Origin of the sequence: Brevibacterium litoralis, assembly GCF_040212315.1 — a bacterium.
GTDB lineage: Bacteria > Actinomycetota > Actinomycetes > Actinomycetales > Brevibacteriaceae > Brevibacterium > Brevibacterium litoralis.
Map to the genome: position 1 here is coordinate 57,672 of NZ_JBDIUY010000020.1, position 82,685 is coordinate 140,356.

The 82,685-nt window shown below is 70.0% G+C and carries 70 protein-coding genes and 9 tRNA genes; 12 read left to right on the top strand and 67 right to left on the bottom strand.

Annotated features, from left to right (window positions below; genetic code table 11):
• The first annotated feature begins 227 nt into the window (after positions 1–227).
• The gene (locus AAD496_RS07105; protein WP_349827967.1) at positions 228–947 is read left to right on the top strand and encodes a hypothetical protein; all 720 of its coding nucleotides are present in this window, start codon (positions 228–230) and stop codon (positions 945–947) included.
• 23 nt (positions 948–970) lie between these two features.
• A complete protein-coding gene (locus tag AAD496_RS07110; RefSeq protein ID WP_349827968.1) occupies positions 971–1,807 on the top strand; it encodes a PKD domain-containing protein in 837 nt (278 codons plus the stop codon).
• A 145-nt stretch (positions 1,808–1,952) separates the two neighbouring features.
• Here the strand turns inward: AAD496_RS07110 and AAD496_RS07115 are convergent, their stop codons facing one another.
• The 28 genes from AAD496_RS07115 to aspS all read right to left on the bottom strand — a co-directional run bounded on the left by AAD496_RS07115 (position 1,953) and on the right by aspS (position 34,240).
• On the bottom strand, positions 1,953–4,190 hold the full coding sequence (locus tag AAD496_RS07115; protein ID WP_349827969.1) for a primosomal protein N' family DNA-binding protein: 2,238 nt from the start codon (positions 4,188–4,190) through the stop codon (positions 1,953–1,955).
• Positions 4,191–4,286: 96 nt separating this feature from the next.
• The gene (gene metK, locus AAD496_RS07120) at positions 4,287–5,546 is read right to left on the bottom strand and encodes a methionine adenosyltransferase (RefSeq protein ID WP_349827970.1); all 1,260 of its coding nucleotides are present in this window, start codon (positions 5,544–5,546) and stop codon (positions 4,287–4,289) included.
• 132 nt (positions 5,547–5,678) lie between these two features.
• Positions 5,679–6,953, bottom strand: a complete 1,275-nt coding sequence (gene coaBC / locus AAD496_RS07125; RefSeq protein ID WP_349827971.1) for a bifunctional phosphopantothenoylcysteine decarboxylase/phosphopantothenate--cysteine ligase CoaBC — start codon at positions 6,951–6,953, stop codon at positions 5,679–5,681.
• Entirely contained in the window at positions 6,950–7,267 is a 318-nt protein-coding gene (gene rpoZ, locus AAD496_RS07130; RefSeq protein WP_349827972.1) for a DNA-directed RNA polymerase subunit omega, read from the bottom strand. The genes coaBC and rpoZ overlap by 4 nt, the downstream gene beginning before the upstream one ends.
• A gap of 75 nt (positions 7,268–7,342) precedes the next feature.
• Positions 7,343–7,930, bottom strand: coding sequence for a guanylate kinase (gmk, locus tag AAD496_RS07135; RefSeq protein ID WP_349827973.1), 588 nt, complete (start codon positions 7,928–7,930; stop codon positions 7,343–7,345).
• Positions 7,927–8,256 (bottom strand): integration host factor, actinobacterial type, encoded by a 330-nt coding sequence (mihF, locus tag AAD496_RS07140; protein ID WP_349827974.1) that lies wholly within the window; start codon positions 8,254–8,256, stop codon positions 7,927–7,929. The genes gmk and mihF overlap by 4 nt, the downstream gene beginning before the upstream one ends.
• Positions 8,257–8,365: 109 nt before the next feature.
• Positions 8,366–9,229 carry an orotidine-5'-phosphate decarboxylase gene (gene pyrF, locus AAD496_RS07145; protein WP_349827975.1) on the bottom strand — a complete coding sequence of 288 codons (864 nt, stop codon included), beginning with the start codon at positions 9,227–9,229 and terminating at the stop codon, positions 8,366–8,368.
• Positions 9,230–9,233: 4 nt separating this feature from the next.
• Positions 9,234–12,506 carry a carbamoyl-phosphate synthase large subunit gene (gene carB / locus AAD496_RS07150; RefSeq protein ID WP_349827976.1) on the bottom strand — a complete coding sequence of 1,091 codons (3,273 nt, stop codon included), beginning with the start codon at positions 12,504–12,506 and terminating at the stop codon, positions 9,234–9,236.
• Positions 12,507–12,533: 27 nt separating this feature from the next.
• Entirely contained in the window at positions 12,534–13,700 is a 1,167-nt protein-coding gene (gene carA, locus AAD496_RS07155) for a glutamine-hydrolyzing carbamoyl-phosphate synthase small subunit (protein WP_349827977.1), read from the bottom strand.
• On the bottom strand, positions 13,697–14,194 hold the full coding sequence (locus AAD496_RS07160) for a PH-like domain-containing protein (RefSeq protein ID WP_349827978.1): 498 nt from the start codon (positions 14,192–14,194) through the stop codon (positions 13,697–13,699). The genes carA and AAD496_RS07160 overlap by 4 nt, the downstream gene beginning before the upstream one ends.
• Complete coding sequence (locus tag AAD496_RS07165) at positions 14,182–15,498, bottom strand: dihydroorotase (RefSeq protein WP_349827979.1); 1,317 nt, start codon at positions 15,496–15,498, stop codon at positions 14,182–14,184. The genes AAD496_RS07160 and AAD496_RS07165 overlap by 13 nt, the downstream gene beginning before the upstream one ends.
• Entirely contained in the window at positions 15,495–16,520 is a 1,026-nt protein-coding gene (locus tag AAD496_RS07170; protein WP_349827980.1) for an aspartate carbamoyltransferase catalytic subunit, read from the bottom strand. The genes AAD496_RS07165 and AAD496_RS07170 overlap by 4 nt, the downstream gene beginning before the upstream one ends.
• Entirely contained in the window at positions 16,517–17,113 is a 597-nt protein-coding gene (gene pyrR, locus AAD496_RS07175; protein ID WP_349827981.1) for a bifunctional pyr operon transcriptional regulator/uracil phosphoribosyltransferase PyrR, read from the bottom strand. Before pyrR ends, AAD496_RS07170 begins: the two co-directional genes overlap by 4 nt.
• Positions 17,114–17,372: 259 nt before the next feature.
• Positions 17,373–17,786, bottom strand: coding sequence for a transcription antitermination factor NusB (gene nusB / locus AAD496_RS07180; RefSeq protein ID WP_349827982.1), 414 nt, complete (start codon positions 17,784–17,786; stop codon positions 17,373–17,375).
• Positions 17,783–18,346, bottom strand: coding sequence for an elongation factor P (gene efp / locus AAD496_RS07185; protein ID WP_349827983.1), 564 nt, complete (start codon positions 18,344–18,346; stop codon positions 17,783–17,785). Before efp ends, nusB begins: the two co-directional genes overlap by 4 nt.
• 81 nt (positions 18,347–18,427) lie before the next feature.
• Positions 18,428–19,540 carry a 3-dehydroquinate synthase gene (aroB, locus tag AAD496_RS07190; RefSeq protein ID WP_349827984.1) on the bottom strand — a complete coding sequence of 371 codons (1,113 nt, stop codon included), beginning with the start codon at positions 19,538–19,540 and terminating at the stop codon, positions 18,428–18,430.
• 55 nt (positions 19,541–19,595) lie between these two features.
• A complete protein-coding gene (locus AAD496_RS07195; RefSeq protein ID WP_349827985.1) occupies positions 19,596–20,261 on the bottom strand; it encodes a shikimate kinase in 666 nt (221 codons plus the stop codon).
• Between the two features lie 13 nt (positions 20,262–20,274).
• Complete coding sequence (gene aroC / locus AAD496_RS07200; RefSeq protein ID WP_349827986.1) at positions 20,275–21,468, bottom strand: chorismate synthase; 1,194 nt, start codon at positions 21,466–21,468, stop codon at positions 20,275–20,277.
• 99 nt (positions 21,469–21,567) lie between these two features.
• Complete coding sequence (locus AAD496_RS07205; RefSeq protein ID WP_349827987.1) at positions 21,568–22,332, bottom strand: prepilin peptidase; 765 nt, start codon at positions 22,330–22,332, stop codon at positions 21,568–21,570.
• A 14-nt stretch (positions 22,333–22,346) separates the two neighbouring features.
• Entirely contained in the window at positions 22,347–23,291 is a 945-nt protein-coding gene (locus tag AAD496_RS07210; protein ID WP_349827988.1) for a shikimate dehydrogenase family protein, read from the bottom strand.
• On the bottom strand, positions 23,270–24,592 hold the full coding sequence (gene mltG, locus AAD496_RS07215) for an endolytic transglycosylase MltG (protein WP_433913738.1): 1,323 nt from the start codon (positions 24,590–24,592) through the stop codon (positions 23,270–23,272). Before mltG ends, AAD496_RS07210 begins: the two co-directional genes overlap by 22 nt.
• Positions 24,589–25,083 (bottom strand): Holliday junction resolvase RuvX, encoded by a 495-nt coding sequence (gene ruvX / locus AAD496_RS07220; RefSeq protein ID WP_349827989.1) that lies wholly within the window; start codon positions 25,081–25,083, stop codon positions 24,589–24,591. Before ruvX ends, mltG begins: the two co-directional genes overlap by 4 nt.
• A complete protein-coding gene (gene alaS / locus AAD496_RS07225; RefSeq protein ID WP_349827990.1) occupies positions 25,080–27,737 on the bottom strand; it encodes an alanine--tRNA ligase in 2,658 nt (885 codons plus the stop codon). Before alaS ends, ruvX begins: the two co-directional genes overlap by 4 nt.
• Positions 27,738–27,961: 224 nt before the next feature.
• Positions 27,962–28,588 carry a 30S ribosomal protein S4 gene (rpsD, locus tag AAD496_RS07230; protein ID WP_349827991.1) on the bottom strand — a complete coding sequence of 209 codons (627 nt, stop codon included), beginning with the start codon at positions 28,586–28,588 and terminating at the stop codon, positions 27,962–27,964.
• Positions 28,589–28,798: 210 nt separating this feature from the next.
• Entirely contained in the window at positions 28,799–29,536 is a 738-nt protein-coding gene (locus AAD496_RS07235; protein ID WP_349827992.1) for a response regulator, read from the bottom strand.
• Positions 29,533–30,885 (bottom strand): sensor histidine kinase, encoded by a 1,353-nt coding sequence (locus AAD496_RS07240; protein WP_349827993.1) that lies wholly within the window; start codon positions 30,883–30,885, stop codon positions 29,533–29,535. Before AAD496_RS07240 ends, AAD496_RS07235 begins: the two co-directional genes overlap by 4 nt.
• A gap of 63 nt (positions 30,886–30,948) precedes the next feature.
• Positions 30,949–32,436: a replication-associated recombination protein A gene (locus tag AAD496_RS07245; RefSeq protein WP_349827994.1), complete on the bottom strand. Its 1,488-nt coding sequence runs from the start codon at positions 32,434–32,436 to the stop codon at positions 30,949–30,951.
• A gap of 7 nt (positions 32,437–32,443) precedes the next feature.
• Positions 32,444–34,240, bottom strand: coding sequence for an aspartate--tRNA ligase (aspS, locus tag AAD496_RS07250; protein ID WP_349827995.1), 1,797 nt, complete (start codon positions 34,238–34,240; stop codon positions 32,444–32,446).
• A 162-nt stretch (positions 34,241–34,402) separates the two neighbouring features.
• Between aspS and AAD496_RS07255 the strand changes: the two genes are divergently transcribed.
• A complete protein-coding gene (locus AAD496_RS07255; RefSeq protein WP_349828033.1) occupies positions 34,403–34,762 on the top strand; it encodes an ArsR/SmtB family transcription factor in 360 nt (119 codons plus the stop codon).
• Positions 34,763–34,779: 17 nt separating this feature from the next.
• Here AAD496_RS07255 and hisS read toward each other — a convergent pair whose 3' ends face one another.
• Complete coding sequence (hisS, locus tag AAD496_RS07260; protein WP_349827996.1) at positions 34,780–36,132, bottom strand: histidine--tRNA ligase; 1,353 nt, start codon at positions 36,130–36,132, stop codon at positions 34,780–34,782.
• A gap of 99 nt (positions 36,133–36,231) precedes the next feature.
• Positions 36,232–36,930: an MBL fold metallo-hydrolase gene (locus tag AAD496_RS07265; RefSeq protein WP_349827997.1), complete on the bottom strand. Its 699-nt coding sequence runs from the start codon at positions 36,928–36,930 to the stop codon at positions 36,232–36,234.
• A gap of 127 nt (positions 36,931–37,057) precedes the next feature.
• Between AAD496_RS07265 and AAD496_RS07270 the strand changes: the two genes are divergently transcribed.
• Entirely contained in the window at positions 37,058–38,491 is a 1,434-nt protein-coding gene (locus AAD496_RS07270) for a DUF349 domain-containing protein (RefSeq protein WP_349827998.1), read from the top strand.
• Positions 38,492–38,629: 138 nt separating this feature from the next.
• Complete coding sequence (locus AAD496_RS07275; RefSeq protein WP_349827999.1) at positions 38,630–39,331, top strand: hypothetical protein; 702 nt, start codon at positions 38,630–38,632, stop codon at positions 39,329–39,331.
• Here AAD496_RS07275 and AAD496_RS07280 read toward each other — a convergent pair.
• The 24 genes from AAD496_RS07280 to AAD496_RS07395 form a co-directional block, all read right to left on the bottom strand.
• Positions 39,310–41,592 carry a RelA/SpoT family protein gene (locus tag AAD496_RS07280; RefSeq protein WP_349828000.1) on the bottom strand — a complete coding sequence of 761 codons (2,283 nt, stop codon included), beginning with the start codon at positions 41,590–41,592 and terminating at the stop codon, positions 39,310–39,312. The two genes, AAD496_RS07275 and AAD496_RS07280, sit on opposite strands and share 22 nt — an antisense overlap.
• A gap of 191 nt (positions 41,593–41,783) precedes the next feature.
• The gene (gene secF, locus AAD496_RS07285) at positions 41,784–42,806 is read right to left on the bottom strand and encodes a protein translocase subunit SecF (protein WP_349828001.1); all 1,023 of its coding nucleotides are present in this window, start codon (positions 42,804–42,806) and stop codon (positions 41,784–41,786) included.
• On the bottom strand, positions 42,806–44,917 hold the full coding sequence (gene secD, locus AAD496_RS07290) for a protein translocase subunit SecD (protein ID WP_349828002.1): 2,112 nt from the start codon (positions 44,915–44,917) through the stop codon (positions 42,806–42,808). The genes secF and secD overlap by 1 nt, the downstream gene beginning before the upstream one ends.
• 112 nt (positions 44,918–45,029) lie before the next feature.
• A complete protein-coding gene (gene yajC, locus AAD496_RS07295) occupies positions 45,030–45,455 on the bottom strand; it encodes a preprotein translocase subunit YajC (protein WP_349828003.1) in 426 nt (141 codons plus the stop codon).
• Positions 45,456–45,586: 131 nt separating this feature from the next.
• Positions 45,587–46,639 carry a Holliday junction branch migration DNA helicase RuvB gene (ruvB, locus tag AAD496_RS07300; protein WP_349828004.1) on the bottom strand — a complete coding sequence of 351 codons (1,053 nt, stop codon included), beginning with the start codon at positions 46,637–46,639 and terminating at the stop codon, positions 45,587–45,589.
• Positions 46,636–47,262, bottom strand: coding sequence for a Holliday junction branch migration protein RuvA (gene ruvA / locus AAD496_RS07305; protein ID WP_349828005.1), 627 nt, complete (start codon positions 47,260–47,262; stop codon positions 46,636–46,638). Before ruvA ends, ruvB begins: the two co-directional genes overlap by 4 nt.
• A 91-nt stretch (positions 47,263–47,353) precedes the next feature.
• Positions 47,354–47,953, bottom strand: a complete 600-nt coding sequence (gene ruvC, locus AAD496_RS07310) for a crossover junction endodeoxyribonuclease RuvC (RefSeq protein WP_349828006.1) — start codon at positions 47,951–47,953, stop codon at positions 47,354–47,356.
• 8 nt (positions 47,954–47,961) lie between these two features.
• Positions 47,962–48,717 (bottom strand): YebC/PmpR family DNA-binding transcriptional regulator, encoded by a 756-nt coding sequence (locus tag AAD496_RS07315; protein ID WP_349828007.1) that lies wholly within the window; start codon positions 48,715–48,717, stop codon positions 47,962–47,964.
• A 65-nt stretch (positions 48,718–48,782) separates the two neighbouring features.
• Positions 48,783–49,295, bottom strand: a complete 513-nt coding sequence (locus AAD496_RS07320; RefSeq protein ID WP_349828008.1) for an NUDIX hydrolase — start codon at positions 49,293–49,295, stop codon at positions 48,783–48,785.
• Between the two features lie 148 nt (positions 49,296–49,443).
• Positions 49,444–51,444 carry an alpha/beta hydrolase family protein gene (locus AAD496_RS07325; protein ID WP_349828009.1) on the bottom strand — a complete coding sequence of 667 codons (2,001 nt, stop codon included), beginning with the start codon at positions 51,442–51,444 and terminating at the stop codon, positions 49,444–49,446.
• Positions 51,429–52,049 carry an HIT family protein gene (locus AAD496_RS07330; protein ID WP_433913739.1) on the bottom strand — a complete coding sequence of 207 codons (621 nt, stop codon included), beginning with the start codon at positions 52,047–52,049 and terminating at the stop codon, positions 51,429–51,431. The genes AAD496_RS07325 and AAD496_RS07330 overlap by 16 nt, the downstream gene beginning before the upstream one ends.
• A 17-nt stretch (positions 52,050–52,066) precedes the next feature.
• Positions 52,067–54,082, bottom strand: a complete 2,016-nt coding sequence (thrS, locus tag AAD496_RS07335) for a threonine--tRNA ligase (RefSeq protein ID WP_349828010.1) — start codon at positions 54,080–54,082, stop codon at positions 52,067–52,069.
• A 250-nt stretch (positions 54,083–54,332) separates the two neighbouring features.
• Entirely contained in the window at positions 54,333–55,631 is a 1,299-nt protein-coding gene (locus tag AAD496_RS07340) for a DUF4190 domain-containing protein (protein ID WP_349828011.1), read from the bottom strand.
• 74 nt (positions 55,632–55,705) lie between these two features.
• Entirely contained in the window at positions 55,706–56,836 is a 1,131-nt protein-coding gene (locus AAD496_RS07345) for a hypothetical protein (RefSeq protein ID WP_349828012.1), read from the bottom strand.
• Between the two features lie 301 nt (positions 56,837–57,137).
• The gene (locus AAD496_RS07350; RefSeq protein ID WP_349828013.1) at positions 57,138–58,352 is read right to left on the bottom strand and encodes a hypothetical protein; all 1,215 of its coding nucleotides are present in this window, start codon (positions 58,350–58,352) and stop codon (positions 57,138–57,140) included.
• A 303-nt stretch (positions 58,353–58,655) separates the two neighbouring features.
• Positions 58,656–58,727 (bottom strand) — tRNA-Val (locus tag AAD496_RS07355).
• Between the two features lies 1 nt (position 58,728).
• Positions 58,729–58,799: transfer RNA gene (locus AAD496_RS07360), tRNA-Cys, on the bottom strand.
• Between the two features lie 63 nt (positions 58,800–58,862).
• Positions 58,863–58,935 (bottom strand) — tRNA-Gly (locus AAD496_RS07365).
• A gap of 460 nt (positions 58,936–59,395) precedes the next feature.
• A tRNA-Val gene (locus AAD496_RS07370) sits at positions 59,396–59,467 on the bottom strand.
• Between the two features lies 1 nt (position 59,468).
• A tRNA-Gly gene (locus tag AAD496_RS07375) sits at positions 59,469–59,541 on the bottom strand.
• Positions 59,542–59,799: 258 nt separating this feature from the next.
• A tRNA-Val gene (locus AAD496_RS07380) sits at positions 59,800–59,871 on the bottom strand.
• A 51-nt stretch (positions 59,872–59,922) separates the two neighbouring features.
• A tRNA-Val gene (locus AAD496_RS07385) sits at positions 59,923–59,994 on the bottom strand.
• A gap of 27 nt (positions 59,995–60,021) precedes the next feature.
• A tRNA-Cys gene (locus tag AAD496_RS07390) sits at positions 60,022–60,092 on the bottom strand.
• 26 nt (positions 60,093–60,118) lie between these two features.
• Positions 60,119–60,191, bottom strand: a tRNA-Gly gene (locus tag AAD496_RS07395).
• A gap of 227 nt (positions 60,192–60,418) precedes the next feature.
• Between AAD496_RS07395 and AAD496_RS07400 the strand changes: the two genes are divergently transcribed.
• The gene (locus AAD496_RS07400) at positions 60,419–60,892 is read left to right on the top strand and encodes a TIGR02611 family protein (protein WP_349828014.1); all 474 of its coding nucleotides are present in this window, start codon (positions 60,419–60,421) and stop codon (positions 60,890–60,892) included.
• 22 nt (positions 60,893–60,914) lie between these two features.
• On the opposite strand, the gene AAD496_RS07405 is transcribed toward AAD496_RS07400, so the two are convergent.
• The 9 genes from AAD496_RS07405 to hrcA form a co-directional block, all read right to left on the bottom strand.
• Complete coding sequence (locus AAD496_RS07405; protein ID WP_349828015.1) at positions 60,915–61,811, bottom strand: PPK2 family polyphosphate kinase; 897 nt, start codon at positions 61,809–61,811, stop codon at positions 60,915–60,917.
• A 59-nt stretch (positions 61,812–61,870) separates the two neighbouring features.
• Positions 61,871–62,959, bottom strand: coding sequence for a cell division protein ZapE (gene zapE, locus AAD496_RS07410; RefSeq protein WP_349828016.1), 1,089 nt, complete (start codon positions 62,957–62,959; stop codon positions 61,871–61,873).
• Positions 62,960–63,032: 73 nt separating this feature from the next.
• Positions 63,033–63,968 carry a GTPase Era gene (era, locus tag AAD496_RS07415; RefSeq protein WP_349828035.1) on the bottom strand — a complete coding sequence of 312 codons (936 nt, stop codon included), beginning with the start codon at positions 63,966–63,968 and terminating at the stop codon, positions 63,033–63,035.
• Positions 63,969–63,970: 2 nt separating this feature from the next.
• Positions 63,971–65,245 (bottom strand): hemolysin family protein, encoded by a 1,275-nt coding sequence (locus tag AAD496_RS07420; protein WP_349828017.1) that lies wholly within the window; start codon positions 65,243–65,245, stop codon positions 63,971–63,973.
• Positions 65,246–65,248: 3 nt separating this feature from the next.
• Positions 65,249–65,731, bottom strand: a complete 483-nt coding sequence (gene ybeY, locus AAD496_RS07425) for an rRNA maturation RNase YbeY (RefSeq protein WP_349828018.1) — start codon at positions 65,729–65,731, stop codon at positions 65,249–65,251.
• The gene (locus AAD496_RS07430) at positions 65,728–66,672 is read right to left on the bottom strand and encodes a PhoH family protein (RefSeq protein WP_433913741.1); all 945 of its coding nucleotides are present in this window, start codon (positions 66,670–66,672) and stop codon (positions 65,728–65,730) included. The genes ybeY and AAD496_RS07430 overlap by 4 nt, the downstream gene beginning before the upstream one ends.
• A gap of 131 nt (positions 66,673–66,803) precedes the next feature.
• Positions 66,804–67,571 carry a 16S rRNA (uracil(1498)-N(3))-methyltransferase gene (locus AAD496_RS07435; RefSeq protein ID WP_349828019.1) on the bottom strand — a complete coding sequence of 256 codons (768 nt, stop codon included), beginning with the start codon at positions 67,569–67,571 and terminating at the stop codon, positions 66,804–66,806.
• Positions 67,568–68,707: a molecular chaperone DnaJ gene (dnaJ, locus tag AAD496_RS07440; RefSeq protein ID WP_349828020.1), complete on the bottom strand. Its 1,140-nt coding sequence runs from the start codon at positions 68,705–68,707 to the stop codon at positions 67,568–67,570. The genes AAD496_RS07435 and dnaJ overlap by 4 nt, the downstream gene beginning before the upstream one ends.
• Positions 68,708–68,849: 142 nt before the next feature.
• On the bottom strand, positions 68,850–69,866 hold the full coding sequence (gene hrcA, locus AAD496_RS07445; protein ID WP_349828021.1) for a heat-inducible transcriptional repressor HrcA: 1,017 nt from the start codon (positions 69,864–69,866) through the stop codon (positions 68,850–68,852).
• Positions 69,867–69,998: 132 nt separating this feature from the next.
• Between hrcA and AAD496_RS07450 the strand changes: the two genes are divergently transcribed.
• Entirely contained in the window at positions 69,999–70,877 is an 879-nt protein-coding gene (locus AAD496_RS07450) for a DUF3097 family protein (RefSeq protein WP_349828022.1), read from the top strand.
• 242 nt (positions 70,878–71,119) lie between these two features.
• On the top strand, positions 71,120–71,896 hold the full coding sequence (locus tag AAD496_RS07455; protein ID WP_349828023.1) for a magnetosome magnetite crystal formation protein family: 777 nt from the start codon (positions 71,120–71,122) through the stop codon (positions 71,894–71,896).
• 251 nt (positions 71,897–72,147) lie between these two features.
• On the opposite strand, the gene hemW is transcribed toward AAD496_RS07455, so the two are convergent.
• Both hemW and lepA read right to left on the bottom strand, forming a co-directional pair.
• Entirely contained in the window at positions 72,148–73,377 is a 1,230-nt protein-coding gene (gene hemW / locus AAD496_RS07460) for a radical SAM family heme chaperone HemW (RefSeq protein WP_349828024.1), read from the bottom strand.
• Positions 73,378–75,240, bottom strand: a complete 1,863-nt coding sequence (gene lepA, locus AAD496_RS07465) for a translation elongation factor 4 (RefSeq protein ID WP_349828025.1) — start codon at positions 75,238–75,240, stop codon at positions 73,378–73,380.
• Between the two features lie 211 nt (positions 75,241–75,451).
• Here lepA and AAD496_RS07470 point away from each other — a divergent pair, with 211 nt between their 5' ends.
• From AAD496_RS07470 to holA, 4 genes are all read left to right on the top strand, one after another.
• Positions 75,452–76,288, top strand: a complete 837-nt coding sequence (locus AAD496_RS07470; protein WP_349828026.1) for an endonuclease/exonuclease/phosphatase family protein — start codon at positions 75,452–75,454, stop codon at positions 76,286–76,288.
• Positions 76,289–76,446: 158 nt separating this feature from the next.
• Complete coding sequence (locus tag AAD496_RS07475; protein ID WP_349828027.1) at positions 76,447–77,169, top strand: type II toxin-antitoxin system PemK/MazF family toxin; 723 nt, start codon at positions 76,447–76,449, stop codon at positions 77,167–77,169.
• A 205-nt stretch (positions 77,170–77,374) separates the two neighbouring features.
• Positions 77,375–77,635: a 30S ribosomal protein S20 gene (rpsT, locus tag AAD496_RS07480; RefSeq protein ID WP_349828028.1), complete on the top strand. Its 261-nt coding sequence runs from the start codon at positions 77,375–77,377 to the stop codon at positions 77,633–77,635.
• Positions 77,636–77,750: 115 nt separating this feature from the next.
• Positions 77,751–78,812 carry a DNA polymerase III subunit delta gene (gene holA / locus AAD496_RS07485; RefSeq protein ID WP_349828029.1) on the top strand — a complete coding sequence of 354 codons (1,062 nt, stop codon included), beginning with the start codon at positions 77,751–77,753 and terminating at the stop codon, positions 78,810–78,812.
• 31 nt (positions 78,813–78,843) lie between these two features.
• Here holA and AAD496_RS07490 read toward each other — a convergent pair whose 3' ends face one another.
• Positions 78,844–81,480 carry a ComEC/Rec2 family competence protein gene (locus tag AAD496_RS07490; protein ID WP_349828030.1) on the bottom strand — a complete coding sequence of 879 codons (2,637 nt, stop codon included), beginning with the start codon at positions 81,478–81,480 and terminating at the stop codon, positions 78,844–78,846.
• Positions 81,481–81,497: 17 nt separating this feature from the next.
• Entirely contained in the window at positions 81,498–82,520 is a 1,023-nt protein-coding gene (locus AAD496_RS07495) for a helix-hairpin-helix domain-containing protein (protein ID WP_349828031.1), read from the bottom strand.
• Positions 82,521–82,685 lie beyond the last annotated feature (165 nt).

The window sequence follows — 82,685 nt, forward strand, 5'->3', positions numbered from 1 at the left end:
GCACTTCCGGGCACCGGACTCCCCCTGCAAGCCTCCGTGCCCCTCCCGACCGGACCAAATCCGCCATCGGCGACTCCCTGCCATGTATACATGGGAGAAATCCGGCCAAGCCTGGTCCGGGTCGCTCGCTCGGTCTACTGTGGCAAGCACCGTCGAGTGGTGCGGACGATCACCGTTCTCCATCAAACGACAACGAGTGCCATCCGGACCCACCTGCTCGAGGCGCCATGCACCCCATTTCCTTCCGTCCTCCGACCGCCGACCGTCGCCGCACGTGGCGTATGGCCTCCAGTGCTGCCCTCTCCGGCCTGTTGTTTCTCGCCGCGTGTACTCCCGGCGAACCGGATCCATCGGAATCCCCCACCGCCGAGGCGCCCTCCACTTCGCACACCACCGACGCGGGCACCGGGGCCGGCGGCGGAGAGGATGCCGCGGGAACGGCGACGGCCGAGGGTGGTGGGACCGGCGAGGCGACAGATGCCGACCCGGACGCCGAGGAACTCGGTTACACGACGGAGCTCGTCCTCTCCGAGAACCAGAAGGAGGCCACGGCCCAGGCGATCGCCGTCCTCGAGGAGTACATCGCGGTGTCGAACGAGGTGTTCGGCGCCGGAGGCGAAGGCGTCGAGAAGTTCGACGACGTGGCGAGTGACGAAGTGCTGCTCGGCTCTCGGGAGGACGCGCAAATGCTCAAGGACGATGAGGCGACGATGGAGGGGGCGATCGTCCAGTCGATTCCGCTGGTGAGGATCGTCGACTTGAACAGGGCTGACGACACCTTCCTGCCGATCGTTGTTGCCGAGGCCTGCATCGATTCGTCGGCGTGGACATTCACGAACACCGAATCCGAAAAGACCGAGGACAGCGTCTTCGAGTACGTCATGGCCGAGTACGACGGCGCATGGTTCGTCTCCGAGCAGAGCTTGGTGGACGAATGCGAGTACTGACATTCTCCTATGGCCTCATCACCATGCTGATTCTGGCGTCTGCGGCGGTCATGGTGCTCGGCGGCGCCAGCCCTGCTGCGGCGGTACCTGGTGTCGGGTGCCGTTTCGGAAATGACGACGGCGGCAGTTGTGGCCACCAGGAGCGGACTTCGCCCGGCCCGAACCGTTCCTCCACCGGGACCGACCACGGTGACTCCGGCTCGGGCAGCGGCTCCGGCGGCGACACTCGGAACACGAATGCCGAACCCGTCGACCGGTTCGCGAACCCCGAGACCAACCCGCTGTGCGAGGCCGTCAACTCCCCGTCCACCGGCCGCACCGAGTACTACTGCTCCTACGCCCAACGCACCGGACCGGGTGACGACCCGGCTGAGAACGTCGTCGTCCTGCCCGTCGTCACCACCAGCGACTTCCAGAGTTTCGAGATCCCCTCCTCGACCCTCCACGCCTACCCCGCCGACTGGTCCGTCGCCCATCGCGAGACCGCCTTCTGGGCCGACTCGTCCACCCACACCCTCGACCTCACCCTCGCCGGATTCCCCGTCCAGGTGCGTGCCACCCCCGTCGAATACCGATGGGACTTCGGCGACGGGACCACCGAGACGACCACCTCCGCGGGCTTCGAACCGGACACGATCGACCAGGCGACCCTCACCCACGTCTACAGCGAGGCGGGCGAGGTCACCGTCGACCTCACCACCGTCTACTCCGGCATGTACCGCATCGGCACCGGACCCTGGCTGCTCATCGCCGGCCACGCCCAGGTCGCGAGCACCGGGGTCGACATGGAGATCTACCGGTTCCACCGCTACCTGGTACGCGAGAACTGCCTGGAGAACCCCACTGGCCCGGACTGCTGACGCCTCCGCAGAGCCGACTCCCGTGAAGTCGGACGCGGGAGACCTCGAAATCACGGAGTTCGGCACGGATCACGAGGTTCGCCCACCGTGATCCGCGACAGAACCCGTGATCTCGCAGCGATGCGCCCCCGGGACGAGTACCCGGTCAGAGCGCCTCGGGGGCGTCGAGGCGGGCCCTCACCTGCGGACGCTGACGCATCGATCGGCTGGCGGTGATCTCCGCGAGCCGTCTCGTGTACCGCGCACCCCCGGCCACGGGGAACGCGAGGACCACGGAGTGCGGGTCCTCCTTCTCGACGAGCAGCTCGAGCGAGCCGCTCTCCTCACGGACCGGACCTCCCCCGGAGTCCGGACCTCCCGCTGCCGAGGCGCCCGGACCGGGCGTCTCCCCCGCACCGTTCCCGGCCGCCACGCCGTCGCCCGCCGCAGCTCCATCGCCCAACCCCGGCCCGTCCACCGCCCGAAGGGCCTCGATCACCTCGTCGACGGCCTCGCGTTCGCCGGTGAGCTCGACGATGCGCCGGGCGGGTGGCAGACCCAGATGCGTCCGGTCGGCCAGCTGGGCGTGGGCGTAACCGACCGGATCGAACCGGAGCACCGCCCGCTGGACGAGCGGGTCGAGGTCCATGAGCAGCACCCGACCGCCGTGGGCACTGCTGCGGACCAGGGAGGCCGCGCGCAGCCGCCGGTCGACGGCATGGTCCGTGGCACGCAGGTGCGGGCCCGGCCACAGGGTGTCGAGCAACAACCCGAGCGCGTAGCCACCCTCGGTGTAGGGCTCCGCGCCGGTGGTCGCGACGACGATCGCGGGTTCCGGATCGACCGTGCGCCGGACGTGGTCCCCGCCGGAACGCAGGACCCGGACACCGGGGAATGCACGGCCGAGTTCCAGATGGATCTTCTCCAGACCGGAGACCACCGAACGCACGCCGTTCCCACCGCACTCGGCGCACCGGAACTCCCCCGACCGGTAGGTGCACCGCTTGCAGGAGAAGGGCCCCACGGCCGTCGCCGCCGTGAGGGGGTTCTCGCAGTCGGGACAGCGGGCGACCGCCCGACACCGGGCGCAGGCGACGACCGGCATGAAACCGGTCCGTGGCACCTGGACGAGCACCGGTCCGACCGCGGTGTTCCGCTTGGTGCGGCCGAGCGCCTCGCGCATCATCGTGAAGGCCCGGGGGCTCAGCAGCCTGCGTTCGACGGGGTCGTCCTCGTCGGGCAGGAACACCAGTGGCGTGTGCTCCCGTCGGAAGGTACGTTCCTGCGCGACCTCGCCGGCCCAGCCGGTCTCGACCAGACGTTGCACGTCGACGGAGCGCCCGTGGTCGAGGAACAGGGCCGCCGACCGTTCGAGGTGTGCCCGGGTGAGGAGCACCTCGCGCGCGTGGGGGTACGGACTGCGTCTCTCCTCATAGGAACCGTCCTGGTCCATCGTGCAGATGACGATGCCCGGATCGACGAGCGGTGCGTAGGCCGCCGTGCGCGTCCCGATCACCAGGCGGGCCCGCCCGGTGAGCACCCGCACCCATTCGGTCCACCGGACGTCCTGGTCCTGGTCGGCGGTGAGCACCGCCGCGTGCTCGGTCAAGGCACCCAGTCGTGACCGCAGCGCTTCCAGCTCCCGGTGGTCGGGCACGAGCCACAGTGCCGTCCGGCCCTGGGCGATGACCTCCGCGGCCGCCCGCATCCCCAGCCGGACCCAGCCGGTGCCGGGATCGTCCCCGGGCAGGACGGTGAGTGCGGCCCGGGGGCCGTGTACGCCCGGCATCTCCCCAGGTGACAGCTCTGCCGCCCACTGGCCGAGGGCGTGCAGGTAGTCGGTGAAGGCCGGTGGCTCGTCCGCGCCCGCCGGGTGGTCCGCCAGGGCGAAGACCTCGTCCTCGTCCGGCGCGTACTCCGGCAGCGACAGCGCCGCCTTCTCCCCCTTCGCGTGCCGGGGCGGGATGGCCAGGCGCAGGACGTCCGGCACGGTCCCGGCGTAGCGTTCGGCCACCGCTTCGCACAGACGTTGCAGGGCAGGGGTGAGCACCGGCAGGTCCGAGACCACCCGCTCGATCGGGGCCAACTCCCCCACGTGTTCGGTCGTCGCGGACCGGCCGAGCACGAACCCGGAGACCAACCGCCCCGCGAACCGCACGCGCACGCGCACCCCGGGGACCACGCGGTCGTCCCACGTGGCGGGGACCGCGTAGTCGAAGGGGCGCGCCAGGTGGGGCAGCTCCGTCTCGACGAGCACCTGCACGATCGGGTCGGACTCCGCGGGCTCGATCCCACCACGGACGCGCAGCTCCCCCGGCGCAGTGGCATCAACCGGGGGCTCGTCCGGGGACACGGCACCCCCGGTCACCACCGGTTCACCGAAGAGATCGACCTGTTCGCTCACGCCCCCACCCTAGGACCCCGAACGGACACGATTCCCACGGACACTGTTCCCACCGCTCCCGAGGTGCCCTCACCTCAGGAATGCACTGACCTCAGGTCAGACCGCTGCCCGCAGCGCCTCGGCCCGGTCGGTGCGCTCCCACGTGAAGGTGTCGAGCTCGCGGCCGAAGTGCCCGTAGGACGAGGTCTCCGCGTAGACGGGACGCTTGAGGTCGAGGTCGCGCATGATCGCGGCCGGGCGGAGGTCGAACACCTCGCGGACGGCGCGTTCGATCGCGGCCGGGTCGACGTGTGCGGTCCCGAAGGTCTCGACGTAGAGACCCACGGGCTCGGCGGCACCGATCGCGTAGGCGACCTGGACCTCGGCCCGGTCCGCCAGACCGGCCGCGACGACGTTCTTGGCCACCCATCGCATGGCGTAGGCGGCGGAGCGGTCGACCTTCGAGGGGTCCTTGCCGGAGAAGGCGCCACCACCGTGGCGGGCGAACCCACCGTAGGTGTCGACGATGATCTTGCGCCCGGTGAGTCCGGCGTCACCCATGGGCCCGCCGGTCACGAAGGGCCCGGCCGGGTTGAAGTACTGACGCATGCCCGAGGTGTCGAGTCCCGACTCCTGCAGCACGGGGTTGGCCACGTGAGTGAGCAGCGCGTCACGCAGGTCGTCCTGGCTGATGTCCGGCTCGTGCTGGCTGGAGACGACGACCGCCTCGACGGTCCGCGGGACGTCACCCTCGTACCCGATCGTCACCTGGGTCTTCCCGTCGGGCCGCAGGAACGGGAGCATCCCGGACTTCCGGACCTCGCTCAGCGTCTCCGACATGCGGTGCGCCAGGTGGATGGGCAGCGGCATGAGCGTGGGCGTGGAGTTGTCGGCGTACCCGAACATCAGCCCCTGGTCACCGGCGCCCACGGAGGCACCGTGGTCGTCCTCCTCGGCGATTCCCGCACCCGAGGCGCCCTGCACGTTCCTGTACAGCCCGTTCGCCGCCGCCTGCCGCTTCTCGTAGGGGTTCGACACCCCGGCGTAGATGTCGTTCGACTGCGCACCGATCGACACCGACACCCCGCAGGAATTGCCGTCGAAGCCCTTGTCCGAGGAGTCGTACCCGATCCCCGTGATGACGTCACGGACGATCCGGGCGATGTCGGAGTAGCCGTCGGTCCTCACCTCACCGGCCACGTGGACCAGCCCGGTCGTCACCATCGTCTCGACGGCGACCTTCGATTCCGGGTCCTGCCGCAGCATGTCGTCGAGGACGGCGTCGGAGATCTGGTCACAGATCTTGTCGGGGTGGCCCTCCGTCACCGATTCGGAGGTGAACTGACGGAGCGAAACACGCGCAGAAGTGGAAGTCACCCGTCCATCCTAGCGAGCAGGACCCACCGATTACGGATGGGACACCGTCCCATGACGTTCTGTGACGTGCGAGGCCCGCCACAGTCGGATCGACCGGGCGGGCCTCGTGTCACAGAACGTCAAGCGCTGACGTCACGTTTGCCGGAGTCCGACCACGGCGTCCCACACGGCGGCCGCGACGTCCGTCTTCGAGCCGGCCGCCCGGCCGAGTTCCCGGACGGGACCCTCCTCGGACGAACCACCGTCACCAGCCGACCGGTCGAGCCCGTACACGACCACCGCGTTGTCGTCCCGCCCGAAGGTCTTCCCGGCGGACACGTCGTTGAGCACGAGGACGTCGCAGCCCTTGCGCACGATCTTCGCCTGCGCGAGCTCTTCCGGGGTGGCCGACTCCGAGCCGGTCTCCGCCGCGAACCCGATGATCGTCTGCCCCGGCACCCGCGCGGCGACGAGCCCCTTGAGCACGTCCGGGTTCTGCACGAGCTCGATCGTGAGCCCCGCGTCCCCGGACTTCTTCATCTTGTGCGTGGCGGTCTGCGCCGGCCGGTAGTCGGCGACGGCCGCGGTCATGACGACGAGGTCGGCCTCGGCCTGCCCGGCCGTCATCCGCTCCTGGAGTTCCGCCGTCGTCTCGACGTGCTCGACCTCGACGTCCGCCGGCAGGTCGTCCAACACCTCCGACCCGACGTTCGCGGCGACCAGGCGCACGCGCGCGCCCCGGGCCGCCGCCTGCGCGGCCAGCGCCACGCCCTGCTTGCCCGAGGACCGGTTGCCCAGGTACCGCACGGGGTCGAGCGGTTCCCGGGTGCCCCCGGCGCTCAGCAGGACGGTGAGTCCGCGCATGTCGCCCGCAGGCGCCTCGCCGTACGGGTCCGCTCCCGAGGCGCCCGCCGCCTCGAGCGCGTACGCCACGATCTCCTCGGGCTCGGGCAGACGGCCCGGCCCGGAGTCCGGCCCGGTCAGGCGTCCGACGGCCGGCTCCATCACGTGGACCCCGCGCGCCCGGAGGACCGCGACGTTGTCGACGGTCGCGGCGTTCTGCCACATCTCCGTGTGCATGGCGGGCACGAGGACCACCGGGGCGGTGGTCGTGAGCAGGGTGGCGGTGAGCAGGTCACCGGCGAGACCCGCCCTGGCCTTGGCGAGCAGGTCGGCGGTGGCGGGAGCGACGAGCACGAGATCGGCACGCTGACCGATCCGGACGTGTTCGACCTCGTCGACACGTTCGAAGACGGTCGTCTGGACGGGCTGCCCGCTCAGGGCCTCCCAGGTGGCGGCACCGACGAAAGCGAGGGCCGCCTCCGTCGGGACGACCCTCACCTCGTGACCACGTGCTCGCAGGTCACGGACGACATGGCAGGCCTTGTAGGCCGCGATGCCCCCGGCGACCCCGAGAACGATCCTCACTGTTCGAACGTGACTTCCGTGTCGAAGCCGTACTCCTCGGCCGCCGGCGCCGCGAAGTCGGACTCGCGCGGATCGCGGATGAGCAGCTTGCCCTCGTCGACCTCACGCATGGCGATCGACAGGGGCTTCTCGTTGGGCTCCGGGGTGACGAGCGGGCCGACGTTCTCGAAAGCGCCCTCCTGGAGCTCCTGGTAGTAGGAGTTGATCTGCCGCGCGCGCCGCGAGGCGAGGATCACGAGCTCGTACTTGGAGTCCGCACGCTCGAGCAGGTCGTCGATGGGCGGGTTGATGACGCCTTCGTGTTCTGCAGCCACAGGCCTTGTTCTCCCTGGTTGATCCGGATGGTGTGTGCACGGCGTGAGTGGGTGGACGCGCAGGGGCGCCCGCGCTCAGTGCTCCGTGGACAATCCCATCAATTGTACGAGTTCCTCCGCCGCGCGGCGAACGTCGTGGTTGACGACGGTGTGGTCGAACTCGGATTCGGCCTCCAGCTCGACCTTCGCCGTCGCCAGACGCCGCTCCTGTTCCTCCGCCGTCTCGGTGCCCCGACCGATGAGGCGCCGGACGAGTTCCTCCCAGGTGGGCGGGGCGAGGAAGACGAAGCGCGCGTGCGGCATCGCCTCCTTCACCTGCCGGGCACCCTGCAGGTCGATCTCCAGCAGGGGCGCGCGACCGTCCGCGAGTGCCTGCTCGACCGGCCCACGCGGCGTCCCGTAGCGGTGACGACCGTGCACGACCGCGTACTCCAGCATCTGACCGGAGGCCACGAGTTCGTCGAACTCGTCCTCCGACCTGAAGTGGTAGTGGACCCCGTCGATCTCGCCGGGACGGGGTGCCCGGGTGGTCGCGGAGACCGAGAACCACACCTGGGGGAAGTTCTCACGGATGTACGTGCTCACCGTGCCCTTGCCGACGGCGGTGGGGCCGGCGAGGACGGTGAGGACGGCAGGCTCGGGTGTGGTCGGGGTGTCTGTCACTGTGGTGCGAATCTCTCCAGGAGTGCTGAACGTTGATGGACGCCGAGGCCACCGAGTCGCCTGGACTCGGCGATCCCGATCTCCTCCATGATGGTCTCGGCCCGCCGGTCCCCCACTCCCGGGAGGGACCGCAACAGGTCCTTGACCTTCATCTTCGTGAGGTGCGGATCACCCTCGGCGGCGTCGAGGACCTCGCCGAGGCTCTGCCGCCCCTCCTTGAGTGCCGCTTTCACCTCCGCGCGGGCGCGGCGGGCCACGAAGGCCTTCTCGAGCGCGGCGGCACGGGTCTCGGACGAAATCGCCGGTGGCTGGAAGCTCTGGGCCACGTCATCTCCTCACGGGTCGGAGGCAGTTTCCGCCTCCCTGTCGTGGGTGCCACCGGGCCTTTCCCGAGTGCACACCCCGGGCGGGGAAGTGACCTCAGTGTAAGCCCGATCATTCCCCCAGGACACCGTGCAATCGGGTGATCTCCGAGGTCATCCCCTCGGTGGAGGGTCCGTGACCGAGGACGCCGCGGGAGGTGTTGACGAGCACGCGGTGGTCCGACCAGGCCGCTCCGAAGACCGCGTGGAGGTCCTCGACCGTCGCCCCCTGGGCACCGAAGCCCGGTGCCAGGAAGGTGCACCCGAGTCCGCCGAGATCGATCCCGAGGCGCCCTGCCGCATCGCCGATCGTCGCACCGACCACGAGCCCCGCCCGGGGCGAGCCGACCCGCGCGTTGAACTCCGCGACCCCGGCGGCCACCTCGGCGGCCACCGGGTTCCCGGCCGTCGTCGTGGCGTGCTGCACCTGCGGGCCGTCGGGGTTGGAGGTGAGCGCGAGGACGTAGATCCCCGTCCCGAACTCCTCGCTCGCGGCGAAGGCCGGTTCCAGGGAACCGACCCCCAGGTAGGGCGAGAGCGTCACGGCATCGGCCGACAGCGGCGAGGACGGGTCCATGTAGGCGGCCGCGTACCCCTCCATCGTCGACCCGATGTCGCCCCGCTTGACGTCGAGGACCGTGAGGATCCCCGCCTCGGTCGCGGCGGCCAGGGTCTCCTCGAGGACGGCGACACCGCGGGAACCGTGGCGTTCGTAGAAGGCCGACTGGGGCTTGATCACGCCGACCCCACCGGCCGCGCAGGCCCGGACGGCACGTAGGGAGAACTCACGGATCCCCTCCGGCGTGTCGTCCAGGCCCCAGTCCGCCAACAGCTCGGCGTGGGGGTCGATCCCCACACACAGCGGGTTCGCGGCCAGCACCCGGGTGATCCGGGCTCCGAAGTCCTGCCCCTCCGCGGGGCTCACGAGGACCGGCATCGCCTCAGGCCCAGTCCTGGAGCGCGAGGACCTCGAAGGGCCCCTTCCGCTGCTCCTCGATCGCGGTCACCGCGGCGGTGAACTCGGAGACCGTCGTGACGAGCGGGACGTTCGCGGCCGTGGCCGCCGCCCGGATCTCGTAGCCGTCGGCCCGCTCCTGGCGGCCCTGCGGCACGTTGATCACGAGGTCGATCCGGCCCTCGGTCACGTCGTCGATCACGGTCTTCTCGCCTTCGGCGGCCTCGAAGTACTTGGCGATCGTCGTCGCGGCGATACCGTACCGGGCGAGCACGGCGGCCGTGCCGGCCGTCGCGACGACCGTGAACCCGAGGTCGACCAGCTGCTTGACCGGCAGCACGGAGGAGCGCTTCTCGCGGTCGGCGACCGAGACGAAGACGGTGCCCTCGTTCGGCAGCTTCGCTCCCCCGGCCAGTTCCGCCTTCGCGAAGGCCGTCGGGAAGGACGGGGCCACACCCATGACCTCACCGGTGGACCGCATCTCCGGCCCGAGGATCGAGTCGACGACCTTGCCCTCCGGCGTGCGGAACCGGCGGAAGGGCAGGACGGCCTCCTTCACCGCGATCGGGTGGTCGAGACCCAGGCGCGAGCCGTCGCCCTCGGCCGCGAGCAGGTCCCCACGCATGTCCGCGATCGAGGTGCCCACCGCGATGAGGGCCGCGGCCTTCGCCAGCTGCCGGCCGGTGGCCTTCGAGACGAAGGGCACGGTGCGCGAGGCCCGCGGGTTCGCCTCGATGACGTAGAGGACGTCGGCGGCGACGGCGAACTGCATGTTGAGCAGACCGCGCACGTTGGTGCCGCGGGCGATCGCCTCGGTCGCGGTGCGGACCCGGTCGAGCACGCCGGACCCGAGCGTGATCGAGGGCAGGACACAGGCGGAGTCACCGGAGTGGATGCCGGCCTCCTCGATGTGCTCCATGATGCCCCCGATGTAGATCTCCTCGCCGTCGTAGAGGGCGTCGACGTCGATCTCGACGGCGTCCTCGAGGAACCGGTCGACGAGGACCGGGCGGTCGGCGGAGACCTCGGTGGCCGACTCCATGTAGTCGAACAGCTGCTCCGTGTCGTACACGATCTGCATGCCGCGGCCGCCGAGAACGTAGGAGGGCCGCACGAGGACGGGGTAGCCGATCTCGAGGGCGATCGCCTGCGCCTCGGCGTAGGTCGTCGCGGTGCCGTGCTTGGGTGCGAGCAGACCCGCTTCGTCGAGGACGCGACCGAACTCGCCCCGGTCCTCGGCCAGGTCGATGGCCTCCGGCTGGGTGCCGAGCACCGGCACGCCCGCGGCCTTGAGCTGATCGGCCAGGCCCAGCGGGGTCTGCCCGCCGAGCGTGCACACGACCCCGGCCACAGGGCCGGCGGCGAGCTCGGCCTTGTAGACCTCCATGACGTCCTCGAAGGTCAAGGGCTCGAAGTACAGGCGGTCGGCCGTGTCGTAGTCGGTCGAGACCGTCTCCGGGTTGCAGTTGACCATGACGGTCTCGTAGCCGGCTTCCCCGAGGGCCATCGTCGCGTGGACACAGGAGTAGTCGAACTCGATACCCTGTCCGATCCGGTTGGGACCGGAGCCGAGGATGATGACGGCCTCGCGCTCGCGCGGCATCACCTCGGTCTCCTCGTCGTACGAGGAGTAGTGGTACGGGGTGCGGGCCTCGAACTCACCGGCGCAGGTGTCGACGGTCTTGAAGACCGGACGCAGACCGAGCGCGTGGCGCACACCGGTGACGACCGCCTCGTCGAGGTTCCGCAGGCCACCGATCTGGGCGTCGGAGAACCCGTGGTCCTTGGCGAGTTCCAGGAGTTCGAGCGTGAGGTCGTCGGCGTCCGCGATGGTCGCCGCCACCTCGTTGATGAGCTGGATCTGGTCGAGGAACCAGGGATCGATGTCGCAGGCCTCGTGGACCTCGGCGACCGTGAGCCCGGAGGCCAGGCCCTTCTGCACGGTGTGCAGGCGATCGGCGGTCGAGTGGCCGATGCGGGCGAGGACATCGGCCTTCACGTCCGCGTCCGACAGGTCGTAGAGGCCGTCCCAGGAGAAGGAGGAGCCCTTCTGTTCCATCGACCGCATGGCCTTCTGGAGGGCGGTCGTGAAGTTGCGGCCGAGCGCCATGGCCTCACCGACGGACTTCATGGTCGTCGTGAGGGTGGGGTCGGCGGCCGGGAACTTCTCGAAGGCGAAGCGCGGGATCTTCACGACGACGTAGTCGAGGGTCGGCTCGAAGCTCGCCGGGGTCACCTCGGTGATGTCGTTGGGGATCTCGTCGAGCGTGTAGCCGACGGCGAGCTTGGCGGCGATCTTGGCGATCGGGAAACCGGTCGCCTTCGAGGCCAGGGCCGAGGACCGCGACACCCGCGGGTTCATCTCGATGACGACGATGCGGCCGGTGTCCGGGTCGATGGCGAACTGGATGTTGCAACCGCCGGTGTCGACGCCGACCTCACGGATCACGGCGATGCCGATGTCACGGAGGTCCTGGTACTCGCGGTCGGTGAGCGTGAGCGAGGGTGCGACGGTGATGGAGTCACCGGTGTGCACGCCGACCGGGTCGACGTTCTCGATCGAGCAGATGACGACCACGTTGTCGTTGCGGTCGCGCATGAGCTCGAGCTCGTACTCCTTCCAACCGAGGATGCTCTCCTCGAGGAGGACCTCGGAGGTGAGGGAGTCCGTGAGGCCGGCACCGGCGATGCGACGCAGGTCCGCCTCGTCGTAGGCCATACCGGAGCCCAGCCCGCCCATGGTGAAGGACGGGCGGACGACCATCGGGTAGCCGAGCTTCTCGGCTGCGTCCAGGCACTCGTCCATCGTGTGGGCGATGTAGGAGCGGGCGGACTCGCCGCCGCACTTCTCGACGACCTCCTTGAACTGCTGGCGGTCCTCGCCGCGCTGGATCGCCTCGACGTCGGCGCCGATGAGCTCGACACCGTACTTCTCGAGGACACCGGCCTCGTAGAGGTTGATCGCGGCGTTGAGCGCCGTCTGTCCACCGAGGGTCGGCAGGAGGGCGTCCGGCTTCTCTTTCGCGATGATCGTCTCGATGACCTCCGGGTCGATCGGCTCGACGTACGTGGCGTCGGCGATCTCCGGGTCGGTCATGATGGTCGCGGGATTCGAGTTCACGAGGACGACCCGCAGGCCCTCCTCCTTGAGCACACGGCAAGCCTGGGTGCCGGAGTAGTCGAACTCGCAGGCCTGTCCGATGACGATCGGGCCGGAACCGATGACGAGGACCGACTTCAGATCTTTCCTGATGGGCACGGAAGTGTCTCCTTCGTACGTTCTCGTTCAGTTCCGCCAGGCGGCGGGGTGCTCGGACATGAGGGTGGTGAACCGGTCGAACAGTCCGCGCGAGTCGTGCGGACCGGCCGCCGACTCGGGGTGGAACTGGACCGAGAAGGCCGGGACACCCCGGCACACCAGGCCCTCGACGACGTCATCGTTGAGGCACAGGTGGCTCACCTCGACCTCGCCCCAGGTGGTGTTCGCAGGGGCCGGGACCGCGCGGTCGATCGGGGCGTCGACGGCGAACCCGTGGTTCTGGGCGGTCACCTCGACGCGACCGGTCTCGCGGTCCATGACCGGCACGTTGATGCCGCGGTGGCCGAAGGGCAGCTTGTAGGTGCCGAACCCGAGGGCGCGGCCGAGCAGCTGGTTGCCGAAGCAGATCCCGAAGAACGGGATCCGGGCGTCGAGCACCTTCCGCAGGATCTCCACCTGCGTGTCCGCGGTCCCGGGGTCACCGGGGCCGTTGGAGAAGAACACGCCGTCGACGCCGTTCTCCCCGAGCCCGGCGAGCTTCTCGAAGGGGAAGGTGGCGGGCACGACGTGGACCTCGATGCCGCGTTCGGCCATCTGGGTCGGGGTCATCGCCTTGATGCCCAGGTCGTAGGCGGCGACGGTGAACTTCTTCTCGCCCACGGCCGGGACCACCTGCACGTCGGCGGTCGAGACCTCCTCGGCGAGTGCCGCACCCTTCATCGAGGGCTGTGCCTGCACCTCGGCCAGCAGCTCCGACTCGGGGCGGGCGGCCGCCTCACCGGAGAAGATGCCGACCTTCATCGCGCCCTTGTCCCGCAGGTGGCGGGTGAGTGCGCGGGTGTCGACGTCCTTGATGCCGACGATCCCCAGGCGCTGCAGACGGGCCTCGAGGTCCTCGGTGGCCCGCCAGTTCGAGGTGATCCGGGAGGCGTCCCGGACGACGTAGCCGGAGACCCAGTAGCCCAGGGACTCGTCGTCGACGTCGTTCACACCGGTGTTGCCGATGTGCGGGGCCGTCTGGATGACGACCTGCCGGTGGTAGGAGGGGTCCGTGAGGGTCTCCTGGTAGCCGGTCATGGCGGTGACGAAGACGGCCTCACCGAAGGTCGTGCCGACCGCGCCGTAGGCGTGCCCACGCAAGGTGCGGCCGTCCTCCAGGACGAGCACGGCGGGTGTGTGGTTCAACAGGTTCACGAGGCCTCCCCGATGAGGTGACGGATGGATTCGATGGTCGGAGTGCGGTCGGCGGCGGACCGCGTGCGGAAGCCGGTGTCGACGAGCGTGTCGCCCAGACGCCAGGTGACGACGACGAGGCCGTCCTTCTCGACGAACTTGCCGATCATCCCGGAACGCGCCTCGACGGACTCGATGGCCGCGGCGGGGATGAGGAGGTCGTCAGTGCCGGCGCGGTCGAGGATGACCCCGGCGGGGCCGACCGACAGCTCGGCATCGGTGCGCACACCCAGGTGGTGGGCCTGCACGCGTTCGAGGGGCTGTCCGGCGAGCGTCGTGGCGACGTACATGCCGGGCACCGGTGCTCCCTCGACGGCAGTGCCCTCGGCAGGCCGGGCGGGGGCCGGGAAGCGGGCGGCCTGTGCAGCCTGCTTGCGCCGCCACGCCCACCACATGCCCGCGAAGACGAGCACGACCACGCCCACGAGGACGAGGGTGGGGATCAGGCGGTCCATTCAGGAGCCCCCTGGGAGATCGGGTGCGGGGTGGTGAGTTCACCGTCGGCGACGACCTGGTGGCCGTACAGGAAGGTGTGGACGATCCGGGAGTGCACGTCGAAGCCGCGGAACGGGTTGTTCCGGCCCATGGTGGCGTGGTCCTCGGGGTCGATCGTCACGGTGGTGTCCGGATCGACGAGGACGAGGTTCGCGGCGGTGCCGGCCTCCAGCGTCCCGTGCTCCGCCTGTCCGGAGATCTCCGCCGGACGAGTGCTCATGACGCGGGCGATGTCGGCCCAGTCGAAGTCGTGGTCGCGCATCGCCTCGACGACGACCTGGAGGGCGGTCTCCATGCCGACCATGCCCATGGCGGCGGCCGTCCACTCGCTGCACTTGTGCTCGGCGGGGTGCGGGGCGTGGTCGGTCCCGACGACGTCGATCGTGCCGTCGGCCAGGCCCTCCCGGACCGCCGCGACGTCCGCGGCCGTCCGCAGCGGCGGGTTGACCTTGTAGACGGGATCGTAGGAGCGCACGAGCTCGTCGGTGAGGTGGAGGTGGTGCGGCGTCACCTCGGCGGTGACGTCGACGCCGCGGGCCTTGGCCCAGCGCACGATCTCGACACTGCCCTTGGTCGACAGGTGGCAGACGTGCAGGCGGGAGCCCACGTGCTCGGCGAGCAGGACGTCGCGGGCGATGATCGACTCCTCGGCGACCGCCGGCCAGCCGCCCAGGCCGAGCTCGGCGGACACGAGGCCCTCGTTCATCTGCGCGCCCTCGGTGAGCCGGGGGTCCTGCGCGTGCTGGGCGATGATCCCGTCGAAGCTCTTGACGTACTCCAGGGCCCGCCGCATGAGCAGCGGGTCGGAGACGCAGTGGCCGTCGTCGGAGAAGATCCGCACGCCGGCCCGGCTGCGGGCCATGGCCCCGAGCTCGGCCAGCTGCGTGCCGGACTGCCCGACGGTCACGGCACCGATGGGCAGGACCTCGGTCCAGCCCGCCTCGCGCCCGAGGCGCCACACCTGTTCGACGACACCCGCGGAGTCGGCGACCGGTGCGGTGTTCGCCATCGCGTGGACGGCCGTGTACCCACCGCGAGCGGCGGCCTGCGAGCCGGTGAGGACCGTCTCCGCGTCCTCCCGGCCGGGCTCACGCAGGTGGGTGTGCATGTCGACGAGACCGGGCAGGGCGACGAGTCCCGTGGCGTCGAGGGTGCGGTCGGGGGTACCGATCGTGGCCGGGTCGACGAACCGACCGTCCGAGACGGCGAGGTCACCGACCTCGCCACCGAGGATCCGGGCGCCGGTGATGAGGATCGTGGTCACGGTGTTCCTTTCGCGCCGGGGGTCCCGGCCGGGTTCGCTTCTGCATGGGCTTCCGGGGAGCCGGTGAGGAGCCGGTACAGGGCGGCCATGCGGACGGCCACCCCGTTGCTCACCTGGTCGAGGACGACGGCGCGCGGGGAGTCCGCGGCCTCGGCGCAGATCTCGAACCCGCGGTTCATGGGGCCGGGGTGCATGATCGTCGTGTCGGCCGACAGGGCGCGGTAACGGGTGGGGGTGAGTCCCCACAGGCGCGTGTACTCGCGGGTGTTCGGGAAGAAGGACTGGTGCATGCGCTCGAACTGGACGCGCAGCATCATGACGGCGTCGAGGTCGTGGGCGTCGAGCGCCGCGTCGAAGTCGTGGAAGACCTCCGCCGGCCACGTCTCGACACCCCAGGGCAGGAGCGTGGGCGGGGCGATGAGGACGACCTTCGCGCCGAGCGTGCGCAGCAGGTGGACGTTCGAGCGGGCGACCCGGGAGTGGAGGACGTCGCCGACGACCGCGACGGTCGCACCTGCGAGGTCGGTGCCGCGGGCGCCCTCGCCGGTCGCCGGGCCCGAGGCGGGCTGTCCGTGGAGCACCCGGCGGAGGGTGAAGGCGTCGAGCAGGGCCTGGGTGGGGTGCTCGTGGGTGCCGTCACCGGCGTTGACGATCGGCGCGTCGATCCAGTCGGAGTGGGCCAGGCGGTGGGGTGCACCGGAGCCGGGATGACGGACGATGACGCCCTCGGCCCCCATCGCGGCGAGGGTCTGGGCGGTGTCCTGGAGGCTCTCGCCCTTCGACACGCTCGAGCCCTTGGCCGCGAAGTTGATGACGTCGGCGGACAGGCGCTTGGCGGCCGCCTCGAAGGACAGGCGCGTGCGGGTCGAGTCCTCGAAGAACAGGTTGACGACGGTGCGGCCGCGCAGCACCGGGAGCTTCTTGACCTCACGACCGGAGACCTCGGACATCTCCTCGGCGACGTCGAGCAGGTCGAGGGCCTGGGCGTGGGTGAGGTCCGCGGTGCTCAGCAGGTGCTTCACTCGGCGGCACCCCCCTCGGTGGTGGCAGACCCGGCGTCGGCGGTGACCGCGTCACCCGAGGTGATGGTGACGGCGTCCTCGGCGTCGGACTCCTGCAGATGCACGGAGACGCGTTCGTCGAAGGCGGTCGGCAGGTTCTTGCCCACGTGGTCGGCGCGGATCGGCAGGGCGCGGTGGCCACGGTCGACGAGGACCGCCAGGCGCACGGCGGCGGGCCGGCCGATGTCGGACAGGGCGTCGAGTGCCGCGCGGACGGTGCGCCCGGAGAACAGGACGTCGTCGACGAGGACGACCGTCCTCCCGTCGATCCCGCCCTCGGGGATCCGGGTGGGTTCCGGGGCACGGAGGCGACCGGACCGCAGGTCGTCGCGGTACATGGTGATGTCGAGGGTGCCGGACATGGCCGCGGGGTCGAGCCCCGGTTCGATCCTGGTGATGCGCTCGACCAGGCGTGACGCCAGTGGGGCGCCACGGGTCGGGATGCCGAGGACCACGAGGTTCTCGGGCCCCTTGTTGGCTTCGAGGATCTCGTGCGCGATCCGGGTGACGGCGCGTGAGATCTCCGACGCATCGAGCACTGTGCGGGTACGCAAGGCCTACCGCCCTTCTCCGCCTCACGGGACGGTTCTTAAAGGAACGTGGATGGTCGGTGACCAGCATATCCCGGGCGTCGGCCCACCGCGCCCCCGGGGTCGTGTGAGCTGGCTCAAGTTGCAGTGCCGTGCATAACCATTCCCCACGATCTTGACCCCGTGAACACGCAAGGCCCCCTGAGATGGGCATCTCAGGGGGCCAAACCGATTCAGCGGGCCGGAACTCGTGGGACCGAGGCTCGCCGATCGGCAGAGTCGCTCAGGAAGCTTCCGCCGCCTCGTGCTGTTCGCGGATGGTGCCGAGCACTCCGCCGATGAACTTCGCGGAGTCGTCCGTCGAGAAGTCACCGGCCAGTTCCACCGCCTCGGCGATGGCGACCTTGCCGGGCACCTCGTCGTTGTGGACGATCTCCCACGCACCGATCCGCAGCAGCGCGCGGTCGACGGCCGGCATGCGGTCCAGCTGCCACCCCTGCGCGTGCTCGGCGATGAGGTCGTCGAGGTCGTCCCGGTGGGTGACGACGCCGTCGACGATCTCCCGCGCGTACGGCTTCATGGGGTAGTCGGGGTCGTCCGAGCGCAGACGCAGGAGGTCGGCCTCCGGCAGGTCACGCTGTTCCGACTCGAAGAGGATCTCCATGGCCCGACGACGGGCGCGGGTGCGGGAGCTCACTCCTTGACTCGCCCGAGGTACTCGCCGGTGCGGGTGTCGACACGGACCTTGGTGTCGGACTCGAGGAAGAGCGGGACCTGGATCTCGTAGCCGGTCTCGAGGGTGGCGGGCTTGGTGCCACCGCTGGAACGGTCGCCCTGGAGACCCGGCTCGGTGTTGGCGATGGTGAGCTCGACGGCCGAGGGGAGCTCCACGTAGAGGGCCACGCCCTCGTGGAAGGCGACCTGCACGACCTGGTTCTCCAGGAGGAAGTTCGAGGCGTCACCGACGAGCTCGGGGCTCAGGTTCACCTGGTCGTAGTCCTTCTGGTCCATGAAGATGTAGTCGGTGCCGTCGTTGTACAGGTACTGCATGTCACGACGGTCGACCGTGGCGGTCTCGACCTTGGTGCCCGCGTTGAAGGTCTTGTCCACGATCTTGCCGGAGAGGACGTTCTTGATCTTGGTGCGCACGAAGGCGGGGCCCTTGCCCGGCTTCACGTGCAGGAACTCCTGCACCTGCCACAGCTGACCCTCCAGGTTGAGGACCATGCCGTTCTTGAGATCGTTGGTGGATGCCACGAATGATTCCTTCGGTCGTCGGACGTACGGTCCCGCCCTTCAACCGGGACGGAACACACCGCCCGGTATCATATCAGCCGCTCACATGAGCGAGATCTTCGGGGACTCCACGCCGACCTCCTGGTAGGCGGTGTGGAGGATGCTCGTGTCCGGCACGTCGAGGACGACGGGCCGACCGATCGCTTCGAGCACGACGAACCGCATGAGCGAGCCGCGGGACTTCTTGTCCCGGCGCATCGCCTCGAGCAGCTGGGGCCACTTGTCGCCTCGGTAACCGGTGGGCAGACCGAGCTTCTCCAGGATCGCCCGGAGCCGGTCGAGGACCTCGGGGTCGAGGTTCTTCGTCATGACGGACAGCTCGGTGGCGAACACCATCCCGACGGCCACGGCGGCACCGTGCCGCCACTGGTAGCGCTCCCCCAGCTCGATCGCGTGGCCGAGCGTGTGCCCGAAGTTGAGGATCTCGCGTCGACCGGACTCCGTGAAGTCCTCGCTCACGACCGCGGCCTTCACGGCGATCGTCCGCTCGATGATCTCCCGCAGGACGGGCGAGTCGTGCCGGGCGAGCTCTTCCTTGTCGTGGGCCTCGAAGAGTTCGAGGATCCGCTCGTCGGCGATGAACCCGCACTTGACGGCCTCGGCGAGACCGGTGAACAGCTCGTTGTCCGGCAGTGTGGCGAGGGTGTCGGTGTCGACGAGCACACCGGCCGGCGCGTGGAAGGCACCGACCAGGTTCTTGCCCTCGGCGGTGTTGATCCCGGTCTTCCCGCCCACCGAGGCGTCGACCATGCCGAGGACCGTCGTGGGGATGTTCACGTACGTCACACCACGCAGCCAGGTCGCGGCGACGAACCCGGCGAGGTCGGTGACCGCGCCGCCGCCGACACCGACGATCGCGTCGGAACGGGTGAAGTCGCTCTGTCCGAGAACCTGCCAGCAGAAGGCGGCCACCTGGACGTGCTTGGCCTCCTCGGCGTCGGGGATCTCGACGAGCACGGCCTCGTAGCCGGCGGCCTTGAGGTCCTCCTGGACGACCTCACCCGTGGAGCGCAGGGCGCGGGGATGGACGACGAGCACCTTGGCGACCCGGGGCCCCAGGAGCTCCGGCAGTTCGCCCATGAGGCCGGATCCCACGAGCACCGGGTACTCGCCCCCGGCGGTCACGTCGATCCGTGTGGTGCTGGTCTCGGTCATGGGGGAACTCCTCGTGGATGTGGATGGGGGCCCGGTGTCGTACCGGGCCCCCACTCTATTGGTTCTCGGCCTCTGCACTGAACCGCGCGTACTCCTCCTTGCGCTGGAGGCCGGCGAGCACGTCGACGATCCGGTTGACGACCGTCGAGGGCGGCCCGTTCGAGGCGCTCACCCGGATCGAGCCGACCGCCTCGTAGAGCGCGCGGCGGTCCTCGACGAGTGTCTTCCACGCCTCGACCGGATCGGGGTCACCGGCGAGCAGCGGCCGCCCGGATCCGTGCAGACGCTCCCGGGCGGTGTCCTCGTCGATCTCGATGAGGACGACCCGCAGGGCCGGATGGCGCAACTGGGCCCGGGTCCCCGGGTTGAGCACCGCTCCCCCGCCGAGCGAGACGACACCCGGCCGGTCGAGCAGTTTGCGCAGACTCCGCCGCACCACCTCGCGTTCGATCGCGCGGAACCGGGCCTCTCCCCGGGTCGAGAAGATCTCCGGGATGGGTCCGTGCCGGCGCACGATCTCCTGGTCGGTGTCCTCCATCGGGAGGTCGAGACGGTCGGCGACCAGCCGCCCGATCGTCGACTTGCCCGCCGCCGGCGGTCCGACGAGGACGATCCGCGCGGTCGAGGCGGGCCGCGGGCTCAGCGGCGGGACCGGCCGGGGTGTGGGCCCGTGCTCGGGCTCCCCCGGACATTCCTCCCCGCCGGGCACCTCCCCGCTCATCGGACACTTCCCCTCATCGGACGCTGCGCAGGACCGCCGGGATCGAGTCGAGGTAGCCCTGCAGGTTCCGCTTCACCTCGTCCACCGAGTCCCCGCCGAACTTCTCGAGGACCGCCTCGGCGACGACGAGGGTGACCATCGCCTCGGCGACGACACCGGCGGCCGGGACCGCGCACACGTCCGAGCGCTGGTGGTGGGCCTTGGCGGGTTCACCGGTCGACACGTCGACGGTGCCGAGCGCCCGGGGCACCGTCGCGATCGGCTTCATGGCCGCCCGCACGCGCAGCCGGTCACCGGTCGACATGCCGCCCTCGGTGCCACCGGCCTTGTTGGTGCGGCGGACGATCCCGTCCTCCGTCACGTCGATCTCGTCGTGGGCCTGCGAGCCGCGCCGGGCCGCGGTGCGGAACCCGTCGCCGACCTCCACGCCCTTGATCGCCTGGATGCCCATGAGCGCACCGGCGAGACGGGAGTCGAGTCGCCGGTCCCAGTGCACGTGGGAGCCCACGCCCGGGGGGACGCCGTCGACGAGCACCTCGACGACGCCGCCGAGGGTGTCGCCGGCCTTCTTCGCGTCGTCGACCTCGGCGACCATCCGGGCGGAGAGGTCCGCGTCGAAGGCGCGCATCGGGTCGGCGTCGAGCGCCGGGACGTCGTCGATGGTCGGCTCGGCCTCGGTGCCGTCACCGATGACCGGACCGATCGCCACGGTGTGGGAGAGGACGGTGATGCCCAGTTCCCGCAGGAACCCGGCGGCCACCGTCGCCAGTGCCACGCGCATGGCGGTCTCGCGGGCCGAGGCGCGCTCGAGGATCGGCCGGGCCTCGTCCCAGGCGTACTTCTGCATGCCCACGAGGTCGGCGTGCCCCGGCCGCGGGCGGCTGAGCGGGGCGTTGCGGGCCTGTCCCTCGAGGAGGGCGGGGTCCACGGGGTCGGCGCTCATCACCTGTTCCCACTTGGGCCACTCGGTGTTGGCGACCTCGACGGCCACCGGGCCACCGAGCGTCTCGCCGTGCCGGACGCCGCCGAGGAGGCGGACGACGTCCTGTTCGAACTTCATGCGGGCGCCACGGCCGTAGCCCAGGCGCCGACGGGCCAGCGCGTCCGCGATGTCCCCGGTGGTCACCGGGACATGGGCGGGCAGGCCCTCGAGGATTCCGACGAGCGCTTCTCCGTGCGACTCGCCTGCGGTCAGCCATTTCAACATGCGCTCAAAATTACCAGGCGGGCACCGGTGCCCGACCGCCGCGTCCACGGGTCGGCACGGGAGCGTCGGTCCGCTGCGGAGGCGCCCCGCGGTTCGCCCTCACCCCGCGAGGACCGGGCCCAGCACCACCGTCACCCACAGACCGATGAACATGTGCGGCCCGAAGGCGATCGCGTCCCTCCGTCCGGCCCCGTGGGTCAGGCGCCGGTACACGACGACGGCCACCGCGGACAGGTGCATGACGAGGAGGGCGACGAGCAGCGCGGTCGAGGACAGTGCGAGAAGTGCACCGCCGAGCGGCGCCGCGAGTTTCACGTCACCGAGACCCATACCGCCACCGGAGAGCACCGCGCCGAGGAACCACAGGAGCGCGAACACGAGCCCGAAGACGGCACAGCCGACGAGAGCCCACCATCCCCGTGGGTGGCCGAGCAGTGCCGCGCCGAGGAACAGCAGGCCGGTGAGCGCCACGAGCGGCAGTGTCACCCGGTCGGGCAGCCGGTGGATCCGGGCGTCGACGTGGAACAGCCAGGGTGTCGCCCCGGCGAGCAGGCCGAGAGCCGCGACGAGCAGCACCTCCGCCGCCGAGGCGCCCTCCCCTCCGACGGACAGCACCGGGGCCGCGAACCGCGCGACGACCCACCCGAGGACGAGGGAGACGGGGAAGCAGACCAGGCGCATGCGGCGCAGCGCCTCGCGGTCGGTCACCCAGCCCGCTCCGGACCGGCGCAGCAGACGCATGCCGGCCTCGTCGGCGACCCAGGCACGCACCGAGACGGCGAGGAGGAGCGAGACCGCCGCCGCGACGAGGACCGGGGTCCCGGCCGTCCACAGGGGGACATCGGCGGCGAGGAACGGGTACACGGGCGGGTCCGGTGTCAGTCCCGGCCGAGGGCGTCGAGGGCCGCCGTCATCGCCCGGGCCAGGCGCGCACGGTCGGCGGGTCCTGCGAGCCCGGGCTCGAGCACGGACACATGGACGAGCACCTGCTCGACGGCCTGGTGCACGAGCATGCGGGTGCCGGGGACGGCCAGGGCGCCTCGGGAGCGGTACTCGGCGAGCAGGTCGACCCGCGCGGGCGCGTAGGCGACGTCGAGGACGACCTGGTCGGCCCGGAGTGTCTCCGGCCAGGCCGGTGCGTACCCGTCGAGGGAACCGGCGGGCAGGGTCGAGACGAGCAGGTCCTCTCCCCCGGGGCGCCAGTCGTCGAGGGTGCCGACGGTGACGGCGAGCCCGAGGCGTTCCGCGAGGTCCGCGACCGCGCGGGCCCGGGCCGGGGTGCGGACGGCCAGGTGGACGGAGGCCACGCCGAGGTCACGGAGCGCGACGACCGCGGAGGCCGCCGTCGCCCCGTTGCCCAGCACGGTCGCCGTCGCGGGCGCCGTGGCCGTCACCACAGGAGACCGCTCGGGCGCACCCGCTTCCTCGATCGCCCGGACGATGCCGGTGACGTCGGTGTTGAGGACCCGCGGGGTGGCGGCGAGGACGAGGGTGTTCCCGGCGCCGGTGAGGTCCGCGGTCGCGTCGATCTCCCAGCCGTGGACACCGGCGAGCTCGATCAGGCGGTGCTTGAGCGGCATCGTGAGCGAGTAACCGGCGCGGACGCCGGGGGTGGCTGTCCCATCCGGCACCAGCAGAGCCTCGAGTCCCGCCTCGTCCACCTCGTGCCGGGCGTAGGTCCAGTCCGGACGACCGAGTTCCCGGTAGGCCGCGGCGTGGAGCACCGGCGAGAGCGAATGGGCGACGGGTGAGCCGAGGACCGCGGCGACGGGAGTCGGGACCGCGTCGCCCGTGCCCGCACTCAGGTCTGCTGCTTGAGCCATTCGCGGTACTCCGTCACGTTGTCCATGTGGTCCTCGTAGGTCCGCGCGAACTTGGTCTCCCCTGTGTCGGGGTTCGTCGCGACGAAGAACAGCCAGTTGCCGTCGGCCGGGTCCTGGGCGGCGTCGACCGCCTCGCGACCGGGTGAGTTCACCGGCCCGACCGGCAGCCCCTCGTACTTGTACGTGTTGTACGGGCTGTCGACGGCGCGTTCCTCCTCGGTCGTCGTGAGATCGTCCCGGGCGCCGGCGTAGTAGGCGACCGTCGCGTCCGACTGGAGCTTCATGCCCTCGTCGATCCGGTTGAGGAACACGCGGGCGACCTTGCGGCGCACCTCGTACTCCCCGGGCGACTCGACCTGGACGAGCGAGGCGAGCGTGAACACCTCGTGGATCTTCCCGGGCGCGAGGCCCAGGTCGTCGATCTCGTCGGCGGTCCGGTCGACCATCCGCTGGACGAGGGACTCCGCCGTGACGTCGGAGCGTAGCTCGTAGGTCGCGGGGTACAGGTACCCCTCGAGGTTCGGGGCACCGGGGACCTCGAGGCCGTAGTCGCCGGGCACCTTGTCGTCGAGAGCGGCGGCCACCTCGGTCTCGGGCAGGCCGGCCTCGATCATCCGGGTGCGGATGTCGGCCATCTTGAGGCCCTCGGGGACCACGAGCGTGTCCGCGGCCACGGGGTCGACGATCGCGTCGACGGCGGCCGCGGCGCTCATGCCCTCGCGGAACGTGTAGTCGCGGGCCTGGAGCACGACCTCACGGTTTTCCATCTCGTCGATGAAGGGACGGGAGGACTTGATGACCCCGCGTTCCACCAGGTCGTTGGCGAGTTCCGTGATCGTGGAGCCCTGGGGCACGTTGACGACCGTCTCGGTGCCCTCCGCGCCGTCACCGGAGTAGTCGTTCGTGCCCATCACCGAGGACACGACGTCCGTGGCCGTCCCGAGTGCGACGACACCACCGGCCCCGACGAGCAGGACGATGAGCCCGACGACGATCGTCGTGCGCCGCCGCCGCTTCATCCGGCGTCGCCGCCGGGCACGCAGTTCGCTCCGGGACTCGATCTGCGCGCCCGGCAGGACCGCCGCGGGGGCCTCGGTCCCGTCATCACCGGCGCTCTCCTCCGCGGCACTCTCCTCGTCGGCGCTCTCCTCCGCCGGGACGGGCGCTTCGGCGGCGGGGAAGACGTGCTCCGGCGCCTCGTCCTCGGGAAGGACGGGGATCGCCTCGGTGGGCACGAGGTCCTGTTCGGCGGTGTCCGCCGCGGGCTCCTCCGGGTGCGGCTCGTGCGGGTCGCGGGTCATGCCGGTTCGCCTCCCGTGGGGGCGGAGAGGTCGTCGAGCAGGCGCCCACCGGGGGTGCCCGTCTGCTTCTCCTGGTCGATGGCGGCCTGGAGGATGACGACGGCGGCAACGGAGTCGACGATCTCCCGCCGCTTCCGGGCGTTCTTGCCGACCGACTGGAGCACGCGGTGCGCCTGGGTCGTCGAGAACCGTTCGTCGTGCAGGCGGACGGGGACGCCGGTGACCTCCGCGATGCGGCGCGTGAAGTCGAGGGCGACGTCCGCCGAGGCGCGCTCCTTCCCGTCGAGCGAGGCCGGGAGACCGGCCACCAGCTCGAGGGGTTCGTACTCGGCCGTGATGCGCGCGATGTCCTTCAGCGCCGCCTCGTCGCCGGAGCGACGGTAGACGGTGTCGAGCGGGGTCGCGAGGATCCCGTCGGGATCGCACTGTGCGATCCCGACGCGGACCGACCCGACGTCGATGCCCAGACGGCGCCCGCGGCGGAAACTCACGCGGCTCCCAGGTCGCGGGCGATGGCGGCGAAGGCTTCCTCGGCGCGGGAGGCGTCGGTGCCGCCGCCCTGGGCGAGGTCCGGCTTGCCGCCGCCCTTGCCACCGAGTTCCGTCGCACCCGCACGCACGAGGTCACCGGCGCGCACACCGGCGTCCTGGGCCGCGGCGTTCGTCGCGACGACGATGCTCGGCTTGCCACCGGCCACGCCGATCGCGGCGACGACGGAGGGGGTGTCGCCCAGCCGGTTGCGGACGTCGAGGACGAAGCTGCGCACGTCGTTCGCGCTCGACACGTCGCCGAGCGCCGTGGTCGACAGGCGGACCTTCCCGACCTCGCGGGCCGCGGCCACCGCGTCACCGGCGGCGGCGAGCACCTTCTCCTGGTTGAGGGCGGCGATCGTCTTCTCCGCCTCCTTGATCTTCGCGAGCAGGCCGGAGACCCGCTCGGTGACGTCGGGGCCCGGCACCTTGAGCATGTCGGACAGCGACTGCACGATCATGCGTTCACGCGCGAGGTCACGGAAGGCGGTGAGGCCGACGGAGGCCTCGATGCGGCGGGTGCCGGAGCCGACGGAGGCCTCGGACAGCACGGAGATCGGACCGATCTCGGTCGTCCGCGCCACGTGGGTACCACCGCAGAGCTCGCGGGACCACTGGCCGTTGATGTCGACGACACGCACGACCGAGGGGTACTTCTCGCCGAACAGTGCCATGGCGCCGGACTTCTTGGCGTCCTCGAAGGGCAGATATTCGCTGGAGACCTCGAAGTTGTCGCGGACGGCGACGTTCGCTGCGTCCTCGATCTCGGTGCGGGCGGCCTCGGTGACGGCCTCCGGGAAGGAGAAGTCGAAGCGCATGTAGCCGGGCTGGTTGAGCGAACCGGCCTGGACGGCGTTCGGCCCCAGGATCTCGCGCAGCGCCGCGTGGATGAGATGCGTGGCCGAGTGTGCCTGGGCCGACTGGAACCGGTGGCCGGTGTCGACCTCGGCGTGGACGTCCGCACCGGCGGAGATCTCGCCCTCGAGGACCTTGACGCGGTGGGCGGCCAGACCCTTGAGCGGGTTCTGCACGTCGAGCACCTCGGCGACGAATCCGTCACCGCGGATGAGGCCGACATCGGCGCGCTGGCCACCGGCCTCGGCGTAGAAGGGGGTGACGTCGAGGACGAGGTCGAGTTCCTGACCCGTCGTCGCCACCTCGGTCATCGCACCCTCGGCGATCAGGCCACGGATGCGGGAGTCGGCCGTGAGGTTGTCGTAGCCGACGAACTCACTCGCGCCGTCCTCCAGGAGCGCCGTGTAAGCGGACAGGTCGGTACCGGTGCCGCCCTTCTTGGCCTTGGCGTCCTCCTTGGCACGCCGGCGCTGCTCGCTCATGAGGGCGGTGAAGCCGGCCTCGTCGACCTCGACGCCCTGCTCAGCGGCCATCTCCAGGGTGATGTCGATGGGGAACCCGTGGGTGTCGTGGAGGGCGAAGGCGATGTCACCGCTGATGGTGCCGCCCGAGCCGACCTGCTCGACGGCGTGGCCGAGCAGCGCGGTGCCGGACTCCAGGGTGCGGAGGAAGGACTTCTCCTCGGCGTAGGCGACCTTCGAGATGCGGTCGAAATCGGTCTCCAGCTCCGGGTAGCTGGCCTTCATCGCCTCGACGGAGACGGGGAAGAGAATGGGCAGCACCGGCTCGGTGACGCCGAGCAGACGCATGGCACGCACGGCACGGCGCAGCAGACGGCGCAGGATGTAGCCGCGGCCCTCGTTGGCCGGGCGCACCCCGTCGCCGATGATGATGAGCGAGGAGCGGATGTGGTCGGCGACCACCCGCATGCGCACGTCGTCCGTCTCGTCCGCCCCGTAGGACTTGCCCGACAGGCGGCAGGCGGCCTCGATGACGGGGTAGACCTCGTCGATCTCGTACATGTTCTCGACACCCTGCTTGAGGAAGGCCACACGCTCCAGGCCCATGCCGGTGTCGATGTTCTTGGCGGGCAGTTCACCCTTGATGTCGAAGTCGACCTTCGAGCGGACCTCACCGAGTTCGAACTCCATGAAGACGAGGTTCCAGATCTCGATGTAGCGGTCCTCGTCGGCCTCCGGGCCGCCCTCGACGCCGTAGTCCGGACCGCGGTCGTAGTAGATCTCCGAGCAGTAACCGCCGGGGCCGGGCTGCCCGGTGTGCCAGAAGTTGTCGGCGTTGCCGCGGGTCTGGATGCGGTCGCGGGTGACGTCGGTGTTCGTGAGCCACAGGTCGATGGTGGCGGCGTCGTCGGCGTGGACGGTGACCCACAGCTTCTGCTTGTCGAAGCCCAGGCCGCCCTCGTCCTCCGGGGTGGTGAGCAGGGCCCACGCGAAGGAGATGGCCTCCTCCTTGAAGTAGTCACCGAAGGAGAAGTTGCCGTTCATCTGGAAGAACGTGCCGTGGCGGGTGGTCTTGCCCACCTCCTCGATGTCCTGCGTGCGCACGCACTTCTGGACGGAGGTGGCGCGCGAGTACGGAGCGGGCTCCCGGCCGGTGAAGTACGGGATGAACTGGACCATCCCGGCGATGTTGAACAGGATCGACGGGTCCGAGCTGATCACGGACGCCGACGGGACCACGGTGTGACCGTTCTTCTCGAAGAAGTCGAGCCAACGCCGTTTGATCTCTGCCGTCTTCATTCCGACCTTTCATGACCCCGTGAGGACGGGGTGGGAAGCGTGTGCGGGAACGCCGGGTCGACCCGGCGCTGTGCGTTCCGAGCAATCATACAAACCCGCCGGGTCCCGAGGAGAACCCGCGGGTCACCTCGGGAGCGGGGAAGCACACGGCCCCCGCCTGTCGGAACAGGCGGGGGCCGTGTGCGTGGCGGTGGATCACCGCCGGGCGCGTCCTTGGGGGAGGATCAGCGTGCGTAGTACTCGGTGACGAGCTGCACGTCGCAGGTCACGGGGACCTCTTCGCGCTTGGGGCGGCGCAGCAGGGTGGCCTGCAGCGACTCGAGGTCGACCTTGAGGTAACCCGGGACGGCCGGCAGGACGTCGCGGTGGGCACCGGCGGCGGACACCTGGAAGGGGTCCATCTGGGCCGACTTGGGGTGCACGTGGATCATCTGACCCTCCTTCACGCGGAAGGACGGGCGGTCGACACGCTGGCCGTCGACCATGATGTGGCGGTGCACGACGAACTGGCGGGCCTGCGCGATGGTGCGGGCGAAGCCGGAGCGCAGCACGAGGGCGTCGAGGCGCATCTCGAGGAGCTCGACCATGTTCTCACCGGTCAGACCGGAGGTGCGCTTGGCCTCCTTGTACACGTTGAGGAGCTGGGCCTCGCGGATGTTGTACTGGGCGCGCAGACGCTGCTTCTCCTTGAGGCGGACCGAGTAGTCCGACTCGTTGCGGCGGCGGGCACGACCGTGGTCGCCCGGGCCGTAGGGACGGCGCTCGAAGTACTTCTCGGCCTTCGGGGTCAGCGGGATGCCGAGTGCGCGGGACTTGCGCACCAGGCGGCGCGAACGTGCGGGTGCAGACATGTGTGTCCGTAACCTTTCGATCAATGTTCTTCGCCACGGTCCGATGACTCGTCGGGGTCCGTGACAGCTGTTTCCCCGGATGGGAAAGAGGGAGGCCGGCGCGAGTCCGCCGGGTCCGACCGCCTCACGGTGGAGGCACAGCGACACACAAGCCTATCAGGGCATGGGCACAACGGGCCACGTGGGTGCACTCGGGCCGTGTGGAATACGTCACCCGAGATCTCGCCCGGCCGTCGAGGCCGCGGTACTCACGAAGCCCGTCTCGAAGGCGCGCACCACCGCGGCCGTGCGGTGGGAGACCTCCAACTTGCGCAGGATCGCGCTCACCTGGGTCTTCACGGTCTCCGGGGAGACGTACAGTGCCTGGGCGATCTGGGCGTTCGCCATCCCTCGGCACATGTGGCGCAGGACCTCCTGCTCGCGCTCGGTGAGGAGCTCCTCGACCTGCCCGTCGGACCGCGCAGGAGGCGCCCCGTGCTCGGCGACAGCCCGCGCCAGCCCGTCCGGGTAGACCACCGCCTCCCCGCGGGCGACGGTGTGGACCGCACGGAGGATCCGCTCCCCCGGCCACCGCTTGAGCAGGAACCCCGAGGCGCCCACCCGCAGCGCGGTGTACACGTGGTCGTCGGAGTCGAAGGTGGTGAGGACGAGCACCTTGGGCGGGTGGACATCGGGCGGGTGCGCGCCACCCACCAGGCGTTCGGTCGCCTCGAGGCCGTCCATCCCGGGCATGCGCACGTCCATGAGGACGACGTCCGGGCGGGTGCGGGCACAGACGGCCAGTGCTTCCGTGCCGTCGGCCGCCTCCCCCACGATCTCCACCTCGGGGTCGGCCCCGAGCACCGCCCGCAGACCCGAGAGGATGAGCGGCTCGTCGTCGACGAGCACCAGCCGGACGGGCCGGGACTCAAGCGGATCGTTGGCCTCCCCGACGTTTCCACCGGTCATGATTCGTTCTTTCGGCCCTGTGACAGGGGAAGGACGCATTCGAGCCGGAACATCCCCTTCTCCTTCGTGACGTCCATCGTCCCACCGAGGAGTTCGCAGCGTTCCCGGATCCCGGTGAGCCCACCATGGGGCTCCACCGATCCGTCCGCGCACGGATTCACCGCCCGGAGGACGACCTTGCCGTCGAGGACATGGGCCGAGACCGACAGTGGGGACCCGGTCCCGTGGCGCAGCGCATTGGTGCAGGCCTCCCGCACGATCGCATAGAGGGCCCGGGACACCTGCGGTGCCGTGCGATGGAGGTCGTCCGGGAGTCCGGTCAGGTTCTCCTCGACGGCGATCGTCGAGGCCGCCGTCCGCCGCAGCAGGTCCGGAATGCCGCGGGAATCGTGCACGGTACGGGTCTCCCCGTCGTGCCCCACGACGCCGACGCTTGCCGGAAGCGTGGCCGCTGCGGCGGAGCCCGGGGCCGGTGTTTTCCTTCCGAACACCTGGCGGCCTCCCGCTTCCGCACCGTCCGTCAGCCCATCGGCAGGAGCCTGACCGGTATCGCCGCCCTCTCGAAGGCTCCGGAGCGAGGAGTCGAGCTCACCCTGTGCCTCGCGGCCCACCTCCTCGATGGCGTCGAGGGCGCGCCGTGCGTCCTCGGCGCGTCCGGCTGCCAGGTGGGCCCGCGCAGCTTCGGCCTGGATCGTCGTCACGGTGAGGGCATGCCCGACGGAATCGTGGATGTCCCGTGCGATCGACTTCTGCGAGCGGAGCAGATCGTTCCGCGCACGCTCGACCGCGAGCTCCTCCTTCACCGTCGGGCCGAGCAGTGCCCGCGCGATCGCCGGGGCGGCCGTGGTGTAGAGGATCACGTACACGACACCGCCGAGGGCGAGGACGAACGACACCATCCGCATCACGGTCGATTCGACGAACTGGGAGATGAGGAAGATCGCGTCCGCGGGACTGTCGAAGAATGCGACGGAACCCGACCCCCATGCCCACCAGGTGATCTCCATGACGAGCGAGAACCCGAAGGAGATGATGCCGCACAGAGCTGCGGCGGCCAGACCGTGGAGCGACGCGTGGGCCGTCGCCCGGACATGGGCGCGCCATCCCGTCTCCGTCGAGAGAGTGACACCGAGCAGTCGATGCACCAACCACCGGTCTATCCGGTGGACGAGCGGGATCGCACAGAACACGACACCGGCGACCACGAGCATCCCGACCATTCCCCCGGTCGAGAACATGAACCACGGCGAAAAACCCAGACGGTTGGAGAACTCGACGATCGGGACGAGCAGAATCACGGCGACGATCACGAGCGGCACCGGTGCGAAGAGATAGGCAAGACGCTTCATACCCCTCATCCTTCCGCCGCGGACGGGCCCCATCATCCCCCGGACGGGGGAATCCCGCGCGCCTCAGTCCTCCTCGGGCTTCGTCGCCTCGGGATGCCGCAGGCCGTACAGGGCCGTGAGCCGCTCCTCCATGCCGCGCTCGTGCCCGTTGTTCGTCGGCAGGTAGTAGCGCGTCCCGACGAGGGTCTCCGGCATGTACTCCTGCGGTGACACGTGGTGCGGGTAGTCGTGCGCGTACTTGTACCCCGCGCCGTGTCCCAGGGCCTTCGCACCGGGATAGTGGGCGTCGCGCAGGTGCATGGGCACCTCGCCGGCCTTCCCCGCCTGTGCATCGGCCATCGCCTGGTCGATCGCCGCGATGATCGCGTTCGACTTGGGCGCACTCGCCAGGTAGACGGTCGCCTCGGCCATCGGGATCCGCCCCTCGGGCATGCCGATCCGCTCGACCGCCGTCTGTGTGGCCACCGCGATCTGCAGCGCCTGCGGATCCGCCATCCCGATGTCCTCCGCCGCGTGCACCACGAGCCTGCGCGTGATGAACCGCGGGTCCTCCCCCGCCACGATCATCCGCGCCAGGTAGTGCAGCGCCGCGTCCGGGTCGGACCCCCGGATCGACTTGATGAACGCCGAGACGACGTCGTAGTGCTGGTCGCCGTTGCGGTCGTAGCGCAGCATCGCCTGGTTGGCGGCGTCCGCCACGTGCGCCGTCGTGATGACGGGCCGCTCCTCGGAGTCCGGTCCCGAGGCGCCCTGGTCGGAATCCTCCTCCGTGGCCTCCGCCTCGGCATCCTCCTCCGCCACTCCCGCCTCGACCTCGGCGGCCCGGGCGCGGGCGATCGCGGCGGCCGCCTCGAGGATCGTGAGCGAGCGGCGACCGTCGCCGGCGGCGACCTGGACGATGTGGGCGTGCGCCTCGGGATCGAGGACGTACTGGTCGGCCAGGCCCCGGTCGGAGGACACGGCACGGTCGAGCAGCTGCCCCACCCCGGCATCGGTGAGCGGCCGGAGCGTGAGGACGAGGGAGCGGGAGACGAGCGGGGCGACGACGGAGAAGGAGGGGTTCTCCGTCGTCGCTGCGATGAGGACGACCAGGCGGTTCTCGACGGCCGGCAGCAGGGCGTCCTGCTGGGCCTTGGAGAACCGGTGGATCTCGTCGAGGAACAGCACCGTGGTCCGCTGGTACATCTCGCGGTCGCGGCGGGCCTGGTCGACGACCGCACGGACGTCCTTGACACCGGCGGTGATCGCCGAGAGCTCGACGAAGCGGCGCCCCTGGGCGTGCGAGATCACGTGCGCGATCGTCGTCTTGCCCACCCCGGGCGGGCCCCACAGGATCACCGAGCTCGCGCCGGCGCGGTCGCCCGCCTCCGCCTCGACGAGCTGGTGGAGGGGCGAGCCGGGGAAGGTGAGGTGGTCCTGCCCGACGATCTCGTCGATGGTGCGCGGCCGCATCCGCACCGCGAGGGGATCGAGGGACGACGGCGCGGGCGCGCCCGGCGACGAGTCGTCGTCACCGAGCGCGCCCGCGGCGGCTCCGAAGAGATCGGTCATCGAATGTTCAGGCCCCGGCGGAGGTGGTCTCGTCCTCGTCCTCGGGCACGAAGTCGACACCGGCCTCGGCGCGCTGCTGCTCCGTGATGGCGCTCGGCGCGTCGGTGAGCGGGTCGTAGCCGCCCCCGGACTTCGGGAAGGCGATGACGTCGCGGATCGAATCGGCCCCGGCCAGCAGCGAGACGACACGGTCCCAGCCGAAGGCGATGCCGCCGTGCGGGGGCGCACCGTACTTGAAGGCCTCGAGGAGGAAGCCGAACTTCTCCTGCGCCTCCTCCTGGCTGATGCCCATCACCCGGAACACGCGTTCTTGCACGTCCCGCCGGTGGATACGGATCGAGCCACCACCGATCTCGTTGCCGTTGCACACGATGTCGTAGGCGTAGGCGAGAGCCTCTCCCGGGTCCTGGTCGAAGGTGTCGAGGAACTCCGGCTTGGGCGAGGTGAAGGCGTGGTGGACCGCGGTCCATGCACCCTCACCGACGGCCACGTCACCGGAGGCGACGGCGTCCTCGGCGGACTCGAACATCGGCGCGTCGACGATCCACACGAAGGACCAGTCCGACTCGTCGTACAGACCCTCGCGGGTGGCGATCTCCTTGCGGGCCGCACCGAGCAGCTCGCGCGAGGTCCGGGGTGCACCGGCGGCGAAGAACACCGCGTCGCCCGGCTGTGCACCGACGGCCGCGGCCAGCCCCGCCTTCTCCTCCTCGGAGATGTTCTTGGCGACGGGACCGGTGAGCTCGCCGTCCTCCTTGATGAGGACGTAGGCAAGGCCCTTGGCACCGCGCTGCTTGGCCCACTCCTGCCACCCGTCGAGGGTTCGCCTCGGCAGGTTGCCGCCACCGGGGTAGACGACCGCGCCGACGTAGTCGGACGTGAAGACGCGGAAGGGGGTGTCGGAGAAGAACTCCGTGAGGTCGACCAGCGGGATGTCGAAGCGCAGGTCCGGCTTGTCCGAACCGTACTTCTCCATCGCCTCCTTGTAGGTCATCCGGCGGATGGGCCGCGGGATCTCCACGTCGATGAGGCCCCACAGCGCCTGCAGGATCTGCTCACCGAGGTCGATGACGTCGTCCTGCTCGACGAAGGACGCCTCGATGTCGAGCTGCGTGAACTCCGGCTGCCGGTCGGCGCGGAAGTCCTCGTCGCGGTAGCAGCGGGCGATCTGGTAGTAGCGCTCGACACCGGCGACCTGGAGCAGCTGCTTGAACAGCTGCGGGGACTGCGGGAGTGCGTACCAGTTGCCCGGCCGCAGACGTGCCGGCACGAGGAAGTCGCGGGCGCCCTCGGGCGTCGAGCGCGTCATCGTGGGCGTCTCGATCTCGGTGAACCGGTGGTCCTCGAGCACACGCCGGGCCGCCCGGTTGGCCTCGGACCGCAGCCGGATGGCCGCCGAGGGGCCGGACCGACGCAGGTCGAGGTAGCGGTACTTCAGGCGCGTCTCCTCGCCGACCTGACCGGAGTCCTCGGCGTGGTCGGAGACCTGGAACGGCAGCGGTGCGGCCTCGGAGAGGACCTCGACCACGGTGTCGGTGATCTCGACCTCACCGGTGGGCAGATCCGGGTTGGCATTGCCCTCGGGGCGGACGGAGACGGTACCGGTCACCGTGACCACCGTCTCGTTCTTCAGCTTGTCCGCGTCCTCGTCCCGCACGACCACCTGGACGATGCCGGATGCGTCACGCAGGTCGATGAACGCCACGCCACCGTGGTCGCGGCGGCGGTCCACCCACCCGCTCAGGGTGACCGTGGACTGCGCGTCCGTGGCGCGGAGCGTGCCCGCCTCGTGGGTTCGTAGCACTGAGATGTCTCCTTAGGATGAGGATGTGGAAGCCTTGCTTCGACTGATACCTGCATGATGATAGTGCCCCACACGGGGCCGAGGAGGAGCCGCGTGGACGCCACAGCCGGATCGAGTCACCGCCGGACCGCCGCCGAGGCGCCCGCGGAGGACCCCACCCACGTGACGATCCCCACGACCGCACAGGTCGACGTGGCCGCCGAGACCTTCCGGATGCTCTCCTCGTCCACCCGCCTGCTCATCGTCTGGCTGCTCGCCCACGACGAGTACGACGTCTCCGGCCTCGCCGAGGCCTCGGGCGCCAGCCTCCAGACGGTGAGCCAGCACCTGGCGAAACTCAAGCTCGCCTCGCTCGTCTCCAGCCGCCGCGAGGGCCGGCGCATCTTCTACGTCGTCGACGACCCCCACGTCGTCACGATGGTCGGCGAGATCTTCGACCACATCGCCCCCGACGGATCACTCGCCCCCGACCCCGCACCCCGCAGCCTCCCCGGCTCCCGGGTCAACACCCCCGAGCGCTGAGGCGCCTCGTCAGCGGGTCAGTTCCCGGTGTACCGGCGGACGGTCGGGCGGATGTCCGCGGTGGGCGGCGTCCAGGTGGCGGGATCCGCCTCGACCTGCTCGCCGGACCGGATGTCCTTGACGGAGTGCCCGCCCTCGGCGTCGGTGAACCACACGAAGGGGATGCCACGCTTGTCGGCGAACTTGATCTGCTTGCCGAACTTGGCCGCGCTCGGCGAGACGTCGGTGGGGATGTCCCGGGAGCGCAGGGTGGTGGCCAGGCCGGCGGCCGCCTCGCGCTGCGTCTCGTCGGTGACGGCGACGAGGACGGCGGTGGGGACCTTGCGGGAGGCCTCGAGCATGCGGTCCTTGCCGACCAGGCGGGACATGAGCCGGGAGACGCCCAGGGACATGCCGACGCCGGGGAAGGTGCGCTTGCCGTCGGTGGCCAGGGAGTCGTAGCGACCGCCGGAGGCGACCGAACCCAGGTCCTCGTGGCCGACGAGCTGGGTCTCGTAGACGCAGCCGGTGTAGTAGTCGAGGCCGCGGGCGATCTTGAGCTGCGCGAGGACGACGCCGGGCTTGAGGCGCGCCGCGGCGTCGAGGAGGGCGACAAGGGAGTCGAGGCCCTCGTCGAGGAGCGCGTGCTCGACGCCGAGGGCGCGGACGGCGGCCGCGACCTCTGCGCTGTCGGAGCTCTCGATACCGGCGAGTGCCAGAAGCTTCTCCTGCTGGGAGGCGTCGGCGCCGGCCTCGGTGGCGAGCAGTTCACCGACCTTCTCGGGGCCGATCTTGTCGAGCTTGTCGAGTGCCCGGAGGACGGCGGTGACGTCCTCGAGCCCGAGTCCGCGGGTGAAGCCCTCCAACAGCTTGCGGTTGTTCACGAGGATCCGCACGGGCGGGACGCCGAGGTCGGCGAGCGACTCGAAGATCTGGGCGAGGACGAGGGGCACCTCGACCTCGAAGTGGTCGGGCAGGGTGCCGTCGCCGACGATGTCCCAGTCGGCCTGCACGAACTCGCGGTACCGGCCGCCCTGGGGACGTTCCCCGCGCCACACCGGCTGGATCTGGAACCGCTTGAAGGGGAAGTCCAGGTGCCCGGAGTTCTCGACGACGTACCGGGCGAAGGGGACGGTGAGGTCGAAGTGGAGGCCCAGGGGGTTCTTCACCGTCTCGTTCGGGTCCTGGTGGAGGCGGGTGACCGCGAACACCTCCTTGTCGATCTCACCGTCCTTCGCGAGCGCCGACAACGGCTCGACCGCACGGGTGTGCAGCGAGGCGAATCCGTTGAGCTCGAAGGTGTGCCGGATCCGGTCGATCACGTGTTCCTCGACGATGCGATCGGCCGGCAGCCGCTCGGGGAATCCCGACAGGCGGGCGACGGTGCTCATGGGGCTTCTGGCCTCCTGGTTGGTGGTGAGTGCCGGGTCGGACGGCCACGGCGGTAGGTCATTCTACGAGGGTGGGGACCCGCGCCCGACAGGAGCCCGTCAGGCCCCCGCGAGGTACGGGTTGTGCGCCACCTCGTGGCTGAGCAGCGAGGCCGGTCCGTGCCCGGGCAGCACCGGCGAGTCCGGCAGCTCCGTGATCCATGCGAGTGTGCGGTCCATGGCCGCCGGGTCACCGCCGGCCAGGTCCGTCCGGCCGATGGCACCGGCGAACAGGACGTCGCCGGTGAAGAGGACCTCCGGCAGTTCCGGCGTGGATCCCAACTGCTCCCCGGCGTCGGTCACCCGCCACAGGGTCGAGCCCTCGGTGTGGCCCGGCGCGGTCCGGGCGCCGATCCGCAAGCCCGCGATCTCCAGCTCCGCGTGATCGGCGGTGGGCTCGTGGGCCGGTTCGGTCCACCCGGTCGCCAGGTCCCCGAGTTGGGCGGCCAGTTGCGGCGAGGTGAGGGCCACCGGGTCGGCCAGTCGATAGGCGTCGTCGGCACCGATGTACACCGGCACGTCCCAGCGGGCCAGGAAGCCCGGCAGCCCGAGGACGTGGTCGAGGTGCCCGTGTGTGAGGAGGATCGCCCGCGGTTCCCAGCCCAGGTCCGCGAGGGTCCGTTCGAGGGCCGGTGCCGCGTCGTGACCGGCGTCGACGAGGACGCAGGGACGCGGTCCCTGGTGGTCGGCGGGGACCTCCGGGGCGACGGCATAGCAGTTGACGTCGAGGAACGCTGCACGCGCGGCGGTGATCTGCATGGTCCCGACCCTACCGGGACGTCTATGCTGGGTGGCGCTATGACCACTGTCGAGTGATCGGAGGGGGACGAGGCGGCACCCGCCAGGCCTTCCCGGTTCGACCGACGCGATGACGAGGTGTCACCCCATGTCCGACGAGTCCACCACCGGTACCCCCAAGCCGGGTCCGGTCCCCAAGCCCTCCGCACTCCCCCGTCCGCCGGCCCCCGGCCCGCGCCCGGGTGCACCCGCTCCCTCCGGCGCCGCCCCCGCGCCCGCACCGACCCAGGCCTCGGTGCCGGCCGTCCCCGCCCGTGACCGCAGCGCGGAGATCACGGCCGCTGTCGCCTTCGGGCGGGTCGCCGAGGACGCCACGGTCTATGTGAAGGTCGGGGAGGACGAGCGCGCCGTCGGTCAGTACCCGGACGCCTCCGAGGCGGACGCCCTGGAGTACTACGCCCGCAAGTACCTGGACCTCGTCGACGCGGCGGACCTCCTCGAGGAGCGCCTGACCGTCGGCTCGAACGGCGAGGCGGTCCGGCAGTCGGCGCAGAAGGAACGCGAGGCGCTGGCCGAGGCGCACGTGGTCGGTGACCTGAACTCCCTGGCCGAGCGGCTGTCCGACATCGAGGCGCGCGCCAAGGAACTGTCCATCGCGCAGCAGAAGGAGCTCCAGGCCGCCCGGGAGGCGGGTCTGCAGGCCCGGACCGCGGTCGTCGAGGAGGCCGAGGCGATCGTCGCCACGGATCCCGCCCGGATCCAGTGGAAGACCTCCGGGGCCCGCATGGCCGAACTGTTCGACCGGTGGAAGCACCTGCAGTCGACGACCCCGCGCCTGCCGCGGGCCACCGACCAGGAACTGTGGGGCCGGTTCTCCAAGGCCCGGAACACCTTCGACCGTCACCGCCGGGAGTTCTTCGCCGGTCTCGACAAGCGCAACGCCGAGGGCAAGCGGATCAAGGAGAAGCTCGTCGCGGAGGCCGAGGCGCTGTCCGGCTCCACCGAGTGGCGCGACACCGCCGCGAAGTACCGCGACCTCATGGACCGGTGGAAGGCCGCGCCGCGCGCCGGTCGCAAGGACGACGACGCCCTGTGGGCACGTTTCCGCGCCGCCCAGGACGTCTTCTTCCATGCCCGGCAGAAGGAGAACGAGGTCATCGACGCGGAGTACGCGAAGAACCTCGTCGTCAAGGAGGAACTGCTGGCGAAGGCCCAGGCCCTCCTGCCGATCTCCGATCCCGACGCCGCCAAGGAGGCCCTGCGGGTCATCCAGGACGCCTGGGAGGAGGCCGGCAAGGTCCCGCGCGGAGACGTGGGCCGGATGGAGGGCGGTCTGCGCGCCGTCGAGAAGGCGCTCGCCGAGGCCGAGGAGGCCAAGTGGAAGCGCACCGATCCGGAGAAGCAGGCCCGGGCCACCGGCATGCTCGCCCAGCTCCAGGACTCCCTGGCCGAGCTCGAGGAGCAGGTCGCCGCGGCCAAGGCCTCCGGTGACGCGAAGAAACTCGCGAAGGCGGAGCAGGAACTGGAGACGAAGCGGACCTGGATGGAGACCCTGTCCCGGACCGCCGAGGACCTGAGCTGACCCGCACTTGAACTAAGCCTTCCGAATCTCGGAAGGAATCCGACGGCCCTGTGGATGCACGTGCATCCACAGGGCCGTCGTCCACAGTCGGAGAATTCCCCCTGGTGCATGGGCCCCGGGTGTCCGAGGATCGTCGACATGACCGATCTGCTGTGGCGGGACTCCCCGCTCGACGAGACCGAACTCACCGCACTCACCCTCGACGGACTGCTCCACCGACTCACGGCGGACTGCTGGGTGGCGGTCGGCACCCGTGTCGATCCGCTCGTGCGCGCCCGGGCACTCGGCGCCCCACCGCTCACGGGTCTCGCGGCCTCCCATGCGACCGCACACTGGGTGTGGTGGGGTCGCGGCCTGGCGCCCGCCCGCGCGGAGTACTCGACCCTCCGCCGGCGGCGGATCCGCACGAGCCCACCGGGCACCGTCGTCCACGAGCGCAATGTCGCCGTCGAGGACGTCGTCGACCACGGGCGCCTGCCGGTGACCACTCCCGCCCGGACCGTCCACGACCTGCTGCTCGAGATCGTCGACACCCACCGGGGCCGGGGTCGGGTGGACGACCGACCCCTGCAGAATCGACCCCTGCAGTGGCGGGAGCGGGCCGATCTCCCGGCCGAGGCGGTGGCGGCGGCCCGTCGGATGATCGAACCCGTCCCCCGGGCCGACCGCCGCGCGGCCTGGGCCCGCCTGGCGGCCCTGTACCGGAAACCCGACCTCGTCGCGGTCCGGACGCTCCTGGCCGCCGTCCTCGGACCGGAGGACCGGATCCTGCCGTCGGCAGGACCCGGTCGGGCCGTGCGCACTCCCCGGACGGTCGGTCAGGAACCCGTGATGCGGTAGACGTCGAACACGCCGTCGACCTTCCGCACGGCCGAGAGCACGCTGCCCAACTGCTTGGCATCGGACATCTCGAAGACGAAGCGGGACTGCGCCACGCGGGCCTTCGAGGTCGCCACCGAGGCCGACAGGATGTTCACGTGGTTCTCCGAGAGCACCTGGGTGACGTCGAGGAGAAGACCCGGACGGTCGAGGGCCTCGACCTGGATCTGCACGAGGTAGACACCCTGGGCGTGGTCCGCCCATTCGACCTCCACCAGGCGCTCGGGGTCCTGCCGCAGGCTCCCGATGTTCGTGCAGTCCGAACGGTGCACGGACACGCCCGACCCACGGGTGACGAATCCGACGATCTCGTCGCCGGGCACCGGGGTGCAGCACCGGGCGAGCTTCACGAGGATCCCGTCCGCGCCGCGGACCCGGACCCCGTTCGAGGACGAGTGGTGACCGCGGGACTTGCCCGTCGGATTGGTCGGCGGTGCGGACGGCGTCTGCTCGTCGTCCTCCGCTCCCCCGACCTCCTTGGCGAGCAGGTCGACGACGTGCGCGGCGGACATGGTGCCGTTGCCGATCGCCGCGTACAGCGCCGAGACGTCGGTCAGGCGTTGTTCGTTCGCGACGACGAGGAGGGCGGCCTGACTCATGAGGCGGTCCGCGGAGAGGTGGTGACGGCGCATGGCCCGGGCCAGTTGCTCCCGGCCGGAGTCGATCGCCTCCTCCCGGCGTTCCTTCGAGAACCACTGCCGGATCTTGTTCCGGGCCCGGGGACTCTTGACGAAGGCCAACCAGTCCCGGCTGGGACCGGCGTGCTCGTCCTTCGAGGTGAACACCTCGACGACGTCCCCGTTGTCGAGCGTCGTGTCGAGGGCGACCAGGCGTCCGTTGACCCGGGCCCCCATCATCGCGTGCCCGACCTCCGTGTGCACCGCATAGGCGAAGTCGACGGGGGTCGACCCGGCCGGCAGGGGGATGATGTCGCCCTTCGGGGTGAAGGCGTAGACCTCCTTGGAGTTCACCTCGAAGCGCAGGTTGTCGAGGAACTCGTCCGGGTCCTCCGTCTCCCGCTGCCAGTCGAGCAGTTGCCGCAGCCAGGCGACCTGGTCGACCTCCCCGGAGTCCTGGACCTTGGCCATCTTGCCGCCGACGGCGTTGATGGAGGCGGGGTTCACCGCGCCCTTGTCCTTGTACTTCCAGTGGGCGGCCACACCGAACTCCGCACGCCGGTGCATCTCCTGCGTGCGGATCTGGATCTCGACGGGCTTGCCGTAGGGACCGATCACCGTCGTGTGGAGGCTCTGGTACATGTTGTACTTGGGCATCGCGATGTAGTCCTTGAACCGGCCTGCCACCGGGGACCACCGGGCGTGCACGAGGCCGAGGACGGCATAGCACTCCCGCACGGTCTCGACGAGGATCCGGACCCCGACGAGATCGTAGATGTCGGCGAACTCGTGCCCCCGCACGATCATCTTCTGGTAGATCGAGTAGTAGTGCTTGGGGCGACCGCTCACCGAAGCCTCGATCGCCGAGGACCGCAGTTCGTCGCCCAGTTCCTTCGAGATGATCGAGAGGTACTTCTCCCGCTCGGGGGTCCGCTCCCCCACGAGTCGCACGATCTCCTCGTACACCTTCGGGTGGAGCACCTGGAAGGACAGGTCCTCCAGTTCCCACTTGATGGTGTTCATCCCGAGCCGGTGGGCCAGGGGCGCGAAGATCTCCAGCGTCTCCTTGGCCTTCTTCTCCGAGGAGGTGGCCGGCACGTACTTCCAGGTGCGGGCGTTGTGCAGGCGGTCGGCGAGCTTGATGACGAGGACCCGGATGTCGCGCGACATCGCGACGATCATCTTCCGCACGGTCTCGGACTTCGCCGCGTCCCCGTAGTGGATCTTGTCGAGCTTCGTCACCCCGTCGACCATGAGGGCGATCTCGTCGCCGAACTCCTCCCGCAACTGCGTGAGCGAGTACTCGGTGTCCTCGACGGTGTCGTGCAGGAGGGCGGCGGCGAGCGTCGTCGTCGTCATGCCGATCTCGGCGAGGATCGTCGCGACGGCCACGGGGTGGGTGATGTAGGGGTCACCGCTCTTGCGCATCTGACCGCGGTGCGCGGTCTCCGCCACCCGGTAGGCGCGGACGATGAGGTCGACGTCCGACTTCGGGTGGTAGTGCTCCACCGACTGGAGCATCGGGGCCAGCGCCTTCGGGTACTGCTGGGTCTGCTGGCTCCGGGGGGTCCACCAGGCCAGACGGGAGAATCCCTTGTTCGCCATGTGCGGCTCCTCCTTCGTCCCGGGTGGTGGGCCCGGTGCTCGGTGCGGTGTACGTGATCCTTTTCGGGGAGGACCCCGGACGTCCATCCTATGCACCGGTGCCCGGTGTGCCGACCTGCGGCTCACCGGGCACCGGGGGATCCTGCGGGTGACGCAGGGCTCCGTGGACGTCCGTCAGGAGTGATCGACCCTCAGGCGACACTTCCTTCGAAGAGTTTGGGCGGGGTGTCCTCCAGCCCGTGCTCCTCACGGTACTCCGTCACCTTCTTCTCGTGGTCCTTGATCCGCTCCTCCGTGGAGCGCAGCACCGCGTAGAGCGGGCTGGCGACGAACAGGGTGGCGGCCGCTGCGACGATCGTGCCGATGAACAGCGACAGGGCGATGTCCGTGAGGGTACCCGCGCCGAGGATGCCGACACCGATGAACAGGATGGCCGCGATGGGCAGCACCGAGATCACCGAGGTGTTGATCGAGCGGACGGTCGACTGGTTGACGCCGAGGTTGACGAGTTCCGCGAACCGCATGTTCTGCCGGTTGTCGTACCCCGTCGTCGTCTCCCGGATCTTGTCGAACACCACCACCGTGTCGTAGAGCGCGAAGCTCAGGACCGTGAGGAAGCCGATCATCGCCTCGGGGGTGATCTCGAACCCGAACGTGGAGTACAGCCCGACCGTGACGACCATGACGAACAGGAGCCCGACGATCGCCGCGAGCGACATCTTCCAGGTCCGGAAGTACAACGCCATGATGATCATCGCCAGGGCCACGAAGATGACGAGCGCGCGCATCATCTTCTCCGTGACGTCCTGCCCCCAGGTCGGACCGATGAAGGTCGAGGTGACGTCCGCCGCCTCGACCGCGTAGGACTCGACGAGGGACTCACGCACCTGCTGCATCTGGTCGTCCGTGAGCTGGGCGGTCTCGATCTTCACGGAGGTCGAGGAGGTCGGGACCACCTCGGTGCTCGTGTCGGGCACGACCGCGGTGACCGCCTCGGTGGCGATCGTCTCGTCGGTGTCGACGACGTTCGAGACCTGGAACTCGGAGCCGCCGGTGAAGGCGATGCCGAGGTTGAACCCACGGACCAGCGGCACGAGGGCCGAGAGCACCACGAGGACCGCGGCGATCGTGAGCCACAGCTTGGCCTTCGGCACGTACGGGACGGACGACTCACCGCTGTGCAGTCGGTTGCCCCACGCGAAGAACCTCTTCATCACGCCTCACCGTCCTTCTTCGTGTCGGTCTCGGATGTCCGCTCGGCGGCGGCCTCCTCGGCTGCCAGGGCCTTCCGCTGGGCCAGGGAGAGCCCGCCGGACGTCGCGGCGCCGGCGGCCGCGCGGTTGTTCCGCGCCTCGGTCTCCCGCTTCTTCCGCGCCTTCTCGCGGCGCTTGGCCTCCTTGCCGGAGTCCCGCTTCTCGGCCGCCGCGCGTTCGGCGGCCTTCTCGACGTCGAGTCCCATCGCACCGCGGTAGGCCTCCGCCTTCACGCCGAGCAGGCGCGGGTCCATGCCGGACCAGGGGTGCCCCTCACCGAAGAACCGGGTGCGGGCGAGCACCTGGAGCATCGGGTGGGTGAAGAGGACGACGAGGAGGATGTCGATGATCACCGTGAGACCGAGCGTGAAGGCGAAGCCCCGCACGCTGCCGACGGCGAGCACGTACAGGATCACCGCGGCGAGCATGTTGACGGTCTTCGAGGCGTAGATGGTCCGCTTGGCACGGTCCCAGCCGACCTCGACGGCCGACAGGAGCTTGCGCCCGGCGCGCAACTCGTCGCGCACGCGCTCGAAGTAGACGATGAACGAGTCCGCCGTCATGCCGATACCGACGATGATGCCCGCCACACCGGCCAGCGACAGCCGGTATCCGTACCGCCACCCGACGAAGAGGAGCAACAGGTACGTGAGGATGCCGGCGACGACGAGGCTGGAGACCGTGAGGAGTCCGAGCATCCGGTACTGGAAGAGCGAGTACACGACGACCGCGAGGAGACCGATGAGACCGGCGATCATGCCGTAGGTGAGGTACTCGGAGCCGAGCGTCGGCGAGATCTGCTGTTCGCTCTGCACCTCGAAGCTGATCGGCAGGGCACCGTTCTTCAGCTGGTTGGCGAGCGTCTCCGCCCCCTGCACCGTGAAGTTGCCGGTGATCTGCGCGCGGCCGTCGAGGACCGGGGTCTGCGAGGCCGGGGCCGAGAGCACCAGACCGTCGAGGACGATCGCGAACTGGTCGTAGGGCTGCTGCTGACCGGTGATCGCCGAGGTGATCTGCCCGAACACGTCGGTGCCGTAGTCGTCGAACTCGATGGTGACGGCCGGGTTGGTCGTCTGGGCGCCGGTCGCGGTCGACTCGTAGCCCCATTCGGCGTTCGACACGTGCGAGCCGTCGAGCTCGACGGGGCCGAGGATCATCTTCGCGGAACCGTCGGCGGCACAGGCGACGACCGGCTTCTCCGGGTCCCCGCGTTCTCCGCCGGTGCGGTTGGCCGGATCCGTGCAGTCGAGCTCCTGGAAGTCGGCCATGACGTCCTCGTCGAACATCCACGAGGTGTCGGCGGCCGGGTCGAAGCGGGGGAAGGTCTCCTCGGTGACGTCGGGCGCCTCGGCAGCGGGGGTCCCGGCCGTGTTGCCCGCGGGGCCGGGGACGGTGCCGACGGTGGCCGGCTCCGAGGAGGCAGGAGCGGACTCCGCCTGGTCGGCGGTGCCCGCGGACGGTGCGGCCTCGGTCGGTTCGGCCACGTCGCCACCGGCGGTGGCGGCGTCACTCGGCTCGGCACCCTCGGCGGGTTCCTCCTCGCCCTCGGCAGGGGTCTCCTCGCCACCGGTGTTGCCGAGCACCTCGTCGAGGCGGGCCTGCTCCTCCTCGGAGAGGCTCGGGGCGTCGGTCGCCGTGGCCGTGGAGTTCGCCTCCTCCATCTGGGCGGCGGAGCGCGGGTCGGTCACGAGGGCCACCCGGCGGAAGGACAACTGCGCCGAGGAGCGCACGAGTTCACGCGTCTCCTCGTCGGGGTTGCCCGGCAGGTTGACGACGATGTTGCGGTCGCCCTGGGTCGTGATCTCGGCTTCCGAGACACCCGTGGCGTCGACGCGCTGGCGGATGATCGCCACCGCCTGGTCGAGCTGCTCCTGGGTGACCTCGGTGCTCTCGTCGACCTCGGCGGCGAGGATGATCGAGGTGCCGCCCTCGAGGTCGAGGGCGAGTTTCGGGGCGAGCTGGGCGTTCGACCAGATGGCTCCCCCACCGATGAGCGCCACGAGCGCGGCGGTGAGGATGCCCAGCCACATGAACCTCAGGCCGGGCCTGGGTGCGTTGACGGGTGCTGACACGCGGTCTACTTTCTCGAAGTCCGTTCTCGGGTCCCGGTGCGGGCGAACGGGTCGGGGAGGACGGGCGGGACGACGAACGGGGACCACGGATGCCGTGGTCCCCGGGGACGTCTCAGCGCTCGGAGTCGTCCGAGCCGTTCTCCTTGCGCTTGGCCTCGTTGATCGCGTCGAGTTCCTCGTCGGTGATCCGCGGCTTCGTCTCGTCGTCGACGGTCACGCCCGGCACGTCACCCTCGGCGACGTCCGTGGGGGTGGACTCCGGGGCGGCCGTGGCCGACTCCGGGGCGTCCACCCGGCCGATGGCCTGCCTGTGGACGATGATCGTCGTGCCCGGGCCGGACTCGATCGTGACCTTCTGCTCGTCGTGGTCGACCGCGACGACGGTGCCGAAGAGCCCGAAGGACGTCATGACGGAGGCTCCGGGGACCAGTTCGTTGTTGATCTTCTCGGCCTGCGCCTTGCGCTTCCGGTTCGAGTTGAACATGAAGAAGATGAGCAGGCCGCCGAGCGCGACGAGCATGAGGAGGGAGAGGTCCACGAGGGGCCTTTCTGTGTCGGGACGTGGGAATCAGTCCCCCAGTCTAGACGCCGTGGGAACCCCGGACACACAGACTGTGCCGGATGCCGCCCGGGCCCCGGCACCCCGCCGCTGCCCGGGGCCGTGCCCGCTCACGCCTCGGGTGGGGTGAGCCCCAGGTGGGCCCAGGCGGCCGGGGTCGCGATCCGACCGCGCGGGGTGCGCGACATGAGGCCCTCACGGACGAGGAAGGGCTCGGCGACCTCCTCGACGGTGTCGGCCTCCTCCCCCACCGTGACGGCGAGCGTGCCGAGACCCACGGGGCCTCCTCCGAACCGGGTGCACAGGCTGCGCAGCACCGAGCGGTCGAGGCGGTCGAGACCCAGGTCGTCGACCTCGTAGACCTCCAGGGCCGCACGGGCGGCCGTGCGGTCGACGATCCCGGTGCCCCGCACCTGGGCCCAGTCCCGCACGCGGCGCAACAGCCGGTTGGCGATCCGTGGGGTGCCGCGGGAGCGCCCGGCGATCTCGCCGAGACCACCGGAAGTCGCCTCGATGCCGAGCATCCCGGCGGAGCGTTCGAGCACCGTCTGGAGGTCCTCGACGGAGTAGAAGTCCAGGTGGCCGGTGAATCCGAAGCGGTCACGCAGCGGTGCGGGCAGCAGACCCGACCGGGTGGTCGCCCCGACAAGGGTGAAGGGCGGGAGGTCGAGCGGGATCGCGGTGGCACCGGGTCCCTTGCCGACGATCACATCGACGCGGAAGTCCTCCATCGCGACGTAGAGCATCTCTTCGGCGGCGCGGGCCACCCGGTGGATCTCGTCGATGAAGAGCACCTCGCCCTCCTCGAGGGAGGACAGGATGGCCGCGAGGTCTCCGGCGTGTTGGACGGCAGGCCCCGAGGTCACCCGGATCTGCGAGTCCATGTCGTGGGCGATGATCATCGCCAGGGTCGTCTTGCCCAGGCCCGGGGGTCCCGACAGCAGCACGTGGTCCGGGGTCTTGCCACGGCCCTTGGCCGCCTCGAGGACGAGGGAGAGCTGGTCGCGGACCTGCGGCTGTCCGACGAACTCGGCCAGACCCTTGGGGCGCAGGGCCGCCTCCTGCACGCGTTCGGTGTCGTCGGCCCCGGCGCGGACGAGGTGGTCGAGTTCCGCGTCCGTCGGGTCCTGCCCGCCGAACTCGATCTCCGAGCCGTCACTCATGCACGTCCTCCCAGGTGTCGCAGGGTGGTCTTGAGGAGGGTCGCGACAGGGGCGTCCGGCAGGGTGGGGGCCACCTCGTCGACGGCCTTCTGCGCCTGTGCGGTCTTCCAGCCCAGCCCCTCGAGCGCCTGGACCACCTGCCGCTGTTCCGGCGTGCGTTCGTCCGCGTCCGGTTCCGGCAACGGAGTGGCGACCGGGCCGTCCTCGGACGCACCACCGGGCAGGTGCGGCAGCTTGCCCTGGAGTTCGAGCATGAGGCGCGCGGCCACCTTCTTGCCGATCCCGGGGACCGCGGTGAGCGCCTTCTCGTCCTCCGTCGCGACCGCCCGGCGCAGCGCCGGTGGATCGAGCACCGAGACGACGGCCAGGGCGAGCTTGGGGCCGATCCCGGAGACCGACTGCAGGATCTCGAAGACGTCACGCTCCTCCGGGGTCCGGAACCCGAAGAGGGTGAGCGAGTCCTCGCGGACCACGAGGAAGGTGTGGACCTCCGCCTCCTGTCCGTGTCGCACCGACAGGGCGTGCTCGGGTGTCACGAGCACCGACCGCCCCACGCCGGCCGTCACGAGGACCAGTCGATCGGTCGTGACGGCGTGGACGGTACCGGACAGGAAGGTGATCACGCGGGCTCCTGAGGACGTGGGAACAGGTGTACGAATAGGAGTCTAGACGAGGTCCGCTCCCCCGCGGAACGCTCACGTCCCGGAGGAGCGCTCACGTCCTGGAGGAGCGCAGTGCCTTCGCCCACTGTTCCTGGGCGCGGGTGAGACCGGACCCGGACCGGCCGCCGGCCTTGCGGGTCAGCACGTCCTTGTCGATCCCCGGCGTCGAGGTGCCCGCCGAGGCGCCCCGCCACAGGTGACAGATGGCCAGCGCCAGGGCGTCGGCGGCGTCCGCGGGCTTCGGCGGCGCGTCCAGTTTGAGGATCCGGGTGACCATCCGGGTGACCTGGGCCTTGTCGGCCCGACCGTTGCCGGTCACCGCGGCCTTCACCTCCGAGGGCGTGTGCATGGCCACCGGGATGCCCCGGCGGGCGGCCAGGCCCATGGCGAGGCCGGAGGCCTGGGCGGTGCCCATGATCGTCGAGACGTCGTTGCGGGCGAAGACCCGTTCGATCGCCACGACCTCGGGACGGTGCGTGTCGAGATAGGTGTCGAACGCCTCGGCGAGTGCCCCGAGGCGGACGTCGACACTCGCCCGGGCGGGGGTGCGCAGCACGTCGACGGCGACGAACCGGGCACCCCGGGCACCGGTGGAATCGACGACCCCGAGCCCACAACGGGTGAGCCCGGGGTCGACACCGAGGATGCGCACGTGCTCGGTCAGTCCTCGTTCAGCTGGGCGAGGACCTCGTCGGTCACGTCCGCGTTCGAGTAGACGTTCTGCACCTCGTCGGAGTCCTCGAGTGCGTCGATGAGACCGAAGACCTTGCTGGCGGTGTCCGCGTCGAGGGGCACCTCGAGGTTCGGCACGAAGGCCGACTCGGCGCTGTTGTAGTCGATCCCGGCCTCCTGGAGGGCGGTGCGGACGGCCACGAGGTCGGTCGCCTCGCAGATGACCTCGAAGGTCTCGCCGTTGTCCTTGACCTCCTCGGCACCGGCCTCGAGGGTCGCCTCGAGGACGGCGTCCTCGTCGGTGCCCTCGGCCGCGACCGTCACGACACCCTTGCGGGTGAAGTTGAAGGACACGGAGCCCGGGTCGGCCATGTTGCCACCGTTACGGGTGACGGCCACGCGGACCTCGGAGGCCGCGCGGTTGCGGTTGTCGGTGAGGCACTCGATGAGGACGGCCACGCCGCCGGCACCGTAGGCCTCGTACATGATCGTCTCGTAGTCGACGCCGCCGCCGTCCAGGCCACCGCCACGCTTGACGGCGCGGTCGATGTTGTCGTTGGGGACGGAGTTCTTCTTCGCCTTCTGGACGGCGTCGAACAGCGTCGGGTTGCCGGCCGGGTCGGGTCCACCGTTCCGTGCGGCGACCTCGATGTTCTTGATGAGCTTGGCGAAGAGCTTGCCGCGCTTGGCGTCGATCGCGGCCTTCTTGTGCTTCGTCGTTGCCCATTTGGAGTGACCGGACACTGGATTCTCCTCGTGATCTGTCGCGGGTGGACGTTTTCCAACGGTCCACCAGTCTACGGGTGGTCTTACTCGCTCGCGTGCGGAACGCCCGCGAGGCTGTCACCGAGGTCGAGCGGGACCGCCGGCACCTGCCCGGAGGCCACGAGCGCGACGAGCTCGCACAGGCGGTCGGGGTAGATCTTCTCCGTGGTGGCGGCCAGTTCCTCCGGGCTCCACCACTTCCAGCGGTCGATCGTCGCCTTCTCGGTCTCGGTCCACAGGGCGTCCTCGAGATCCGGGTCCTCGTCGATCCGCAGGCCGTAGAAGACCTCGTGCTGGTGCACGGACCGGTCCGAGTACTCCATGAGGACCGTCTGTTCGGCCAGGGGACCCGACAGGTCCCCGGGGCCGCACTCCAGACCGGTCTCCTCCGACAGCTCCCGTGCCGCCGTCTGCAGTGGGGTCTCCCCCAGCTCCGCCCCGCCACCGCACGTGGTCCACCACGAGTCGGCGGGACGGTACAGATCGGTGACCCGCAGCAGGAACACCTTGCCCTGCGGGTTGAGCAGCACCACACGAGCGGCCTGTCGGATCTTCACACCATGTCCTCTTCCAGGAGTTCGGTCCCATGAGCTCCCGGGCCCACGATCCCGACCCCACCGGCGGGTGGGGTCGGGATCGGAGGGACGGACGACCGGGGTGCGGTCGCCCGGACGGTCACGTCGAGCACCGGGAGAGCCTATACCCTCAGTCGGTCGTCCGCAGGTGGCGGTCCCACCAGTCGAGGATCGCCTCGAACCGCTGGACGCGGTGGCGCGGACGGCCGGAGCGGGACAGTTCGTGGTTCTCCCCGGGGAACACGAGCATCTCGGTCGTGACCCCGTTCCGCTGCAGGGCGGCGAAGTACTGCTGCGCCTGTTCGAGCGGGCACCGGAAGTCGAGTTCCGAGTGCATGACGAGCGTCGTCGTACGGGTCGTCCGCGCACGCTCCAGGGGCGACTGCCGGCGGATGTTCTCCGCGTCGGTCCCCGTGTACCCCTCAGAGAAGAACCGGCCGATGTCCGAGGTACCGATGAAGGAGTCGGGCACCAGGTACCCGCGCTCCACGATCGCCGCCCGGAAACGGTGCTCGACGCCGATGATCATCGACGTGAGATATCCCCCGTAGGAGCCACCCATCACACCCGTCCGGTCGGCGTCGAGCTGCGGGTACGCCTCGAGCGCGGCGTCGAGGACGGCGAGTACGTCCGCGGCCGCCGGATCCGCGAAGTCCTCCTGCACGGCCTTGCCCCAGGCCCGACCGCGGCCACCCGAACCCCGCGGGTTCGAGTACACGACCGCGTACCCGGCCTCGGTGTAGACCTGCGTCTCGTCGAACAGCCCGTGCACGTACTGCGCGAAGGGGCCGCCGTGGATGTTGAGGATCACCGGGAACGGGCCCTCGCCCTCGGGCAGAGCCACCCAGCCGTGCACGTCACCCAGCGGCGTCGGCGCGCTGACGGGCTGCGGCAGGACCTTCGCCTCGAGGGCGTCGAGATCCGCGAGCACGGTGGCCTCGGCGGCATCGGCCGATCCTGACCTCGTGGGCAGCGCCGCGCGGAGCACGGCCCCGGCGGTCGTCGGCGTCGCCGCCGTCCACACGAGGTCCGTGCCGTCCACGGTGTACCCGTTGACGACGTGGTCGGCCGGGGTGAGGATCTCCAGGTCGGCGTACTCCAGGAGCGCCGCCGAGGCGCCTTCAGTATCGGAGACACGCGCGGACCCCAGCGGGATCCGGACCACGCGCTCGGCACCGTCGTCGGTGAGCACCGCGAAGGCGTGGTCGTCCACGAGGGTGAGCGGGCCGGAGAGGTCGACGTCCTCCGTGCCGGTGAAACGGCGGGTGTCCCCCGTCGTCCGGTCGTGGACGTACAGGCCACCGAGCTGGGCGACGAAGTCGGTGCGGTGCGCCGTGAGGTCCTGTGCGAGGAGGACGAGGACCTCGTCGTCCAGCCAGGCGTGCGCGCGCACCGTGAGGTCACCGAGGTCGAGCGGGGTGGCGGCCTCCTCGGTGACCGTCCACACGGTGGAACGGAGGTCGAGGACCGCGTCGGCGACGGGGATCCCGGCGACGACGGACAGGGTCCGGCCGCTCGGCGAGTACTGCGGGTCGGAGACGTCGGTGCCCGGCCAGGGCAGGGAGACGGCCTCGGGGACGGCCTCGCCGGTCTCGAGGGAGACCGGGTCGAGGCCCGGTTCGGCCAGGTCGACGGTGAACAGCTTGGCCGGACGGTCGAGCTTCCAGCCGACCCCGTTGGCCAGGGACACGGCCTTGGAGAAGCGGCGGGGCGCCTCGGCGGCGGGGCTGATCTCGGGGTCGGTGCCATAGCGGCCGGGCTCCGGCACACGGGAGACGAAGGCCGCCTGCGCGCCGTCGGGGTGCAGGGCGAAGGCACTCACGCCGAGGTGCTGGTCGGTGACCCGGCGGACCGCGCCGGGGTGCGCCCCGACGTGGAGCTGGGGCGCACCCTCGACGCCCTTGCGCAGGAGCCCGAAGCTGCCGGCCGCCACGTCGAGTCCGTGGTCGTGCCACCCGTGGGAGACCCGGACGGGGTCCGCGCCCTCGCGCACTGCGAAGACCTGCGAGAGGTAGGAATCGGTGTCGAGGTGCGGCCGCGAGATGTCGACGTGGACGTGTCCGTCCACGACGTGGGGATTCCCCGGGGCCGCGAGGAGAGTGATGTCGGTGGGTTTCACTGTGCTTCCCATGCTGTCGAGTACATGTCCTGCACCTGGGCGTGGACCTGGGGCAGGGCCTTGGTGCGCGCGACGACGGGGAGGAAGTTCGCGTCCCCTCCCCATCGCGGCACGATGTGCTGATGCAGGTGCGCGGCGATGCCCGCCCCCGCGACCTCGCCCTGGTTCATGCCCAGGTTGAAGCCGTGGGGGTGGGACACGCTGCGGATCACCCGCATCGCGGTCTGGGTGAACTCCGCGAGTTCGACGGTCTCCTCGGGTGTGAGGTCCGTGTAGTCGGCGACGTGCCGGTAGGGGCAGATCAGCAGGTGCCCCGGGTTGTAGGGGTAGAGGTTGAGCACGGCGAACACGTGGGTGCCCCGGGCCACGACCAGGCCCTCGGCGTCCGGTTTGCCCGGTGCCGCACAGAAGGGACATTCCTTCTTCGAGGAGTCCTTGGGCTTGTCCTGCCCGCCGATGTACACCATCCGGTGCGGCGTCCACAGACGCTGCATGCCGTCGGGTTCACCGGGGAAGCCGGCGGCCGCCTCGGCGTCGTCCGCGGGGTAGCCGTGGGTCGCGTCCGTGGTGTCCTCGGAGATGCCGTCCTCGTGCGTGGAGTCCTCGTGCGTGCCCATGTGTCCTCCTGTGGTGCTCAGACCTGTGCGCGGGTGGCGATCGCCTCGGTGATCTTGGCGACCGCGTCCGCGCGGGCCACGCCGTTCTCCTGGGATCCGTCACGGAACCGGAAGGAGACGGCCCCGGCGTCGCGGTCCTCGCCGCCGACGATGAGGGTGTAGGGCACCTTCGACTTCGAGGCGTTGCGGATCTTCTTCGGGAACCGGTCGTCGGACCGGTCGACCTCGACGCGGACACCGGCGGCCTTGAACTGGGCGGCCACCTCGTCGGCGTAGTCGTAGAACTCCTCGGCCACCGGGACGATCGTCGCCTGAACCGGCGAGAGCCACACGGGGAAGGCACCAGCGTAGTGCTCGACGAGGACACCCAGGAACCGCTCGATCGAGCCGAACTTGGCCGAGTGAATCATGACCGGCTGCTTCCGCGTGCCGTCCGAGGCCTGGTACTCCAGACCGAACCGCTCCGGCTGGTTGAAGTCGTACTGGATCGTCGACATCTGCCAGGTCCGGCCGATCGCGTCCTTCGCCTGGACGGAGACCTTGGGGCCGTAGAAGGCCGCCCCGCCCGGGTCCGGCACGAGTTCCAGACCGGTCGAGGTGCAGACCTCCTGAAGGATGCGGGTGGCCTCGTCCCACTGAGCGTCGGTGCCGATGAACTTGTCGGACTCCGGATCGCGGGTCGAGAGCTCCAGGTAGAAGTCGTCGAGGCCGAAGTCACGGAGCAGGCCGAGGACGAAGTCGAGCAGGTGCCGGATCTCGTCGGCCGCGCCCTCCTGTGTGACGTAGGAGTGGGAGTCGTCCTGGGCGAACCCGCGCACGCGGGTGAGGCCGTGGATGACGCCGGAGGGTTCGTTGCGGTAGACCGTGCCGAACTCGAAGAGACGCAGCGGGAGTTCCCGGTAGGACCGGCCCCGCGAGCGGTAGATGAGGTTGTGCATCGGGCAGTTCATGGCCTTGAGGTAATAGGTCTGCCCGGCCTTCGTCACCTCCCCGTTCTCGTCGCGCACCTCGTCGACGTTCATGGGCGGGAACATGCCGTCGGCGTAGTACGGGAGGTGACCGGAGGTATGGAACAGGTCCTCCTTCGAGATGTGGGGCGTCCCCACGTACTCGAAGCCCTCGTCGATGTGGCGGGCGCGGACGTAGTCCTCCATCGCGCGCTTGATGATGCCGCCCTTGGGGTGGAAGACCGGCAAGCCGGAGCCGATCTCGTCCGGGAAGGAGAAGAGGTCGAGCTCGGCACCGAGCTTGCGGTGGTCGCGCTTCTCCGCCTCGGCGATCCGGTCCTGGTAGGCCTTGAGGTCCTCCTTCGAGGCCCAGGCGGTGCCGTAGACACGCTGCAGGGTGTCGTTGGCCTGGTCACCGCGCCAGTAGGCGGCCGAGGCCTTCGTCACGGCGAACCCGTTGCCGATCAGCTTGGTGGTCGGCAGGTGCGGGCCGCGGCACAGGTCCTGCCAGACGACCTCGTCCTTGCGGTTGCGGTTCTCGTAGACGGTGAGCTCACCTGCGCCGACCTCGACGGAGGCGCCGTCGTCCTCACCGGTACCGGCGGCCTCGATCCGGGCCTTGTCGTCGATGAGTTCGAGCTTGAACGGCTCCTCGGCCATGCGCTCGCGGGCCTCGTCCTCGGTGACGACGACGCGGTGGAAGGTCTGCCCCTCCTTGACGATGCGGGCCGCCCGCTTCTGGATGGCCTTGAGGTCCTCCGGCGTGAAGGGCTCCGCGGTCTTGAAGTCGAAGTAGAAGCCGTCGGTGATGAACGGGCCGATCCCGAGCTTGGTCCCCGGGAAGAGCTCCTGCACGGCCTGCGCGACGACGTGACCCGTCGAGTGGCGCAGGATGTCGAGCCCGGCGGGATCGGCCAGGGTGATGGCATTCACGGTGTCACCGGCCGCGATCTCGCGGCTGAGGTCGGCGGACTCGCCGTTGAGCTCGATCGCGACGACGTCCGTGCGATCGGCATAGAGCGTGGTGCCCGTCGTGCCCTCCTCGAACGGGATCGCGCTTCCGTCGAGTGTGATGGTGTCCGGCACGTGGGGCCTCCTGTGTATGAGCGGCAGACCGATACCGGCGATCGGCCGCGGGTCGTATGTGTGCGGTGTGCACCGTGTCGTGTGTCGAGTGCACCGTGTCCGCCGTTCGGGAGCGGGCACACGGGCCCGCCACCGGCCACGGTGGACACCCAGGAGAGTCTAGGGCATCCACGGTGGCCGGTGTCCGTCGTGGGTGGCGGTGGGGTGGGTGGCGGTGGGGTGCCGGGGTCCGGGCGGCGTCGAACGCAGCTCAGCTCGCGGTGACGACGAAGTCGGACGGGAACTGGTCGGCCTCGAACACCGAGATCGAGATCTCGGTCGAGTCGAAGTCCTCGGCCGGCACCGCGAAGGCGCTCCGGTAGGTCGCCGACTCCCCGGCGGGCACCTGCTCGAACTGGAGGATGCCGTTGTAGTCGACGAAGTCCAGGTACTCCTCGCACTCGCCGCCGGAGTAGCTGCACTCGACGAGGGTGAGGCCCATGTCGAAGGGTTCGCCGGAGGAGTTCGTGAGCACCATCTCGACCTCGACGACCTCGCCGTCGGTCGACTCCGCGCCGACACCCGGGCCGTCGGTCGGGACCGTCGAGGCGCTCAGCGTCACGTCGAGCGTGACGTCGGCGGTCACGTCGAAGCTGCCCGAGGCACCCGAGCCGGAGGCATCTCCCCCACCTTGCTCGGTGCCTTCCTCGTTGCCTCCCTCGTCGGTGCCGCCCTGGCCGCCCTCCTGCTCGGAGGCACCCGCGCCACCGCCGGAGCCGCTCTCGCTCTCCTCGCCGCCGTCCTCGGTGCCGCCACCCTCCGTGGCGCCGGCTTCCTCGGTCGTCGGCTGGGAGGTCGAGGACGACCCGCCCTGCTCGGCCGCCTCGTTCGCCGCGGCGAGGAACCCGATGCCCAGGAACCACAGGATGACGAGGATCACGAGCACGATGATCGACAGGACGCCGCCGATGATGCCGGTCCACAGACCGCCCTTGGCCGCACCCGCGTTGTTCGCCTCACCGGCCTTGACGGCCTTGAGGCCGACGACGGCGAAGATGATCGCCGCGATCGCGAAGAGCAAACCCATGCCGACCAGACCGCTCACGATCGAGACGATGCCGGCGATGAGGGCGAGCAGGCCCCAGATGTTCTTCCGGTCGCTCCCGCCCGCGCCGGGGCCCCCGTTCGGGTCCGGTGGTGCGGAGCCGTAGGGGTCCTGTGGTGCGGAGCCGTAGGGACCCTGGGGTGCGCCGCCGTAGGGACCCTGGGGTGCGGAGCCGTAGGGGCCCTGTGGTGCAGCGCCGAACTGGCCCTGCGGCGCGCCGCCGTAGCCGCCCGGCGCCTGACCACCCTGACCCTGCGGAGAATACGGATCCTGCGGCGAGTAGGGATCCTGCGGGCTCTGACCGTAGGGGTCCTGGCCCTGGGATCCGACGGACCCCTGGGGGGCGTAAGGGTCCTGGTGTCCGGACCCACCCGGAGGACCGGACTGCGGTGGCCGGCCCTCCCCCGGCGGCGGGCCGAAGGAGTTCTGCGGGTATTGGCCGTCGGGGTCCTGTGGATTCGTCATGCCTCCACCATACGGTGACGAACGACACGGGGTCGGAGCGTCCTTCGGGCCGGGTTCGGCGTGCCGTTCTCGCGTCACATCCCGGGTCCCGGAGCCGGCAGCATGGGCTGCGGTGTCGAGGAGGTCAGGGCAGGCGCACCGGACGGTGTCTGGATCGACCTCCCCAGGAGCTCGGGAAGTCGAGCCGGATACGTTTCGAGAGGCTGCTCCCCCTCCATCTGGAGCGTCGTCACGAGAATGGCGTTCCGCCCGGTCGTCTCTCCCCGGAGGACCACGGGCCGACGTTCCGCCAGCGGCCGGGCGTGGATCGACTTGAGTCGATCGGTGACATAGGAGATGTCCCCGGGAGCGAACTGCCCGATGATCGCGTTCATGAAGTGCAGGACCGATGCTCCCGCGTGAGTTCCGGGTCCGCCCACCAGGTCACAGGCGCTGGACACCAGGTCCCGGATGAAGTCGACGACGGCAGGGGTCGAGAGTGACACCGCGCGGACGGTGTCCGTCCTCCCCGTCTGTGGATCCGTCACCTCGAAGACGGAGAACAGGGCGTCCCCCATGAGGTTCTGGCGCGTCGTCTGGTTCACGGTCGAGAACTCGGTCCCGGTGGTCCGGGTGTTCATCGTGTTGATCCCGATGGAACTCCCGAGATGGGAGGAACTCGCCGTGTCCGGTCCGGTGGCCCGATGGCTGGAGGAACCGGAGAGGAACGAACTCGACAGGCCCCACCCGCGGGTCGTCGTGTTGATCGTCGTGAGGATCTGGCCCGCGGTGTCCTGGTCGAAGTGTCGGTACACCTCCAGGAGCACGGCGCCGGGCACCTCGACGGTGGTCTGTCCCGACTGGTATCCCTCCGTCCGGGGACGGGAGAGCAGGTTCTGGATCCCGGTCGTCACCAGTGCGGCACGGGACCGATCCGCCGAGTCGAAGGACCGTGCCCGGATCTCGCTCACGAGTCCGATGATGAAGAACACCGCTCCGAGGAGGAAGAAGAGTCCACCCAGGAAACCGGACGTGAGCAACGCTTCCCCGAAGGACGGAGCACTCAGGTTCGCGTCCCCGTCGAGGGACGAGAAGAACCAGGCGAGGAGGAGGGAACATCCGAGCCACAGGGACAGAAGGACGATTCCCCAGATGAGGAACCCCCGTTTGGTCTTGGAGCGAGCAGCGGGCGACATACCGGGAAACGGCGAGGCCGAATCGTTCATGGCGATGTTCCTTTTGTGACGTGCGCGACCCCGCGTCGCACGTCAGGAGGATACGGCTCTGCGTCGCCCGCCGGCATACGTATTTCCACGCAACGCGCTCATGGGCGCGTGCCGACCGCAGAGCGTCCCCTGTTCGTCGTCTCGACCGCGGACACGACGAAGGCCCGGACCCACACCTGGAGGACCGGGCCTTCTGCTCTCGACCGGTGGTTCCCGGCTGGGAGGGCACCTCGGGAGCAGGGGCGGGCGGCGTCCGACGCAGCCGACGTGGTGCCGGGGCGCGGCCGGCGTGGAATACCGCTCAGCCGAAGGTGATCACGTAGGGCTCCGGCCAGGCGTCGGAGTTCTGGTCGTTGATGGTGATCTCGATGGAGTTCATGGATTCCATCGGGATCTTGAAGCCCGTCGTGTACGTGACGACCTCCCCGGCAGGGATGGTGCCGTACTCGCTGAAGCTCACGTACGGATCGCCGTAGAGCTGGGGGCACGGGCCGACATCGTACGTGCACGACCAGGTGACCGAGGAGGCGTCGTAGTCCTCGGTGCCGGTGTTCCGGTAGCTCAGGGTGAACTCGGTGAGGGGGTCGGACGAGGAGGGATCGCCCGAGAGCATGAAGCCCATCTCGACGCCCTCGGAGATCTCGGTGCCCGACCCGGGAGGCGCCGCCTGGACTCCGCCTCCCGAACCGGAGGCCGGGTCGGAGGCGGGTGCCTCGCCCGCGGCCGGGTCCTCGGCGGCGGGGTCCTCGGCAGCCGGGTCCTGACCCGCGGCGGGGTCGGTGCCCGCTGCGGGATCGTTGCCGGAGGAGGGGTCCTGCTGGGAGGTGGTCTCGCCACCGTCGTTGACCCGTTCGCCATTCACCTCGACGGTGCCGAAGTTCCAGATGAGCAGACCGATGACGATCGCGGCGATGAAGTTGACGACGATGCCGATGACGCCGGTCCACAGGCCGGTCTTCGCCTGGCCGGGGTTATTCGCCACGCCCTTGGCGACGTTCTTGCCGCCGATGATGCCGAGGACGATGCCGGCGATCGAGAACAGCAGACCACCGCCACCGAGGCCGAGCACGATGCCGACGATACCGGCGATGAGGGCGAGCAGGCCCCAGATGTTCTTCGAGGAGTCACCACCGGGGGCGGCGGCGTTCCATCCGCCACCGGAGCCGGGGTTGGCGGGCTGGAACTGGTCGGCGGACTGGGCTGCGCCGTAGGCGGGAGCGGGGTTGGATCCGTAGGCGGGAGCGGGGGCGGCGCCCGGTGCGGGGTTCGACCCGTACGAGGGTGAGCCGTAGGAGGGGGCCGACGGAGCGGACCCGGGAGCCTGGGGTGCTCCTGGTGCCTGGGGTGTGGGGTTCGAGCCGTAGGACGGGAACTGCGGAGAGCTCGGTCCCTGGGGAGGAGGCGGACCTTGCGGGGCGGAACCCGGTGCCTGCTGCTGGCCCGGACCGGGAGGAGGACCGGCGCCCGGTGCCGGCGGCGGCCCGGAGGAGTTCGGGTCGTAGGGGTTCGACATCATGGGCCTTTCGACGGGGTGTTCCGGAACGGTACCGGCCGACCGACGGCAGGTGAATCAACCGCCGGGTCCAGGCCGATCCCCTCCGGGACGGTCTGATCCGAGAACTGTCTACGGAGAACACTACGGGGGCAGAACCCGTGGCTCCGTCCGGGGACGTTGCGATCCGAGAACCTGGTGCCGAAACCCGCCGACCTCTTCGAGTGCGAGGTGAGTGGTCAGGACATGACGAAGGCCCGGACCTCGTTTCCGAGTGTCCGGGCCTAGCTGCCCCGAGGGGCGGATACCCGTGTGGGCACCGATCCGTGCGCGATACTGGGATCGAACCAGTGACCTCTTCCGTGTCAGGGAAGCGCGCTACCGCTGCGCCAATCGCGCGAGGTGGAGACGGGATTCGAACCCGCGTATACGGCTTTGCAGGCCGCTGCCTCGCCTCTCGGCCACCCCACCGGGGGCGCCTGCCTTTCGGCGTGCACCGGGATCTCCGACCGAGGCCTTCGATCCCAGATTGCGAGCGGAAGACGGGACTCGAACCCGCGACCCTCACCATGGCAAGGTGATGCTCTACCAACTGAGCTACTTCCGCGAGGACAGAGGTCGAAGCAAACTCCGTGGGCGAAGTTTCCCTCTGTCCGTGCCGCCGCGTTGCCGTGGCGACGAGATAGAACTCTATACGACCGCGCGCACCGAACACAAATCGAATGACACCGCTGTGATTCGCCGCTGCGGACCCCGTGTCGGGAACACGCCGAGACGCCTCTGCGCCCCAACCGGCCAGCGCCTCTCTCCCCCGGAATCATGCGGATCGAACGCCTGTGCACGGCGCTTCGTCTCCCCTTCCGAGCATCGGATCAGAGCGTCCCTTGACGCCGCCGGACAGCCCATGACAACCGTTCCATCAGGCGTTCCACGATGTGAACTGCACAACAGATCCCACCGGCCCCCGGTTGCCGGCATCTGATCGCCGCGGAGACGACGAGGGCCCGGGAGTTCATCCGCTGAGCTCCCGAGCCCTCGTGCACCGTGCACATGCGATGTTCGTATCGTGCGCGATACTGGGATCGAACCAGTGACCTCTTCCGTGTGAAGGAAGCGCGCTACCGCTGCGCCAATCGCGCGAGCGGAAGACGGGACTCGAACCCGCGACCCTCACCATGGCAAGGTGATGCTCTACCAACTGAGCTACTTCCGCATGGGAATGCTCACCCGCTCCACCTTTCTCACCAGCGATGATGCTGTCGAGATCGATCCGGGAGACACTCCTCGTCGCACCGCGTGCGCTGCGACGAGGAAAGATTTTATGCCACCACGCACCTGACGGACAAATCGCCCTCGCATGACCTCCGCCACAGCTACCGATCACGCGCGGGCGCCCGCCGGCACCGGACACGACAAAGGCCCGGGATCCGTGTGGGACCTCCGGGCCTTGAGTGCTGTCGGCACCGTACCGTGCGCGATACTGGGATCGAACCAGTGACCTCTTCCGTGTCAGGGAAGCGCGCTACCGCTGCGCCAATCGCGCTCATGATGAGCTGTATTCAGTTGTCCGACCTGATCCGGCAGGGACCAGGCGTGCGCGATACTGGGATCGAACCAGTGACCTCTTCCGTGTGAAGGAAGCGCGCTACCGCTGCGCCAATCGCGCTCGTGGCATCGGTGACCGACGCGTACGAGGTGGAGACGGGATTCGAACCCGCGTAAACGGCTTTGCAGGCCGCTGCCTCGCCTCTCGGCCACCCCACCACAGTGGATGCCATTCGGCAACTCCGAGCGGAAGACGGGACTCGAACCCGCGACCCTCACCATGGCAAGGTGATGCTCTACCAACTGAGCTACTTCCGCGAAGACAGAGGTCGAAGCAAACTTCGTGGGCGAAGTTTCCCTCTGTCCCGCTGCGTCGTTTCCTTCGCAACGAGATAAAACTATATGCCCCTCGATCACCCGAGGACAAATCCTGCAGCGGTGACGCTCGTCACCCGGAGTTCACGCCCCCGTCACCGGCCCCTCCACCTGGCCCGTTCACTCGTGCTCCCAGCCTCCTGCCACCTGCCGGGTCTACAGTCGGAAGCGTGACCCACCGAGCACCACGACCCCACGGATGGCTCTCACGTCGCCACAAGCAGGGCCGTCCCTGGTGGCGACGCATCCGCCTGGAATACCTGCGCCGTCGTGCCGTCCTGCACCGTGACCCCACCACCCGGTTCCTCTACCGCGCGTTCATCGGTGGGTTCGGGACCCTCATCGTGCTCGTGGGCCTCGTCATGGTCCCGTTCCCGGGGCCCGGGTGGCTGGTCGTCTTCATCGGCGTCGCCGTCATCGCCAGCGAGTTCGAATGGGCACGGCGCATCCTCCACCGCGGTCGCGACCTGCTGGCCGCCTGGACGCGGTGGCTCCGTCGCCAACACTGGTGGGTCAACGCCCTCCTCGGGCTGTGCACCGCGGCATTCGTCGCCGGCGTCGTCTATCTGACCCTCCGGATCACCGGACTGCCCGCCTGGGTACCCTTCCAGAACCATCTGCCCGCCTGGACCGGGCTGGTCTGATCTCCGCCCGGATCCCGGCACCTCACATCGTGCGGAGCAGGCGCTCCATCTCGGCCATCGGATCGAAGTCGCCCTCGGGCCAGTCGAGGCCCAGTTTCTCCAGGTGGTGGATGAGGATCCGCACGACCGCCCACCGGGAGTACCACTTGCGGTCGGCCGGCACCACGTACCACGGGGCGTTCCGCTTGGAGGTGCGGTCGAGGACGTCCTGGAACGCCTCGGTGTACTCGTCCCAGCGCTCCCGGTCCTCGATGTCACTGCGCGAGAACTTCCAGTGCTTGTCCTGCCGCACCAGCCGGTCCCCCAGGCGTTCGGCCTGTTCCTCCTTCGAGATCGTCAGCATGATCTTGACGATCTCGGTGCCGTTCGCCGCGAGCCCTTCCTCGAACTCGTTGATCTCGTCGTACCGGCCCTCCCAGACCTCCCGCGACACGAGCCCGTGCATCCGCGCGGCGAGGATGTCCTCGTAGTGCGACCGGTCGAAAACACCCACGTGCCCATAGCGCGGCAGCTCCCGGTACACCCGCCACAGGAAATGGTGCGCGGACTCCTCGGCCGTCGGCACCCCGAAGGCGGCCACGTGCACGCCGTGCGGGCTCAGCGCCCCGACCACGTGTTTGACGACGCCGCCCTTGCCCGCCGAGTCACGCCCCTGGAGCACCACGAGCAGCGACTTCTCCGCCGTGCCGGTGAGCGCATTGGCGAACAGCCGTTCCTGCAGGTCACCGAGGACCTCGTTGTCGAGGACGTGCGCCTCGCGCCCCTCGGTCTTCCCACCGTGGAAGCCGGGTGTCGCACGGGTGTCGATCCGCGCGAAGTCGTCGCCCTTGTCGAATCGCAGGGCGTCGGCGACCTGGGCGGGCGGGGCCTGTTCGACGTTGGCGGCCAGGGGCGGGTACTCCGCGGGTCGGATCTCCATGGGCCGAGCCTATCGCCCCACCTCGGTCACCGTCCCGCGCCCCCGGGCGGGTCGGTCCCTCACTGCGCCTCGCCGCTGGAGAGCGCCGTGAGACGGGACAGGCAGCGCATGTACTTCTTCTTGTACCCGCCGGCCAGCTGCTCCTCGGTGAACACCGCGTCGAGGCGGGCCCCGGAGTTCACGATCGTCACACCGCGGTCGTACATCCGGTCGACGAGCGCCACGAACCGCAGCGCCACGCCCTCGTTCTCGATCGTGCCCACGCCGTCCCACAGCGCGGTGTCGACGTCCTCCAACATCCGGCGGTACTTCGAGGGGTGGACGATCGGCAGGTGCTCGAGCAGTGCCGTGAAGTCGTCGCGGGCCACCGTGGCGGTACTCTCTTCCACTGTCGAGCCCTCCCCCGCCGCCGATGCGCCCTGCACCTCGGCACCGGACGTGGCCGGCACCTCGCCCGCGGCGATCGCGTCGAGCTCCGCGGTGGTCCGCGGCTCCGGCGGGGTCGACAGACCACGCTGCCGGTAGTCGTCGCCGTCGATCGAGATGATGGAGAACTGGTCGGACAGTGCCTGGATCTCGCGGATGAAGTCCTGGGCGGCGAACCGACCCTGGCCGAGCGCACCCGGCAGGGTGTTCGAGGTCGCGACGATCCGCACCCCGGCATCGGTGAGCTCACGCATGAGGCGGGACATCATGACGGTGTCCCCCGGGTCGTCGAGCTCGAACTCGTCGATGCACACCAGCGTCATGCCGGTGAGCACGTCGCGGGCGTTCTGGAACCCGAGGGCGCCGATGAGGTTCGTGTACTCGACGAAGGTGCCGAAGGTCGCGGGCTTGGGCGAGGCGTGCCAGGCCGAGGCCAGCAGGTGGGTCTTGCCGACACCGTAGCCACCGTCGAGGTAGACACCCTTGAGCTGTTCCTTCTTCCCGAACAGCTTGCCGAGGAACCCGGACTTCTTCACCGGCGCCGAGCAGAACTCGTCGAGGGTGTCCCGGGCCTGCGTCTGGGTCGGCTGCGCGGGGTCGGGGATGTAGGTGGCGAACCGGGCTTCCTCGAAGTGGGGCGGAGGCACCAGGCCCTGCACCAGTTCCTCGGGGGCGACCCGGGGGTTCCGCTCGGTCAGGTGGACGATCTGCGCGTTGCTCACTTCGGTTCCAGTCCGGTCGTGGGTGTGGTGTTCGGTCGGGGGCTCGGGGTCCCGAGCGCGTGCGGTGACGTGGTCAGGAGAAGTCGAAGCCCAGGCGACCCAGCTGCTTGGGGTCGCGCTGCCAGTCCTTGGCGACCTTCACGTGGAGGTCGAGGAAGATCTTGGTGCCGAGGATCGCCTCGATCCCGCTGCGGGCCTGCGACCCGATCTCCTTGAGGCGCGAACCCTTCTTCCCGATGATGATCGCCTTCTGGCTGGGGCGTTCGACGAACAGGTTGACGCGGACGTCCCACAGCGGATTGTCCTCGCGTCGGCCCTCACGCGGACCCATCTCCTCGACCTGGACGGCCAGCGAGTGCGGCAGTTCGTCCCGCACACCTTCGAGTGCCGCCTCCCGGACGAGTTCGGCGACGAGGACCGCCTCCGGCTCGTCGGTGAGCTCACCCTCCGGATACAGCGGCGGGGACACCGGCAGGTGCGCGGTGAGCACCCGGTCGACCGTGTCGACCTGGAACCCGTCGACCGCGGAGACCGGGACGATGTCGGCGAACTCCCCGAGCTCGCCGACCGCGAGCAGGGCCTCGCCCACCCGGTCCTTCTCGACGGTGTCCGTCTTCGTGATGATCGCGACGACGGGCGTCTTCCCCGCTACCATCCGCAGCTGTTCTGCGATGTACCGGTCGCCGGGCCCGATCTTCTCGTCGGCCGGCAGGCAGAAGCCGATGACGTCGACCTCGGAGAGCGTGGCCGCGACGAGGTCGTTGAGCCGACTGCCCAACAGGGTGCGCGGACGGTGCAGACCCGGGGTGTCGACGAGCACGAGCTGGTGGTCGTCCCGGTGGACGATCCCGCGGATCGTGTGCCGCGTGGTCTGCGGCTTCGCCGAGGTGATCGCGACCTTGCTGCCGACCAGTGCGTTCGTGAGCGTCGACTTGCCCGTGTTCGGCCGACCCACGAAGCAGGCGAAGCCCGCCCGGTGGTCCTCCGGCCAGTCGGTGCGGAATTCCATGGTCATGCGGTCTCGTTCTCCTCGGGTGCACGGGTGACGCGGACGTGGGTGATGCGGTGGCGGCGGCCGGAACCGGGCAGGGCCACGATGTCGAGGCCCGCGACCGTCGCGGCGGAGCCGGCGATCGGGACGCGGTCGATCTCCTTCGCCAACAGGCCCCCGACCGTCGTGACGTCCTCCTCCTCGATCCGGACGTCGAAGAACTCGGCGAGATCGTCGATCTGCATGCGCGAGCTCACCTCGAACTCGCCGGGTGCGACCTCCTCGATCTCGGTCTCGGAGCGGTCGTGTTCGTCGTCGATCTCACCGACGATCTCCTCCACGATGTCCTCGATCGTGATGATACCGGCCGTGCCACCGTACTCGTCGACGACGACGGCCACATGGGTGGAGTCGACCTGCATCTCCCGCAGCAGGTCGTCGACCGGCTTGGTGTCGGGGACGAAGACGACGCCACGGGCCAGTTCCTCGACGTCCCGGTCGACCTCCTCCGGGTGCGTGTGGAGGCGGCGGGCGACGTCCTTGAGGTAGAGCACTCCCCGCACGTCGTCGATGTCCTCACCGGTGACGGGCACCCGGGAGAACCCGGACCGCAGGAACAGGGTCATCGCTTTGTCGAGACGGGTACCCGCCCGCACCGTCACCAGGTCGGTGCGCGGCACCATGACCTTGTAGGCCCGGGTGTCACCGAACTCGAAGACGTTGCGGATCATGTCCCGCTCCTCGTCCTCGATGACGTCGGAGCCGGCCGCCCGGTCGACGAGGTCCTTGAGCTGGTCCTCCGTCACCCACGGGCCGTCACGGTAGACCTGGGCCGGGGTGAGCAGGTTGCCCGCCCACACGAGCAGCCGGGCCACCGGGCCGAACATGGTCCGCAGGCCCGTGACGAGCGGGCCGAGCGCGAGGACGACCCGCAGGGACAGCCGGCGCCCGATCGTCCGTGGCGACACACCCGTGATGACGAAGACCGCGATCGAGGCGGTGACGACGGAGCAGACCACCATCTGCCAGCTGCCGTCGAAGACGGTGTTGTAGGCCATCGCGATGAAGACGGTGGCCGCCGCCTCGAGGAAATGGCGGAGGAAGACGAGGACGTTGATGTGCGTGGGCAGGTCGCCCAGGACCCGGCGGGCGGCCGCCGCGCCGCGTCTGCGGTCCTCGACGGCGTCCTCCACCTGGTGGTGCGAGACGACCGCGACCGCGGAGTCGACGGCGGAGAACACCGCGGCGACGAGCAGACACGTGAGGGCCGCGAGGAAGAACCACAGGACGGCCACGTCTCAGTCCTCCGTCGGCGCCGGTAGGTCGGTGCGCCCCGGTTCCCGTTCGGCGAACCAGGTGAGCAGCAGATGACGCTGGAGACCGAACATCTCCGTCTTCTCCTCCGGCTCCTCGTGGTCGTACCCCATGAGGTGGAGCAGGCCGTGGGTGGTGAGCAGGAGGATCTCGTCCATCGTCGAGTGACCGGCGGCCCGGGCCTGTTCGGCGGCCACGACCGGGCTGATGACGATGTCACCGAGGATCCCCTCGGTCGACTCGTCGCCGGGGGTGAGCTCGTCCATCGGGAAGGACATGACGTCCGTCGTTCCCTCGAGGTCCATCCACTGCACGTGGAGGTCTTCCATGGCCTCGTCGGGGATGAAACGCACGTACACCTCGACCCCGGGATGCAGGTGCATGGCCGCCACCACGTGGGCGACGAGGTCCTCGACCTGCTGCAGGTCGACGGCGTGCTCCGTCTCGTTCGTGATCTCCGCGCTCATCGCCCGGTATCCTCCGCGTTCCACAGGTCGTAGGCCTCGACGATGCGCGAGACGAGGTCGTGGCGCACCACGTCCTTGCTGCCGAGGCGACAGAAGGAGATGTCCTCGACGCCGTCGAGGATGTCCTGGACGACGAGCAGACCCGACCGCGTCCGTCCGGGCAGGTCGATCTGCGTCGTGTCGCCGGTGACGACCATCCGCGAACCGAACCCCAGACGGGTGAGGAACATCTTCATCTGTTCCGGGGTCGTGTTCTGCGCCTCGTCGAGGATGACGAAGGAGTCGTTGAGCGTCCGGCCGCGCATGTAGGCGAGCGGAGCCACCTCGATCGCGCCGGACTCCATGAGTTCGGGGATCCGGTCGAGGTCGACCATGTCCCGCAGCGCGTCGTAGAGGGGGCGCACGTAGGGATCGATCTTCTCGTTGAGGGTGCCCGGCAGGAACCCGAGGTTCTCGCCGGCCTCGACCGCCGGCCGCGTGAGCACGATCCGGCTCACGTCCTTGCGCTGCAGGGCGTTCACGGCCATCGCCATCGCCAGGTAGGTCTTGCCGGTACCCGCCGGTCCGAGCCCGAAGGTGATCGTGTGTTCCCGGATGGCGCGCACGTACTCGTGCTGCCCGAAGGTCTTGGGCCGCACGGTGCGGCCCCGGCTGGAGATGATGTCCGCCGTGAGGACCTCCGCGGGGCTCGACTCCGGGGTCTCCATCGTGTGGACGCGCCGGATGGTGAGCGGATCGAGCCGCGACCCCGCCGAGACCATCTTCTTGAGCTCGCCGATGGTCCGCACGAGGGTGGCGACCGCGGATTCCGGACCGGTGAGCGCGATGTCGCGTTCACGGACGTGGACGTCGACCTCCGGTTCGAGTTCCTCGAGGGCCCGCAGGTGCGCCTCGGCCGGGCCGAAGAGCGAGACGAGGTCGATGTGTTCGGGCACGGTCAGACGGACCGTCGTGGCCCGGGTGTTCGGTTCCAGGGGGTGTCCTTCCGGGGTGGTACCGATGGATTGGATCAGGCTCGATCATACGACCCTCTGTGCATCACCTGAGAGTGGTCGTCCGCACCCGTCCGTTCTCAGGACCAGGTGCCCAGCAGGGTCTGGACGACGGCCAACGCCACGGGGCCTGCCGACGAGGCGCGCAGGACCGTCGGGCCCAACCGCACCGGACGGGCACCGGCGGCGGTGAAGGCCTCCAGTTCCGCCTCGGTGATCCCGCCCTCGGGCCCGACGACGAGGACGATGCGACCACGGGTCGCCTCGGCCGCGGGCTCACCGGCGAGGACCGTCGCGAGCGGGGTCTCCGCGGACTCGTGGAGGACGAGGACCAGGTCGTCGGGACCGAAGGTGTCCGCCAGCGCCGTGCCGCGGACGAGCTCACCGCGCGTGGGCACCCACGTCCGCCGGGCCTGGAGGGCGGCGCCCCGCAGCATGTTGTCCCATTTGGCGGCGGACTTCGCGGCCTTCTTGGCCGGCCAGTCGGCGATGGAGCGCTGGGCGGCCCACGGGACGACCGCGTCGACGCCCACTTCGGTGGCCGCCTCGATCGCCTGCAGGTCCCGGTCCTGCTTGGCGAGTGCCTGGACGAGCACGAGGGGCCGGGCCGGGGCCGGTTCCCGCCCGACCTCCGTGACCCGCAGGGTCATCTCCGCCGCCGAGGCGCCCGTCACCTCTCCGGTCACGCGCAGTCCCTGCCCGTCGGTGACCTGCAGGTGCTCGCCGACGCTCGTCCGGCGCACACGCACCGCGTGCCCGGCGACGTCCTCCCCGAGGGTGAGCTCGGAGCCCCCGACCGGGTCCGGGGCCTCGGCGAGACCGGCGGCGAGGTAGACCGGCAGGGTCATCGTCCCGCGAACTTCTCGCGCAGTCGGCTGAACGGGTTGCGGTGGTGGTGGTGCTGCTGTTCGTCGACGACGGCGACCGGCTCGGACTCGCCACGGGCGACCGCGAGCTGGCGCAGCAGGTCCTTCTGCGTGTCGTCGAGCTTCTTCGGGGTCTCGACGAGGACGGTGACGAGCAGATCCCCGCGGGAGTCCCGGCGCAGGCGCTTGGCACCGAGACCCGCCAGCGTGATGACGGTTCCGGACTGGGTGCCGGGCTCGACCTCGAGCTCCTGGGTGCCGTCGAAGGTCTCCAGGTCGACGGTCGCCCCGAGGGCCGCCGTCGTCATGGGCACGGTGACGGTCGCACGCAGGTCGTCGCCGTCGCGGGAGAACACCGGGTGGTGTTCGACGGTGATCTCGATGAACAGGTCACCCTGCGGGCCGCCGCCCGGGCCGACCTCGCCCTGGCCGCCGAGCTGGATCCGGGTGCCCTCGGAGACACCGGCCGGGATCTTGACGGTGAGGGTCTTCTGCGTCCGGACGCGTCCGTCACCCCGGCAGTTGCCGCACGGGTCGGTGATGATCGTGCCGTAGCCGCCGCAGTTGTTGCAGGTCTGGTTGGTGACCATCTGGCCGAGCAGCGTGCGGGTCATCTGCTGCACGGATCCGGCGCCCTGACACAGGGAGCAGGTCTCGAGGCCGGTGCCCTCGCGGGTGCCCTCGCCGTGGCAGGTGTCGCACAGCTCCGCCGTGACGACGTCGATGTCCTGCGGGCCACCGAAGGCCGCGGTCTGCAGCGGGATGGACACCTCGACGAGGGCGTCCTTGCCGCGGCGCTTGCGGGACATCGGCTGGGGGCGTCCGCCGCCCATGCCGCCGCCCCCGCCGAAGAAGGTCTCGAACAGGTCGGAGAAGCCACCGCCCCCGCCGAACCCGCCACCGGCGGCCTGGCCGTACTCGCCGCCGCCGTTGTCGTAGTTGCGGCGCTTCTCCGGGTCGGAGAGCACCTCGTAGGCCACGGACACCTTCTTGAACTCGTCCTCCTGGCCCGGATTCACGTCCGGGTGCAGCTTGCGGGCGAGCTTGCGGTACGCCTTCTTGATCTCGTCGGCGCCGGCGTCGCGGGCGACGCCGAGGGTCTCGTAGTGGTTGCTCACATTCGTCCTTCGTGGCGGTTCGTGTCGATGGGCGTGGTGCGCGTGCGGGGTGGGGGTCCGGTTGCCGGTTGCGTGGTCGTCGACCGAGCGGCCGCGGACCGGGCGGGCAGGACGTGGACGGGGCGCCTCGGCGGGCGGAGGTTCACGTCCGGTCCTCCAGGACGACGGACACGTACTTGGCGACCGCGCGGACGGCCGCGATGGTCGTCGGGTAGTCCATGCGGGTGGGGCCGAGCACGGCCAGTCGGGCGGCCGTCGACTCCCCACCGTAGTGGGCGGAGACGACCGAGGTGGTGGCGAAGGACTCGACGGGGTTCTCCCGGCCGATCCTCACGGCCACCCGGTCGTCGGCCTCGGCCATGTCGGTGAGGAGGCGCAGCAGGACGACCTGTTCCTCGAAGGCCTCGAGGAGGGGGCCGATGTGTACGCCGAACTCCGGGCCCGAGCGGGCGAGGTTCGCCGTCCCGGCCATGAGCAGGCGCTCCTGCCGGTTGGCCCGGGCGAGGTCATCGACGACGACCGTGACCGCGGCGGCGGCCTCGCGCAGGGCGGGTGCCACCTCGATTCCGTGGAGGGTGGACCGGACGCGGTCGAGGCGGCTGCCGACGAGGGTCTGGTTGAAGGCGTCCCGGAGGACCGCGACCTGGTCCTCACCGATCGCCCGCCCGAGGTCGACGAGTCGCTGCTCGACCTGCCCGGTGTCGGAGATGAGGACCGCGAGGAGCCGGCCGGGCCCCATGACCACGAGCTCCAGGTGCTTGACCCGGGCACGCGTGACGACGGGGTACTGGACGACCGCGACCTGGTGGGTGAGCTGGGCGAGCAGACGGACCGTGCGGTCGAGCATCTCGTCGATGTCGACGGGCTGTTCGATCACCCGGGCGATCGCGCGGCGCTCGGCACTGCTGAGCGGCTTGACCTCGTCGAGCCAGTCGACGAACCGGCGGTAGCCCTTGTCCGTCGGGATCCGGCCGGCCGAGGTGTGCGGCTGGGCGATGAGCCCGTCCTGTTCGAGGGCCGCCATGTCGTTGCGGATGGTGGCCGGGGAGACACCCAGGCCGTGACGGTCGACGATCGCCTTGGAACCCACGGGTTCGTTGGTCGACACGTAGTCCTCGACGATGGCCCGGAGCACACGCGCGCGCCTGTCGTCGTTCATCCGCTCCTCCTCGTCGCTCGTCCCTGGCACTCCGTCCGTGCGAGTGCCAATTCTAGGCGAAACCACACGGGTGTGTCTCCCGGCGGGGTGTCGTGGGGTCCCGTGACGGACGGCCCCACTACCCTCGGGACGGTGAGTCCTGCAGATCCCTACGGCCGGGACGTCCTGGCCGCCTCCGCGTCCCGTTCCCACCGTCGTCCGCGTTCCGCACCCGTCGAGGCGCGCCGCGGTCTCATCGTCGAGCACCCGGCCAGTGGGTTCGTCGGCGAGGTCATGGGCATCGAGAAGGCCGCCGGTGGCGCGGCCGTGATCCTCGAGGACAGGATGCGCAGGCGCCGCCCCTTCCCTCTGGGTGGCGGCTACCTGGTCGAGGGGAAACCCGTCGAGCTCGTCCGTCCGCGGCCCGTGCAGAAGGGCGCGCCGACGGCTCCGGGGCGGACCGCCTCGGGATCGGTGGCGGTGCCGGACGCACCTGCCCGGGTCGCGCGGGGCTCCCGGATCTGGGTCGAGGGACGGCACGACGCGGAACTCGTCGAGAAGATCTGGGGCGACGACCTGCGGATCGAGGGCGTGGTCGTCGAACCGCTCGGCGGCCTGGACGTCCTGCCGGAGAAGCTCCAGGAGTTCGGACCGGACCGCGCGCACCGGGTCGGCGTCCTCGCCGATCACCTGGTGAAGGGAGCCAAGGAGACCCGGATCCGGGACGCCGTCATGGCCGACCGCCGGTACGCGAGCTGCGTGCACATCATCGGTCACCCCTACGTGGACGTGTGGCAGGCCGTGAAGCCGGGAGTCGTGGGGATCAATGCCTGGCCCGAGGTGCCCCGGGGTGAGGAGTGGAAGGCCGGCGTCCTGCGCCGCATCGGCTGGCCGGCCGCCGACCACCGGGACGTCGCCCGCGCCTGGCAGAAGATCCTGGGCTGCGTGAAGACGATCGCGGACGTGGAGCCAACCCTGTCCGGCCGGGTGGAGGAGCTCATCGACTTCGTCACGGTTGACGAACATCGGTAGAGCGTGACGGTTGACGCTATGGGTAGCGCGTCATAGTCGACGCTATGGGTGGAGCGTCACCGGTGAAGAGGTTCAGTGAGGCACGCCACGGCGTGGGATCGGGTTTTCCCCGTGGCGTGACAGCAGGCCGGAGGCGTCCAATGGGTACAACACTTTCCCGTGGTCGAACCGGCACACCGGATGTCCCGCTGTCGGTGGCGGGTCGACTAGCGTGGGAGAGAACGCAAGCGAAAGGACTCGCCATGTCGCAGAACCCCTCCGACCCGCAGCAGCCCGAGCAGGGTCGTCCCATGCCCCCGACCTACGGTTCGCAGCCCCAGTACGGGTCGCAGCCCCAACAGTACGGCTCCCAGCCGCAGTCCTACGGCCAGCGGGACGCGGCCGGCGGATACGGTTCCCAGCAGGGCGGGTACGGCTCGCAGCAGTACGGTTCCCAGCCGCAGGGTGGCTACTCCGCACAGGGCTCCTACGGCCAGCAGAACCCCTACGGTCAGCAGGGCGGCCACGCCCAGCAGCCCGGTGGGTACGCCCAGCAGCCCGGTGGGTACGCGCAGCCCGGTCCGCAGACCCATCCCGGGACGGCCCAGTCGGCCACCGGACCCGGGACGCAGCAGATGAACATGCAGATCATGGGTCAGTTGCCGGACCAGGCCTACCAGGAGGGTTCCGAGGGCTTCTGGCAGGCGACCGAGTCCGAGCGCCAGACCGGCATGTGGGTCCACCTCGGCGTGATCCTCGGGTCGCTCGTCTCGCTCGGGTGGCTGGTGCCGATCATCTTCTTCCTCATCAAGAAGGACGAGTCCGCCTTCGTCCGCCACCACGCGGCCCAGTCGATCAACATCATGCTGATCGGACTCATCGTGGGCTTCGGCTCGGCGATCCTCATGTTCGTCATCGTCGGGTACTTCACGCTCATGGCGTGGGCGATCTTCTACCTCGTCGTCGAGATCCTCGCCTGTGTCGCGGCGAACAAGGGGCAGGGTTACAAGTTCCCGATGACCCCCAACTGGGTGAAGTGAGGCGCCGAGGCCCGGCCTCACACCGTCGAGTCCGACAACCGGCACTGCCGGACAGAATGGCCCGTTCCTGCACCAGCAGGAACGGGCCATTCGTCTTCCCATCTGGGCACCTTCCTCGTCGAGCTCCTCGTCTCGCTCGGCCTCTGATCCCGGAACCGATCGAGGCCCGCACTCCTCTCGGGGTGCGGGCCTCGTCGCGTCGTCGGGAGCGCCCAGTCGTTGGGTAGGGAGCGCCCACTCGATGGTTCCGGTCAGAGGAGGTCGACGAGTTCGCGGACCATGTGGTCGGCCATGAGGCGGCCCTGCAGGGTCGGGGCGAACCGTCCCGCGAGCAGGGCGCGACCGTCCAACAGCCCCTGGGCCACGAAACCGGCGAGCACCGGCGTGGCCCCGGCCGGCAGCGAGTCGACGGTGAGCTCGTCGTCGATCCGTGCGGCGAGCATGATGCGTTCGAGTTCCCGGGTGTCCGCGTCGAGCACCTCGCGGCCGATGGCGGGGCTGTGCCCCTGTCCCAGGCGATCCGCCCAGGCCCGCGGGTGCTTGGCGTTCCAGAACCGGACGCCACCCAGGTGGGAATGGGCACCGGGCCCGTAGCCCCACCAGTCGGCATTGCGCCAGTAGGCCATGTTGTGCCGGCAGCGGGTGTCCGGACCCGTCGACCAGTTGCTCACCTCGTACCACCCGAGTCCGGCGGCACCGAAGGCGCGGTCGGCGATCTCGTACTTGTCGGCCAGGTCGTCCTCGTCGGGCATCGGCAGTTCGCCACGTCGGACCTGGGCGCCCATCTTCGTGCCCGGCTCGACGATGAGGGAGTAGGCGGAGATGTGGTCCGGGGCGCAGGCGACGGCCGTCTCGACCGTGGTCCGCCAGTCGGCCACCGACTCCCCCGGCGTGCCGTAGATGAGGTCGAGGCTCACCTGGAGCCCCGCGTCCTTGACCCACTGCACGACCTGCGGGATGCGGGACGCCTCGTGCGTGCGGTCGAGAGTGGCGAGCACGCGCGGGACCGCCGACTGCATGCCGAGCGAGACCCGGGTGAACCCGGCCGCGGCGAGTGTCGCCAGGTACTCCGGGGTGAGCGTGTCCGGGTTCGCCTCGGTCGTGATCTCCGCGTCGGGCGCGAACCGGAAGCGTGAGCGCGCGTCGTCGAGGACCCCGGCGAGCACCTCGGCGGCGAGGAGCGTGGGGGTGCCGCCCCCGAAGAACACGGTGGACACCGGGCGCTCGGGCAGACCCGACCCTGCGAGGACGCGGACGGACAGGTCGAGTTCTGCGGCGAGGTTGGCCCGGTAGTCGGCACGGTTGGCGCCGGGGCCGAGCTCCTCGGCGGTGTAGGTGTTGAAGTCGCAGTACCCGCAGCGGACCCGGCAGTACGGCACGTGGACGTACAGCGAGAAGGTGCGGTCACCGGCCCCCGCGGCGGCCGTGGCGGGCAGGTGTCCGCTGAGCGGGGGAGTCTCCCCCTCCGGCTGGGCGGGCACTTACTTCTTCTTGTCCTTGGTCTCGGCGTCCGAGGAGAGCGCGGCGATGAAGGCCTCCTGCGGGACCTCGACGCGGCCCACCATCTTCATGCGCTTCTTGCCCTCCTTCTGCTTCTCCAGCAGCTTGCGCTTACGGCTGATGTCGCCGCCGTAGCACTTGGAGAGGACGTCCTTACGGATCGCGCGGACGGTCTCCCGGGCGATGATGCGCGAGCCGACGGCCGCCTGGATGGGCACCTCGAACTGCTGACGCGGGATGAGCTTGCGCAGCTTCCCGGCCATCTCGACCCCGTAGGAGTAGGCGGAGTCCTTGTGGACGATCGCGGAGAAGGCGTCGACCTGGTCGCCGTGGAGCAGGATGTCGACCTTCACGAGGTCCGCCGCCTGGTCGCCGTCGTTGTCGTAGTCGAGCGAGGCGTAACCCTTGGTGCGGGACTTCAACTGGTCGAAGAAGTCGAAGACGATCTCCGCGAGCGGCATGCGGTAGCGCAGCTCGACCCGGTCCTCGGACAGGTAGTCCATGCCCTGCATCTGGCCGCGCTTGGACTGGCACAGCTCCATGACCGCGCCGACGAACTCGCTGGGCAGGAGGACGGTCGTGCGGACCATCGGCTCGCGGACCTCGCGGATCTTGCCCTCGGGGAACTCCGAGGGGTTCGTGACGACGTGCTCGGAACCGTCCTCCATCGTCACCTCGTAGACCACCGAGGGGGCGGTGGAGATGAGGTCGAGGTCGTACTCGCGCTCCAGGCGCTCGCGGACGATCTCCAGGTGGAGGAGGCCGAGGAACCCGCAGCGGAAGCCGAAGCCGAGGGCCACCGAGGTCTCCGGCTCGTAGGTGAGCGCGGCGTCGTTGAGCTTCATCTTGTCGAGGGCGTCACGCAGCAGCGGGTAGTCCGACCCGTCGATCGGGAACAGCCCGGAGAAGACCATGGGCTTGGGATCCTGGTAGCCGTGGAGCGCCTCGCTCGCGGGGTTGCGCGCGGAGGTGACGGTGTCACCGACCTTCGACTGGCGGACGTCCTTCACGCCGGTGATGAGGTAGCCGACCTCGCCCACGCCCAGCCCCTGAGCCGGCACGGCGTCGGGGCTGGAGACGCCGATCTCCAGGAGGTCGTGGGTCGCGCCGGTCGAGATCATCTGGATCTTCTCGCGCGGGGACAGGGACCCGTCCTGCACCCGGACGTAGGTGACGACACCGCGGTAGGTGTCGTAGACGGAGTCGAAGATCATGGCGCGGGCGGGCGCCTCGGCGTCGCCGACGGGAGCCGGGAGGTCGGTGATGATGCGGTCGAGCACGCCCTCGACACCCTCGCCGGTCTTGCCGGAGACCTTGAGGACGTCCTCGGGCTCGCAGCCGATGAGGTTGGCGAGCTCCTCGGAGTACTTCTCCGGCTGGGCGGCCGGCAGGTCGATCTTGTTGAGGACGGGGATGATCTCCAGGCCGTTCTCGATCGCGAGGTAGAGGTTCGCGAGCGTCTGCGCCTCGATGCCCTGGGCGGCGTCGACGAGCAGCAGCGTGCCCTCACAGGCGGCCAGGGAGCGGGAGACCTCGTAGGTGAAGTCGACGTGACCGGGGGTGTCGATCATGTTGAGCGCGTAGGGCGTGCCGTCGAGTTCCCAGGGCATGCGCACGGCCTGCGACTTGATGGTGATGCCGCGCTCCCGCTCGATGTCCATGCGGTCCAGGTACTGCGCGCGCATGTCACGCGGCTGGACGACACCGGTCTTCTGCAACATCCGGTCGGCGAGCGTCGACTTGCCGTGGTCGATGTGCGCGATGATGCAGAAGTTCCGGATCAGGTCCGGCGGCGTCGAGGCGACCGCGATCCGGGAGGCATTGTCCGCACTGACCTGTGGCATGGAAGTCCTGTCTCTCTTTCCGTCGAGTCGTCGTCGCCGTGTCGTCCGATTCGTGGCCGTCCGCGCGGGTGCGCGGTGATCCGCGCCATCGGGCGATCGCGCCTGGCCGGGACGACGGTGATGCGGCTGTCCATTGTCGCACGTCCGGACCTCCCGGGTGGAACCGCACGGGGCGCTGCCGCCTTCGGCCGCGAGCTCCTAGGGTGACGACATGTCTCCCTTGCGCGTCATGACCTTCAACCTGCGCTACCCCGCCCGCGACGGTCAGCCCTGGTCCGCGCGCCTGCCGGTCGCACGGGATCTGCTGCGCACGGCGGCACCCCACATGGTCGGTACCCAGGAGGGACACCTGCACCAGCTGGAGGAGCTCGTCGCCGGGTTGCCGGAGCGCTACGCCTGGCTGGGCACCGGTCGTGAAGGTGGCGACGCCGGGGAATTCACCGCGATCCTCTACGACCAGGAGCGTGTACGGGTCGACCGGTGGGAGGTCCGGTGGTTCTCCGACCGTCCCACGGTCCCCGGCACCCGCGGTCCCGGTGCCGCCCACCCACGCACCGTCACCTGGATCGACGCGACCGACCGTGTGACCGGACAGCGCCTGCGGATGCTCGACTGCCATCTCGACCACCGTTCGCAGCCGGCCCGCCTTGCTGCCGCCGAGGCGCTCGCGACGTACACCTCGGACGCGCGGGAGAACGGCCGCGCCGTCGTCCTCCTCGGCGACTTCAACGTCTCCCAGGACGACGAGGTGCACGCCCGGTTGACCGGGGGCGGGGACAGTGCAGGTCGTGAGGATGCCACCGGCCTGAGCGACGTGGTCGACACCCTGCGGGCGGGTGCGCCCGGGTCCGACCCGTGCCCGGACGCGCGGATCGACACCTTCCACCACTACCGGGGCGTGAAGCGGACGGGCAAGCGGATCGACTGGATCCTCCACTCCCCCGACCTGGTGCCGCTGGACTACCGCGTCGACACCCACGGTCGCGGCTTCCAGTACCCCTCGGACCACTTCCCCGTGCTCGCGGACCTCGTCCCGGCCGGATCGTGACTGCAGGATCGTGGCTGCGAGATCGTGACTGCGAGATTCTTGTCGTTCGACGGGGCAGTTGTCTCGTAGGTCCACGTGACTGCGAGACAACTGCCCCGTCGAAAGACATCTTGCTCGTCATCGCGGCGGGGAAGGCTCGGGTCGATAGGCTGGGCGTCATGTGGAAGAGGTTGGCCCGGAAGGCTGTGAACATCGGTGCCCGTCAGGGCATGCGGTACGTGTCGAAGAAACTGCGGGAGCCGGGGACGCGCCAGGCCCTGTCCGACCTGGTCGGCGGGAAGGAACCGGCGCAGGTCCTGCGGGAGTACCGCGGGAAGCCCGGGTCCGAGGAGGCCCGCGAGGACGACCGTGGCGACTCGCGGGGGCGGAAGAGTGACGCGGACCGCGCTCCGCTGCAGAGCGATGCCTTCGAGAAGGCGCGCAAGGGTCGGCGGTCGGCGCCCAAACAGGGGTTCCCGCACCGGCCCTCGCACGGTTACCCGGGTGACCACACGGGTCCGATCAAGCCGCTCTACGCACCGGACCTCGACGGCGAGGCGGACCCGGGCGAGGTCGTCTGGGGCTGGGTCCCCTACGAGGAGGACCACTCGCAGGGCAAGGACCGGCCGGTGCTCGTGGTCGGGCGGGACGGCAAGTGGCTGCTCGCGCTCATGCTCACGAGCAAGGACAACGTGCCCGGGGGCGTCGGCGAGGTACGGACGGACGAACACGGGTCGCGGTACATCAACGTCGGCGCCGGCGACTGGGACTCCCGCGGGCGACCCTCGGAGATACGCCTCGACCGGGTGATCCGGATCGAACAGGGTGCCGTCCGGCGCGAGGGCGCGATCATGCCGATGGAGACCTTCTCGCACATCGTGGCGAACATCACGACCGACTGAGGGTCCCGGGACCGTGGTCGTCTCGCCCCGGAACGGGCCCGACGTGTAGCATGGATCCTCGTATGTCCGCCACGGAGTGTGTCTCTCCTGGTCGGGCGGATGTACACCGGCATCCGTCACGAGCGTGTTTCCCCGCGGTCGTGGTCCACGGGTTCCCGGTGCCCTCACGACCAACTGACAATGACGAACACGAAAGAGTGTTGACATGGCGAACATCAAGTCGCAGATGAAGCGGATCCGGACCAACGAGAAGGCTCGTCTCCGGAACCGCGCGGTCCGTTCCGAGGTGCGTTCTGCCGTGCGCGTCGTGCGCGAGCAGATCTCCGCCGGGAACGCCGAGGAGGCCCAGGCCGCCCTCAAGCTCGCCTCGCGCAAGCTGGACAAGGCCGTCTCCAAGGGTGTGCTGCACAAGAACAACGCAGCCAACCGCAAGTCGAAGCTTGCCAAGGCGGTCGCCGCTCTCTGAGCCCTCTACTCATGAGCGCGTGATCCCGGGGCCCACACCGTGAACGAACGGTGTGGGCCCCGGTTCGTATCCAGGGGTGGGAACGTGTCCGTGGGTACTCGGTAGGGTGGTCGCCGTGGCAGCACGAACGAGTTCGCAGCGTGGGCGGGGGTCCTCCCGTCGGTCGACCGGTGGGAAGTCCGGGTCCGCGAAGGCGACGAAGAAGAAGCTCATCCCGTGGCACCGGGCCAAGCCCGCACCGGTCGTGCTCGTGTCCGGTAACGAGGCGGTGCTCGTCCGCAAGGCACAGGACGCCGTGGTCTCCGCGGTGCGGGCGAAGGGCGAGGTCGAGACGGTCCGCATCGATGCCGCCCAGGCCGGTCCCGGCGAGCTCACGATGGCCACCGCGCCCAGCCTGTTCTCCTCGGACAAGCTCGTGGTCGTCGACGACGTGGCCCAGTGTTCCGAGGACTTCCTGGGGGACGCTCTCGCCTACCTGGAGGACGTGAACGAGGACGCCGTCGTCATCCTCAAGCACTCCGGTGGCAACCGCGGGCAAAAGCTCCTCAAGGCGATCGAGGCCGCCGGCCACCCACGTGTCGACGCGCAGACGATGAAGAGCGACCAGGACAAGGCCGCCTTCGCCGAGGACGAGTTCGAGCGGGCCGGCCGCCGGATCGACCCACGTGCCCTCGACGCGCTCATGGCCGCGCTCGGTTCCGACCTCTCCGAGCTCAATGCCGGGGTCGAACAGCTGGTGCAGGACACCGAGGGGCCGATCACCGTCGAGGTCGTCGACCGCTACTACGGCGGTCGGGTCGAGGCGACCGGGTTCAAGGTCGCCGACGCCGCCGTGGCCGGACGCACCGCCGAGGCGCTCGCGATGCTCCGCCACGCCGTGTCCACGGGCACCGACCCCGTCCCGATCGTCGCCGCGATCGCGGGCAAACTGCGGACGATGGCCCGGGTGCAGGGCGTGGGCGGGGGCAGCGGCCAGGTCGCCGCCGAGCTCAAGCTCGCGCCCTGGCAGGTCGACCGGGCCCGCCGTGACCTGCGGTCCTGGAACGACGTGGCGCTCGGCCGCGCGATTCTCGAGGTCGCCGATGCCGACGAGGCGGTCAAGGGCGGCGGCCGGGACCCCGTCTACGCCGTCGAACGCCTGGTGAGCCTCGTGGCCCGGGGCGCCCGGTCGCACTGAGGTTCTCCGGCCGCACCGAGGTTCTCCTCCGTCACCTGATCGGTGCCGCCCCGGTCTCGCAGACCACCCGGCCGGTCAGCCCGGGTACGACGGGATCCAACCCGCGGGCCCGCAGGTCCCCGTCGACCACGAGCGACCCGCACTCGTCCGTCCGGAGCACCGGGACCGACCCGAAGGCGTCGAGTGCGTCGGGGTGCGGGTGGCCGTAGGAGTTGTCCGCCCCGACGGAGACCACCCCGAGCCGCGCGCCGACCGCCCGGTGGAAGGCCGCCGTCATGTCCCCGGACCCGTGATGTGGCGCGGCGAGGACGTCCGCGCGGGGCATCGTCGCGACGAGACGCGTGAGCTCCGCCGCACCCAGATCTCCCGGGAGCACGACGGTGACACCACCGGGAGTCCGCGCATGGACGAGGAGGGAGACTCCGTTGCGGTCCTCGGGCTCCATCGTCTTGGTCGTCGTGTGGTCGGGACGCGTCACCGTATCGGACTCGGGCCAGAGATAGTCCCAGGTGATGCCGTCCCACTCGTACCCGTGACCGGCGTGGACCGCGACAGGCGCGACGGGCGCCACCGCCTCCGCCAGGTCCTCGGCCGCACGACCGGTCGCTCCCGGGCCGTGGTGCACCCCGACCACCTCCGTGCTCGTCAGGAGACCCGGGTAGCCGGCCACGTGGTCGGCGTCGTAGTGGGAGACGACCAGGTGCGCCACCCCGACTCCGAAGGTCCGTAGGCACTCCCGCAACCGATCCGGGTAGCGGCCGGTGTCGACCACGAGGGCGTGTCCCTCGCTCCCACCGGCCAGGAGAGTCGCACTCCCCTGCCCCACGTCGCACACCGCCACTTCCCAGTCCCCGACCCGCACGCGGAACACGAGAGGCCAGAGCGAGCCCACGAGGAGCACGAGGACGAAGGCCCCGGCGCACACGGCGCGGATCCTCCGGTCCTGGCGCGCGGCCCGGGTGCCCGGGCGAGGACGGTCGCCGTGACCGATCCGGCGTCGACGCACCGGGATCCGACCCTCCGGGGTCAGAGGCTCCGGTGGGTCATCGTTCTCCCGATCTGCACCGGCCGTCGCAGTGTCCGTCGAGCCCGTCCTCCCACCGGCTCCCGTCGCGGGCATCCGCAAGGGCGCGGGCCCGAGCAGCAGCGTCCCGAGAACGGCCCCGGCCAGGCACAGCGTGGCGAGCACCGCGAGGACGATCCCCACCGGTGGGTCCGGCCACGGCCACACGGCCGCCGGGAGGTCGGCCGCCACCCGTGCGACCCGGACGATCCACGCCGCACACAGGACCGGGAACACCGCGACGAACCCGGCGATCACCCCGCAGACCGCACCCACGGCTCCCACCGGGACCGCCGCGCACAGTCCGAGGGCGAGGACGAGCGTACCGAGGACCGTCGCCGGTGCCACGGCCGGCATGGCCAGGACGTTGGCGAGGACCGACCACGGGCTCAGCGTCCCACCGATGCCGAGCAACACCGGCGTCACCGACACCTGGGCACAGACCGGCACGGTGAGAGCGGCGGCGACCGGGTACGGGATGCCCCGCTCGACGAGCGACCGGGTCGCGGGGACGCCCAGCACGACGAGCCCGAGCGTCGCGACGACGGACAGGTGGAAGGCCACCTCGGTGGCCAGCCGGGGCATGACGACGAGCAGGAATGCGACGGCCGACCCGAGGACCGCGACGGCCGGCGTGCCCATGCCCCGCACGAGGACGACCGCGCCGACCAGCCCCATCGCGGCCGCGCGGAGCACGCTCGGTTCCGGCCCGACGACGAAGACGTACCCGGCGGTGACGACGAGTGCCGCACCGATCCCGACCCCGCGGCGGATGGTCACCCGTCCGACCACCCACATGACCATCACCGAGACGATCGTGATGTTGCTCCCGGAGACGGCCGTCAGGTGACTGAGGGAGACCGTCCGCATGTCCTGTTCGAGTCCGGCGTCGACGGCCGCGGTGTCACCGATGACGAGGCCCGGGAGCAGTGCCGCTCCCCCGACCACCCGGGTGCCCCCGGTCACCGCGGCCACCCGGGTGGCCGCCCTCTGCGCGGAGTCGGTGAGGAACGCCCGGATGTGCGCGCGGACCTGCCAGTGTGCAGACGGTGGAGCAGCGCCCACGGCCGTGTCGGTGCCGGTCGGCGCCTCGTCGAGGAAGAGGTCCCCGTCCTCCGTCACGGAACCCACGACCCGGAACCGTGAGCCCGCAGGGGGCAACGGGGTCCGGGACCGGACGGTGAGGGAACCCTGGGTGGTCCGGACCGTCGCCGCGGCGAACCCCGTCGGTCCGGTGACGGGATCGGTGACCACCGTGCCGGGGACGTCGAGCTGGGTCCCGGGCCGCACCCCGTCACGTTCCACCGACACCCCGAGCACCACGAGACCGCAAGCCAGCAGTACTCCCGTCGAGGCGATCCAGCCGCGCAAGAACGACCGTCCCCTCCTCCGGTGGAGCACCCCGCACCCGACACCGAGGACCGCCCCGATCGCCCCGAGGACCACCGCCGGTCGCCCGAACACCGTCCACGGCACCAGGCACGCGAGCCACACCGCACCCGCGACGAGGAGGATCCGGGCGGACCACGCGCGGCGTCGGAGCGTCTCGTGAGCACGGACTCCGAGGGCACGGATGCCCGCGGTCCGGGCTCCGAATGTCCACATCTCCTCCCCCACCGACCTCACACCGTCACGTGGGGTCGCAGGTCCTCGAGCGTCTTCTCCCCGATCCCGGACACGGACAGGAGGCCGTCGACGGAGGTGAACGGCCCGTTCTCGGCCCGGAAGTCGAGGATGGCCTGTGCAGTCGCCGGCCCCACCCCGTGCAGGGTCTGGAGCTGGGCCGAGTTTGCGGTGTTGATGTTCACCGGTGCCGCCTCGGCCCCGGACCCCGCTCCATCCGTGCCGGTCGTCTCCCCACCTCCGGTCCCCGTCATGACCTCCTCCCCCGGTGCCGGGACGTGGATCTGCTCGCCGTCGACGACGGCGCGGGCCATGTTGATCCGCCAGACCTCCGCATCCTCGGTGGCGCCCCCCGCCGCATCGACGGCGTCGACCACGCGCGCTCCGGCAGGGACCGACACGATCCCGGGACTCGCCACCGCCCCGACGACGTGGACGACGAGCATCGCACCCGCTCCGATCTCCGGACCGGCCCCGGATGTCCCGCCGTCCTCCGTCCCCTCTCCCGCCGAGGCGCTCTCACCGTCCACTGTGCCCATGCCGGGGTCCGTGCCGCCGACCGCTGTTCCCGCCTCCTCGGTCACCGCGCCGTCACCCGTGGCCTCCGGGCCGTTCTCCCCGGGGTCGCCGCGTCCGAAGGGATCGACGAGGACGACGCCGATCGCCACGAGGAGCAGGACGACGACGATCCCGTAGATCGTCCGGGTCCGCGGGCCCGACCGGGATCCGGTGTCCTCCTCGACCGGGGTGTCGTCGCCGAACCCCCGCACGGCATGCGGCCTGTTGCGGCCCATGCCACCCCGCCCGGTGTCCGGGAACTCCTCGCCCGGGTCGACGAGCCACACCGGCCGGTCGTCGTCGGTCCGACCGGGAACCGAATCGTCCGGCACCACCGACAGGGGTGTGGCGACCGGTCCGGCTGCATCCGTGGCATCCACGTCGGCCGTGACATCGGGATTCCACCCCTCGGCGGCACCTCGCCCGAGGAGCAGGGCGAAGCGGTCGTCCGGGCTCGTCGTCATGTCCACCACCGTGACCGCGCGGGCACACCGCGCGGAAGACCCGTCTTCGGCCTGTGGACGACGGTCACGCCGTCCACAGGGACCGGCACGGGGAGTGAACGCCGCCTGTGACCCGAGTTCGGTCCTTTCTCCCCTGATCCGGTCGCGACCTGGCATGGTCCGTTG

Excerpts from the sequence above, each read along its gene's own strand:
- AAD496_RS07105 (WP_349827967.1), top strand. The coding sequence starts at position 228 with ATGCACCCCATTTCCTTCCGTCCTCCGACCGCCGACCGTCGCCGCACG.
- AAD496_RS07110 (WP_349827968.1), top strand. The coding sequence starts at position 971 with ATGCTGATTCTGGCGTCTGCGGCGGTCATGGTGCTCGGCGGCGCCAGC.
- pyrF (WP_349827975.1), bottom strand. The coding sequence starts at position 9,229 with ATGCCGGTCCTCGTGAGCCCCGCGGAGGGGCAGGACTTCGGAGCCCGG.
- AAD496_RS07160 (WP_349827978.1), bottom strand. The coding sequence starts at position 14,194 with ATGGACCGCCTGATCCCCACCCTCGTCCTCGTGGGCGTGGTCGTGCTC.
- aroB (WP_349827984.1), bottom strand. The coding sequence starts at position 19,540 with ATGACCGAGACCAGCACCACACGGATCGACGTGACCGCCGGGGGCGAG.
- AAD496_RS07195 (WP_349827985.1), bottom strand. The coding sequence starts at position 20,261 with ATGAGCGGGGAGGTGCCCGGCGGGGAGGAATGTCCGGGGGAGCCCGAG.
- aroC (WP_349827986.1), bottom strand. The coding sequence starts at position 21,468 with ATGTTGAAATGGCTGACCGCAGGCGAGTCGCACGGAGAAGCGCTCGTC.
- AAD496_RS07210 (WP_349827988.1), bottom strand. The coding sequence starts at position 23,291 with ATGGCTCAAGCAGCAGACCTGAGTGCGGGCACGGGCGACGCGGTCCCG.
- mltG (WP_433913738.1), bottom strand. The coding sequence starts at position 24,592 with ATGACCCGCGACCCGCACGAGCCGCACCCGGAGGAGCCCGCGGCGGAC.
- alaS (WP_349827990.1), bottom strand. The coding sequence starts at position 27,737 with ATGAAGACGGCAGAGATCAAACGGCGTTGGCTCGACTTCTTCGAGAAG.
- rpsD (WP_349827991.1), bottom strand. The coding sequence starts at position 28,588 with ATGTCTGCACCCGCACGTTCGCGCCGCCTGGTGCGCAAGTCCCGCGCA.
- AAD496_RS07235 (WP_349827992.1), bottom strand. The coding sequence starts at position 29,536 with ATGACCGGTGGAAACGTCGGGGAGGCCAACGATCCGCTTGAGTCCCGG.
- AAD496_RS07240 (WP_349827993.1), bottom strand. The coding sequence starts at position 30,885 with ATGAAGCGTCTTGCCTATCTCTTCGCACCGGTGCCGCTCGTGATCGTC.
- AAD496_RS07245 (WP_349827994.1), bottom strand. The coding sequence starts at position 32,436 with ATGACCGATCTCTTCGGAGCCGCCGCGGGCGCGCTCGGTGACGACGAC.
- hisS (WP_349827996.1), bottom strand. The coding sequence starts at position 36,132 with ATGAGCACCGTCGCCCGCCTGTCGGGATTCCCCGAGCGGCTGCCGGCC.
- AAD496_RS07265 (WP_349827997.1), bottom strand. The coding sequence starts at position 36,930 with ATGCAGATCACCGCCGCGCGTGCAGCGTTCCTCGACGTCAACTGCTAT.
- AAD496_RS07270 (WP_349827998.1), top strand. The coding sequence starts at position 37,058 with ATGTCCGACGAGTCCACCACCGGTACCCCCAAGCCGGGTCCGGTCCCC.
- AAD496_RS07275 (WP_349827999.1), top strand. The coding sequence starts at position 38,630 with ATGACCGATCTGCTGTGGCGGGACTCCCCGCTCGACGAGACCGAACTC.
- AAD496_RS07280 (WP_349828000.1), bottom strand. The coding sequence starts at position 41,592 with ATGGCGAACAAGGGATTCTCCCGTCTGGCCTGGTGGACCCCCCGGAGC.
- secF (WP_349828001.1), bottom strand. The coding sequence starts at position 42,806 with ATGAAGAGGTTCTTCGCGTGGGGCAACCGACTGCACAGCGGTGAGTCG.
- ruvB (WP_349828004.1), bottom strand. The coding sequence starts at position 46,639 with ATGAGTGACGGCTCGGAGATCGAGTTCGGCGGGCAGGACCCGACGGAC.
- AAD496_RS07325 (WP_349828009.1), bottom strand. The coding sequence starts at position 51,444 with ATGGGAAGCACAGTGAAACCCACCGACATCACTCTCCTCGCGGCCCCG.
- AAD496_RS07330 (WP_433913739.1), bottom strand. The coding sequence starts at position 52,049 with ATGGGCACGCACGAGGACTCCACGCACGAGGACGGCATCTCCGAGGAC.
- AAD496_RS07340 (WP_349828011.1), bottom strand. The coding sequence starts at position 55,631 with ATGACGAATCCACAGGACCCCGACGGCCAATACCCGCAGAACTCCTTC.
- AAD496_RS07345 (WP_349828012.1), bottom strand. The coding sequence starts at position 56,836 with ATGAACGATTCGGCCTCGCCGTTTCCCGGTATGTCGCCCGCTGCTCGC.
- AAD496_RS07350 (WP_349828013.1), bottom strand. The coding sequence starts at position 58,352 with ATGATGTCGAACCCCTACGACCCGAACTCCTCCGGGCCGCCGCCGGCA.
- AAD496_RS07405 (WP_349828015.1), bottom strand. The coding sequence starts at position 61,811 with ATGGAGATCCGACCCGCGGAGTACCCGCCCCTGGCCGCCAACGTCGAA.
- era (WP_349828035.1), bottom strand. The coding sequence starts at position 63,968 with ATGGAATTCCGCACCGACTGGCCGGAGGACCACCGGGCGGGCTTCGCC.
- ybeY (WP_349828018.1), bottom strand. The coding sequence starts at position 65,731 with ATGAGCGCGGAGATCACGAACGAGACGGAGCACGCCGTCGACCTGCAG.
- AAD496_RS07435 (WP_349828019.1), bottom strand. The coding sequence starts at position 67,571 with ATGACCCTGCCGGTCTACCTCGCCGCCGGTCTCGCCGAGGCCCCGGAC.
- hrcA (WP_349828021.1), bottom strand. The coding sequence starts at position 69,866 with ATGAACGACGACAGGCGCGCGCGTGTGCTCCGGGCCATCGTCGAGGAC.
- AAD496_RS07455 (WP_349828023.1), top strand. The coding sequence starts at position 71,120 with ATGTCGCAGAACCCCTCCGACCCGCAGCAGCCCGAGCAGGGTCGTCCC.
- lepA (WP_349828025.1), bottom strand. The coding sequence starts at position 75,240 with ATGCCACAGGTCAGTGCGGACAATGCCTCCCGGATCGCGGTCGCCTCG.
- AAD496_RS07470 (WP_349828026.1), top strand. The coding sequence starts at position 75,452 with ATGTCTCCCTTGCGCGTCATGACCTTCAACCTGCGCTACCCCGCCCGC.
- AAD496_RS07475 (WP_349828027.1), top strand. The coding sequence starts at position 76,447 with ATGTGGAAGAGGTTGGCCCGGAAGGCTGTGAACATCGGTGCCCGTCAG.
- rpsT (WP_349828028.1), top strand. The coding sequence starts at position 77,375 with ATGGCGAACATCAAGTCGCAGATGAAGCGGATCCGGACCAACGAGAAG.
- AAD496_RS07490 (WP_349828030.1), bottom strand. The coding sequence starts at position 81,480 with ATGTGGACATTCGGAGCCCGGACCGCGGGCATCCGTGCCCTCGGAGTC.
- AAD496_RS07495 (WP_349828031.1), bottom strand. The coding sequence starts at position 82,520 with ATGACGACGAGCCCGGACGACCGCTTCGCCCTGCTCCTCGGGCGAGGT.